Annotated in this window: 106 protein-coding genes and 1 pseudogene (2 of these 107 only partly in view); 68 read left to right on the top strand and 39 right to left on the bottom strand. The window is 51.5% G+C overall.

From position 1 onward, the window contains the following. From lepA to acpS, 7 genes are all read left to right on the top strand, one after another. Positions 1 to 1,347, top strand: partial view of a translation elongation factor 4 gene (gene lepA, locus GA565_RS20620; protein ID WP_055776555.1) — the 3' portion only. Its footprint begins 453 nt before the window's first position; 1,347 of the gene's 1,800 nt are visible here — the last part of the coding sequence; the start codon falls outside the window, past its left edge; it ends in the stop codon at positions 1,345 to 1,347. Between the two features lie 29 nt (positions 1,348 to 1,376). Beyond that, positions 1,377 to 2,354, top strand: coding sequence for a signal peptidase I (gene lepB, locus GA565_RS20615; RefSeq protein WP_152200482.1), 978 nt, complete (start codon positions 1,377 to 1,379; stop codon positions 2,352 to 2,354). Positions 2,355 to 2,588: 234 nt separating this feature from the next. Next, positions 2,589 to 3,269, top strand: a complete 681-nt coding sequence (gene rnc / locus GA565_RS20610) for a ribonuclease III (protein WP_009637006.1) — start codon at positions 2,589 to 2,591, stop codon at positions 3,267 to 3,269. Then, positions 3,266 to 4,171 (top strand): GTPase Era, encoded by a 906-nt coding sequence (era, locus tag GA565_RS20605; protein WP_055776561.1) that lies wholly within the window; start codon positions 3,266 to 3,268, stop codon positions 4,169 to 4,171. The genes rnc and era overlap by 4 nt, the downstream gene beginning before the upstream one ends. A gap of 11 nt (positions 4,172 to 4,182) precedes the next feature. Further along, entirely contained in the window at positions 4,183 to 4,920 is a 738-nt protein-coding gene (gene recO / locus GA565_RS20600) for a DNA repair protein RecO (RefSeq protein WP_055776564.1), read from the top strand. Between the two features lie 98 nt (positions 4,921 to 5,018). Continuing rightward, positions 5,019 to 5,750 carry a pyridoxine 5'-phosphate synthase gene (gene pdxJ / locus GA565_RS20595; RefSeq protein WP_055776567.1) on the top strand — a complete coding sequence of 244 codons (732 nt, stop codon included), beginning with the start codon at positions 5,019 to 5,021 and terminating at the stop codon, positions 5,748 to 5,750. Next, positions 5,750 to 6,130 carry a holo-ACP synthase gene (gene acpS, locus GA565_RS20590; RefSeq protein ID WP_152200480.1) on the top strand — a complete coding sequence of 127 codons (381 nt, stop codon included), beginning with the start codon at positions 5,750 to 5,752 and terminating at the stop codon, positions 6,128 to 6,130. Before pdxJ ends, acpS begins: the two co-directional genes overlap by 1 nt. A 35-nt stretch (positions 6,131 to 6,165) precedes the next feature. Here acpS and GA565_RS20585 read toward each other — a convergent pair whose 3' ends face one another. Continuing rightward, positions 6,166 to 6,420 (bottom strand): YfhL family 4Fe-4S dicluster ferredoxin, encoded by a 255-nt coding sequence (locus GA565_RS20585; protein WP_152200479.1) that lies wholly within the window; start codon positions 6,418 to 6,420, stop codon positions 6,166 to 6,168. Between the two features lie 113 nt (positions 6,421 to 6,533). After that, positions 6,534 to 7,382 carry a MurR/RpiR family transcriptional regulator gene (locus GA565_RS20580; RefSeq protein ID WP_055776578.1) on the bottom strand — a complete coding sequence of 283 codons (849 nt, stop codon included), beginning with the start codon at positions 7,380 to 7,382 and terminating at the stop codon, positions 6,534 to 6,536. Between the two features lie 123 nt (positions 7,383 to 7,505). On the opposite strand from GA565_RS20580, the gene murQ reads away from it, so the two are divergent. The 4 genes and pseudogenes from murQ to tadA all read left to right on the top strand — a co-directional run bounded on the left by murQ (position 7,506) and on the right by tadA (position 10,085). After that, a complete protein-coding gene (gene murQ, locus GA565_RS20575) occupies positions 7,506 to 8,399 on the top strand; it encodes an N-acetylmuramic acid 6-phosphate etherase (RefSeq protein WP_152201669.1) in 894 nt (297 codons plus the stop codon). 79 nt (positions 8,400 to 8,478) lie between these two features. Beyond that, a pseudogene (locus GA565_RS20570) lies at positions 8,479 to 8,807 on the top strand (PTS sugar transporter subunit IIC); the annotation flags it as partial. Positions 8,808 to 8,811: 4 nt separating this feature from the next. Next, a complete protein-coding gene (gene yfhb, locus GA565_RS20565; RefSeq protein ID WP_152200477.1) occupies positions 8,812 to 9,450 on the top strand; it encodes a phosphatidylglycerophosphatase C in 639 nt (212 codons plus the stop codon). 77 nt (positions 9,451 to 9,527) lie between these two features. Then, a complete protein-coding gene (tadA, locus tag GA565_RS20560) occupies positions 9,528 to 10,085 on the top strand; it encodes a tRNA adenosine(34) deaminase TadA (RefSeq protein WP_370518073.1) in 558 nt (185 codons plus the stop codon). 12 nt (positions 10,086 to 10,097) lie between these two features. On the opposite strand, the gene mltF is transcribed toward tadA, so the two are convergent. Beyond that, positions 10,098 to 11,564 carry a membrane-bound lytic murein transglycosylase MltF gene (mltF, locus tag GA565_RS20555; RefSeq protein ID WP_152200475.1) on the bottom strand — a complete coding sequence of 489 codons (1,467 nt, stop codon included), beginning with the start codon at positions 11,562 to 11,564 and terminating at the stop codon, positions 10,098 to 10,100. Between the two features lie 281 nt (positions 11,565 to 11,845). Here mltF and purL point away from each other — a divergent pair, with 281 nt between their 5' ends. Next, the gene (gene purL / locus GA565_RS20550; protein WP_152200473.1) at positions 11,846 to 15,736 is read left to right on the top strand and encodes a phosphoribosylformylglycinamidine synthase; all 3,891 of its coding nucleotides are present in this window, start codon (positions 11,846 to 11,848) and stop codon (positions 15,734 to 15,736) included. A 37-nt stretch (positions 15,737 to 15,773) separates the two neighbouring features. On the opposite strand, the gene GA565_RS20545 is transcribed toward purL, so the two are convergent. Continuing rightward, complete coding sequence (locus GA565_RS20545; RefSeq protein WP_152200472.1) at positions 15,774 to 16,613, bottom strand: hypothetical protein; 840 nt, start codon at positions 16,611 to 16,613, stop codon at positions 15,774 to 15,776. Positions 16,614 to 16,909: 296 nt separating this feature from the next. On the opposite strand from GA565_RS20545, the gene GA565_RS20540 reads away from it, so the two are divergent. The 4 genes from GA565_RS20540 to agp all read left to right on the top strand — a co-directional run bounded on the left by GA565_RS20540 (position 16,910) and on the right by agp (position 20,960). Then, complete coding sequence (locus tag GA565_RS20540; RefSeq protein WP_370518114.1) at positions 16,910 to 17,791, top strand: extracellular solute-binding protein; 882 nt, start codon at positions 16,910 to 16,912, stop codon at positions 17,789 to 17,791. A 30-nt stretch (positions 17,792 to 17,821) separates the two neighbouring features. Further along, entirely contained in the window at positions 17,822 to 18,592 is a 771-nt protein-coding gene (locus GA565_RS20535) for a molybdenum ABC transporter permease (RefSeq protein WP_152200469.1), read from the top strand. 261 nt (positions 18,593 to 18,853) lie between these two features. Continuing rightward, a complete protein-coding gene (gene pagP, locus GA565_RS20530; RefSeq protein WP_152200467.1) occupies positions 18,854 to 19,459 on the top strand; it encodes a lipid IV(A) palmitoyltransferase PagP in 606 nt (201 codons plus the stop codon). Between the two features lie 199 nt (positions 19,460 to 19,658). After that, positions 19,659 to 20,960 (top strand): bifunctional glucose-1-phosphatase/inositol phosphatase, encoded by a 1,302-nt coding sequence (agp, locus tag GA565_RS20525; protein WP_152200465.1) that lies wholly within the window; start codon positions 19,659 to 19,661, stop codon positions 20,958 to 20,960. Between the two features lie 188 nt (positions 20,961 to 21,148). Here the strand turns inward: agp and GA565_RS20520 are convergent, their stop codons facing one another. Further along, complete coding sequence (locus GA565_RS20520; RefSeq protein ID WP_152200463.1) at positions 21,149 to 22,048, bottom strand: AraC family transcriptional regulator; 900 nt, start codon at positions 22,046 to 22,048, stop codon at positions 21,149 to 21,151. A 152-nt stretch (positions 22,049 to 22,200) separates the two neighbouring features. Here GA565_RS20520 and GA565_RS20515 point away from each other — a divergent pair, with 152 nt between their 5' ends. Continuing rightward, entirely contained in the window at positions 22,201 to 22,968 is a 768-nt protein-coding gene (locus GA565_RS20515; protein WP_152200461.1) for an SDR family NAD(P)-dependent oxidoreductase, read from the top strand. Positions 22,969 to 23,026: 58 nt separating this feature from the next. On the opposite strand, the gene sseA is transcribed toward GA565_RS20515, so the two are convergent. The 3 genes from sseA to GA565_RS20500 form a co-directional block, all read right to left on the bottom strand. Further along, positions 23,027 to 23,866: a 3-mercaptopyruvate sulfurtransferase gene (sseA, locus tag GA565_RS20510; RefSeq protein WP_152200459.1), complete on the bottom strand. Its 840-nt coding sequence runs from the start codon at positions 23,864 to 23,866 to the stop codon at positions 23,027 to 23,029. A 37-nt stretch (positions 23,867 to 23,903) separates the two neighbouring features. After that, positions 23,904 to 24,455, bottom strand: a complete 552-nt coding sequence (locus GA565_RS20505) for a GNAT family N-acetyltransferase (protein ID WP_152200457.1) — start codon at positions 24,453 to 24,455, stop codon at positions 23,904 to 23,906. Between the two features lie 96 nt (positions 24,456 to 24,551). Further along, a complete protein-coding gene (locus GA565_RS20500; protein ID WP_152200455.1) occupies positions 24,552 to 25,349 on the bottom strand; it encodes a helix-turn-helix transcriptional regulator in 798 nt (265 codons plus the stop codon). Positions 25,350 to 25,475: 126 nt separating this feature from the next. On the opposite strand from GA565_RS20500, the gene GA565_RS20495 reads away from it, so the two are divergent. Then, entirely contained in the window at positions 25,476 to 26,249 is a 774-nt protein-coding gene (locus GA565_RS20495; RefSeq protein WP_152200453.1) for a class I SAM-dependent methyltransferase, read from the top strand. Between the two features lie 73 nt (positions 26,250 to 26,322). On the opposite strand, the gene GA565_RS20490 is transcribed toward GA565_RS20495, so the two are convergent. Further along, positions 26,323 to 27,246, bottom strand: a complete 924-nt coding sequence (locus GA565_RS20490) for a DUF808 domain-containing protein (RefSeq protein WP_152200452.1) — start codon at positions 27,244 to 27,246, stop codon at positions 26,323 to 26,325. A 354-nt stretch (positions 27,247 to 27,600) separates the two neighbouring features. On the opposite strand from GA565_RS20490, the gene GA565_RS20485 reads away from it, so the two are divergent. From GA565_RS20485 to GA565_RS20450, 8 genes are all read left to right on the top strand, one after another. Beyond that, a complete protein-coding gene (locus GA565_RS20485) occupies positions 27,601 to 27,876 on the top strand; it encodes a DUF1471 domain-containing protein (RefSeq protein WP_055776627.1) in 276 nt (91 codons plus the stop codon). Between the two features lie 451 nt (positions 27,877 to 28,327). After that, positions 28,328 to 28,906 carry a class I SAM-dependent methyltransferase gene (locus GA565_RS20480; RefSeq protein ID WP_152200450.1) on the top strand — a complete coding sequence of 193 codons (579 nt, stop codon included), beginning with the start codon at positions 28,328 to 28,330 and terminating at the stop codon, positions 28,904 to 28,906. A 122-nt stretch (positions 28,907 to 29,028) separates the two neighbouring features. Next, on the top strand, positions 29,029 to 29,553 hold the full coding sequence (gene aroL / locus GA565_RS20475) for a shikimate kinase AroL (RefSeq protein ID WP_152200449.1): 525 nt from the start codon (positions 29,029 to 29,031) through the stop codon (positions 29,551 to 29,553). A gap of 103 nt (positions 29,554 to 29,656) precedes the next feature. Next, on the top strand, positions 29,657 to 29,848 hold the full coding sequence (locus GA565_RS20470) for a YaiA family protein (RefSeq protein ID WP_152200447.1): 192 nt from the start codon (positions 29,657 to 29,659) through the stop codon (positions 29,846 to 29,848). 357 nt (positions 29,849 to 30,205) lie between these two features. Next, positions 30,206 to 30,970 (top strand): IclR family transcriptional regulator, encoded by a 765-nt coding sequence (locus GA565_RS20465; RefSeq protein WP_152200446.1) that lies wholly within the window; start codon positions 30,206 to 30,208, stop codon positions 30,968 to 30,970. 121 nt (positions 30,971 to 31,091) lie between these two features. Next, positions 31,092 to 32,687 carry an OPT/YSL family transporter gene (locus tag GA565_RS20460; RefSeq protein WP_152200444.1) on the top strand — a complete coding sequence of 532 codons (1,596 nt, stop codon included), beginning with the start codon at positions 31,092 to 31,094 and terminating at the stop codon, positions 32,685 to 32,687. 158 nt (positions 32,688 to 32,845) lie between these two features. Continuing rightward, entirely contained in the window at positions 32,846 to 33,775 is a 930-nt protein-coding gene (locus GA565_RS20455) for a DUF1177 domain-containing protein (RefSeq protein ID WP_152200442.1), read from the top strand. A 4-nt stretch (positions 33,776 to 33,779) separates the two neighbouring features. Further along, positions 33,780 to 34,457 carry an AroM family protein gene (locus GA565_RS20450; protein WP_152200440.1) on the top strand — a complete coding sequence of 226 codons (678 nt, stop codon included), beginning with the start codon at positions 33,780 to 33,782 and terminating at the stop codon, positions 34,455 to 34,457. On the opposite strand, the gene GA565_RS20445 is transcribed toward GA565_RS20450, so the two are convergent. Next, positions 34,458 to 35,351: a LysR family transcriptional regulator gene (locus tag GA565_RS20445; RefSeq protein WP_152200438.1), complete on the bottom strand. Its 894-nt coding sequence runs from the start codon at positions 35,349 to 35,351 to the stop codon at positions 34,458 to 34,460. It abuts the gene before it with no gap. A 190-nt stretch (positions 35,352 to 35,541) separates the two neighbouring features. On the opposite strand from GA565_RS20445, the gene ppnP reads away from it, so the two are divergent. Further along, the gene (ppnP, locus tag GA565_RS20440; protein ID WP_055776646.1) at positions 35,542 to 35,832 is read left to right on the top strand and encodes a pyrimidine/purine nucleoside phosphorylase; all 291 of its coding nucleotides are present in this window, start codon (positions 35,542 to 35,544) and stop codon (positions 35,830 to 35,832) included. Positions 35,833 to 35,924: 92 nt separating this feature from the next. On the opposite strand, the gene rdgC is transcribed toward ppnP, so the two are convergent. Continuing rightward, positions 35,925 to 36,839, bottom strand: coding sequence for a recombination-associated protein RdgC (gene rdgC / locus GA565_RS20435; protein WP_152200436.1), 915 nt, complete (start codon positions 36,837 to 36,839; stop codon positions 35,925 to 35,927). A 198-nt stretch (positions 36,840 to 37,037) separates the two neighbouring features. On the opposite strand from rdgC, the gene mak reads away from it, so the two are divergent. Further along, positions 37,038 to 37,958, top strand: a complete 921-nt coding sequence (gene mak, locus GA565_RS20430; RefSeq protein ID WP_152200435.1) for a fructokinase — start codon at positions 37,038 to 37,040, stop codon at positions 37,956 to 37,958. A gap of 82 nt (positions 37,959 to 38,040) precedes the next feature. Here the strand turns inward: mak and eat are convergent, their stop codons facing one another. Then, on the bottom strand, positions 38,041 to 39,405 hold the full coding sequence (eat, locus tag GA565_RS20425) for an ethanolamine permease (protein ID WP_152200433.1): 1,365 nt from the start codon (positions 39,403 to 39,405) through the stop codon (positions 38,041 to 38,043). Between the two features lie 114 nt (positions 39,406 to 39,519). Further along, entirely contained in the window at positions 39,520 to 40,833 is a 1,314-nt protein-coding gene (locus GA565_RS20420; protein WP_152200431.1) for an aspartate aminotransferase family protein, read from the bottom strand. Between the two features lie 269 nt (positions 40,834 to 41,102). Between GA565_RS20420 and GA565_RS20415 the strand changes: the two genes are divergently transcribed. From GA565_RS20415 to GA565_RS20400, 4 genes are all read left to right on the top strand, one after another. Beyond that, positions 41,103 to 42,113 (top strand): phosphotransferase enzyme family protein, encoded by a 1,011-nt coding sequence (locus GA565_RS20415; RefSeq protein WP_152200430.1) that lies wholly within the window; start codon positions 41,103 to 41,105, stop codon positions 42,111 to 42,113. Positions 42,114 to 42,363: 250 nt separating this feature from the next. Continuing rightward, complete coding sequence (locus tag GA565_RS20410) at positions 42,364 to 43,404, top strand: AraC family transcriptional regulator (RefSeq protein WP_226951053.1); 1,041 nt, start codon at positions 42,364 to 42,366, stop codon at positions 43,402 to 43,404. A gap of 149 nt (positions 43,405 to 43,553) precedes the next feature. Then, positions 43,554 to 44,573, top strand: coding sequence for a glycosyltransferase family 8 protein (locus GA565_RS20405; RefSeq protein WP_152200426.1), 1,020 nt, complete (start codon positions 43,554 to 43,556; stop codon positions 44,571 to 44,573). Continuing rightward, on the top strand, positions 44,534 to 45,826 hold the full coding sequence (locus GA565_RS20400) for an O-antigen ligase (RefSeq protein ID WP_152200425.1): 1,293 nt from the start codon (positions 44,534 to 44,536) through the stop codon (positions 45,824 to 45,826). The genes GA565_RS20405 and GA565_RS20400 overlap by 40 nt, the downstream gene beginning before the upstream one ends. Positions 45,827 to 45,879: 53 nt before the next feature. Here GA565_RS20400 and sbcC read toward each other — a convergent pair whose 3' ends face one another. Together sbcC and sbcD are read right to left on the bottom strand one after the other, a co-directional pair. Then, positions 45,880 to 49,134, bottom strand: coding sequence for an exonuclease subunit SbcC (gene sbcC / locus GA565_RS20395; RefSeq protein WP_152200423.1), 3,255 nt, complete (start codon positions 49,132 to 49,134; stop codon positions 45,880 to 45,882). Then, positions 49,131 to 50,387 (bottom strand): exonuclease subunit SbcD, encoded by a 1,257-nt coding sequence (gene sbcD, locus GA565_RS20390; protein WP_152200421.1) that lies wholly within the window; start codon positions 50,385 to 50,387, stop codon positions 49,131 to 49,133. Before sbcD ends, sbcC begins: the two co-directional genes overlap by 4 nt. 219 nt (positions 50,388 to 50,606) lie before the next feature. On the opposite strand from sbcD, the gene phoB reads away from it, so the two are divergent. From phoB to proY, 5 genes are all read left to right on the top strand, one after another. After that, on the top strand, positions 50,607 to 51,296 hold the full coding sequence (gene phoB, locus GA565_RS20385; RefSeq protein ID WP_055778162.1) for a phosphate response regulator transcription factor PhoB: 690 nt from the start codon (positions 50,607 to 50,609) through the stop codon (positions 51,294 to 51,296). Positions 51,297 to 51,464: 168 nt separating this feature from the next. After that, positions 51,465 to 52,784, top strand: coding sequence for a phosphate regulon sensor histidine kinase PhoR (gene phoR / locus GA565_RS20380; protein ID WP_152200419.1), 1,320 nt, complete (start codon positions 51,465 to 51,467; stop codon positions 52,782 to 52,784). A 319-nt stretch (positions 52,785 to 53,103) separates the two neighbouring features. Beyond that, positions 53,104 to 54,204 carry a cobalamin-independent methionine synthase II family protein gene (locus GA565_RS20375; protein ID WP_152200417.1) on the top strand — a complete coding sequence of 367 codons (1,101 nt, stop codon included), beginning with the start codon at positions 53,104 to 53,106 and terminating at the stop codon, positions 54,202 to 54,204. A gap of 402 nt (positions 54,205 to 54,606) precedes the next feature. After that, the gene (gene brnQ, locus GA565_RS20370) at positions 54,607 to 55,926 is read left to right on the top strand and encodes a branched-chain amino acid transport system II carrier protein (protein WP_152200415.1); all 1,320 of its coding nucleotides are present in this window, start codon (positions 54,607 to 54,609) and stop codon (positions 55,924 to 55,926) included. Between the two features lie 163 nt (positions 55,927 to 56,089). Then, complete coding sequence (proY, locus tag GA565_RS20365) at positions 56,090 to 57,496, top strand: proline-specific permease ProY (RefSeq protein ID WP_152200414.1); 1,407 nt, start codon at positions 56,090 to 56,092, stop codon at positions 57,494 to 57,496. 69 nt (positions 57,497 to 57,565) lie between these two features. On the opposite strand, the gene ggt is transcribed toward proY, so the two are convergent. The 3 genes from ggt to GA565_RS20350 all read right to left on the bottom strand — a co-directional run bounded on the left by ggt (position 57,566) and on the right by GA565_RS20350 (position 60,964). After that, entirely contained in the window at positions 57,566 to 59,341 is a 1,776-nt protein-coding gene (gene ggt / locus GA565_RS20360; protein WP_152200412.1) for a gamma-glutamyltransferase, read from the bottom strand. A gap of 309 nt (positions 59,342 to 59,650) precedes the next feature. After that, positions 59,651 to 60,253, bottom strand: a complete 603-nt coding sequence (locus GA565_RS20355) for a peroxiredoxin C (RefSeq protein WP_055776693.1) — start codon at positions 60,251 to 60,253, stop codon at positions 59,651 to 59,653. A gap of 129 nt (positions 60,254 to 60,382) precedes the next feature. Then, on the bottom strand, positions 60,383 to 60,964 hold the full coding sequence (locus GA565_RS20350; RefSeq protein WP_152200410.1) for an ACP phosphodiesterase: 582 nt from the start codon (positions 60,962 to 60,964) through the stop codon (positions 60,383 to 60,385). Between the two features lie 150 nt (positions 60,965 to 61,114). Between GA565_RS20350 and queA the strand changes: the two genes are divergently transcribed. The 5 genes from queA (at position 61,115) to secF (ending at position 66,698) form a co-directional block, all read left to right on the top strand. Beyond that, a complete protein-coding gene (gene queA, locus GA565_RS20345) occupies positions 61,115 to 62,185 on the top strand; it encodes a tRNA preQ1(34) S-adenosylmethionine ribosyltransferase-isomerase QueA (protein WP_152200408.1) in 1,071 nt (356 codons plus the stop codon). Positions 62,186 to 62,279: 94 nt separating this feature from the next. Further along, the gene (tgt, locus tag GA565_RS20340) at positions 62,280 to 63,404 is read left to right on the top strand and encodes a tRNA guanosine(34) transglycosylase Tgt (protein ID WP_055776703.1); all 1,125 of its coding nucleotides are present in this window, start codon (positions 62,280 to 62,282) and stop codon (positions 63,402 to 63,404) included. A gap of 104 nt (positions 63,405 to 63,508) precedes the next feature. Next, entirely contained in the window at positions 63,509 to 63,841 is a 333-nt protein-coding gene (gene yajC / locus GA565_RS20335; protein ID WP_055776706.1) for a preprotein translocase subunit YajC, read from the top strand. A gap of 27 nt (positions 63,842 to 63,868) precedes the next feature. Further along, a complete protein-coding gene (gene secD / locus GA565_RS20330; protein WP_152200407.1) occupies positions 63,869 to 65,716 on the top strand; it encodes a protein translocase subunit SecD in 1,848 nt (615 codons plus the stop codon). A 70-nt stretch (positions 65,717 to 65,786) separates the two neighbouring features. After that, a complete protein-coding gene (gene secF, locus GA565_RS20325) occupies positions 65,787 to 66,698 on the top strand; it encodes a protein translocase subunit SecF (RefSeq protein WP_226951052.1) in 912 nt (303 codons plus the stop codon). 118 nt (positions 66,699 to 66,816) lie between these two features. On the opposite strand, the gene GA565_RS20320 is transcribed toward secF, so the two are convergent. Next, entirely contained in the window at positions 66,817 to 67,374 is a 558-nt protein-coding gene (locus GA565_RS20320; protein ID WP_152200404.1) for a DUF3251 domain-containing protein, read from the bottom strand. A gap of 152 nt (positions 67,375 to 67,526) precedes the next feature. Here GA565_RS20320 and nrdR point away from each other — a divergent pair, with 152 nt between their 5' ends. The 6 genes from nrdR (at position 67,527) to pgpA (ending at position 71,930) form a co-directional block, all read left to right on the top strand. Next, positions 67,527 to 67,976 carry a transcriptional regulator NrdR gene (nrdR, locus tag GA565_RS20315; protein WP_152200402.1) on the top strand — a complete coding sequence of 150 codons (450 nt, stop codon included), beginning with the start codon at positions 67,527 to 67,529 and terminating at the stop codon, positions 67,974 to 67,976. A 41-nt stretch (positions 67,977 to 68,017) separates the two neighbouring features. Then, positions 68,018 to 69,160: a bifunctional diaminohydroxyphosphoribosylaminopyrimidine deaminase/5-amino-6-(5-phosphoribosylamino)uracil reductase RibD gene (ribD, locus tag GA565_RS20310; protein WP_152200400.1), complete on the top strand. Its 1,143-nt coding sequence runs from the start codon at positions 68,018 to 68,020 to the stop codon at positions 69,158 to 69,160. A gap of 205 nt (positions 69,161 to 69,365) precedes the next feature. Continuing rightward, positions 69,366 to 69,836 (top strand): 6,7-dimethyl-8-ribityllumazine synthase, encoded by a 471-nt coding sequence (gene ribE / locus GA565_RS20305; protein ID WP_055776716.1) that lies wholly within the window; start codon positions 69,366 to 69,368, stop codon positions 69,834 to 69,836. 20 nt (positions 69,837 to 69,856) lie between these two features. Next, positions 69,857 to 70,270 (top strand): transcription antitermination factor NusB, encoded by a 414-nt coding sequence (gene nusB / locus GA565_RS20300; protein WP_055776719.1) that lies wholly within the window; start codon positions 69,857 to 69,859, stop codon positions 70,268 to 70,270. 92 nt (positions 70,271 to 70,362) lie between these two features. Beyond that, positions 70,363 to 71,349 (top strand): thiamine-phosphate kinase, encoded by a 987-nt coding sequence (gene thiL, locus GA565_RS20295; RefSeq protein WP_152200398.1) that lies wholly within the window; start codon positions 70,363 to 70,365, stop codon positions 71,347 to 71,349. An 86-nt stretch (positions 71,350 to 71,435) separates the two neighbouring features. Beyond that, positions 71,436 to 71,930 (top strand): phosphatidylglycerophosphatase A, encoded by a 495-nt coding sequence (pgpA, locus tag GA565_RS20290; RefSeq protein WP_152201665.1) that lies wholly within the window; start codon positions 71,436 to 71,438, stop codon positions 71,928 to 71,930. Positions 71,931 to 72,028: 98 nt separating this feature from the next. On the opposite strand, the gene GA565_RS20285 is transcribed toward pgpA, so the two are convergent. The 4 genes from GA565_RS20285 to xseB all read right to left on the bottom strand — a co-directional run bounded on the left by GA565_RS20285 (position 72,029) and on the right by xseB (position 76,242). After that, entirely contained in the window at positions 72,029 to 73,003 is a 975-nt protein-coding gene (locus GA565_RS20285) for an aldo/keto reductase (protein WP_152200396.1), read from the bottom strand. A gap of 130 nt (positions 73,004 to 73,133) precedes the next feature. Then, on the bottom strand, positions 73,134 to 74,996 hold the full coding sequence (gene dxs / locus GA565_RS20280) for a 1-deoxy-D-xylulose-5-phosphate synthase (protein WP_152200394.1): 1,863 nt from the start codon (positions 74,994 to 74,996) through the stop codon (positions 73,134 to 73,136). A gap of 67 nt (positions 74,997 to 75,063) precedes the next feature. After that, positions 75,064 to 75,993 carry a (2E,6E)-farnesyl diphosphate synthase gene (ispA, locus tag GA565_RS20275; protein WP_152200393.1) on the bottom strand — a complete coding sequence of 310 codons (930 nt, stop codon included), beginning with the start codon at positions 75,991 to 75,993 and terminating at the stop codon, positions 75,064 to 75,066. 6 nt (positions 75,994 to 75,999) lie between these two features. After that, entirely contained in the window at positions 76,000 to 76,242 is a 243-nt protein-coding gene (xseB, locus tag GA565_RS20270; RefSeq protein WP_055776732.1) for an exodeoxyribonuclease VII small subunit, read from the bottom strand. 246 nt (positions 76,243 to 76,488) lie between these two features. Between xseB and thiI the strand changes: the two genes are divergently transcribed. Then, positions 76,489 to 77,937, top strand: coding sequence for a tRNA uracil 4-sulfurtransferase ThiI (thiI, locus tag GA565_RS20265; RefSeq protein WP_152200391.1), 1,449 nt, complete (start codon positions 76,489 to 76,491; stop codon positions 77,935 to 77,937). A 92-nt stretch (positions 77,938 to 78,029) separates the two neighbouring features. Here thiI and GA565_RS20260 read toward each other — a convergent pair whose 3' ends face one another. The 5 genes from GA565_RS20260 to GA565_RS20240 all read right to left on the bottom strand — a co-directional run bounded on the left by GA565_RS20260 (position 78,030) and on the right by GA565_RS20240 (position 81,586). Then, complete coding sequence (locus GA565_RS20260; protein WP_226951051.1) at positions 78,030 to 78,731, bottom strand: phosphatase PAP2 family protein; 702 nt, start codon at positions 78,729 to 78,731, stop codon at positions 78,030 to 78,032. A 201-nt stretch (positions 78,732 to 78,932) separates the two neighbouring features. Further along, positions 78,933 to 79,313 (bottom strand): hypothetical protein, encoded by a 381-nt coding sequence (locus tag GA565_RS20255; RefSeq protein WP_152200388.1) that lies wholly within the window; start codon positions 79,311 to 79,313, stop codon positions 78,933 to 78,935. A gap of 100 nt (positions 79,314 to 79,413) precedes the next feature. Further along, positions 79,414 to 80,004, bottom strand: coding sequence for a protein deglycase YajL (gene yajL / locus GA565_RS20250; RefSeq protein WP_152200386.1), 591 nt, complete (start codon positions 80,002 to 80,004; stop codon positions 79,414 to 79,416). Further along, positions 79,964 to 80,878, bottom strand: a complete 915-nt coding sequence (panE, locus tag GA565_RS20245) for a 2-dehydropantoate 2-reductase (protein WP_152200384.1) — start codon at positions 80,876 to 80,878, stop codon at positions 79,964 to 79,966. The genes yajL and panE overlap by 41 nt, the downstream gene beginning before the upstream one ends. A 159-nt stretch (positions 80,879 to 81,037) precedes the next feature. Further along, positions 81,038 to 81,586 (bottom strand): helix-turn-helix domain-containing protein, encoded by a 549-nt coding sequence (locus GA565_RS20240; protein ID WP_152200383.1) that lies wholly within the window; start codon positions 81,584 to 81,586, stop codon positions 81,038 to 81,040. A 102-nt stretch (positions 81,587 to 81,688) separates the two neighbouring features. On the opposite strand from GA565_RS20240, the gene GA565_RS20235 reads away from it, so the two are divergent. From GA565_RS20235 to GA565_RS20225, 3 genes are all read left to right on the top strand, one after another. Then, entirely contained in the window at positions 81,689 to 82,360 is a 672-nt protein-coding gene (locus GA565_RS20235; protein ID WP_084982382.1) for an AzlC family ABC transporter permease, read from the top strand. Continuing rightward, complete coding sequence (locus GA565_RS20230) at positions 82,357 to 82,680, top strand: AzlD domain-containing protein (protein WP_055776755.1); 324 nt, start codon at positions 82,357 to 82,359, stop codon at positions 82,678 to 82,680. The genes GA565_RS20235 and GA565_RS20230 overlap by 4 nt, the downstream gene beginning before the upstream one ends. 137 nt (positions 82,681 to 82,817) lie before the next feature. Continuing rightward, positions 82,818 to 83,309 (top strand): YajQ family cyclic di-GMP-binding protein, encoded by a 492-nt coding sequence (locus GA565_RS20225; protein WP_055776757.1) that lies wholly within the window; start codon positions 82,818 to 82,820, stop codon positions 83,307 to 83,309. Positions 83,310 to 83,414: 105 nt separating this feature from the next. Here the strand turns inward: GA565_RS20225 and GA565_RS20220 are convergent, their stop codons facing one another. From GA565_RS20220 to GA565_RS20185, 8 genes are all read right to left on the bottom strand, one after another. Then, a complete protein-coding gene (locus tag GA565_RS20220) occupies positions 83,415 to 84,806 on the bottom strand; it encodes an MFS transporter (RefSeq protein WP_255474473.1) in 1,392 nt (463 codons plus the stop codon). A gap of 181 nt (positions 84,807 to 84,987) precedes the next feature. After that, positions 84,988 to 85,875, bottom strand: a complete 888-nt coding sequence (cyoE, locus tag GA565_RS20215) for a heme o synthase (protein ID WP_055776763.1) — start codon at positions 85,873 to 85,875, stop codon at positions 84,988 to 84,990. A gap of 17 nt (positions 85,876 to 85,892) precedes the next feature. Further along, complete coding sequence (locus GA565_RS20210; protein ID WP_055776767.1) at positions 85,893 to 86,225, bottom strand: cytochrome o ubiquinol oxidase subunit IV; 333 nt, start codon at positions 86,223 to 86,225, stop codon at positions 85,893 to 85,895. Then, positions 86,222 to 86,839 (bottom strand): cytochrome o ubiquinol oxidase subunit III, encoded by a 618-nt coding sequence (locus tag GA565_RS20205; protein ID WP_055776771.1) that lies wholly within the window; start codon positions 86,837 to 86,839, stop codon positions 86,222 to 86,224. Before GA565_RS20205 ends, GA565_RS20210 begins: the two co-directional genes overlap by 4 nt. Next, on the bottom strand, positions 86,829 to 88,820 hold the full coding sequence (cyoB, locus tag GA565_RS20200) for a cytochrome o ubiquinol oxidase subunit I (protein ID WP_055776775.1): 1,992 nt from the start codon (positions 88,818 to 88,820) through the stop codon (positions 86,829 to 86,831). Before cyoB ends, GA565_RS20205 begins: the two co-directional genes overlap by 11 nt. Positions 88,821 to 88,823: 3 nt before the next feature. Then, positions 88,824 to 89,777 (bottom strand): cytochrome o ubiquinol oxidase subunit II, encoded by a 954-nt coding sequence (cyoA, locus tag GA565_RS20195; RefSeq protein ID WP_055776778.1) that lies wholly within the window; start codon positions 89,775 to 89,777, stop codon positions 88,824 to 88,826. A 543-nt stretch (positions 89,778 to 90,320) separates the two neighbouring features. Beyond that, positions 90,321 to 91,799 carry a muropeptide MFS transporter AmpG gene (ampG, locus tag GA565_RS20190; RefSeq protein ID WP_152200379.1) on the bottom strand — a complete coding sequence of 493 codons (1,479 nt, stop codon included), beginning with the start codon at positions 91,797 to 91,799 and terminating at the stop codon, positions 90,321 to 90,323. Positions 91,800 to 91,952: 153 nt separating this feature from the next. After that, positions 91,953 to 92,531 (bottom strand): lipoprotein, encoded by a 579-nt coding sequence (locus tag GA565_RS20185; RefSeq protein ID WP_152200377.1) that lies wholly within the window; start codon positions 92,529 to 92,531, stop codon positions 91,953 to 91,955. A 315-nt stretch (positions 92,532 to 92,846) separates the two neighbouring features. Here GA565_RS20185 and bolA point away from each other — a divergent pair, with 315 nt between their 5' ends. The 10 genes from bolA (at position 92,847) to GA565_RS20130 (ending at position 105,580) form a co-directional block, all read left to right on the top strand. Then, complete coding sequence (gene bolA, locus GA565_RS20180) at positions 92,847 to 93,161, top strand: transcriptional regulator BolA (RefSeq protein ID WP_055776782.1); 315 nt, start codon at positions 92,847 to 92,849, stop codon at positions 93,159 to 93,161. A gap of 405 nt (positions 93,162 to 93,566) precedes the next feature. Next, positions 93,567 to 94,871, top strand: a complete 1,305-nt coding sequence (gene tig, locus GA565_RS20170; RefSeq protein ID WP_055776792.1) for a trigger factor — start codon at positions 93,567 to 93,569, stop codon at positions 94,869 to 94,871. 421 nt (positions 94,872 to 95,292) lie between these two features. Continuing rightward, positions 95,293 to 95,922, top strand: coding sequence for an ATP-dependent Clp endopeptidase proteolytic subunit ClpP (gene clpP, locus GA565_RS20165; protein ID WP_152200375.1), 630 nt, complete (start codon positions 95,293 to 95,295; stop codon positions 95,920 to 95,922). A 224-nt stretch (positions 95,923 to 96,146) separates the two neighbouring features. Then, a complete protein-coding gene (gene clpX, locus GA565_RS20160; protein WP_055776798.1) occupies positions 96,147 to 97,421 on the top strand; it encodes an ATP-dependent protease ATP-binding subunit ClpX in 1,275 nt (424 codons plus the stop codon). 191 nt (positions 97,422 to 97,612) lie between these two features. Then, the gene (lon, locus tag GA565_RS20155; protein WP_055776802.1) at positions 97,613 to 99,967 is read left to right on the top strand and encodes an endopeptidase La; all 2,355 of its coding nucleotides are present in this window, start codon (positions 97,613 to 97,615) and stop codon (positions 99,965 to 99,967) included. Between the two features lie 216 nt (positions 99,968 to 100,183). After that, positions 100,184 to 100,459 (top strand): nucleoid-associated protein HU-beta, encoded by a 276-nt coding sequence (gene hupB / locus GA565_RS20150; RefSeq protein ID WP_009638628.1) that lies wholly within the window; start codon positions 100,184 to 100,186, stop codon positions 100,457 to 100,459. 284 nt (positions 100,460 to 100,743) lie between these two features. Beyond that, a complete protein-coding gene (gene ppiD, locus GA565_RS20145) occupies positions 100,744 to 102,624 on the top strand; it encodes a peptidylprolyl isomerase (protein WP_152200374.1) in 1,881 nt (626 codons plus the stop codon). A gap of 150 nt (positions 102,625 to 102,774) precedes the next feature. After that, on the top strand, positions 102,775 to 103,158 hold the full coding sequence (locus tag GA565_RS20140) for a helix-hairpin-helix domain-containing protein (RefSeq protein WP_226951003.1): 384 nt from the start codon (positions 102,775 to 102,777) through the stop codon (positions 103,156 to 103,158). 105 nt (positions 103,159 to 103,263) lie between these two features. After that, the gene (locus GA565_RS20135; RefSeq protein ID WP_152200372.1) at positions 103,264 to 103,656 is read left to right on the top strand and encodes a thioesterase family protein; all 393 of its coding nucleotides are present in this window, start codon (positions 103,264 to 103,266) and stop codon (positions 103,654 to 103,656) included. Between the two features lie 208 nt (positions 103,657 to 103,864). Next, on the top strand, positions 103,865 to 105,580 hold the full coding sequence (locus GA565_RS20130) for a hypothetical protein (RefSeq protein WP_152200371.1): 1,716 nt from the start codon (positions 103,865 to 103,867) through the stop codon (positions 105,578 to 105,580). Here the strand turns inward: GA565_RS20130 and queC are convergent, their stop codons facing one another. Together queC and GA565_RS20120 are read right to left on the bottom strand one after the other, a co-directional pair. Beyond that, positions 105,581 to 106,279 (bottom strand): 7-cyano-7-deazaguanine synthase QueC, encoded by a 699-nt coding sequence (gene queC, locus GA565_RS20125; RefSeq protein ID WP_152200369.1) that lies wholly within the window; start codon positions 106,277 to 106,279, stop codon positions 105,581 to 105,583. Positions 106,280 to 106,372: 93 nt separating this feature from the next. Further along, positions 106,373 to 108,103, bottom strand: a complete 1,731-nt coding sequence (locus tag GA565_RS20120) for an SgrR family transcriptional regulator (RefSeq protein WP_152200368.1) — start codon at positions 108,101 to 108,103, stop codon at positions 106,373 to 106,375. A gap of 125 nt (positions 108,104 to 108,228) precedes the next feature. Here GA565_RS20120 and cof point away from each other — a divergent pair, with 125 nt between their 5' ends. Continuing rightward, positions 108,229 to 109,068 (top strand): HMP-PP phosphatase, encoded by an 840-nt coding sequence (cof, locus tag GA565_RS20115; protein WP_152200366.1) that lies wholly within the window; start codon positions 108,229 to 108,231, stop codon positions 109,066 to 109,068. Positions 109,069 to 109,128: 60 nt separating this feature from the next. On the opposite strand, the gene GA565_RS20110 is transcribed toward cof, so the two are convergent. After that, complete coding sequence (locus GA565_RS20110) at positions 109,129 to 110,172, bottom strand: PLP-dependent cysteine synthase family protein (RefSeq protein WP_152200364.1); 1,044 nt, start codon at positions 110,170 to 110,172, stop codon at positions 109,129 to 109,131. 122 nt (positions 110,173 to 110,294) lie between these two features. Between GA565_RS20110 and GA565_RS20105 the strand changes: the two genes are divergently transcribed. The 5 genes from GA565_RS20105 to amtB all read left to right on the top strand — a co-directional run. After that, the gene (locus GA565_RS20105; protein ID WP_152200362.1) at positions 110,295 to 110,750 is read left to right on the top strand and encodes an Lrp/AsnC family transcriptional regulator; all 456 of its coding nucleotides are present in this window, start codon (positions 110,295 to 110,297) and stop codon (positions 110,748 to 110,750) included. A 92-nt stretch (positions 110,751 to 110,842) separates the two neighbouring features. Next, a complete protein-coding gene (locus GA565_RS20100) occupies positions 110,843 to 112,612 on the top strand; it encodes a SmdA family multidrug ABC transporter permease/ATP-binding protein (protein WP_152200360.1) in 1,770 nt (589 codons plus the stop codon). Further along, positions 112,609 to 114,417, top strand: coding sequence for a SmdB family multidrug efflux ABC transporter permease/ATP-binding protein (locus tag GA565_RS20095; protein WP_304621430.1), 1,809 nt, complete (start codon positions 112,609 to 112,611; stop codon positions 114,415 to 114,417). Before GA565_RS20100 ends, GA565_RS20095 begins: the two co-directional genes overlap by 4 nt. A 355-nt stretch (positions 114,418 to 114,772) precedes the next feature. Further along, on the top strand, positions 114,773 to 115,111 hold the full coding sequence (gene glnK / locus GA565_RS20090) for a P-II family nitrogen regulator (RefSeq protein WP_009639071.1): 339 nt from the start codon (positions 114,773 to 114,775) through the stop codon (positions 115,109 to 115,111). Positions 115,112 to 115,165: 54 nt separating this feature from the next. After that, a protein-coding gene (amtB, locus tag GA565_RS20085; RefSeq protein WP_152200358.1) for an ammonium transporter AmtB crosses the window boundary here: on the top strand, positions 115,166 to 115,343 show its beginning. It continues 1,109 nt past the right edge of the window; only the first 178 of its 1,287 coding nucleotides appear in the window; it begins with the start codon at positions 115,166 to 115,168; its stop codon lies off the right edge, out of view.

The raw sequence follows: 115,343 nt of genomic DNA, 5'->3' as shown, positions 1-115,343 counted from the left end.
GGCATCGATGCAACCGACGCCGTGCGCTGTTCTGCCAAAACCGGCGTGGGTGTTCCTGACATTCTTGAGCGTCTGGTGCGTGATATCCCGGCGCCTGAAGGCGACCCTGAAGCTCCTTTGCAGGCGCTTATCATCGATTCCTGGTTTGATAACTACCTCGGCGTTGTGTCACTGGTGCGTATTAAAAACGGCACCATGCGCAAAGGTGACAAGATTAAAGTCATGAGCACCGGGCAGACGTACAACGCCGACCGTCTGGGCATCTTTACCCCTAAGCGTGTCGACAAAGACGTGCTGCACTGCGGTGAAGTAGGCTGGTTAGTTTGTGCTATTAAAGACATTCTTGGCGCACCGGTCGGCGATACGCTGACTCTGGCTCGCCAGCCTGCTGAGAAAGCGCTGCCGGGCTTCAAAAAGGTTAAACCCCAGGTTTACGCCGGCCTGTTCCCCATCAGCTCTGACGACTATGAAAACTTCCGTGATGCGCTGGGTAAACTGAGCCTCAACGACGCGTCACTGTTCTATGAGCCAGAAAGTTCGACCGCGCTGGGCTTCGGCTTTCGCTGTGGTTTCCTGGGCTTACTGCACATGGAAATCATTCAGGAACGTCTTGAGCGCGAATATGACCTCGAACTCATCACCACGGCACCCACGGTTGTGTATGAAGTTGTTACCACCGCTGGCGAAACTGTGTACGTTGACAGCCCGTCCAAGCTGCCAGCGCTGAATAATATCGAAGAGCTGCGCGAGCCCATCGCCGAGTGTCACATGCTGATGCCGCAGGAGTATCTGGGCAGCGTGATCACCCTGTGTATCGAGAAGCGCGGCATGCAGACCAACATGGTTTACCACGGTAACCAGGTTGCGCTGACCTATGAAATCCCGATGGCAGAAGTGGTGCTGGATTTCTTCGACCGCCTGAAATCTACCTCACGCGGCTATGCGTCTCTTGATTACAATTTCAAACGATTCCAGACTTCTGACATGGTACGTGTTGATGTTTTAATCAACGGTGAGCGCGTTGATGCCCTGGCACTAATAACCCACCGCGACAACTCGCATTATCGTGGTCGCGATCTGGTCGAAAAAATGAAAGAGCTGATCCCGCGTCAGCAATTTGATATCGCCATTCAGGCGGCTATCGGCAACCACATTATTGCCCGTGCGACCGTGAAACAGCTGCGTAAAAACGTGTTGGCCAAGTGCTACGGCGGCGACGTTAGCCGTAAGAAGAAACTCTTACAGAAACAGAAAGATGGTAAGAAGCGCATGAAGCAAGTGGGTAACGTTGAGTTACCACAGGAAGCGTTCCTTGCGATTCTGCACGTAGGTAAAGACAGCAAGTAAGTCTTTGAGAAATAGGTCAAGGAGTAGGAATGGCTAACATGTTTGCCCTGATACTGGCTATTGCAACGCTGGTGTCTGGGATAATCTGGTGTTTGGATCGTTTTAAACTGGCTCCTGCACGTCGGGAGAAAATCGCACGTTTGAAAGCCGAAACGGCAGGTGCGGTTGACGAGAAAATCCTCAACAAGGCTGCAAAACAGCCGGGCTGGGTCGAAACTTGTGCTTCCGTATTTCCGGTGCTGCTGGTGGTATTTGTTGTTCGTTCTTTTATTTACGAACCTTTCCAGATTCCATCAGGTTCAATGATGCCAACATTGCTTATTGGTGATTTCATTGTGGTCGAAAAATACGCTTACGGTCTTAAAGACCCGATTACCCAGACCAAGCTTATCCCGACCGGTGAGCCAAAGCGCGGTGATGTTGTGGTATTTAAATATCCGCTTAATCCGCAGCTGGATTATATTAAGCGTTTGGTAGGTTTACCGGGTGACCGCGTAAGCTACGACCCCGTGAGCAAAGAAGTGACGGTTCAACCGGCGTGTAATAATGGCCAGGTCTGTGATAAAGCCTTGCCTATTACCTACAGCGCCAATGAAGCCAGCGCTTTTGTACAAACCTTTGGTCAGGCTTCTGGCAGTGAGGCAACCAGCGGTTTCTTTGAAACGGCTCCCTCCGCACCCGTTCCACAAGACGGCGTTCGTTTACTGGGTCGTAAAGAAACACTGGGTGACGTGACTCATAATATTCTTATTGTTCCCGGTGCTCGCGACCAGTTAGGCGGCTATTATCAGCAACCAGGTCAACCTCTGGGTACTTGGGTTGTTCCCGCCGGTCATTATTTCATGATGGGTGACAACCGCGATAACAGCGCCGACAGCCGTTATTGGGGCTTTGTGCCAGAGAAAGATCTGGTGGGCAGAGCGTCAGGTATTTGGATGAGCTTTAAGAAGCAAGAAGGCGAATGGCCAACGGGTATACGTTTAAGCCGTATTGGTGGAATTCAATAATAATGTTGTGCCCGTCACTTAAACGACGGGCATATTAACGCAGCATTAAATTTCCACTCGTTGTAGAATATCTCTTCGAGCGATAAAAGTTGGCGACCCTTATCTTCTTCTCTATCATAAATAGTAAAAAAGAGGGAGCCACTGCAAACGAAACAGCTTTGGATCGACTATTGGTGAATCAGGCCTGTTCCGTATGCTGAAGTTTTTGACGCATTCTTGATCTATTGGTAACTCATGAATCCCATCGTAATAAACAGGCTTCAGCGAAAGCTGGGCTACACTTTTCAACAGCAGGAGCTTTTATTGCAGGCACTGACTCACCGCAGCGCCAGCAGCAAGCACAATGAGCGTTTAGAGTTTCTTGGAGACTCAATCCTCAGCTTTGTTATTGCAAATGCGCTGTATCATCGTTTTCCTCGTGTAGACGAGGGCGATATGAGCCGGATGCGTGCAACGTTAGTGCGCGGAAATACGTTGGCTGAAATGGCGCGTGAATTCGACCTTGGCGAGTGTTTGCGATTAGGCCCAGGCGAATTGAAAAGTGGTGGTTTCCGCCGTGAGTCTATTCTCGCGGATACGGTGGAGGCACTCATTGGCGGCGTGTTCTTGGATAGCGATATTCAGAACGTCGAAAGGCTGATTCTCGAATGGTACCGTAGTCGTCTCGATGAAATCAGTCCCGGTGATAAGCAGAAAGACCCGAAAACCCGTTTACAAGAGTTTTTGCAAGGTCGTCATCTGCCGTTGCCTTCTTATCTGGTTGTGCAGGTTCGCGGTGAAGCGCACGATCAGGAGTTTACCATCCACTGCCAGGTCAGTGGCTTGAGTCAGCCGGTTGTAGGAACCGGATCAAGCCGCCGTAAAGCCGAGCAGGCGGCAGCGGAACAAGCGCTGATACAGCTGGAGCTTGAATGAGCGAAGAAAAGAATTACTGTGGTTTTGTAGCAATCGTTGGCCGTCCTAACGTCGGCAAATCAACCTTGCTGAATGAGTTGTTGGGGCAAAAAATCTCCATCACTTCTCGCAAACCGCAGACCACGCGTCACCGGATTATGGGTATCCATACCGAAGGTCCATACCAGGCTATCTACGTTGATACCCCGGGGCTTCACATTGAAGAGAAACGCGCTATTAACCGTCTGATGAACCGTGCAGCAAGCAGTTCTATCGGCGACGTTGAGCTGGTTATCTTCGTGGTTGAAGGCACCCACTGGACGCCTGACGATGAAATGGTCGTTAATAAGCTACGTGACCTGAAAAGCCCGGTGATACTGGCTATCAACAAAATCGACAACGTCACTGACAAAGCCAAGCTATTGCCGCATTTGCAATTCTTGAGCGAGCAGATGAACTTCGCCGATATCGTGCCAATTTCTGCGGAAAAGGGCACCAACGTTGACACCATCGCAGCCCTGGTGCGTAAGCAACTGCCGGAAGCGATTCACCATTTCCCAGAAGACTACATCACCGATCGTTCTCAGCGCTTTATGGCGTCAGAGATCATTCGTGAGAAACTGATGCGCTTCCTGGGTGAAGAACTGCCTTATTCTGTTACCGTCGAAATTGAGCGCTTTGTGACCAATGAACGCGGTGGCTATGACATTAACGGTTTGATTCTGGTTGAGCGTGAAGGCCAGAAGAAAATGGTTATCGGCAATAAAGGCTCCAAGATCAAGACTATCGGCATTGAGGCTCGTCACGACATGGAAAACATGTTTGAAGCGAAGGTTCACCTTGAGCTGTGGGTTAAGGTCAAATCCGGTTGGGCAGACGATGAACGTGCGCTGCGCAGCCTGGGTTACGTGGACGACTTATAAGGTCTGCGCCTATGGAAGGCTGGCAACGAGCATTTGTCTTGCATGGGCGACCTTACAGTGAAACCAGTTTATTGCTGGATTTGTTCACTGAAGGGCAAGGACGGGTACGCATACTGGCAAAAGGTGCGCGTGGCCGTCGGTCGAATCTAAAGGGCTGCCTGCAGCCCTTTACTCCGCTGCTGGTCCGCTGGACGGGGCGCGGTGAAGTGAAAACTCTGCGCAATGCTGAAGCCGTCTCGCTGGCGCTTCCCCTCTCAGGCTCTATTCTTTACAGCGGCCTTTACGTTAACGAACTGGTCTCCCGCGTCCTTGAGCAAGAAACCAATTACTCTTCGCTGTTTTTCGATTATCTCCACTGTTTGCAAAATTTGGCCGCGGCCAGCACTTCGCCCGAGCAGGCGCTGCGCCAGTTTGAATTGGCATTGCTGCATAATCTTGGCTATGGCGTAGACTTTTTGCACTGTGCGGGCAGCGGTGAGGAGGTCAGCGAAACCATGACCTACCGCTATCGTGAAGAGAAAGGCTTTATTGCCAGCCTGGTGGTGGATAACGCCAGTTTTACCGGGCGTGACCTTAAAGCGCTGGCCAGCCGAGAATTTCCCGACATCAACACGTTGCGCGCGGCCAAACGTTTTACTCGCATGGCGCTGAAGCCCTACCTTGGCGGTAAACCATTGAAAAGCAGAGAGCTGTTCCGTCAGTTTGTATTAAAAAAACCTTCCCCTTCTGCAGAAAATCCTGCCGACTGATTTTGTCTGTGCGCGCGATAGCGTGTAAACTGCCGCCTATATGCTAAGTCCTGCTGCGTCTCGAACCCTGTTGGGTACCTCAAATTTAGGAGTGTTTCATGGCTGAATTACTGTTGGGCGTCAATATTGACCACATCGCTACCTTGAGAAACGCACGCGGTACCGCGTATCCGGATCCCGTTCAGGCCGCTTTCGTTTCCGAACAGGCCGGCGCCGACGGCATCACCGTGCACCTGCGCGAAGACCGCCGCCACATCACCGATCGCGATGTGCGAATTTTGCGTGAAACTATTCAGACGCGCATGAATCTCGAAATGGCGGTGACCGACGAAATGGTCGGCATTGCCTGCGATATCAAACCGCATTTTTGCTGCCTGGTGCCTGAAAAACGTGAAGAAGTGACCACAGAGGGCGGGCTTGACGTTGCCGGTCAAAAAGACAAAATGACCGTGGCCGTAGAGCGCCTGTCCGAAGCTGGGATCCTGGTGTCGCTGTTTATCGACCCAGACGTTCGCCAGATTGACGCCGCGGTTGCCGTGGGTGCGCCCTACATCGAAATCCACACCGGTGCCTATGCTGAAGCCCCTGAAGGCATTCATCGCGAAGCCGAGTTTCAGCGCATCAAGCATGCGGCAACCTATGCAGCGTCGAAAGGATTAAAGGTCAATGCCGGACACGGACTGACGTATAAAAACGTTCAACCGATTGCCGCACTGCCGGAAATGCACGAGCTGAACATTGGCCATTCCATTATTGGTCAGGCAGTCTTTGATGGATTGGCCGGTGCGGTCAGTGAAATGAAAGCGCTGATGCGTGAAGCGCGTCGATAATGGCTATTCTTGGGCTGGGCACCGATATTGTCGAAATCGTCCGCATTGAAGCGGTGGTTGAACGCAGTGGCGACCGACTGGCCAAGCGTATCTTGAGCGCCAACGAATGGCAGCTGTATCTTAAACATCAGCAGCCAGTGCGTTTTCTTGCCAAGCGTTTTGCTGTAAAAGAGGCGGCGGCAAAAGCGTTAGGAACGGGGATACGCAACGGACTGGCGTTTGAGCAGTTTGAAGTGGTCAATGATGCACTGGGAAAACCGAGCCTGATTTTTCACGACCGCGCAGCAGAAATGGCCGCCGAGTTTGGCGTGAAATCGGTACACGTCACGCTGGCAGACGAGCGCCATTACGCCTGTGCCACGGTGATTATTGAGAACTGAGTCACTCCGGTTCTGTATCGTTGTGCTGCTCACAGTTAAGCAGAATGGTGCAGCGCTACAAATTTGTCCCACAGCTGTTCGTTAGTTTCCTGGCGTAGCGGGTCGATGATAATCGTATTGTCGATCGGGCATACTTTTTGGCAGGTTGGGGCATCATAATGCCCCACGCATTCCGTACAGCGCCCGCTGTCAATTTCGTAAAACACTTCCCCCATCGCTATCGCCTGATTCGGGCACTCTGGCTCGCACATATCGCAATTGATGCATTTTGGGGTAATTAACAGCGCCATAATTTCTCATTGACCGGGCGTTTTCAGGGGCGCAAATTATACCAAATTTACTGCGGCTATCTTCCGGAAAAACGGGTGCTTTAACGGGATATCAGCCCTAAAGCTGATCGGGATCAACTCAGCTTGTTCACCAGATTTTCGCTGTGCTTTATTCTGCCAGGAGCATGTTCGGTATCTTGCTGAATCAGCGCCATAAAAAGAATGTCGGTCAGTGAGTACTGGGCGGTGCTGGCCGAGATGGCGGCACCGCGCGTCACGGGCAGCTCGGCCAGCGTATACAGGCAGTGATCGGCCTGCTGCTGTAAGGTATTGGGAGAGAAACTGGTCAGCGCCAGCGTTTTTGCTCCCGCCTTGCGCGCCACTTCTGCCGCCAGATTTATCTCGCGCCGTTCACCGCTAAAAGAGATAGCCAGCAGCAAATCCTGTTCCGATAACGCCTGAACCGTTGCCAGCAGCACGTGGGTGTCTGACTCAACAATCGCGGTAATGCCGATTTTTAGCAGCTTATAGGCAAAGTCCTTTGCCACCAGCCCAGAAGCGCCTAGGCCAGTGAGCACAATTTTACGCGCACTGGACAGCATAAACAGCGCCTGCTGGAGTCGCTGCTCGCTGTTAACGTCGAGCGTGGCGCGCAGCGCTGCCTGTTTCTCCGCCAGCAGTTTTTCGCCGACAATAAGCATGCTGTCGGTGCTCAGTATCTGGTTATGTACTGTAATGGCCGGGTCCGCCAGTGGTGCTGAAAGCGCTTCACTCATCGCCAACTTCAGGGCAGGAAAACCCTTATATCCCAATTTTTGCGCAAACTTGACTACACCCGATTGGCTTACCCCCGCCAACTCGGCCAATTTTTGCGAGCTTAAGTGACGCGCTTTATCGGGCTGGGCCAATAAGAAGTCGGCCAGTTTTCGGTCATTCTCTGCCAATTGCGGATACATCTGACGGATGCGTATCATACTGCTCATGATGCTGAGTCCTGTCGTGAGTTTTGTCCTGATGTCTTTAAACTAACAAAAAAAACTCGCTTTGCTGAATAAACTATTCAAATATATTAGTTAAATTTCGAATTAAATATTCTAGAGGTCATGATGAACTTAGGCGCATTGGTATCTGAAACCCGCAATCCGGCGACCTCAAGGCTGGACGAAATGTCCACTTTGGAAATGGTCACTTGCTTCAATAATGAAGACCGCAAAGTGCCGTTGGCCATTCAAGCCGTATTGCCGCAAATTGCCGAAGCCGTAGAGCGGGCGGCGGCCTCTTTTCTCGCCGGTGGACGTTTAATTTATCTGGGCGCGGGCACCAGCGGACGCCTCGGCGTACTCGATGCATCGGAATGTCCGCCGACCTTTGGCGTGCAGCATGGCATGGTCATTGGGCTGATTGCCGGTGGACCGGGTGCTCTGCTCAAGGCGGTAGAAGGGGCTGAAGACAATGCTGAACTCGGTGTTGAGGATTTAAAAAACCTTAACCTTACCGCCGATGATACCGTGGTGGGACTTGCCGCGTCTGGCCGTACTCCGTACGTGATTGGCGCACTGCGCTATGCACGTCATCTAGGCTGTGCCACGGTTGCTATTTCTTGTAACCCGGATTCCCCCATCGCTCACGAGGCACAGGTTGCCATCTCGCCCGTTGTTGGACCTGAGGCGCTGACGGGTTCAACCCGCCTTAAATCGGGTACTGCACAAAAATTGGTGCTGAATATGATCTCCACGGGTGCGATGGTCAAAATCGGTAAGGTCTATCAGAACCTGATGGTTGATGTGAAAGCCACTAACGTCAAGCTAGTGGATCGCGCCTGCCGGATCGTCGTTGAGGCCACGGGAGCCGAACGCCAGGATGCCGAAGCCGCTCTGCAGCAAACCGGCTTTGAGGTGAAGCCGGCTATTTTGATCATTCTGGCACAGGTCAGCGCCGAAGAGGCCATCGAACGCCTTGCTCGGCACAACGGTTTTCTGCGTGCTGCGCTGGCGGAGTAGTTTTTAGCTTTATTTACTGACTCATACAGAGTCATCATTTTCGAGGGGTTGTCATGGCAGCGGATAAAACTCAGGTATTGGCGGTGCAGTATTCGCCATCATGAATATCTTGGTAGGCGTCAATGCCGCTCGAGTCTTTGGGGGTTCTCAGGCGATGGGCGGGGTGATGGCCGGTATTCTTTCCAGCCCTCAGCTGGTGCAAATTACGCTCTTTGGTAGCCGGGGCGCGGTGGCGTGATTGCAGTCCTGCTGGTGGCGACGGTGATTACTTTCGGGATTTCAGGTCTTCCTTTGGCGTTGACCATTATCTCCGGTAAAGTAATGCTTTATCTGACTGGCGTACTGATAACCATGGTGGCCGGCTTTATTTTTACCTGGATTATGGGGTTCAACGATCCCGAGGAGTAACGCATTGAGCGCGAAGACGGATCGCCGTGTGGTTTTTTTTGATCTCGATGGCACACTGCATCAACAGGATATGTTCGGGACTTTTATGCGTTTTCTGCTCAAGAAAATGCCGCAAAATTTGCTGTTGGTGGTGCCGATGCTGCCGGTAGTTGGGCTTGGTATGTTGCTCTGCGGCCGCGCCGAGCGCTGGCCAATGAGTCTGCTGCTGTGGTCTATTACCTTTGGGCACAGTGAAGCACGTCTGAAAGCACTTGAATTGCAGTTTGTGAACTGGTTCCGCACAAAAGTGGTCGCGTTTCCGGTGGTGCAGATGCGCCTGCGTGATTATCTCGACAATGATGATGCACAAGTGTGGCTGATAACCGGCTCGCCGGAGAATCTGGTGCAGCAGGTTTACAATACTTCCCCTTTTCTACCGCGCGTCAGGCTGGTAGGCAGCCGTATCGCTCGCCGCAACGGCGGTTGGGTGCTGGCATTGCGCTGCCTGGGCGAAGAAAAAGTCTCACAGCTGGAACAGCGTATTGGCTCCCCGCTTAAACTTTATAGCGGCTACAGCGACAGCAAACAGGATAATCCGTTGCTGTTTTTCTGTGAGCATCGGTTTCGCGTCAGCAAGCAGGGCGAATTGCAGCAGCTGGAATAATGCCGCGGCTTCGGCTTAACTTCATCCCGTCTTTGTTAACTAAAACTGTAGCTATACTGTGTCTGCGGGTGCGGGCAGTGTATGATAGCCGCCGTTTTAGTCAGGGCGAGGTTTACGTGATAGAGCAATACAGCGACAGGTACTGGATGCGGCATGCAATGGCGCTGGCTTCAAAAGCGCAGGATGTAGGCGAGGTGCCGGTTGGCGCAGTATTGGTGCTCGATAATAAGGTGATCGGCGAAGGCTGGAATCGTTCAATCGGGCATCATGATCCTACCGCGCACGCCGAGATTATGGCGCTGCGTCAGGGCGGCATGGTGGTAAAAAACTATCGTCTGCTGGATGCGGTGCTGTATGTCACCCTTGAGCCTTGCGTGATGTGTGCCGGCGCGATGGTGCACAGCCGCATTCGTCGGCTGGTTTATGGCGCGGCCGATATGAAAACCGGCGCGGCAGGATCGCTGCTCGACGTGCTGGGTCATCCGGGCATGAATCATCATATTGAGGTGACGTCAGGCGTATTGGCCGACGAATGTTCCACGCAGTTGAGTGAGTTCTTCAAACTGCGCCGCAGCCAGCATAAGGCGTTGCGCAAGGCCCAGCGCGAGGCCGCTAACAGTCAAAGTGATGAGTAAAAAGGGCGACGGTTAACCGCCCGCGCTTTTTAACTGCTCCAGCGTCACGGCGGGATATCCCGCGCCAAGCTGCACTTTTAGCGCAGCAGCCTGCGCCTTTTGCTTCTCTTTCTCCATCAGATAGCCTACGAGGCTGATTTGATACTTCCTGATGTTCTCAACGTAGTTAAAGGCCTGAGTGCCACGCGCATAGCCATAGGTTGTTTTGCTGTAGTAGCGTTTCTGATTAAGCATGGGCAAACGCTGTTTTACATCGACCCAGCTATCAGGATTGCCTTTTTGCGCCGTAGTCAGCTGCCTGGCGTCGAGCATGTGGCCATATCCCATATTGTAGGCTGCCAGCGCAAACCAGATTTTATCGTCATCGGCAATCGTGTCCGGCAGGGTCGCAATAATTTTGTTCAGATAAAGCGCGCCGCCGCGAATGCTCTCTTCGGTATCCAGGCGATTACTCACGCCCAGCCCCTGAGCGGTGGCACTTGTCAGCATCATCATACCGCGCACGCCGGTCGGTGAGGTGGCACTAGGATCCCAATGCGACTCCTGATAGGAAATGGCCGCCAGCAGTCGCCAGTCGATTTTGTCGGCATACTTCTCGAACAGCGGTTGCAGCGTAGTGAGCTTGTCATCAATGGCATTAAGAAAGGCGCGGGTGTCCACGAAGTCAAAATTACCGACGTGGCCTAAATACTTCTCTTCCAGCCTCTCAAGAGTACCGTCTTCGGAAATTTGGCTAAAAAAATCGAGCATCGCTGCATAGAGGCTGTCGTCATCGGCTGTTTTAGTAAAGTACCAGGTAACCGGTTCGTCCTCGGTGGCGTCAAAAGCGACCGCCAGGCGCGGGTAAACGCGCTGTAGCAGGGCCACTGTCACTGAATCACCGAGCGTGTATTTGAGCTTACCCTGAGCAACCTGTTGCATCAGCTCCGTAGGGGAGTAGCGGTGGGTGACACCCCAACTGAGGTCCGAAAACTTTTTCTTCGCGTCTTCAAGCGTCGTGATGTGGGCCGCACCGGCAGAAACGACCAGGTTGCCTTTAATATCGTCATAGGATTTTGGGCGTGCCGTACCAAGCCGATAAAGTACCTGCTGGGAAACGGTGTAGTACTCCGGCCCGGTACGAAATGACTTTAAACGCTCAGGGTTATAGATAAGTCCCGAGGCCAGCATGTCGGCCTTATTACTTTTAAGATCGCCAAACAGTTGGTCGATATCTTTATGTGAGGTCATGACCAGCTTCACGCCGAGGTAGTCGGCAAAGCGGCTGGCTAATTCATAATCAAATCCCCGGTCACCTGCGGTGCCGTTAAAATAGGTCTGTGAAGAGTCGAGCGTACTGACGCGCAGTTCACCACGAGACAGAATGTTTTGGAGCTGGTCACCTGACCCGCGCTGCCATGGAATGCTAGGCCACAGGGCCAGCGCCAGCAACAGGGTGATGAGGCCCACGATTAAATACGTTATTTTTATGCGCTTCAAATAGTTATCTCTCTGCGGCGCTATTCTTTTAATAAGATAAAACGGTGCTGATAAAGGGGCTAAAATCCCGGTGCCGACGCATTTTGCTCAACAAAACGCCAGTCTGCAACTTTATTCCTGATAACCCATGTAAACTGTGTGGTTAAAGGTATTATTAATATTCCCTGCGCAAACGGTTTCGTCAGGCTCGAGGATTCTCTATAATAGGCCGCGTTTTCCCCCCTGTTGCGCCCAATGAAGCACCTACGGTCAGTTGCTTCGAAGACGAGAGATATTTGATTATGGAAATACTGCGTGGTTCGCCCGCTTTGTCGGCTTTTCGCATTAACAAACTGCTTTCCCGTTTTCAGGAAGCTCAGCTTCCGGTTAACGACGTCTACGCCGAATTCGTACACTTCGCCGATGTCAGCGCTCCTCTGACAGCGGATGAGCAAACCAAGTTGCAACGCCTGCTCAAATATGGTCCTTCTCTCGCTGAACACGCACCCGTTGGCCGCCTGATTCTGGTAACGCCGCGTCCGGGCACTATTTCTCCGTGGTCCTCCAAGGCAACCGACATTGCCCACAACTGTGGACTGTCGCAGGTTCGGCGTCTTGAGCGCGGCCTGGCGTTTTATGTTCAGGCACTACAACTGACCGAAGCACAGTGGCAATCACTCGGCGCGCTGTTGCACGACCGCATGATGGAAACCATATTTACCGACCTTAACGACGCTGAAAAACTGTTTGCCCAGCACCAACCGGCACCGGTTCAGCACGTTGACCTGCTCGGTGCAGGCCGCGTTGCGCTGGAACAGGCCAACATCAAACTTGGTCTGGCACTGGCGGAAGACGAAATTGACTATCTGGTCAACGCCTTCACCAACCTGGGCCGCAACCCGACAGACATCGAGCTGTACATGTTCGCGCAGGCCAACTCCGAACATTGCCGCCACAAGATTTTCAATGCCGATTGGGTTATCGACGGCAAAGAGCAGCCTAAATCGCTGTTCAAAATGATTAAGAACACCTTTGAACATACCCCAGATCACGTGCTGTCTGCTTATAAAGACAACGCCGCCGTGATGGAAGGCTCAAAGGTAGGCCGTTTCTATGCCAACGCCGAGTCTGGCCTGTACAATTTTAATCAGGAAGATGCTCATATCCTGATGAAGGTAGAAACCCACAACCACCCAACCGCTATTTCTCCTTGGCCAGGTGCAGCCACCGGTTCGGGCGGTGAAATCCGTGACGAAGGCGCAACCGGCCGCGGCGCCAAGCCGAAAGCGGGCCTGGTAGGCTTCTCGGTTTCTAACCTGCGTATTCCCGGATTTGAACAGCCTTGGGAAGAAAACTTCGGCAAACCTGACAGAATTGTGACCGCTTTAGAGATAATGACCGACGGTCCTCTGGGAGGCGCAGCATTCAACAACGAATTTGGTCGTCCGGCGCTTCTGGGGTATTTCCGTACCTATGAAGAGCAAGTCAACAGCCATAATGGCCCAGAACTGCGCGGATACCATAAGCCAATCATGCTGGCGGGCGGTATCGGTAACATTCGTGCCGACCACGTGCAGAAGGGTGAAATCACCGTTGGCGCTAAACTGATCGTGCTGGGTGGACCGGCAATGAACATCGGTTTGGGCGGCGGTGCCGCTTCCTCTATGGCTTCTGGCCAGTCTGATGCCGACCTCGATTTTGCCTCGGTTCAGCGCGACAACCCGGAAATGGAGCGTCGCTGTCAAGAAGTTATCGACCGCTGCTGGCAGTTGGGCGAAGCCAACCCGATTCTGTTTATCCATGACGTTGGCGCGGGTGGGCTTTCCAACGCCATGCCTGAGTTGGTCAGCGACGGTGAGCGCGGCGGGCGTTTCCAATTGCGCGATATTCTTAACGATGAACCGGGTATGAGCCCGCTCGAAGTCTGGTGTAACGAATCTCAGGAACGCTACGTGATGGCGGTTGCGCCAGCGCAGCTTGCTCAGTTCGACGCTATCTGTAAACGTGAGCGCGCGCCGTATGCGGTTATCGGTGAAGCCACTGAAGAAATGCACCTGACACTGGAAGACAGTCACTTCGACAACCAGCCGATTGACATGCCGCTCGACGTGCTGCTGGGCAAAACGCCAAAAATGACCCGCGACGTGCAAACCCTGAAAGCCGTGGGTGACATGCTAAATGGCGAGAATATTCAGATTGCCGATGCGGTGAATCGCATTCTGCATCTGCCAGCGGTTGCTGAAAAAACCTTCCTGATCACCATCGGTGACCGCACGGTAACCGGTATGGTTGCACGCGACCAGATGGTCGGTCCGTGGCAGATACCGGTTGCAGACTGTGCGGTTACTACTGCCAGCCTCGACAGCTACCACGGCGAAGCGATGTCTCTGGGCGAACGTGCGCCGGTGGCCTTGCTAGACTTCGCCGCCTCCGCGCGTTTGGCGGTAGGCGAAGCGCTGACCAACATTGCAGCTACCGAAATCGGCAGCCTCAAGCGCGTTAAGCTTTCGGCCAACTGGATGTCGGCGGCCGGTCATCCGGGCGAAGACGCGGGTCTGTACGCCGCGGTTAAAGCGGTAGGCGAAGAGCTTTGTCCTGCGCTGGGTATCACTATTCCCGTGGGTAAAGACTCCATGTCGATGAAAACCCGCTGGCAGGAAGGCACCGAGCAGCGCGAGATGACCTCTCCACTGTCGCTGGTTATCACCGCATTTGCCCGTATTGAAGACGTTCGCCATACCGTGACACCAGAACTGCGTACCGACAAGGGCGAAAGCTCTCTGTTGCTGATTGACCTCGGTGCAGGCCACAACGCGTTGGGCGCAACGGCGCTGGCGCAGGTTTATCGCCAACTTGGTGATAAACCTGCCGACGTGCGCAACGTTGAGCAGTTGGCCGGCTTCTTCAATGCGATGCAAAAACTGGTTTCCGAGCAAAAACTGCTGGCCTACCACGACCGTTCAGACGGTGGCCTACTGGTGACGCTGGCGGAGATGGCCTTTGCCGGTCACTGCGGCCTGACCGCGGACATTTCGGCGCTGGGCGAGTCTGCTCTTGCAGCGTTGTTCAACGAAGAGCTGGGCGCGGTGATCCAGGTCCGTGATGACCAACGCGCCGAGGTTGAGCAGATTTTTGCACAGCATGGCCTGGCCGACTGCACGCATTTCCTGGGCAGCGTCAATCAGGGCGATCGTTTCGTGATCACTTCTGGCGACAAGCCGGTGTACAGCGAAAGCCGCACCACGCTGCGTACCTGGTGGGCAGAAACTACCTGGCAGATGCAGCGCCTGCGCGACAACCCTGAGTGCGCCGATCAGGAGCACGAAGCCAAGAAAGACAATAACGATCCGGGCCTGAACGTCAATCTGACCTTCGCGCCGCAGGAAGACATTGCTGCACCTTACATCGCGACCGGTGCGCGTCCTAAAGTGGCGGTTCTGCGCGAGCAGGGCGTTAACTCCCACGTCGAGATGGCGGCGGCGTTCCACCGTGCCGGTTTCGATGCGGTTGACGTGCACATGAGCGATCTGCTGTCGGGACGTCGTGACCTGCAGGACTTCCACACGCTGGTGGCCTGTGGCGGCTTCTCTTACGGTGACGTATTGGGTGCCGGCGAAGGTTGGGCGAAGTCCGTGCTGTTCAACGAGCGCGTACGTGAAGAGTTTGAAGATTTCTTCCATCGTCCACAGACTTTGGCGCTGGGCGTGTGTAACGGCTGCCAAATGATGTCTAACCTGAAAGAGCTGATTCCTGGCGCTGAGCACTGGCCGCGCTTCGTACGCAACCTGTCAGACCGCTTTGAAGCACGTTTTAGCCTGGTTGAAGTGACCGCCAGTCCGTCACTGCTGATGCAGGGGATGGAAGGGTCGCGTATGCCAATCGCCGTATCGCACGGAGAAGGCCACGTAGAAGTCCGTGATGCGGTGCATCTGTCACAGCTTGAGCACGCCAATCTGGTCTCGCTGCGCTTTGTGGATAACAACGGACGTGTGACCGAGAACTATCCAGCGAACCCTAACGGTTCACCAAACGGTATCACGGCGGTCACTAACCTCTCTGGCCGCGTCACGGTGATGATGCCGCATCCAGAGCGCGTATTCCGCACCGTGAGCAACTCATGGCACCCAGAAACCTGGGGCGAAGACAGCCCTTGGATGCGCATGTTCCGCAACGCGCGTAAACAGCTTGGCTGAGTGATCTGCCTGCGCTGATTATTAAAATCCACAGCACTTAGGCTGTGGATTTTTTTTGCCAAATTTTCGCATAGGCCAGCGCCACGTGCTCTTGCAGCATTCGCGCACAGGTGGCTATCAGATTAGCCCGGTGTCGAGTCACGCCGTCATAGGCGATGTCGAGCGCGGTGGGGAAAATCGGATAAACTACCTCCTTGCTAAAGTTCGGACTGCATTTAACATCAAACGTCTGTTTGTTGCCGTATGAGTCTGCAATGTTTTTCGCTTCATTATCCAGCACCGAGTTGCACTCCTTTTCCAGGCGGCTTGAGGCGTCTATTGCCTGCTGTACTGCGCGTTTCTTATCATGAATAACCTCACGAACCGACGTCACATCGAAATCAGTCGACTGATGCCTGTTCAGCGTTGTTTCTTCAAAATCCAGATGATTAGCCTTAAAGTCGAGAGTAACGGTATTTTCACGCAGCTGCGCGTGGGTCTCTTCACAAAATTTCAGGCAGCTGGTTGGGGGGATTTTCACTAGTTTGATCGTGAGCTTGTCCTCGGCCCGTTGATTAATTTCGCCCATTTCGCTGCATATTTCGCTTTCTTCAATCTGTGGGCGGATCACCTCATCCAGTAAGTGGAGATCGCGGATCACTTGTTTAAGACACTCGCGCTGAACGGCATATTTTGCCCGGCTGGCTTTCAACGTCATCGAGATAGCTTCTATTTTAATGTTGAGATAATCATTTTTATTTATAGAGCCGGGAAGCCACTGACTGTTGCTTACCGTAGGTGAAGCGTCCACCAGACGATGCACCGAAAAGTCTTCAATGTTTGCAACAGCGTAGGGCGGTATTAGTGCGCTTGTAGTGGGTATTATCATGATAGTCATGGGCCTCTACTTAGCCAAAGCGGGGAGCAGATACGGTAATATTTTTAGTGTCGTTAAAATATTAATTTTCGCTCAACAAGCCGTTTAAGCGGCGATACGTTGTGAAGGGGACTGATATACAGACAGTTCTGCTTACATTTATACATTTAAAAGCCGCTTGATTTAGTCTGCGCCTAAACACTATCGTTATATCCCTTTATACATAGCGGTGGTTTATCGTGCGAGACGTAAAAAAAAGAGATCTGCATAAAAAAATACATACTATCGGTGCTGGCTTCCTGCTCGGTGCGCTGGTAATGGGCAGTGCGGCCGCAGCCAATGCGGCAGATAACATCAACGTCACTTATGCCGGTTCGATGGGCGTGGTGATGGATAAATATCTCGGTCCGACGTTTGCCAAACAGCATAATGTAAATTATCAGGGGCAGGGTCAGGGCGCTTACGGAATGGCGAACCTGCTGGCTTCCAAGAAAGTCGTCGCAGACGTGTTTGTTTCCATCACTCCGGGACCTATCGACGTGCTTAAAAAAGCCGGTCTGGTGGATACCTCTGTTCCGGTTGCCAGCACCAGCATGGTGATTGCTTACAACCCTAAAGGTAAGTTTGCACAGCAGTTTGCAGCGATTAAAGACCATAAAACCGGTGCCGAACCTTGGTGGAAAGTGCTGCAATCGCCGGGGCTGCACTTTGGGCGTACCGATCCTGCTACCGATCCGCAGGGACAAAACATTATTTTCACCATGATGCTGGCAGAAAAGTATTATCACCAGCCGGGGTTGACCAAAAGTGTGCTGGGAGAAACAACCAATCCTGCGCAGGTACTGGCTGAAGGCGGTTTGTTAACGCGTCTTGAAGCGGGTCAGGTTGATGCAGCGTCGGGCTACAAGAGTGCGACTCGTTCCGCTAAGCTGCCGTATATTGAGTTGCCGGATGAAATTAACCTGAGCAATCCTGACATGTCCGCAAAATGGTACGATACCGTCAGCTTCACTATCAAAGACAACGCAGGTAAAGACAAAACGCTGCATACTCAACCGCTGGTGTTCTATGCGGCGGTGCTAAAAAATGCTCCAAACCCTCAGGCTGCCAAAGAGTTTGTGGCCTTTATGAAAAGTGCGGAAGGGCAGAAGTTGTTCCAGCAAAACGGCTATGACAAACCTAAGGGTCATGATTACTAAGCCAAATTACCCACAAAGAGGTGACGCCGGATGTTAAGTCTGTGGTTAGCTATTCCGGCCCTTGCCCTGTTAGCCATCCCCTTCCTCACGCTTATCTCGGTTACGCCGTGGCGCGGATTTCATCTGGCCTATGGCGACTGGCACTCGGTTAGCATTTCGCTGGGGCTGAGTGCCATCGCGATACCCATAATCGTGGTGATGGGTATTCCGCTGGCGCTGTGGATGGCGCGCAGTGAAAGCCGATGGCGTGCGTGGGTTGAGGCGGCAGTGATGGTCCCTTTACTGACGCCGCCGTTGGCCATGGGGATCCTGCTGGTTTCGGTTTACGGGCCCTACGGCAGTCTGGGGGAAGGCCTTTCTCGTTTGGGGGTTTCACTAACCAATAATGCCGGTGCCTTTGTATTAGCTCAGATCTATGGTGCGCTTCCCTATTTCGTGATGTCGGCGCGAGCAGCGTTTGAAGGCGTGCCTGCCGATGTTGAAGAAGCAGGTAAAACCCTGGGTGCCTCGCGGTGGAATATTCTGACCAAATTGACGCTGCCGATAGCATCAAGAGGACTGGCTACTGGGCTGGCTATTGCGTGGGTCAGGGTTATCGGGGAGTTCGGTATAGTGATGGTATTTTGCTATTTCCCGCAGGGTATCCCGGTAAAACTGTTTATAAATCTGCAAAATGACGGCGTCGACTCGGTCTATTCTCTGCTTTGGATCCTGCTCATTTCTACACTGCCTTTTCCGCTTTGGTGCTTCTCAAGAAGGGGTAAGCATATGAAAGGAAATATCCTTTCGCCCAGCGAGTAATGGGTAAAAATCCCTCATAATTAATAATATTCTCATATTGATTATCATTATTGTTTGATAAGGATTGTGTAAATATCAAACCGTTCAGTGTGCGTGATTTATCTTAATTTACAGTTAAGGGTGTTAAGTTAAATGATGTTAAATCAATAAGATGGGTTTAATTTAATTTTTATTAATGCGTCATTTAGTATTTTTAGAGCAACATTAGGTTATTATTAAGTACCGAAATAATTAAATGAAGCTCGTTAGAAGAATATTTGTATGGGTATTTTTAAAAGAATAAGCAGTACATTACTTATCGTACTCTCTCTGTTTACAACATCAGTGATGGCCGATAATTCAACACCGGTAACAGCAACGTCTAGTGCGACACAACAGCCAGGCTTTAATGGCTGGTGGGCGTCGTGGAAAAATGATGTGTCGACTACTTGGAGTGCGTCGCCCAATCATGACCTGTATTTGCCGGCGATTACCTGGCATAACCGCGCAACGTATGATCGCGAGAAAATCGACAAGTACAACGAACGTCCTTGGGGCGGGGGTTACGGTATTTCGCGCTATGATGAAAACGGTGACTGGCACGGCCTCTATTTTATGGCCTTCAAGGATTCCTTTAACAAATGGGAGCCTATCGGTGGCTATGGCTACGAAAAAATTTGGCGTCCGATTCAAGGTCAAGACTTCAAACTTGGCTTAGGCTATACGGCGGCGGTGACGGCACGTAACAACTACGACTATGTGCCTTTACCTTTGATATTGCCTTTGGCATCAGTTGGCTACGAGCGCCTCACCTTCCAGGCGACCTATATCCCTGGTACGCATAATAACGGCAACGTTTTCTTTGCCTGGTTAAGATTTCAATTTTAAGTCATATCTCCTGTTAAATCAGTGCTGTGAGCCAGATCTCCCTCTGCCACAGCCTGATCCTTTATGCTTGATTTTCCTTGTTTTTGTCATGCAATACCCGCTATAAACTTTATGGCAACACTCAAACAATAATTTGATAGCAAATTATCTATAACTATCTGGTTATAGATAATTATTTATAACAACAGGAGAGTTACACGTGAAAAGATTTTCCCGCTATGCGCTATTGAGCACCCTGGCTTGCCTGGTATCGGCATCGCTGCCTGCCGCCGCCGTTGCCGCAGAAAATAATCTTGAGCTACAGCAGGTGCTCATTTTCAGCCGTCACAGCATTCGCGCCCCTTTGGCCAACTACAACAATGCATTGGGCAACGCGACTACCCGCACCTGGCCGGTATGGAATACTGAAGGTGGATTATTAACGCCGAAGGGCGGGAAAGTTGAAGAGCACGTTGGTGGGTACTACCGCCTGTGGTTAGCGCAAAATAAACTGCTGCCAGCGAAAGGCTGTCCACAGGCCGGTGAAGTCTTCACCTATGCCAACAGCCTGCCGCGCACCATTGATACCGCCAAGCATTTCCTTATCGGCGCTTTTCCGGGCTGCGAACTTCCTGTGGTAAACCGTGTTGAAGTGGGGAAAATGGATCCGGTGTTTAACCCGATCATTACCGCCGACGTGACCGATCAATTCAGATCTGATGCCATTAGCGCGACCGATAAACTTGCCGGTGAGGGCGGTCTTGATGGCTTGAACAAGCGTTTGAAACCTAATTACGCGCTGGTTGCCAAGGTCATGGATTTCCAAAACTCGAAAACCTGTAAAGAAGATAAAGTGTGCGACCTGAGCACGCAGCCTTCTAAGCTGGTGGTGAATCAGGGCAAAGAGCCAGGCATCTCTGGTCCGCTGTCACTGGGGACCGGTATCAGTGATGCCTTCATGCTGCAATATTATGAAGGCCTGCCAGCTAAAGACGTGGCGTGGGGCAAAATTACCACGCCTGAACAGTGGCGCCAGGTCGAAGAGTTTAAAAATGCCGATCAACAGGCCATTTTTAGCTCACCGCAGATTGGTAAAAACGCGGCGGCGACTACGCTGACCTTTATGTCTGGTGTGCTCGATAAATCGCTGGCTAAAACCGACGATCAGCACGCCGCTCAACAGGCTCGCGTAACCCTGCTCGTAGGCCACGATTCAAACATCGCCGCATTCCTGTCGGCGCTGAAAATCAAAAACTTCACGCTGCCGGGCCAATACGAGCGTACGCCGATTGCCGGAGCCGTGGTATTCCAACGCTGGCATGACAAGAAAACCAATAAAGATCTGATGAAAATTGAGTACGTTTATCCAACGGCTCTGCAGATCCGCAACGGCAGCACGTATAGCTTAAAAAGCCCGATGCACAAAGTGGTGTTACAAGCTGAAGGCTGTCCTATTGATAGTAAAGGATTTTGCTCAGCAGAAACCTTTAATCAGGTGGTACAGGAAGGCTTAAAAAGCTGATTTTTTTCTGATAAAACAAGCTGGCTCTTATTTAATGATATTTAAGTGACGAATTTGTTATTTATTTGTTATAGAGTGTGGGTTAGAAAGACCCAGAAGAAAGCATACTCTCTCTGATAGACCAGTTTGTTCTGCCCGTACCTCGTGCGGGCTTTTTTTTTGCCCACAAAACCCAAAATATAGTCGAACTATTCCCTGAGCTGGGCCTGCAAGTTGACGATGTCGCGACGGGGCGGCGCACCAAATAGCCGAGCATATTCACGACTAAACTGTGAAGGACTGGCATAACCCACCTGAAAAGCCACGCTTTCTGCCGACGTAGCGCCTGAAAGCAACAGCCGGCGCGCCTCCAGTAATCTAATTTTTTTCTGAAATTGGCCCGGCGTCATTGACGTCATCACCCTGAAGTGCCGATGAAAAGCCGTGGGGCTGAGTCCCGCGACACCGGCAAGCGTGTCAATACGCAGCGTTTTATTAAAGTTTTTTCGCAGCACGTGTACCGCCTCGAGCAGTCTATGATTGCGCTCTCCTCCCAGCAAGGTGGTTGCCAGCAATGGGCCGTGCGGACCCGTAAGTAGCCAATAGCATAATTCTCTCATCAGGCCCGGATAGAGAAGTGGGATAGCTTCCGGAGAGTTAAGGAGTTTTAAGGCACGCAATACGCACTCAATGAGGCGCGGGGAGAGTTGAATAACCTGAGCCGCATTTTTTGAACCGGGGTCTGGCTCGGGGGGAGAAGCCATTTGCTGGTAAACGTCGTTCATAATAGCCAAGTCCAACTCGACCACGACACTAAGATAGGATGCTTCGGCGCTGGCCTCCACCACCTGACTGGCGCCTGGCATCTCTACGCTGACTAACATGGCCTCACCTGCTCGGTAGTAAAGACGTTCGTCACCAAAGCTGGTCCATTTCTCTCCCTGCGCCACGATGCATAGCGCAGGCTTATGAATTAAGTGCATAGGATGGCGATGCGTTTGCGACTTCAGCAGGATCATGCCCTCAGCCTCGGTGTAACAGGGGCTGATATTTCCTCGCTGCGCTATTGCCTGCTCGACAGCTTCGCGCAATTGTTTCATGTCAGTCATCGCATGCCTCCGTAAAACTATGATTTTAACTTATCGCGGGAGGTGGAATTAGGCAAGAATAGGCTGGCTTTCGGCATGGGCGAGCGCCGCGTCGCGCTCTATGATTTATGCTCAAACCGGGTGAGGGGACTCACCGCAATGAGGATAACGCCATGACTACTACTTTTTCACAACCGATTGCGCTGGTAACCGGCGGCAGCCGGGGGCTTGGACGAAGCACTGTGCTGGCTCTTGCGGCGCGTGGCGTACGCAGTATTTTCACCTATAACACCAATCTGACCGAAGCAGAAAAAGTGGTTGAAGCCGCAAGGGTTGCAGGGGCTCAGGCTATTGCCCTGCAGCTTGATACCGCCAACAGCGCCACCTTTGCCGGTTTTATTGGCCAGGTGCAAACCGCATTGACTGAGATGGGGCGCGATCGACTCGATTATTTAGTCAATAACGCCGGTATTTCTCACCACAACTCGATTGCCAAAACCAGCGAGGCCGAGCTTGACCTGATTTATCAGGTCAATTTTAAAGGGGTATTTTTTCTAACCCAGCAACTGCTGCCGATTATCAATAACGGCGGGCGCATCGTGAATATCTCCAGCGGCCTCACGCGCGTCAGCGTGCCTGATAGCGGGCCTTATGCCGCTATGAAAGGCGCACTCGAAGTATTCACGCGTTATCTTGCCAAAGAGTTGGGCGAGCGGCGAATTACCGCCAATACCGTCGCACCGGGAGCCGTCCAAACTGATTTTAGCGGCGGTATTGTGCGTGATAATCCAGAGGTCAATAAAAGGGTGTCGAACATGACGGCTCTGGGGCGGCCGGGGTTGCCTGATGATATTGGCCCCATGATCGCCTCACTGCTTTCTGAGGATAATCGCTGGGTCAACGGGCAACGCATTGAAGTTTCTGGCGGTATGGTGCTCTAAGCCGTTTTTGACGTTTGCGCAGGTGCTGGCCTGCACAAACGGTCGGTCTCAAAGGTCGTTAGTGCGTTTCAATGGGGTAATCTTCGTTAATATCACCCCATTGGGCCCACGAGCCGTCATAAATCTTCACCTCTTCTGAACCCAGCAAATGCAGCCCAAACAGGAGCGCCGCCGCCGTTACACCCGAACCGCAGCTGGCAATAGTCGGCTGATTTAGCGCCACGCCAAGACGAATAAAGGTCTCTTCCAGCGCCTGCGGTGATTTTATTTGCCCGTCTTGGGTGAGTTCAGTAAAGGGCACGCTGAGGCTACCGGGAATATGACCGCCGTGCAGACCCGGACGGGGTTCTGGCAATTCGCCCTTGAAACGCCCAAGCGAACGCGCATCAATGATTTGCACCTTACCAATAGCCTGTTTCACCTGGTCGGCGCTGACCACCACTTCACCCGGCAGTGTGGCGGTGAAGGTCGCTGTAGGCAGAACATTCTCACCGGCTTCGACGGTTTTTCCTTCCTTGACCCAGGCGTTCAGCCCGCCGTCGAGAATGCGTACGCTGGCCGCACCAAAGCTTTTCAGCATCCACCACACGCGCGGCGCGCTAAACAAGTCGCCTTCATCGTAGAGAATAATCGAACTGTCATTGCTGATGCCGCGTTCGCTCATTGATTGGCTGAATGCTTCGGCAGTGGGCAGCATGTGGGGCAGACCGGTACTACAGTCAGAGATATCATCGACCTCAACATAAATAGCCCCGGGAATGTGTTCGGCAAGATATTTTCCATGGAAATCAATCGCCGGAGTGATGCCAGGTTTAGATTTACGGCAATCGATAATAACCAGGCTAGGTTCGTTGAGGTGTGAAGCCAGCCAGTCGGTTGATACGATAGATGAACTCATTATTTCCTGATCCTGTGTCAACATTTAAGTGCCGAATTTACGCCAAATCGCCGGGTATCAGCGAATATAACCAGGCGTTTACGGGGTTTCCCTGATAATAAAGGCGATTGCGGTGCAGGCCTTCGTCAAAGGCCCCGACCTTTTCTGCAACCCGACGGCTGCGGTGGTTTTTTTCCATCGCCACAATTTCCAAACGTGTCATGGATAACTCATCAAACGCGAAACGGGCCAACGCTTTAACGGCGGTAACCGCCAATGAACGGCCGGTGAAATCGCTGCGTATCCAGTATCCTATATTGGCCGTTTTATATTCATGAACAATACGATTTAACGCAATTGAGCCGACAATTTTCCCACTGGCCAGATCAAACAGGCAAAAGCGGTATTCTATCCCGCGCTGACGTTTAACATAGGAGTCGAGCAGATAAGTGCGGCTGTCTTCCAGGCTGTAGCCTGCGGTGCACCAGCTCTCCCAGGCTGAGATATCATCAATAGATGCTTGAATGGCCTCAAAATGCAGCGGCGCTTCCAGCTCCGTCGGCAAACGTATTTCCAAACTTTCATTCTGAAAAATCAGACGGCTCGTCATACTTCCTTTCTCCATCCTTTGGCCTATAGCATGAGACTCACACTCACATATTCGCTAAAGGGATGTCAATGAAGCGAGGTGAAGCCGCTAACCGACTTATCCTGCAGGCGGTTGTTCTATCAACATCACCATCCTTAACTCACTGTTTCCTGAGGGTAAAAATGTTTGTTGCAGATAGCGCACAGGTCCACGTTGAGGATGTTCAAAGCGCCTTTCTCCGCCTTCTCGCGCCAGCACTTCCTGCTGCGCCCACCACTTGTCAAACTCGCTGCTCTGCTGACGTAAATTTATCACTAATTGGCGGATAGCCTCAGAATGTGCATAGTGGCTGGTTTCGGCCCTAAACTCGGCCACACTCCGCTTTGCGCGCGCTTCCCAGTTAACCAGCAGCGTGCGTGCCAGCGGGTGAAGAAACACAAAACGCAGTAAGTTGGGGTGTTCCTCATTGTCTAACCAGCCCTGAAAAAGCTGCTCGGCCTGGGTATTCCAGGCCAGCATGTTCCAGCAGCTGTCAATCAGATAGCCGGGGCAGTTAAGCTGGTGAATGCACTGTGCAAGATGCTCAGAAACGGTCGGTGCATGAGCGGGCTCCTGAGGGTTTTTAACGCCTGCCAGACTAAACAAATAGTCCTCTTCGGCCGGCTGCAAACGCAGCGCCTGCGCCAGCCTGCTCAAGGTAGTGGCTGAAATTGAAACGTCTCTGCCTTGTTCAATCCAGGTGTACCAGGTGGTGCTGATCCCGCTGATTTGCGCCAGCTCTTCGCGGCGCAGGCCACTGGTGCGACGCCTCGTTGAGTGCGGCAGTCCCACCATTTCTGGAGAAGTCCTTTCTCGGTGAGCACGTAAAAATGCGCCCAGTGCTTTCGGTCCGCTTAAAAGGTCTAAAGAAGTCATGATTTACTCGTTCATTGCCGGTAAGCAGGAAGTGACTCATACCAGTATAAATGGTCATATTGTACCCGTATAAAACGCAGTATAGAGTGTTTTTGAGTTCATCATCTATCGAAAGAAGAGAAGCCCATGGATAACAAAAATAGCCATACGCAGAGTGTTAGTCACCAGTTCAGCCCAAACGCCCATAATTATTTAACCAGCAAGGTTCACGCGCAGGGGGCCGATTTGGAAAAACTGGCGACTCTGCTTGCGCCATTCTCCGACGCCGTGGTGGTGGATTTAGGCTGCGGGGCAGGGCACGCTAGCTTCACCGCTGCCAGATTTGCCAAAAAAGTTATTGCCTATGATTTGTCTGCGGAGATGCTGGCAGTGGTCGAGCACGCTGCGACGGATAAAGGACTGACCAATATAGAGGTACAGCAGGGATATGCCGAAGTCTTGCCTTTTGCGGACGCCAGCGTGGATATTGTTATCAGCCGTTATTCAGCCCATCACTGGCACGACGTGGGGCGGGCGCTGCGGGAAGTACGCCGCATTTTAAAGCCGGGTGGCAACGTCGTGATGATGGATACCTGTTCACCGGGGCATCCGGTCCTGGATATCTACCTGCAAACCGTCGAGAAACTGCGCGATACCTCACACGTGAGAAGTTATTCTACCGGCGAGTGGCTGCACATGTTTAATGATGCCGGATTAAATATTGCTCAACTGAGTACGGATAAATTAACCCTAGAGTTCAACAGCTGGGTGGCAAGGTTGAAAACGCCGCAGCATTTCGTGCAGGCGATTCGAGAGCTGCAAAAGGTGATGTCAGATGAGGTGACTCATTATTTCGCCATTCAGGCCGATGGCACCTTTGAAACGGATACGGTATTTATTGAAGCAGGTAAATCGCGTTAGCGAAAAAAACGGGCCACAGACCGGCCCGTTTTCCGTTGATCCAAAAAGAATTAACGATTGAAATTGGCAGGCACTATTTCTTGAACAGCCTGCTGCCCAGTGATACCACGGCCAGCACCGCGGCACCGACAACAATGCCCACCGCCAGATCCGTTGCGCCGGTTATCAGGCTATTTACCCAGCCCTGATGGCCTTCGGTCAACGATTCGAGCAGGCTGTGCATAAACGGCAGACCGTGGCTGATAATACTCCCGCCGACCAGAAACATGGCAAAGGTGCCTACCACCGACAGGGTTTTCATCAACCACGGTGCGGCATTGACAATGCCGCCACCGAAACCTCGCACAGCGCGCATAAAGGCGCTTTCACCGCTGAGTTTGCTCAGGTAAAGGCCCGCGTCGTCAATTTTTACAATCCCCGCCACCAGGCCGTAAACGCCCAGGGTCATCACGACCGCAATAGCAACCATGACCATAACTTGATCGACAAAAGGCGCAGAGGAGACGGTGCCCAGTGAAATAACAATGATCTCCGCAGAAAGAATAAAGTCGGTGCGCACTGCGCCCTTAACTTTCTCTTTTTCCATTTTGGCCAATTCGGCATCCGATTTTGGCGTGTTTTTTTGCTGATTTTTTTTCTCGGCTTCGGCCGCTTTGTCGTGCGGCATGAATTTATGCGCAACCTTTTCAAAGCCTTCGTAGCATAGGTAGGCACCGCCCACCATTAATAAAGGGGTGATGGCCCAAGGGGCAAAGGCGCTAATGAGCAAGGCAAGGGGAACGAGGATGGCTTTATTGAGCAGTGAACCCTTGGCAACGGACCACACAATGGGCAGTTCGCGATCAGCTTTAACGCCAGAGACCTGCTGCGCATTCAGCGCCAGATCGTCTCCCAGCACGCTGGCGGTTTTTTTGGCGGCAACCTTACTCATTGCCGCGACGTCATCAAGAATTGACGCGATATCATCGATTAACGCTAAAAGACTGGTTCCGGCCATAAAGATCCCTTTGGTCTGTATTTTCTGGTTATAAGTTTTGGTCGTTAAAAGAATAATAACAGCGATTGCTATAGTGCGTCGATTTATGCGAATCTGTCTCGTGTAGACCCACTTCTACCCCCTCTATTATGTTTTTCTGCACCATAAACGCGCTTTTTTATTACATTGTCGAATACTCGTAATGTTTTATATTATTTCCTCCTTATTTTCGTCATAAATCTTAAATTTCTTTACATCTGATTACGCCGCCTTTCGTTTAATGAACGATAATTAATTCCAAGGAGAACATCCTACTAATTAAATTAAACATCGACACGTTATCCATGACTCAATTAAAACGTTAAGGCGAAAATCATGAAAATCTTACCTATTTTTGCAGCAGCTCTGATTACTACCGCATCATTCTCAGCCTTGGCCGCGAGCGAAATCAGTGCAGCTCAGGTACAAACCAATAATTATCAATCACTCGGCGTCGTTGATGTTCGTCAGGACAACACCGCAGATATGAGCCTGAAAGCTGCAGTGAATGAAAAAGCCAGCCAAGAGGGCGCAACGCACTACCGCATTATCGGCGTGAGCACTCCAGGCGATTCAAGCCTGTCCCGCGCCAGCGTTGAGCTTTATCGTTAAGCAGAATACACCGTCGGGTGTGGAGATTACCCTCTAATAGAGGTTGCGCCAGCGGCCTCTGTCTCCTGTGTCTCACCCGACGGTTACCTTTTTTCCTTTCCCCCTCGGTTTAAAATAATCCCGTCTGTCTCGTTTTCCTTTTCATATTTCGCACTATTTCAGCGCTATTTCACACTGCCTTTCCCTCTTTTTATACCCCTGATGTTCGCTATTTCTGCTATTATTCCTCTCTTATGCTATGCCGCTAATTTGAGCTAATGTAAAAAACTGCAAGATAAGATATTTTAATTCTTTGCCAATATTCCGAAAGCATCTTAAAACAACGTTAATTAAGACCTTTCTTATATAGAAGTGGCGTTTAGCCGTTTAGTCAAAAATAATTAGCGCAATTAATTATTCCTTAAGAATTTTTCTGTGTGATAGTGGTCTACTTCCCCAGGGGGTTACAAATATGCTGAATGCGACAAGACTTACTATCAATGCGACGAGATTGACGATTAAAAACCAGTTCTCCTATTTGCAGAATTTCATCTCTTCACCGCGCACTTTCGGCACGCTGGCGCCATCATCGCCCTGGCTGTGTCAGGCGATGGTCAACCAGGTTGATTGGACGAAGACGCTAAAGATTGCCGAGTTTGGTGCTGCCGACGGTGTGCTGACCAAGCGGATACTGGGTAAAATGCGGGCCGATGCCCAGCTGCAGGCTTTTGAAATACAACCTAACTTTATCCATAAGCTAAATTTGCTGGATGACCGCCGACTGCAGGTGATGGGCCATTCCGCCGAGCATCTTGAAGGTGATTTCGACGCCATTTTCTGTTGTTTGCCGTTACTGTCAATTCCTACGCGCATCAGCATGCGGATTCTGCAACGCGCCCAGCAGCGCCTGAAGCAGAACAACGGTGAGCTTATTCTGTTTCAATACAGCCATCTGTCCGAAAAGATGCTGTCACGTTATTTCAGTTGGAAAAAAATACGTGTAGTAAAAAACTTTCCACCGGCTTTGGTGTATGTGTGTAAGTCACTATAAATAAAGGATTATGGGTGTAAATAATTTATTACGCTGTGTTTACAGGGATTGCCTAATCGATTTTTATCGGTATGATGCCAAGCAGGTTAAAAGATGTCCCAGGCACATTAAGGATAGCGGTAATGACGCAACCCATTTTCATGATAGGCGCTCGCGGCGCAGGTAAAACAACGGTCGGCAGAGCGCTCGCGCAGGCATTGGGCTATGATTTCGTCGACACTGACATTTACCTGCTGCAAACCTCTCAACTCAGCGTTGCCGAAATCGTCGCGCGTGAAGGTTGGTCAGGTTTTCGCCGTCGTGAAACTCAGGCCCTGCAAAACATCAGCGCACCCAATACGGTAGTTGCCACCGGTGGCGGCGTGATTTTGGCCGAAGAAAACCGTCAGTTTATGCGTGAAAAAGGGCAGGTTATTTATCTTCGCTCTCCCGCAAGCACCTTGGCGCTTCGCCTCGAAGACGCCCCGCAGGAAGATCAACGCCCCACCTTGACGGGTAAACCGATCAACGAAGAGATCTCTGAGGTGTTAAACGAACGCGAAGCCCTGTATCAGGAGGCAGCGCATTTCGTGGTGGACGGCACTCACCAGCCTTCCGCTATCGTCGAAGACATCCTTGACGCCCTGGCTCTACAAATCGCGCGCTAAATTTTCCCCCAGATTTTTTAGGAGGCTTCTTAGCCTCCCGCTCCCTGTAATAATCACCCATTGTCTATACTTGTAGTACCCGTGATTACTTACAGGAGTTCCCATGCCATCTAAACCACCCTATCCCCGCAGGGCCGAAATTATCACCGTGGAAAAAGGGTTGCCGGGCCAAACGGAAACCTGGTACGAGCTGCGCGCTGACCATCCCAAGCCCGATACGCTGATTAGCGAACATAAAACTCGACAAGAAGCTGAAGATTCCAAACGACGCTACGAAGACGAAAACGGCGATTAATCGATGACTTAACTGAGCACTGCTTTTACGCTGGCTATTAACCCGCATGACGGCGGTGCTTGTTCATATGACATGCCCTTAAATTCAATCAAAACACTTCCTGAATCTCTCCTCTTTAGTATCGAAACGTTTCTCTTAAAAACAGAGTAACAGTCTGGTAGTGGGTGAATTGCTAAAATTTTTCACTAAAAATCGCTATTTACTTAAGTTAAATTTCCTGCATTTTAGCATTGAGAAATATCATTCACTGCTTTTTATGCCCTCATAAAAAATAAACAACTTGACGCTGATGCGCATCAGCTTTAGTTTTTACCTATCTTAATCAGGAACTGAGTTCCTAATAGTGGAACTGGCGTCGTGACAACATTAGAAAATGCTTCCGCAGTGCTAAAGCTTTTTGCACAGAAAGGGATCAGGCAGGGGCATCCCGGTCTCTCTTTCAGCGATGTTGTTGAACAGCTGGGTTTGCCGAAAAGTACGGTTTCTCGGCTGCTGATGACGATGGAGACACAGGGCCTACTTGAGCGGGATCCGGAAACGCGGCTTTATAAAATTGGCCACTTGCTGCTGGCAGTATCCAGCCATTATCTGTCAACGCCGTTAGTCGATGCCGCATCGCCTTATATGGCGCTGTTGAGCAAGCAAACGCAGTGCACCGGTTACATTTCGATGCTTGAAGGTCGGGATATTATGGTGATGCGTATGTTCCCTGGGCGTACTTATTTGCAGGTCGTTACGCCAGCGGGCAGCTTGTTACCGGCGGCAGAATCGGCAATTGGCCGCGCGATTTTAGCCAGATATACCGACAGTGAAGTGGTTGAGCGTTATCGTGAAGGATATCGGGTTAATTCGCCGAATTCGCCACAGACACTAGACGAACTGCTTAAGTATCTCTCAGAAATTCGTGAGTCAGGCTGGTCTTATGCTAACAATGAGACCCTGTTGGGGATCAGTTCGATGGCGACCAGTCTTCAAAACAAGCACCGTGATGAAACGGTGGGAATGTGTTTATCTTTCCCTTCACCGCACGACGGCAATGAATTACCCGCCGGAATTCGCGAAGGTATTGTAGCGGTAACTCGGCAACTCGCCGAAAAGTTAGGTGATGAGTATTGGCAATAGACCAATAACGGACCGGTTGTATTTTTGATTAATTACGCAATAAAAAGCGCGGATACGAGTCAATAATATCGCGCCAACACCAGGAATTTCTTGATTTTTTTCGCCAACACCAGGGGACTATATGACAGGCAATACCGGGAGTGAGAGCAAGGTGACCGACGGAAGCTATAATCCGTTAAAAGAAGTCGGCACGCTGGCTGTAATGATTTTGCTTTCAATATTGGGCGCGATTATCGGCGTTCAATTGATTACCACTCTCGGGGTGACGCCGAATACCTCAATCATCGGCGCCTTGTTCGCCATGCTATTGGCGCGCATTCCGCTGAAGGCGTTCCAACGCTATCGTTCTATTCATACCCAGAACCTGGCACAAACCGTTATCTCATCCGCCACCTTCGGTGCGGCAAACAGTTTGCTGATGCCTATCGCCATTCCTTACGTGATGGGGCAGCCGCAGCTTATTTTACCGATGTTCTTCGGCGTGTCGGCTGCGATGCTGCTTGATGCGTATTTGCTCTACCGCATGTTCGATACCAAAGTCTTTCCTGCCAGCAATGCGTGGCCTCCTGGCGTCGCTGCGGCCGAGGCAATTAAAGCCGGTGATAAAGGCGGGCGTCAGGCCTGGCTGCTGTTGGTGGGCGTGGTTATCGGCTTGGGCGGCGCGATGCTTAAAATACCGATGGCCGCCTTCGGCACGGCGTTTATCGGCAATATCTGGGCGCTGAGCATGTTTGGTATTGGCCTGCTGATCCGTGCTTATGCGCAACCGATTGGCGGGATTGATATCAATGCCTTATACATTCCGCACGGCATGATGGTGGGTGCCGGTCTGGTTTCACTGTTCCAGGTGATTCAGGTCATTCGCAGCAAACATGCCGACGCCAAGGCGACGTTTACCCAGTCAGGAAACGAAGTTCGCAAAGCGCTGGGACTGGGTGCCTTTGGCTATATTGCTATCGCAGCAGGATTAGCCCTGGCCGGTGGTATTTACACCGAAATGTCAGTGACTATGCTGGTGTGTTTCATTATCTATGCCGCCTTTGCCGCCTTCTTCCATGAGTTGATCGTTGGTATTGCCGCCATGCACTCGGGCTGGTTCCCGGCCTTTGCGGTGGCACTGATTACTCTGATTGTCGGGATTCTACTGGGCTTTCCGCCGGTCGCGCTGTGTATTCTTACCGGTTTTACGGCGGCAACCGGCCCGGCATTTGCCGACATGGGCTTTGACCTGAAAGCGGGCTTTATTCTGCGCGGTTATGGAAAAGACTTGCATGCCGAGTTGGCTGGACGCCGCATTCAGCTGTTTGCCGCGCTGATTGCGTTTCTTATTGCCATTCCAGTGGTGTGGTTCGCCCACATTGGTTATTTCGCTCAAGACCTGGTGCCCCCAGTGGCCCGCGTTTATGCCAAAACTATTCAAGCCGGTGCGCAGCCAGGCATCGCCCACAGTCTGTTGATTTGGGCTATTCCTGGCGCACTTATCCAGCTTATCGGCGGGCCTAAACGCCAGCTGGGCGTACTGCTTGCGACCGGTTTGCTGATTAACAGCGTGATGGCCGGTTACGCTGTGGTGCTGGGCATTGTGCTGCGTATCATCATTATTCGTATCTGGGGGGAAAAGGGCCGTACGCCGATGGAAATCCTCGCGGCAGGATTTATCGCCGGAGACGCGCTTTACAGCTTCTTTAACTCCATTTTTAGTGCCAAAAGTAAGTAATCGAGTCTCGACAATCTGTATCAACGAAAAATGCGTCAACACCAGGGCTCCCACGAGCCATATTAATAAATAAAACGGCTTTCAAAGAAAGTCGATAAACGCGGTTGTTTTTGCCGTTGCGCCCTGTGCGTCAACCGCGTGGTTTAGAGGAAGATGCTATGAGTTTGCTTCAAACCCTTACCGTATTTGAACTGATCGACAATGCCCACGTCAGTGGTCAGGACGTCGTCAATCTGTTTGCCGATTATCCTGCTGTTACCGCCAGCACGCATCGCGTCACCGGTACAAAAGGCGCAACCGATTTTGTACGAATCACCCTTCCGGGCAGTGCGGGTAAAACTCAGGGCGGTGCTGCACCAACGCTGGGGATTATTGGCCGCTTGGGCGGGATTGGCGCGCGACCTACGCGCATTGGCGTCGTTTCTGATGCCGACGGTGCTATTGCTGCCATCAGCAGCGCGCTTAAGCTTGCCGAGATGCAGCGTAAAGGTGACGTTCTGGTGGGTGATGTTATTATCACCACCCATATTTGCCCAAATGCCCCGACGCGCCCTCATGACCCCGTTGATTTCATGGACTCGCCTATTGATGACGTGACCATGAACGATAATGAAGTGGTAGACGGCGTTGACGCAATTCTCTCCATCGACACCACCAAGGGCAACCGTATCATCAACCATAAAGGTTATGCGCTGTCGCCCACGGTGAAAGAGGGGTACATTCTGCGTGTTTCAGAAGATTTGCTGCGCATTATGGAGATGACCAGCGGTCGTCCGGCAGTCACCTTCCCGATAACCACTCAGGACATCACGCCTTACGGCAACGGCGTTCATCACCTGAACAGTATTCTGCAGCCCTCTACGGCCACCACGGTTCCGGTGGTTGGCGTGGCCATCACCGCTGAATCGGTAGTCCCTGGCTGCGGCACCGGCGCCAGCCATGAAACAGATATTGCACTGGCGGTAAAATTTGCTGTTGAAGTAGCAAAAGAGTTCGGACGCGGCACCTGTCATTTCTATGATGCCGATGAATATCAACTGTTGTTGTCGCTATACGGAAGCTTGCGTCACCTGCAAAGCAGAGACTAAAAAGATGATGACCTCCTTTGCCACCCTGACCATCGGGCAGGCGCCACGCAGCGACATTATGCCGCTGCTTGATGAGTATCTTCCTCCCGAGCTGGTGACCCACACCGGCCTGCTGGACGGCTTGACTCAGGCGCAAATCGAACAGCGTTTTGCGCCAGCACCGGGAGAAGACGTGTTGGTGTCGCGCCTGTTGGACGGCACCCAGGTACGACTGGCGTCGCCGCGCGTTGAGGTAGCATTGCAGGAAAAAATCAACTGGCTTGAAAGTCAGGGTTGCGACACGATCCTGCTGCTGTGTACCGGCATTTTTCATAATCTGCATGCACAGCAGGCGATGCTGCTTGAGCCTGACAGGATCATTCCGCCGCTGATTAACGGGATCGTCGGTCAGCATCAGGTCGGCATTATAGTGCCGGTTGTCGAGCAAATAGAGCATCAGGCGGGTAAGTGGAGCAAGCTGGCTAAAAAACCGTGTTATGCCACCGCTAGCCCGTATCTGGCCGATGAGCGAACGTTGATTGAGGCGGCGCTTTCTCTTAAGGATCAGGGCGCTCAAGTCGTATTGCTCGACTGCATCGGTTATCAGCGCAGCCACTGCGACATCATCCAGAAACACCTCGATGTACCGGTGATGCTATCGAATTCGCTGGTCGTTAAACTGGCCGCCGAACTGCTGCTCTAATTACGGTTGAAAGTGCTCAAGAATGAAATCCACCCAGACTCTGACTCTGGGGGGTAAATCTGCGCTGCTGTAATACAGCCACAGCGGTACGCCCGACGTCCAAAACTCTTCTAAAACCGGCACCAGTGCCCCACTTTTTAAATGTGGCTCAATATACCAACCCGCAACGCCCACCACGCCCAAACCGTTTATCGCCGAGCTAATCAATGATTCTGGTCGAGTAGAGACCACGCGCCCGCGAAGTTCACTCTGTGGAACCTCACCCGCTAAATCCCACTTTATTATCTGATTGGTCGAGGCATTGCGGTGTAAAAGGCAGGAGTGGTGCACCAAATCCTGCGGCGTGTTAAGCGGCGGATGCTGGGCCAAATAGTCGGCGGAGGCGGCATACAGTGTGCGCATGGGTTTGAGCTGACGGGCAATCAGACGGCTGTTGGGATCGACGCGATTGCCAATGCCGACGTCAAAACCTTCAGCAACCAGATTGACCACACGAGCATCAAGCACCAGATCGAGACTTATTTCGGGATACTGCGCCAAAAAGCTCGGCAGCAGCGGTATCAACTGCTGCTGCGCAAAACCGGGAATGGTACTGACTTTGACACTGCCCGAGGGGAGGCGATGCGACGAGGCGGCATTTTCAAGCGTTGACGAGAGTGCACGCCACAGCGGTTCAACCTCCTGAAGGAGGATTTTTCCCTCATCGGTCAGCACCACGCTGTGTGTGTTGCGGGCAAATAGCCGCAGCGCCAGTTTCTCTTCGAGCACGCGAATGTTTTTACTGATGGCCGCGGGCGTTACGCCGAGCTGACGCGCAGCCGCTGAAAAATTTTCATTTTGCGCCGCGCTCAGAAAAGCAGGCAGGAGGCGATGAATATCCGGCGGTAACGACATGGGCAAACCTGAATAGTGGAATTTTTCAGGATCGCATCTGATGACCTTAAAATCAATCAACGGATAGCGGCTTTGCGGGATGCCTCGACAGACGCTAACTCGGCAATAAAAATCAGTGACAGATGCCAGCTTCTGACCCTACTATGAGGATTCTTGAAATGTGAATATTTATCGCTAAGGGCCAATCTATATGTTGAAAAATAATGAGTATTTTGAAGGGAAAGTGAAGTCGATTGGTTTCGACAGCGACAGCCTTGGCGCACTTAGCGTTGGCGTAATGGTTAAAGGCGAGTACACCTTCGGCACGGCTAAACCGGAAGAGATGACCGTTGTTAGCGGTACCTTGATTGTTCTGCTGCCGGGTTCCGAAGGCTGGCAGACCTTTACGGTGGGCGAGACCTTCTACGTGCCGGGTAACAGCGAGTTTAACCTGCAGGTTCCTGAGACCAGTTCTTACCTCTGTAAGTATCTGTCCAAGTAATATCGCTTTCACCCGGGCATATTTGCCTGGTTTTAAATGAGTTGCGCGCCACGTTGCCCGCGCAACTCATTTCTGATGCTTAAATCTTTCAGTTAACGCTGCGCCTCGCCGCCCAGTGCTTCAATCAGATTCTTGATTAACGCAGCCAGTTCGCCGGTCATCAGAATAAAATCAGCATCGAAACGCGCTGCGAAATCGTCTCTGTCGATATCGTCGTTCTGCTCGCGAATAATATCGGCAAACTTCAGCCGCTTGATGCTAGCGTCGTCGGCCAAAACCACCTGAACACGCTCTTGCCAGTCAACCGCCAGCTTGGTGACCAGCTTGCCGTTTTCGATATGATTGGCAATTTCATCGCTGACCAGTGCCTGCTTCTTGCAGCGGATCACGCCACCTTCTTCCAGAATTGCTTTCAGCTCGGCCTCATCCTGCAGGGCAAAACCGGCAGGTGTTTCACCGGAGCGAACCCACTCGGTCAGCGTGAGTTCGATAGGGCTTTCCATGGTCAACGGCACGACCGGCAGCGAACCCAGGCTTTTACGCAGCAGCGCCAGCATGTCTTCGGCTTTTTTAGCACTGCCAGCATCCACCATAATCAAGCCGTTAACGGTGTCAATCCACATAAAGGTTTGGCTAAAACGGCTGAAGGCGCGCGGCATCAGCGTGTGCAGTACTTCGTCTTTCAGCGAGTCTTTTTCAGTCTTTTTAAGCTTGCGGTGCTGTTCACCTTCAATCTGGTCAACCTTGGCATTCAGTTCTTGCTTTACGACCGAAGAGGGAAGGATTTTAGCTTCGGTACGTGCACAAATCAGAATTTGACCGCCGCTGGCGTGAGTTAAGGCATCACCGCCCTGTGAGCCCAAAGGAGAAACCCAGCCGGTTTTCGCCATATCTTGGCTGCCGCAGGGGGTAAAAGTGAAGGCGCTCAGCTGTTTTTCCATCTCGTCAGCAGACAGTGAGATTTCACGGCTTAAGCGGTAGACCAATAAATTTTTAAACCATAACATGATGTTATCCCTGTCTCGTCACGCTCGTGGCGTGCAAATAAATGGTAAGCAGGGCGGCATGATAACCAATTGAGCGTCATCAGTCCTTAAGAAAAATGAGCGAGTGTGCGGGAAGCCTTTTAGGAGCGCTTAACCCTTCATTCAGCCAATATTGTTATAGACTTAAGAAATAAAAATAACCGGCAATGGAGAAATCTTGTGCGTATTGGTATCGATCTCGGTGGCACTAAAATTGAAGTGATCGCACTGTCTGATGAAGGTCATGAGCTGTTTCGCAAGCGCGTAGACACCCCGCGTAATGACTATGAGCGCACGCTTAAAGCGATTAAAGGACTCGTTGACGACGCCGAACAGGCCACCGGCCATCATGGCAGCATTGGGTTGGGCATTCCCGGCACGCTTTCGCCGTTTACGGGCAAAGTTAAGAATGCCAATTCTGTGTGGTTGAATGGACAATCGCTGGACGAGGACCTCTCGCTGCTGCTCGGACGTGAAGTGCGTATCGCCAACGATGCCAACTGTTTTGCCGTCTCTGAGGCTACCGACGGCGCGGGGGCGGGCAAAAAAACGGTCTTTGCGGTGATTATCGGCACCGGCTGTGGCGCCGGCGTTGCGCTTGACGGCGCGGCGCACGCGGGCGGCAACGGTATTGCCGGAGAATGGGGACACAATCCACTGCCTTGGTTGGACGAAGACGAGTTTCGTTTCCAGCAGGAAGTGCCGTGTTATTGCGGTAAATCGGGGTGCATCGAGACTTTTGTATCAGGCACTGGTTTTGCCGAGGACTACTTCCGCCTGTCCGGCCAGCGCCTGACGGGGGCCGAAATCATCAAGCTGGTCGATGACGAAGACCCGGTTGCCGAGCTGGCACTTGGCCGCTATGAGCGCCGACTGGCCAAGGCGTTGGCCAATATTATTAACATTCTAGACCCCGACGTGGTGGTGCTTGGTGGTGGAATGAGTAATGTCGACAGGCTCTATAGCACCTTGCCTCTGCTCATCCGGCAATGGGTGTTTGGCGGCGAGTGCGAAACACCGGTTCTCAAGGCTGTTCACGGTGACTCTAGCGGCGTACGCGGCGCTGCGTGGCTGTGGCCGCAGGACCGCTTTTCTCTGTAATTGACTGAAAGAAATAAAAGATGGCCTGCATCGTCTGCAGGCCATGTTCAGAAGGTTAACATCTAAAACAAGCCAAGGGCCTTTACTCTCCCGAAAGCATGGCGTCAGGTGCGGCGGCATCGCGCTGCGCCTTGGTTGCTGCAAAATAGAGATAGGCAACCAGCATGAACACCACAAAAATACCGGCAATTTCCAAATTGAACCAGACCATGGCAATCAGGCAGACTATCGCCAGAATCAGGGCGATGGCAGGCACCACAGGATAACCCGGTGCCCGGAAACTGCGTGCCATCTCCGGCGCAGTTTTGCGCAGTCTGAACAGGCTAAGCATGCTCATGATGTACATCACGATGGCACCGAATACCGCCATTGTTATCATTGCCGCGGTCAGTGACATGCCCTGCAGATTGACCACGCCGTCGCTGAATATAGCGGCGATACCAATCACACCGCCAAGAATAATCGCACGGTGCGGCGTTTGGAAACGAGAGAGTTTCGCCAGTCCTTCAGGCAGATACCCCGCGCGGGCAAGGGCAAAAAACTGGCGTGAATAGCCTAAAATAATGCCGTGGAAGCTGGCAACGAGGCCAAACAGCCCAATCCAGACCAGCATGTGCATCCAGTTAGAGTGTTCACCGACCACCATTTTCATCGCCTGCGGCAGCGGATCGTTGATGTTGGCAAGCTTGCTCCAGTCCCCGGCGCCTCCAGCCATAATCATTACGCCGATGGCCAGTACGACGAGCGTTAAAATACCGCTGACATAGGCTTTAGGAATAGTACGCTTTGGGTCTTTGGCTTCTTCCGCGGCCATGGCAGCGCCTTCAATCGCCAGGAAAAACCAGATAGCAAAGGGGATAGCAGCAAAAATACCGGATACAGCCGGCAGGCCGAAATGTTCGCCGCCAGACCAGCCGTTAAGTACGAAGTTGCTGAAGCTAAAGCCCGGCGCCACTACGCCCATAAAGACTAACAGTTCAAGCACCGCCAGCACGGTGACCACCAGTTCAAACAGTGCGGCGAGTTTAACGCCCAAAATATTCATCACCATAAAGATGATATAAGCACCCAGCGCGGCCACTTTGGGATTAAGGTCCGGAAACTGTACGTTGAGGTAGGCACCAATCGCCAAGGCAATCGCCGGTGGAGCAAATACAAATTCAATCAGCGTCGCCATGCCGGCTATCAACCCGCCGGTTTCACCAAAGGCGCGGCGGCTATAGGCGAACGGGCCACCGGCGTGCGGAATAGCCGTGGTCAATTCGGTAAAGCTAAAGATAAAGCAGGTGTACATAGTGGCAACCATCAGTGTGGTCACTAAAAATCCGAGCGTTCCGGCGACGCCCCAGCCATAGCTCCAGCCAAAATACTCACCAGAAATAACCAATCCCACGGCAATGGCCCAAAGGTGCAGAGTGCCCAGCGTCGGTTTAAGCTGTGTTGTCATGTTGTACTCCTGAGGATTAATGAACAGCACCCCCGCCAGATCTGGCGGTGAAAACGGCGCGCATCATCATCAACGCGGTGCCGTAAAATTCACTTTTGCTACTTTGTGATTGTTTTAGAACATCTTGCTGAGCACTTTTTCCAGGCTTTCGACCAGAATTTGGCTGTGCTCGGCGGTAAATACTAATGGAGGACGAATTTTGAGGATATTGGCGTGCGGGCCGGATGCACCTATCAACACGCCCTCGTCGCGCAGAGCGTTAACGACGGCCAATGCCGTTGCGGAGTCCGGTTCACCCTCGGCGGTGGTGAAGTCGACGCTGACAAACAAACCCGCGCCGCGCACGCTGCCGATCGCCGAGAAACGGGTTGATAGCTCACTGATACCGTCAAGAATCGCTTTACCCGCACGGCCCACGCTTGGAATAAGCGCCTCCTGCTCAATCACTTCAAGCACTGCCAGACCGACCGCCGAAGACACAGTGTTGCCCCCGAAAGTGTTGAAATAGCTCGATTCATTGCCGAAACGCTCAAGAATGTGTGGCTTAATGGTGATACCCGCCATCGGGTGACCGTTGCCCATGGGCTTGCCGAGGCTGACGATGTCCGGCAGCACGCCGTGACGCTGGAAGCCCCACATGTGCTCACCCGAGCGACCATAGCCGGGTTGAACTTCATCGGCGATATACAGCGCACCCGCTTTGTGAATTTCGTCGATAGCCTCTTTCAGGAAACCTGCGGGGTCAAAGAATCCGCCGTCGCTGGTAAAGAAGGTGTCAATCATTAGCGCCGCAGGCTTGATGCCGTGGCGGCGCATGTCGGCCAGTGCCGCGCGTACGTCAGCGGCAAATTTTTTGCCTACTGCCGCCGGATTAGCAGGGTTATGTACAGGAGCCGGAATAACACGAGCATCGCCGTTGATTTTGACGTAAGGCCCCATTGAAGCCGAAAGCCCGGCAATCGCCTTGGTCATGCCGTGGTAGCTGAATTCAGTGATGATAACGCCAGTCCCGCCGGTGAAATCTTCAGCAATGCGCAGCGCCAGATCGTTTGCCTCACTGCCGGTACAGGTGAACATCACCTGACTCAGCTCCGGCGGCATGGTTGATACCAGTTTTTCGGCGAAATTAAGCACATTGTCATGCAGATAGCGCGTGTGGGTGTTCAGCGTTGAAGCTTGGCGGATAAGCGCTTCCAGCACGTAGGGATGGCAGTGGCCCACTGAAGGCACGTTGTTGTAGACGTCAAGATACTTTTTGCCTGCGGCGTCAAAAACCCATACGCCTTCTCCCCGCACCAGATGCACCGGATTTTTGTAAAACAGCTGATAGGCAGGACCGAGCAGGCGACGACGGCGTTCAATCATCTCACGTGCTGCCGGGGATACATTTTCGCTGGCGGCGGCATCAAAAGCATTGGTTTTCAACATGGTAGGTTATCTCCTAACGGGTGGGGCCAAGTTTTGTTTCGGCTGACTCACGCCAGACGGTAAGTGAAGTTGTCTCGATAATGCACCTCACAACGCCACAAAACTTGACCCTAGAGCGCTCAACCCTGCACGCCAAAGTCAAGTTGACCTTCTTACCGGCATTTTGACTGCCTGAAGTCAACAATGGGTCCTCCTGAGTCAAGCGCAGAACGGTCGACGCTTTCATTCTGATAGCACAAGCCCTAATCACCTTGCCTGGAGTGACCCTGATGAATGCAAAACAGTCTGATACCCTGGACAACGCCAGCCTGCACCAGCTCGCTGACCTGGCGCTGAAAAACTATCCCGATGCAATGCGGGGGGAACTTTCCCTTATTTGCCGTTCCGAAAATGCCACTTTTCTGGTGCGACAGGCCGATGGAAATCGCCTGGCACTGCGCGTACACCGCGACAATTACCATCAACATCATGAAATTGAAAGTGAGCTGGCTTGGCTCGACAGTTTAAGAGAAACCGGTATTCAGGTGCCGGAAGCGCTGGTCACACTCAGCGGCGCACGTGTGCAAACGCTGGCTTTGAATGCCAATGAAAGCCGCCACGTGGTGCTTTTCAAATGGATTGAGGGAGAAATGCCGACTACCGAGGTGGACCCACGCGCGTTTGCACAATTGGGTGAAGTGACGGCCCGGCTGCATCAACACAGTCGGCGCTGGCAAAAACCCGCCGGCTTTGCGCGCATCGTCTGGGATCATCAAACGATGATTGGCGCGCAGGGCCATTGGGGAAGGTGGCAGGATGCACCGGGTTTACAGCCGCAAGACAGATTGATTGTCGAACAAACACTGAGTCGAGTCAGCCGTATTTTAGACCGCTATGGCAAAAGCACGCAGCGCTACGGGCTTATCCATGCGGATCTTCGTCTGACCAACCTCCTACTGCACAAAGGGGAAACGCGCGTGATCGACTTTGACGATTGTGGAATGGGCTGGTACATGCATGATGCCGCTGCGGCGATAAGTTTTGTTGAACATCATCCGCGGGCGCAGGAGTGGGTCGAGCACTGGCTGGCGGGTTATCAGCGCATTTGTCCGCTAAGTGAAGAGGATTTAGCGGTGATCCCAACGATGATTATCCAACGTCGTATTCAACTGCTGGCCTGGGTGGGTTCGCATGCCACCACTGATATGGCTGTCAGCCTTGGGGGAGAATGGGTCGCCGACAGTGTGAAATTGTGTCAGGCCTATCTCGAAACCGAAGAGTGTGCGCTGCCGGTAAGCTAGCTATTTTCCACCACACTGCACGGTTTACGTGCAGTGTTTCCTTAACTTGATGCGTATATAAGCCCCGTCTCTGCTTGTCTTCCTGGCTTTATTTAGGCCAATTACTTGATAGCACTCTCTTTTTTCCTACCTAGTGTCGATGATGGTATGGAAATTGCTACACAGATGAAGTCGATCACCTGTTGCTGTCAAGCAGACTTATCAAATGAAAATGGAAGCCTAAATGCAGACAGACGTATTACGGCAGTCAATGATCTTTGGCCAGACCGATGCTGATATGAATAGCAATCGCGGAGTGTTAGCCGCTGCGGCCAGTGGATTGAGTGATTTTATTATTAGCAAAGGCGCCGATGTGGATCGCGTGTTGGGGATCTGCCATATCGATCCCGAGCTTTTACAACGACCTACGCTTAGTCTGGGCCTGACTAACTATTGTCAGGTGCTTGAAGAAGCGGCCAGGCAGTCAGGTTGTGATAACTTCGGTTTGCATTACGGCAAGCAGTTCAAACCACAGTCATTAGGCCTAATCGGTTACATCGGTCTCTGTTCATCCTCGGCAGAAACTGCGTTGCACAATGTGGTTAATGCCTTTCCTTTTCATCAACATAATACTTTGACACGTTTGGTAGACAAAGGTGAGTATTACCGCTTTGACTACCAGGTGCGTCACGGTGGAATTCTGAGTAAGCGTCAGGACGCTGAGTTGACATTGGGGATGATCCTGAACCTGCTGCGCCATGGTTTAGGCAAGAATTGGGCGCCGCGCGAAGTGCATTTTGAACATCCGCGTCCTGAGCATTGGCACGAGCACTGTAAGGCGTTTGATGCACCGGTCTACTTTGACCAACCTTACAATTCGCTGCTGATCGGTAAAAGCAGTCTGCAACGATCGATGCCTGAACAAGATCAAACACTGCTGTTGGTGATGCAGGATGCTATCCGCCGTTTAAACGTCGATAATCTTTCGCAGCAGTCGATTGTGGACCGTGCACGCTCGCAAGTCAGGCAGGTTCTAACGCGGGGTGAACCTGTTCTGGACGATGTCGCGGATAAAATGGGCATGTCACCGAGTTCGTTACAGCGTAGGTTGCGCGAGCAAAACCTGACTTTTACCGTGCTGGTGGACAAGGTGCGCTGCGAGTTGGCGACGCATTATCTACAGCAGCAACAGTTACCTATCTCTGAGATGGCGCTGCTGTTGGGCTATTCTGAAGTTAGCGCATTTTCACGCGCATTTCGCCGCTGGTTTGGCCTAAGCCCTCGCCAATGGCGGCAGGAAAGGCATCATTAAAAGCGGCCTTCATTTACCCACGTCAATCGATGCCGAAAGAGTTGAATTTATACAAAATTTAAACAGCTACATTTCCTGACTCGTATTGCCCTTAGAGCCATGTTATTATTCGTAAAATACAGCCAAGTTAAGTGCTCTGAAGATTAGCGATGAAAAATATAACAATAGACCAATTCCTAAAAAATCCTTCAGGCAATAAAGATTATATTAGTGAATGTGTTTATTTTGGTGAGTTAAATAACAAAGAGTTACCGAAATATCACATTGCTTTTGGCGTCGATGGCAGCTTCACTCGCCATGCGTTGTTAACGATTCAATCAATTATTAATAATGGCGAAAATATTTCTATTCATTTTCATATTATTACCCGCGAAAATGGGAATGAGTATGCCGCTTTTTTCAATAATATTGTGGCAGATTCCACTCACGTTGTTCATATTCACACCCTTCCTGAAACAGCCTTCAGTGAATTACATGTCACTGATGCTTTTCCTCACGCAATATATTATCGACTTCTCGCACCTTACATTTTATCCGAAGAGAGTCATGTGCTGTATCTGGACGCCGATATCGTCTGTCTTAACCCTTTTATTTCATTGTTTGACCATGCCGAATGCGAAAATAAAATAGCCGTGGTGGTGAATGAGGAGCCTCATACAGCATCACAGCTTGCGGCCAGTCTTGCCATGAAATATAGGTATTATTTTAATTCTGGCGTTTTATTGATAAATACTCACCGATGGCGAGAAAGCAATGTCACTGAGCGCGTTATTTCTTTGCTTGAATCGCGAGGAAAGCAGTTTACCTATATGGACCAGGACGCACTCAACATTGTTTTGGAAGGTCAGGTTACCTTTGCAGAGCAGAAATACAACCAAATTTTTAAGCTGGGTCACCAATCTGCTGATTATGCACAGATGCCGGATAAAGATACGGTGTTTTTACACTATGCTGGTATTGATAAGCCATGGCAGCAGTGGAACAAGCAGGCCGCTACCCAGTATTATCGTCAGCTGTATGAGCAGTCAGCATGGTCAGCGCTGCCGTTTGATAAACCTAAAACGGATCAACAGGCTAAAAAAATGTATAAGCTATGTTTTAAAGAACGAGCTTTTTTTAGCGGTATTAAATGGTACCTCAGCTATTACCTGCTGCGTTATTACAAGTAAGGATCTTGAAATTGATACTTGAATCAAAAAAGTCCGTTTTTATCTACAATTTGAGTTTTTTGGCGCTGGTTTGTGCCATCTCGATGGATCTTTTCGTTCGTGGTTATCCCGAAAAGATTTTTTATCTGGTGAGCTATATTTCGTTTACCTATACGGCGATTTACTTTTATAAACACCGTTCCACACAGTCGCTGGATAAACCTGCATTACTTTTCTTTATTACCCTGTTTTTGGTCGGAGCCAGTCGCTTATCCTGGAGCCTGATTTTTAAGCATACAGAGTTCAATGATATTCGAAGTAATTATTTTACCGGCGGAAAGCGGTTTATGATTGCCGCTTTTTTACTGTTTTATTTTTATCAGTATCGCACCTTACTTAAGCAAAATATTCTTAAGTTAAGCCTGGTGATTATGTTCCTGGGCTTCTTTATGTCGCTTTGGCATGGAGATTTAACACTCAGTAAGGAAGGGATGAGAGATAAGTGGACCTCAGATGCCGCCACAACCGGTGCTTATCTTGCGGTTATTTATTCGATGGTGTTGATTGTTGCTATCCGTGCCGCCTTCAAAGACGGAGTAATCTCGGTATTATTATTGGTGGCTGCGTTTCTGACGACGATGGGTATGATTGTCATGACACAAACCCGCTCGGCAATAATATTGGCGCCCCTGCTTTATGCACTATTTTTTGCCTATTATTACCGCTCTGTAAGTCTCAAAATAAAACTTTCGCTGGTGTTGGTTATCGTGCTTTCGGCCTCTTCGGTCGTGTATCTTGCCTGGGATCGTATTTCGCAAATCAGTACTGAAATTAGTGAGTACGACACGAATAATGACACCTCAATCGGTGCCAGATTCTCTATGTGGAGCGCAGGTGCGCACAGCATTGAACCGAGTTTCTTAGGGCAGTCAGCCGACCAGCGTTATAAGAAAGCTATCGATTATATTGACCAATACCAAAGAGGTAATCCTGAGGCAAAACGTAATGTGATATATCACTTGCACAATGATTTACTCGAAACCCTCTCTTTACAGGGGATTTTCGGCTTTGTTTCTTTGGTGATGTTCTTTATTGCCGGATTCTACTTCTCTTTACGTAAAGGGGCGTTAGAAAATTACGGTACCTTATTTATTATGCTGCCGGTGTTTATCCTTGGAATAGCAGATACCGTACTTATTCAGAGCAATACTGTGCTGGTGATTATTATTGCGCTAGCGCTGTCATTCCCGCTCATGAAGAAAAATCTGCGTTAAATAATATCGGCCAATCCGTTTTCGCGCATTGGCCGATATTAACTCGTTAGCCGTTAAGCATTAACTTTATACTCATTATCCAGACGGCTGATGCCCAGTCCATTCACTTTCTTGACTTTGATCTGCACTGGAATACGGTCTTTCATCGCTTCCACATGGCTTATTACACCAATCGTTTTGCCACTGGCGTTTAGGCTGTCTAATGCGTCGAGCGCCGTGTCGAGGGTGTCAGCATCCAGCGTACCAAAGCCTTCATCAAGGAACAGCGAGTCAATGCGGGTTTTATCGCTGACCAGGTCTGACAGCGCCAGCGCCAGCGCAAGACTCACCAGGAAGCTCTCGCCGCCCGACAGCGTACGCGTGTCTCGCACGGCGTCCGCCTGCCAGGTATCCACCACTTCCAGCTCCAGCGCATCGCTGGTTTTTCGCTGCAGGAAATAGCGCCCGTGCAGTTTATCCATCTGCTTGTTGGCCAGATAAACTAGGTGTTCAAGGGTTAATCCCTGAGCGAATCGACGGAATTTAGCCCCGTCACTTGAACCGACGATTTGGTTGAGATAACTCCAGTCGTCAAACTTCTCTTGCGACTGGGTGATTTGCGCAAAAAGCGCCTGCTGACCGGCCTGACGTTGGCTGTCACCTAACAATTGGCTATTTACTTCTCCCTGGCGCTGCTGCAGCGTTCTGAGCTGCTCGACGAGTTCACCAAGTTGGTTGGCGAGGGTCGCGGCATCGGTTTCCTGCGCACTTACACCGTCGGGGCGCGATTGCAAATGCTGTTCAGACTGCTCAACCGACTGACGTAGCAAGGTTTGGACCTGCGTCTGCTGCTGCTGCAATTTCTCTTTGAGCTGCTGTAACTGCTGGCGCAATGTTTCATCAATCAGGGCATTCAGCACGGCTTGCTCATCAATAAATTCACTGGTCGCTAGCGCCTGCTGCCATTGAATTTCAGCCAATTGCAGACTTGTTTCGCTCTGTTGCAACTGCTGCTGTTGGCTAACGAGTTGCCCCGAGAGCTGGTCGAGCTGTTGCTGTACGCTTTTCAGGCTTTCATGGGCCAGAAGGTGGACCTGTTCCGCGCTTTTACGCCGTTGGCGCAGCTGTTCGCGCACCTGAATAATTTGTCTGTCGCCGAAGATTTCTTTACGCTGCGCGCCAAGTTGCGCCAATGATTGCTCATTTTCTGCGATCTGTTTATCAAGCAGCTTCACAAGCTGTTCTAATTCCGAAAGAATTTTTTGCAGCGTGGTGCTGCGTTCTGCCAGCAATAATACCTGCTGCTGCACCTTTTGCTGCTCGTTTTGCGCCGCATAAAGATTCTCTTTGGCACGCTGTAGCGCCTGAGAAGTCTCATCATAATGACGAAGCGTTTGCTGGACGCTGCGTTCCTCCTGTTCACACTCGCTGAGCCAGTTTTTCAGTGCGTCATCTTCCTGAGGGCCGAAGCTCAGAGAGAGCGTCGCACAGGCCTGCTGCCACTGCGTGAAGTAGTCCGCCTGCTGTTTGACGTCCTGCTCCAGCGCGTTTTGCAGTCGCAGTTGCTGCTCTTTAAATGATTCAGTGCGGGCGCGCAGCTCCGTACCGGCAGTCTGCAAACGCTCCGTTTCCTGACGCATTTCATCAACTCGCCGTGCGGTTTCAGAAGGCGTCACCGCCTGATATTCAGCGATGGCCGGGTGCGACGTTGATCCACAAAGTGGGCAGGGGTCACCGGTTTGTAGCCTGGCGCGCTCGGCCTCAAGGCGGACGATCAGCTGTTCTTGCTGCAAAATCTTTTCAACATCGAGCTGATGCTGTTTGTGCAGTTTAAACTGCGCTCGGATTTCGGTGAGCCGTTGCTCAAAGGCAGTCAACTCTGCCTGTCGCGTCGTAAACTCTTGCTGCTGACGACTGATGCGCTGGGTGAGCTGTTGATAAAGCGGGTTCAACGTGGAAAGTGTGAGGCGAACAGGGCGCCACTCTGTTAGTTCAGTCTGACGTTGGCGCAGCGCGGCCTGCGGCGACTGGGCATCCAGTGCTGCCTGCTGCTGCATGTGCAGATTAACCGCGGCGGTGAGTTCGGCCTCTTTAGCACTAAACTGGCTGCCCTGCTGCGCGAGCTGGGCCTGTTCGGCATTGATTTTTTGTAGATCCTGACTGATTTTTTGCTGCTTGCTCTGTTGATCCGCGCGATCTTTTTGCAGCTCACTCAGTTTTTCCTGAGCCTTGGCTGTCGCGTTATCCAGTGGTTGAACCTGCTCGTCGATCAGCTTCTCTTCGCGCAGTTGCTCTTGCTGCAACAGTTTTAGGTCGTTTTCAGCGTTTTTTAGACCCTCGGCCAGCGGCATCATCGCTGCCTGTTTTTGCTGCTGTTGAGCCGCAAGCTGGGTTATCTGCTGCTGTAAACTCGTCTGCTGTTGCTGATTACGCTGGCGCTCATTTAACAAAGGTCGCAATTTTTCGGCCGGCTCACTGCGTGCCAATTGCTGTAACTGCGGCGCTGCCAGAGCAGTCTGTTGCTCCACCTCAAGCAGCTGTTGCTGATACTGCTGGTTTTTTTGTTCAATATTTTGCCATTGCTGCAGCCAGTTGAGGCCCTTCTGCTGTCGTTCAGCCTGTTGACTCAGCGCTTTCTCGCGTGTGGCAAGCATCACCCGTTCCTGCTCGAGTTGCACGCGCTGTTCGTCGCTCAGCAGTTCAATGCCTGCGGCGCGCTGGTGCAGCAGGTCGAGGTCAATTTTTGCCTGTTTATGCTGCTCGAAAACCTGTTGAGACAGTCGTCCATAAATTTCGGTGCCGGTCAGCTCTTCAAGCAGCTCGGCGCGCTCATTGGCCTTGGCGTTGAGGAAGGCGGCAAACTGCCCCTGCGAGAGCATCATTGATTTGGTAAAGCGCCCGAAGTCGAGGCCGGTCAGTTCGGCGATGGCCGGCAGCTTGTCGCGTACTTTGTCGGCCAATATTTTGCCGTCGGCCAACAGCGCCAGTTCAACCTTTGGCGCCTGAAGATTACCGGTTGGCGAATTACCCGCACGTCGCTGGCTCCAGAAAGCACGATAGCCGATGCCTTTCACCTCAAACTCCACCTCGGCCAGTGATTCAGCGGTATGGCGCGTCATCAGCTCATTTTGGCTCGGGGTCACGTCGAGGCGCGGCGTTTGGTGATAAAGCGCCAGGCAGATGGCGTCGAGCAGGGTGGTTTTACCCGCGCCGGTCGGGCCGGTAATGGCAAACAACCCGTTGCTGGCAAACGGCTCGGCGGTAAAATCGATTTTCCATTCACCTTCCAGTGAATTGATGTTTTTAAAACGTAGTGAGAGAATTTTCACTGTGCGCTTTCCTCCGAGGAATGCCCGCTTTCAACCTGTTCCAGCACCTGCGAGAAAAGCGTACGGATGCGCTGCTGGCGCCCCTCTTCGGGCGCATTTTCCTGTGCCAGACGGCGTTCGAAAACTTCATTTACGCTGAGCTCTTTAAGCGTCTCTTTCTCCTGCTGCAGCAGTCCTTGCAGCCGCTGCTCCTTGCTGCGTCTAAGCAGTACTACCTCAACCGGCAACGGGTCGGTCAGATTCTGGATGCGGCGCTGAATATCACTCAGGTAGTCCTGCGTCGCGACTTCAATATCCAGCCAGACGTTTTTCTGAGGATCGCCTTGGTGCTGCGGTTCATTATTTTGAAAACTAAGCAGCTGCTTTTCAATGTCGGCCAGCGTGCCTTTGATGATTTCCATTGGCTGAGAACGCGGTATGGCCAGTGTTTCAATGCTGTTCAACGTAGTACCGGTGAAATCGAGCAAATACACGCTTTTATCGTTGCTTGCTTCATCAAAACTCAATGGGATCGGCGATCCGCTGTAGCGAATGTGCTCGGTTTTAGCGATTTTCTGCGCCCGGTGGATATGGCCCAAAGCAACATAATCCACCGGCGGAAACGCCTGTGCGGGGAAGGCGTCCAGTGTACCAATGTAAATATCGCGCACTGAATCGGAGGCAGTAACGCCAACGGTAGTCAAATGACCGGTCGCAATAATCGGCAAGGGCAGGCCAAGCTCGTCTCGTCGCGCACACGCTGCCTGATACAGCGAAGAATAGTGCGCTGCAATAGCTTCCTGCAGCGCCAGCTGTTTCTCACTGCCGGACTGCCCGGCCTGGCTTGCCAGAAGGTCGCGCGGGCGCAGGAAAGGAATGGCGCACAGCACAGCACCGGGCTGACCCTGGCGGTTATTTAGCGTTAATACCTGACGCGTAAGGTCTTCGCCTACGGTGGCTATCACCTGAGTATTCAGGCATGAAAGCAGCTCTCTCGACTCGTTGAGCGTTGCCACTGAGTCGTGGTTGCCTGCCAATACCACCAACTGACAGCCGGTTTTTTGCAGATTGACCACGAAGCGATTATACAGCTCACGGGCATAGCTTGGCGGCGAACCGGTATCGAAAATATCCCCCGCGACGATCACTGCATCTACCTGATGTTGCTCAACCTGTTCTATCAGCCAGGTTAGAAAAGCCTGATGTTCAGGCGCACGGCTCTTGGTAAAAAAGTACTGACCAAGATGCCAGTCGGAGGTATGAATCAGTCGCATGAGGGTCTCGCGGTGGCGGTTGCAAGCGGCAAGTATAAACGCCCACAGCGGGCGATGTCGTTGAAAAATCGTGTTTATGACAAATGCGCGGGTCAAATATGACGGCTTGGCTACACTTAGTCGCACGCGAAACTGTTTTTCATAAATCTGTCACAAATCTGACGCATAATGACGCCCGAAATCAAAATTAAGTTCGCTAACTTATTGGCAGGCTATCAAATGGCTAGACGCATATTAGTTGTGGAAGATGAAGCACCGATCCGTGAAATGGTTTGTTTTGTGCTTGAGCAAAATGGTTACCAGCCCATTGAAGCTGAAGATTTCGACTCGGCGGTGAATCGTCTTATTGAGCCTTACCCCGAATTAATTTTACTCGACTGGATGCTGCCGGGCGGTTCCGGTATTCAGTTTATTAAACACCTCAAACGCGAAGCGCTGACGCGCGATATTCCTGTCATGATGCTTACCGCACGTGGTGAAGAAGAAGACCGCGTGCGCGGGCTGGAAGTCGGCGCCGATGACTATATTACCAAACCGTTTTCCCCTAAAGAGCTGGTCGCGCGAATTAAAGCCGTGATGCGCCGCATTTCTCCTATGGCTGTCGAAGAAGTTATTGATATGCAGGGGCTAAGTCTGGACCCTTCGTCGCATCGCGTGATGGCCAATGAGCTGGCTCTCGACATGGGCCCGACCGAATTCAAACTGCTACACTTCTTCATGACCCACTCCGAGCGCGTTTACAGCCGTGAGCAGTTGCTCAATAACGTCTGGGGCACTAACGTATACGTCGAAGACCGCACGGTAGACGTTCATATCCGCCGTTTGCGTAAAGCGCTGGAATCTAGCGGACACGATAGAATGATTCAAACGGTTCGCGGAACGGGTTACAGGTTCTCAACCCGTTATTAATAGGCTTTATATTTTGAATGCACAGGCGTTGACGGCCTTCGTTCACCCCACTGGCTGGCGTATTCAAGCGTCTGGGGCGTTGTTTAGTTGTCGCCGTCCTGCATAATGAAATAGAGTGGATTATTATTCTGATAAAGGCAGTTCACTCACTCACAGCGGAGATACTGTGTGTTAGAACGATTATCCTGGAGACGGCTGGCCGGCGAGCTGTTTATGTTTTGCCTGCCTGCGCTGATCCTCGCCATTTTCATTGGTTATCTTCCCTGGTTGTTGCTGGCGTCAGCGCTGGCAGCGCTGGGCTGGAACTATTATAACCAGCTCAAGCTTTCCCACTGGCTGTGGCTAGACCGCAGTATTACCCCACCCAGCGGCCTGTGGAGCTGGGAACCGCTATTTTACGGCTTGAATCAGATGCAAATGCGCAACCGCCGCAGAAGGCGAGAGCTGGCGTTGCTGATAAAACGTTTTCGCAGCGGAGCCGAATCTCTTCCCGACGCCGTGGTACTCACCACCGAAGAGGGCAATATCTTTTGGTGTAATGGGCTGGCGCAGGAGCTGCTGGGCTTTCGCTGGCCGGAAGATAATGGCCAACATCTTTTTAACCTGCTGCGATACCCTGAGATGCGTAGCTGGATACAGACGAGAGAATTTTCACGTCCGTTGACGCTGCAACTCAACAATGCTCACTTCGTCGAGTTTCGCGTGATGCCGTACTCTGAAGGTCAACTGCTGATGGTGGCGCGCGACGTCACTCAGATGCGCCAGCTTGAGGGCGCGCGGCGTAACTTCTTTGCCAACGTCAGTCACGAGCTGCGCACGCCGCTCACTGTTTTACAGGGCTATCTTGAAATGATGGAAGACGCCAAGCTCGAAGAACCTTTTCGCAGCAAGGCGCTTGACACTATGCAGGAACAGACGCGCAGGATGGACGGTCTGGTCAAACAGTTGCTGACCCTTTCTCGAATTGAAGCCGCAACCAATATTGATTTGCAGGAAAAGGTCGATATTCCAACGATGTTGGGCATGCTGGAGCGCGAGGTGCAGACCCTGAGCGGCGGTCGGCATGAGATTGTGTTCAAGATCAACGACCAGCTTAAGGTTTTTGGCAACGACGATCAGCTGCGCAGCGCCGTATCGAATCTGGTGTACAACTCGGTTAATCACACCCCGACCGGTACGCGCATTGAGGTAAGTTGGCAGCATACGGCGCAGGGCGCGCAGTTTCAGGTCAGTGACAACGGACCGGGCATTGCGCCTCAGCATCTTCCTCGTCTGACTGAGCGCTTTTATCGGGTTGACAAGGCGCGCTCAAGACAGACTGGCGGCAGTGGTTTGGGGCTGGCTATCGTCAAGCATGCGCTCACGCACCACCATTCTCGATTGGATATCATGAGCGAAATTGGTGTCGGTACGCGCTTTATGTTCACACTGCCCAACCGGTTGATTGTGAACGCAGCGCCCGTCGAAAATGCCAAGATTAAGCACTAACTCTCTGTTTTTTAGTGCCTGGCGCCGTCCCTTTATATTGTAAAACACCTCTCTTTTAAGCGGGTCCATTCGGACCCACTTCTTCTGAATATCAAGCCCTGCCTCCAAACATGAATTTTTTTCACGTAAGGTGAAAAATAGTCATTTGGTGTTGAAGGGTTCTCATGGCAGCATAGTATTAAAGCCGTTTAGACATCTAGATGTCTAAAATAACCTCGAGGTATTATTAACAATGTTAACTAATTCCTAAGGTCGCCGCGCTACCCGATAATCAATAGCAGTGATGACGTGTTCATCGATGCCTTGCCAGGAGTTAAGAATGTCACAGCCTAATCCCGTTTATCGCGCCGAAGTTGTCGGGAGTTTCCTGCGTCCTGAAACGTTGAAAAAAGCACGCCAACAGTTTAAAGCTGGTGAAATTGATGCGCAGCAACTGCGTGCAGTAGAAGACACCGAGATCCGTCGCGTTGTACAACAGCAACGTGAGGCGGGTTTGCAAGTGGTTACTGACGGTGAGTTCCGCCGCGCATGGTGGCATTTCGATTTCTTCGAGGGCCTGCAGGGCGTTGAGGGTTATGACGCAGAACAGGGCATTCAGTTCAACGGCGTGCAGACTAAGGCGCGCAGCATCAAAGTGGTAAACAAGCTGGCGTTTGGCGACCACCCGATGATAGAACACTTCCGCTTTTTGAAAAGCATCAGCGGTGATGCGGTCGCGAAAATGACCATTCCAAGCCCTAGCGTGATGCATTTTCGCTATAATCGCGATGCGGTAAAAGACGTCTATCCAAATCTGGAAGACTATTTTGATGATTTGGCTCAGGTTTATCGCGATGCGATTAAAGCCTTCTACGACGCGGGCTGCCGTTATCTGCAACTCGACGACACCGTCTGGGCCTACCTGTGCTCTGAAGATCAGAAGAAGCAAATTCTGGCACGTGGGGATAACCCTGAAGCGTTGGCGAAAACCTATGCTCGGGTATTAAACAAGGCCATTGAGGGCAAGCCGGATGACCTGATTATTGGTCTGCATGTCTGTCGCGGCAACTTCCGTTCAACCTGGATTTCTGAAGGCGGCTATGAGCCGGTGGCTGAAATTCTGTTTGGTACCGTGAACATCGATCGCTTCTTCCTGGAGTATGACAATGAGCGCTCCGGCGGCTTCGAGCCCCTGCGTTTTATCAAACCAGGCCAGCAGCAAGCCGTTCTGGGGCTGATCACCACTAAAACCGGCAGTCTGGAATGGGCGAAAGACGTGGAAGCGCGCGTCAAAGAAGCGACTCAATATCTGGATATCAATCAGATTTGCCTCAGCCCGCAGTGTGGATTTGCCTCAACCGAAGAGGGCAACAGCCTGACCGACCAGCAGCAGTGGGACAAGTTGAAACTGGTGGTAGATCTCGCGGCGAAAATTTGGTAAATCCCGGGCTTTAGGCCGAAAAAACGAGTGTAGCAGCACATCGTATACACCGAGTTATTGTGCGTGAATCGACCTTTAAATGGTTGTTTCGCGCACTTTTAATTTAATTAAAGCTTGAAATAGGCATTTGTTGTTCAAAAAACATACGCATCATGTGGCGGTATTTTGCCTATATCCAGTTAATGTTACTGCTCAGGATTTAAAAACCAGTCAAACGCTCTGCTTTTTTGATTCTGACTTGCCTTTGTGCACTGTAAAAGCGTACCTTAGCGCCGCTGTCGCTCGCACTACCCCTGCATAATATCGTCATTTTATACCTCGTCAGGCGTCATCCTCAGCGTTCAAGCCGAGTGCCAGCAGCGGACACTTTATTCATTTTGCACAGGCATCACGACATCCATCATGAGTCATCGATTAACAAGCAAAGATATTCTGGCATTGGGCTTTATGACTTTTGCCTTATTCGTCGGCGCGGGGAATATCATATTCCCGCCGATGGTCGGCTTACAGGCCGGTCACCACGTTTGGTGGGCAGCCGCCGGATTTATGATAACCGCCGTGGGCCTTCCGGTGATGACCGTGGTTGCGCTTGCTCGCGTGGGCGGTGGAATCGATGCACTAAGTACGCCAATCGGCCGTAAAGCCGGTTTGCTGCTGGCTACGGTCTGCTATCTGGCCGTGGGGCCGCTGTTTGCAACGCCTCGCACCGCAACCGTCTCTTTCGAAGTCGGTATTGCGCCACTGACCGGCGACGGCGCGTTGCCTCTGCTGGTGTATAGCCTGATTTATTTCGTGCTGGTGATTGGTATTTCACTGTATCCGGGCCGTCTGCTCGACACTGTGGGCCATATTCTGGCACCGCTGAAAATCGTTGCACTGGGTATTCTTGGCATCGCCGCCGTGCTGTGGCCTGCCGGACAACCGTTGGCCCCTACGCCAGCCTATGAGGCCGTTCCTTTCTCCAACGGCTTCGTGAATGGTTATCTGACCATGGACACGCTGGGCGCGCTGGTGTTTGGTATTGTTATCGTTAACGCTGCGCGTTCCCGCGGCGTAGAAGATGCCAAGCTATTAACCCGCTATACCATTTATGCCGGTCTGATTGCCGGTCTGGGCCTGCTGCTGGTGTATCTCAGCCTGTTCAAACTGGGTGTTAATACGGCGTCTCTGGTGCCCGAAGCGAAAAACGGTGCGGTTATTCTGCATACTTACGTTCAACAAACCTTTGGCGGCGTGGGCAGTTTCTTCCTTGCTGCGCTGATTTTCATCGCCTGTATGGTCACGGCGGTTGGCCTGACCTGCGCCTGTGCCGAGTTCTTCTCACAGTATTTACCGCTGTCTTATAAGTCGCTGGTGTTTATTTTGGGTCTGTTCTCCATGCTGGTCTCCAACCTGGGCCTGAGCCACCTGATTCAGATTTCAATTCCGGTGCTGACCGCGATTTATCCACCGTGTATCGCACTGATTGTGCTGAGCTTTACCCTGCGCTGGTGGAACAGCTCCTCGCGCATTATTGCGCCGGTCATGCTGGTTAGCCTGATTTTTGGTATCATTGACGGCATCAAAACCTCTAACTTCGCCGCTGTGCTGCCGGTCTGGACTACCCATCTGCCGCTGGCCGAGCAGGGTCTGGCGTGGCTACCGCCTTCCGTATTGATGCTGGTGTTGGTTGGCGTTTATGACAAGGTGAGTGGTGCGCGCAGCGTTACAGCGCATCAGTAATGCAATCTTGCCGTGTACCCTCAACGGGTGGCATCTCGATTGACTAAGCTTTCGCCAATGCAGGCCACGGAATAGTTTCCGTGGCTTTTTCGTTGGTAGAGAATAGCGGGGAGTGTTCCGTTATTTCGTTATTAGACTGTGCTTTATGATTTGGAATTTTTAAATGCAACAATCTCTCGATACAGCGTCGGCTGACAAATCCTCAACGTCGCTTAAGCGCGGACTGAGTACCCGACATATCCGCTTCATGGCGCTGGGCTCAGCCATTGGCACCGGTCTGTTCTACGGCTCGGCTGACGCCATTAAAATGGCCGGACCTAGCGTACTGCTGGCTTATCTGGTCGGTGGGATTATTGCTTTTATCATCATGCGTGCGCTGGGCGAGATGTCGGTTAACAACCCGCAGACTGGCTCGTTTTCACGCTACGCGCAGGACTATTTAGGGCCGCTCGCGGGTTATATCACCGGCTGGACCTACTGCTTTGAAATTCTGATTGTCGGTATTGCCGACGTGACCGCGTTTGGCATCTACATGGGCGTGTGGTTCCCTGACGTGCCGCACTGGATGTGGGTGCTGAGCGTGGTGCTTATCATCGGCGGCATCAACATGATGAGCGTGAAGGTCTTTGGCGAACTGGAATTCTGGTTCTCGTTTTTTAAAGTGCTGACCATTATCATCATGATTTTAGCCGGTTTCGGCATTATTTTTTGGGGCATCGGCAACGGGGGGCATCCCACCGGTATCAGTAACCTGTGGAGCCACGGTGGATTCTTCAGTCAGGGAATTATGGGCACCGTGCTGTCGTTGCAGTTGGTAATGTTTGCCTACGGCGGTATTGAGATTATTGGTATCACCGCCGGTGAGGCCGAAGACCCGAAAAAAACCATTCCCAAGGCCATTAACTCGGTGCCGTGGCGTATTTTGGTGTTCTACGTGGGCACGCTGTTTGTGATTATGTCTATCTTCCCGTGGAATCTGGTAGGAACGCAGGGCAGTCCGTTCGTGTTGACTTTCCAGCACATGGGCATTGCCGCCGCTGCGACCATTCTCAACTTTGTGGTGATCACTGCGTCGCTGTCGGCCATTAACGCCGATATTTTTGGCGTGGGGCGTATGCTGCACGGCATGGCGGAGCAGGGGCAGGCGCCTAAAGTGTTTGCCAGGGTATCACGACGCGGTACGCCGTTTATGACCGTTATCGTGATGATGGCGGCGCTGCTGGTGGCGGTCTATTTAAACTACATCATGCCGGAAAACGTCTTCCTGGTCATTGCCTCACTGGCGACGTTTGCCACCGTTTGGGTATGGATCATGATCCTCTGTTCGCAGATTGGCTTTCGCCTAAAACTGAGCCGTCAGCAGGTTTCTGAGCTTGAATTCCCACTGCGTGGCGGTATTTTTACTTCGATAATTGCCATCATCTTCCTGGTGTTTATCATTGGATTAATTGGCTATTTCCCCGATACGCGCATGTCGCTCTATGCCGGAGCCGTGTGGGTGGTCGCGCTGTTGGGTAGCTATTGGCTCAAGACGCGGAAGAAAAGCCCGATAACGGCGGAGGCTGAATAAAAAGAGAAGGGGTAAGCAAGCGCTTACCCCTTTTTTTAATGTGTGAAGCTCAACCTATTGTGACGCAGCTTAATACCCAATCGCTGCACCGGCCGGACGACGCACGTCGTTGGCACCATACAGATAGCCTTCTCGGACTTTCCCCGATACCGCCGCGTCATTACCAGAGCTTTGTGGCGTCACGCCCACGGCACCTGGCAACCCGACCATAATCAGCTCAGCTGCGCCCCACGGGGTTTGCTCAACCATCTTGTAACCCATCTTCTGCAGCAAATTCAGGCTGTCAGCAGAAACGCCGCGCTGCTCGTAATAGACCTCATCCGGCAACCACTGGTGATGAATGCGCGGTGCGTTAACGGCTTCCTGCGGAGGCATGCCGAAATCAATGACGTTCAGCGCCGTTTCCAGCGTGATGGTAATGATGCGAGAGCCGCCCGGTGAGCCGAGAACCATAAAGGTTTTCCCGTCTTTAGTGATTAAACTCGGGCTCATTGATGATAGTGGGCGCTTACCGGGGGCGATAGCATTTCTGCTGCCCTGCACCAGTCCATACATGTTTTTCTCACCGACTTTGCTGGTGAAATCATCCATCTCATCATTGAGGAAGAAGCCGGTACCTGGTGCAATCTCAATCGAACCAAACAGCCCGTTAATGGTGTAAGTGGTTGAAACGGCGTTGCCATCTTTATCGACTATCGAGTAATGGGTGGTTTCAGGTTTCTCATGCGGTTCCATGCCCGGCTGCACCTGCGAAGAAGGTGTGGCTTTATCCGCTTCTATCTTCTTGCGAATGTCGGCAGCGTAGCTTTTGCTCAGCAGACGATCGGTTGGGTTGTTCACAAACGCCGGATCACCGAGGAAAGTGTTGCGGTCCATGTAGGCGTGACGCATGGCTTCGGTCAGGTAATGGATAGCAGCCGCCGAGTTGAAGCCCATGCTTTTGAGGTCGTAACCTTCAAGGATGTTCAGGGTTTCACACATTGTGACACCGCCGGAGCTTGGAGGCGGTGCAGAGACGAATTTATAGCCGCGATAGCTACAGGTCACCGGTGCCGTTTCTGTCACTCTATAGTTAGCAAAATCCGCAGCGGTAATAATTCCACCGCCTTTTTTAGATGCCGCTTCGACGGCTGCCGGGATTTTGCCTTTATAGAATGCATCAGTACCGTGCTTTGAAATGGCTTCAAGCGTATTGGCGAGGTCTTTTTGCACCAATTTGTCGCCCGGCTGCAGCGGTGTGCCGTCTTTGCGCAGGAAGATTTTTGCCACGTCAGGCTGGTCTTTAAATTTCGAGGTTTTGGTATCGAGAATGTCGGTATCGGCGCGGGTCAGCACAAATCCCTGACGTGCCAGTTTGATGGCCGGGGCCATAACCTGTGCGCGGGTCAGCTTGCCGTATTCGCGCTGGGCGTGTTCCAGCCCCATTACTGTGCCTGGAACGCCGACGGCCAGATAACCATAGAGGCTGGCGCCTTTCTTCACGTTGCCGTCGGCATCAAGATACATATTAGCGCTGGCTGCCGCTGGAGCCATTTCACGGAAGTTGATGAAGGTGTCCTTACCGTTGGCCAGATGCACCGTCATAAAGCCGCCACCGCCGATATTGCCGCAGCATGGGTTAACCACGGCTTCGGCGTAGCCTACTGCCACAGCGGCATCAATGGCGTTACCGCCCTTTTTAAGAATGTCGACACCCACCTGCGAGGCCAAATACTGTGAGGTCACCACCATCCCGTTTTTAGCTTCTACTGCGGGGTTGGAGGCCGCCAGCAGTGAGCCACTCACGAGCAGTGCCGCGAGCGTCAGCGGTACGGTTAACGGTTTTGTCCATTGGTTTAAAAACATAATTGCTCCTGATTACACCCTGTCAGTGTGTTTTTTTATGTGTCTGTGAGCGCGAGGCCCGCCGGATTGAATGCAAAGTGCAGGCCAACTTATTGATACAAATAATTAATAGCTGTAATAACATTCATCAGCTTAGATGTTATTTAACATTTCTGACACAAAGGCAAGCAGGAGTATGAGGTGGGTCAGATATTTATTTAAAAGGCGGGTTTTGCGGGGGAGTGAAGGGTTATAACGCAAATAAAAACGGCCAGCGCAGGCTGACCGTTTCGGTAAAACTCAAAGGCTACTGCCAATAATCGATAACGATTACAGGTTGATAGCGTTTTCAGACAGGTAAGCAGCAACGCCAGTTGGTGATGCGTCCATACCTTTTTTACCTTTTTCCCACTGCGCCGGGCAAACTTCACCGTGCTCTTCGTGGAATTGCAGTGCGTCAACCATACGCAGCATTTCGTCGATGTTACGGCCCAGTGGCAGGTCGTTAACAACCTGGTGGCGCACGATACCTTTATCATCGATCAGGAAAGAACCACGCAGCGCAACGCCAGCGTCTGGGTGTTCAATGCCGTAGGCTTTCTGGATTTCACGTTTGATGTCAGCAACCATCGCGTATTTCACTTTACCGATGCCGCCGTTCTCAACCGGGGTGTTACGCCATGCGTTGTGAACAAACTCTGAGTCAAAAGAAATACCAACAACTTCAACGCCTTTAGACTGGAATTCTTCATAACGCTTGTCGAAAGCGATCAGCTCAGATGGGCACACAAAGGTGAAGTCCATTGGCCAGAAGAAGACAACAGTGGTTTTGCCCGCAGTGTGTTTTTTAAAGTTGAAGTTTTCAACAACTTCGCCGCTGCCAAGTACAGCTGCTGCGGTAAAATCTGGGGCCGGACGCGTTACCAGAACCATAAAAACTCCTTTCTAGTAGAAATAAATGATGAGGGATGAAGAAATCAGAGGGCAGTATAAGGGCAACGGGTAGGGGAATAAACCCCATGAGACCAATCGATCAGATAGCATTCGACTATCAACTGTGATCTAGATCTGCTTATTACGCGCTTGTTGCATCATTTGCGGATAAAACTGCCAGAACTGTCGCTCTAAAAGGGCATAATTGCGTTCAACGTCATAAAATGAGCCGGCGAGCGCGGCCAGTTTCGGGCGTCGATTGGCCATGCCCTGTAACACATCCTTAATAAAGCCTAACTCCGCATAGCGTTCCATCCACCGCTGTGGCCACAAATAGGTATTGAGGTTGCGAAAGCGCTCCGGCGTCGCGGACAGATGCGGCTCAATGGCCAGGCGGCACTGATTGATAAACAGTGGCAGTGGCGTTTCAGGACACAGTCTGTCCCAATGCAGCGACAGGAAATGATCCCATACCACGTCGAGCGTAATAGGCGAGACGCGACGATAGTCGGCGCTAAAAAATTCGCGTGCGACTTTAACTTCAGGCAGTGAATCGGTCATGACGTCTACGCGGCGATGCATGCGTATGCCGTGGACGACATCCTCGGAATAATGGCCGTCAGGATTGCCGCGAACGAAATCCGCCATCAGGTTACCCAGCAGCGAACTGTCGGCCAATTTGGCCAGATGTAGGTGTGCGAGAAAATTCATTCGCGCAGTATAACGTGTTTATCCTGATAATTGCGGGTAGGTTACCTGATTTATTCCGGTGAAAGCTTGCAGCTGTACCCCGCTAGCTCTAGACTAGGCCCGCTTAAATTTTGGATAATTTTTTACGTCACCGAGTGGAATAATAAAGCTATGCGCGTTGCCGATTTTACGTTCGAACTTCCTGAGTCCCTGATTGCCCGCTATCCGCAAAGCCAGCGCAGCGGATGTCGTTTGTTGTCTCTGGACGGGCCGACCGGCGAACTGACGCACGGTATTTTCACCGACGTGCTCGATAAACTTAACCCCGGCGACCTGCTGGTGTTCAATAATACCCGCGTTATTCCGGCTCGCGTGTTTGGTCGCAAGGCCAGCGGTGGAAAAATTGAAGTCTTGGTCGAGCGCGTGCTGGACTCAACGCGCGTGTTGGCGCACGTTCGCGCCTCCAAGTCGCCGAAAGCGGGCGCAGAATTGCTGCTCGGTGATGCCGAAAACATTAAAGCCACGATGGTTGCTCGTCACGATACCCTGTTTGAGCTGGAATTTAATGAAGATCGCGATGTCTTCACTCTGTTGGACGAAATCGGCCATATGCCGCTTCCACCCTACATTGACCGCCCTGATGAAGACGCCGACCGCGAGCTGTACCAAACGGTTTACAGCGAGCGCCTGGGGGCTGTGGCTGCGCCAACTGCAGGTCTGCACTTTGACCAGCCGCTGATGGACGCATTAAAGGAAAAGGGCATAGAGTTTGCCTTTGTCACGCTGCACGTAGGTGCCGGGACTTTCCAGCCGGTGCGCGTTGACACCATTGAAGAACACATAATGCATGCCGAATACGCCGAAGTGCCGCAGGAAGTGGTTGATGCCGTGCTGGCCTGTAAAGCACGGGGTAACCGCGTGATAGCCGTGGGCACCACCTCCGTTCGCTCCCTCGAGAGTGCGGCCAAGGCTAGCGACGATGCGCTTATTGCGCCGTTCTTTGGTGATACCAGCATCTTTATTTATCCGGGCTATGAGTATCAGGTGATTGACGTGCTTATCACCAATTTCCACCTGCCGGAGTCCACGCTTATTATGCTGGTCTCGGCGTTTGCCGGGTATAAAAATACCCTCAATGCCTATCATCAGGCAGTGGCAGAAGAGTACCGTTTCTTTAGTTATGGTGATGCCATGTTCATCAACCGTAACTTGCTGGCACCGCAGGAAGTGGTGGGCCAGTAATTTTTATCGGCCCATATATTGGGCTGTCAATTTGGGGTAACCCAAATATTACCTGGCGTTGGACTGTTTTTCCGGCGCGGAGAAGAATGTGAAAATGAAGTACGAATTATCTACCACAGACGGTCGCGCACGCCGCGGACGTCTGGTGTTTGAGCGTGGCGTCGTTGAAACGCCAGCCTTTATGCCGGTCGGAACTTACGGCACCGTAAAAGGCATGACGCCGGAAGAAGTCAAAGAAACCGGTGCGCAAATCCTGCTCGGTAACACTTTCCACCTGTGGCTTCGCCCAGGTCAGGAAATTATGAAACTGCACGGCGACCTGCATGATTTCATGAACTGGCATGGCCCGATCCTCACTGACTCAGGCGGCTTCCAGGTGTTTAGCCTGGGCGCGATGCGCAAAATTAAAGAAGAGGGCGTGCACTTTCGCAACCCGATCAACGGTGATCCGGTATTCCTTAGCCCTGAAAAGTCGATGGAGATCCAGAACGATCTCGGTTCCGACATTGTCATGATCTTCGATGAGTGTACGCCGTACCCTGCCGATTGGGACTATGCTAAACGCTCGATGGAAATGTCGCTTCGCTGGGCAAAACGCAGCCGCGATCGTCACGATGAATTGAAAAATAACAATGCCTTATTCGGAATTATTCAGGGCAGCGTTTACGAAGATTTACGAGATGTATCGATAAAAGGGCTGGTAGATATCGGCTTTGATGGTTACGCTGTGGGCGGTTTGGCTGTTGGTGAGCCGAAAGAGGACATGCATCGTATTCTTGAGCATGTTTGTCCACAGATCCCCGAGGACAAACCTCGTTATCTGATGGGCGTAGGCAAACCGCAGGACCTGGTTGAAGGCGTGCGTCGCGGCGTTGATATGTTTGACTGCGTTATGCCAACGCGCAATGCCCGTAATGGACACCTTTTTGTGACCGACGGCGTAGTGAAAATCCGTAATGCCAAGCATAAAGATGACACTTCGACCCTTGATGAACACTGTGATTGCTATACGTGTCGCAATTATAGCCGCGCCTACTTGCATCATCTCGACCGTTGCAACGAAATACTGGGTGCCCGCCTGAATACCATCCACAACCTGCGTTATTATCAGCGTTTGATGGCCGGTTTACGCCAGGCTATCGAAGAGGGTAAATTAGAGCTGTTTGTGGCAGATTTCTACGCGCGTCAGGGCAAAGAAGTTCCGCCTTTAAACTTCTGATTTCGAACTTAAATCGCCTTTCTTCTTAAAGTAAGGCGATTTGAGTGTTAGATTGCCAAGATTTTTTTTAGTGTTCTATTAACAACAACAATGAGGGAATTTAAATGAGTCTTTTCATTTCTGATGCCGTCGCAGCTACCGGCGCAACGTCACAGGGAAGTCCTTACTCTCTGGTTATCATGCTGGTGGTATTTGGTCTGATTTTCTATTTCATGATCCTGCGCCCGCAGCAAAAACGTTCTAAAGAGCACAAAAAACTGATGGACTCCATCGGTAAAGGTGATGAAGTCATGACTACCGGCGGTCTGATCGGTCGCGTAAGCAAAGTAGCTGAAACTGGTTACGTTGTTATCGCGCTGAACGACACCACGGAAGTGATGATCAAACGTGACTTCGTGGCTGCCGTTCTGCCGAAAGGTACGATGAAGGCGCTTTAATTTTTGATTTTCCCGAAGGGAACTGCCGTGTTAAACCGTTATCCTTTGTGGAAGTATCTGATGCTGATCGCCGTGATCATCATCGGTCTGCTTTACGCGCTTCCCAACCTTTATGGTGAGGATCCGGCTGTTCAAATTACTGGCGCTCGGGGTTCCGACGCCAGTGTTGCAACGCTGGACCAAGTCAGAGATGTACTGAACAAAGACAAACTCGTTAGCAAGTCTATTGCGCTGGAAAACGGCTCAATTCTTGCACGTTTTAACGACACAGACGTTCAGCTGCGCGCGCGCGATGCGCTGACTGCGGCGCTGGGCGACAAATTTGTTATTGCGCTTAACCTGGCACCGGCAACGCCGACCTGGTTAACAATGCTGGGCGCCGAGCCGATGAAGCTGGGCCTCGACCTGCGCGGTGGTGTGCACTTCCTGATGGAAGTCGACATGGATACCGCGCTTGGCAAGCTGCAAGAGCAGACCATGGACAACATGCGTAGTGACCTGCGTGACCAGAGCATTCCTTATGCAACGGTTCGCAAGGCTGATAACTACGGCGTTGTGCTGACCTTCCGTGATTCCGCTACTCGCGACAAAGCCTCAAGCTACCTGTCTCCGCGCCATCGTGATTTGGTGTTTACCAACAGCGGTGACAACGATATTCGCATCGTGATGACCGACGACCGCCTGAGCGAAGCCAAAGAGTACGCGGTACAGCAGAACATTAATATTCTGCGCAACCGTGTTAACCAACTGGGCGTAGCCGAGCCACTCGTGCAGCGTCAGGGTTCTGACCGCATCGTGGTCGAACTGCCGGGTATTCAGGATACTGCGCGCGCCAAAGAAATTTTAGGTGCAACCGCTACGCTGGAATTCCGTCTGGTTAATACCAACGTTGATGCCACTGCAGCAGCCAGCGGACGAGTTCCTGGTGACAGCGAAGTTAAAAACATGCAGGACGGACAGCCGGTTGTGCTGTACAAGCGTGTGATTTTGACCGGTGACCACATTACCGATTCCACCTCAAGTCAGGACGAATATAACCAACCACAGGTTAATATCTCTCTCGACAGCGCAGGCGGAAATATCATGTCCAACTTCACCAAGGACAACATCGGCAAGCCGATGGCGACCTTGTTTGTGGAGTATAAAGACAGCGGTAAGAAAGATGCTAACGGCCGTGCAATTCTGGCGAAGCAGGAAGAAGTTATCAACGTCGCGACCATTCAGTCTCGTCTGGGTAACAGCTTCCGCATCACGGGTGTAAACGATCCTAATCAGGCTCGCCAGCTCTCGCTGCTGCTGCGCGCCGGTGCGCTGATTGCGCCGATTCAGATTGTTGAAGAACGGACTATCGGTCCAACCATGGGTGCGCAAAACATTACCCAAGGTCTGGAAGCCTGTCTGTTTGGGCTTCTGGCTTCGATCCTGTTTATGGTGGTGTTCTACCGTAAGTTTGGTGTGATTGCGACCTCGGCTCTGGTTGTCAACCTGGTACTGATTGTCGGGATTATGTCCCTGCTTCCGGGCGCCACGCTGACCATGCCAGGTATTGCGGGTATCGTACTGACGCTGGCGGTGGCGGTTGACGCCAACGTACTGATTAACGAGCGTATCAAGGAAGAGCTGCGTAATGGACGTTCCATTCAGCAGGCCATCCATGAGGGCTACAGCGGTGCGTTCTCCAGTATCGTCGATGCAAACATCACGACGTTGATCACGGCAATTATTCTGTACGCAGTGGGTACGGGCTCGATTAAAGGCTTCGCAATCACCACCGCTATCGGTGTTGCGACCTCTATGTTTACGTCGATCGTCGGTACTCGTGCCATCGTCAACCTGCTTTACGGCGGCAAACGCGTTAAAAAGCTGTCTATCTGAGGAGTGCGTTGTGGCACAGCAAGATTATACTGTTGAACAACTCAACTATGGCCGTAAAGTCATCGACTTTATGCGCTGGGACAACGTGGCCTTCCTGATTTCAGGCCTGTTGTTAATCGCGTCAATCGCGATTATGGGTGTTCGCGGGTTTAACTGGGGTCTGGATTTTACCGGCGGTACGGTAATTGAAATCACCCTGTCTCAGCCTGCAAATCTCGATAATATGCGCGATTCGCTTGAGAAAGCCGGGTTTAAAGATCCGATCGTACAGAACTTTGGCAGCAGCCGTGATGTGGTCGTTCGTTTACCACCGGCCTCTGACAGCGCCGGTCAGGAACTGGGTAACAAAGTTATCAGCCTGATCAACGCCGATGTCGACAAGACCGCGACCGTTAAACGTATCGAGTTTGTCGGACCTAGCGTGGGCAGTGACCTGGCGCAAGCCGGGGGAATGGCGCTGTTGATTGCGCTTATCTGTATCCTTATCTACGTTGGTTTTCGTTTTGAATGGCGTTTGGCACTCGGTGCGGTTCTTGCGCTGGCGCATGACGTTATCATTACAATGGGCGTTCTATCGCTGTTCAAGATAGAGGTCGACCTGACGATTGTCGCGTCACTGATGTCGGTTATCGGCTACTCGCTGAATGACAGTATCGTGGTATCGGACCGTATTCGTGAAAACTTCCGCAAAATTCGTCGCGGTAACTCTTACGAAATCATGAACGTGTCCCTGACCCAAACGCTAAGCCGCACCATTATGACCTCGGCGACCACGCTGATGGTTGTTCTGATGCTCTACATCTTCGGCGGTCCTCTGCTTGCAGGGTTCTCACTGACGATGTTGATTGGCGTGAGTATCGGTACGGTTTCATCAATCTATGTTGCTTCTGCCCTGGCTCTGAAGCTGGGCATGAAGCGCGAACATATGCTGCAGCAAAAAGTCGAGAAAGAAGGGGCCGACCAGCCCTCACTTCTGCCTTAAGCGCAGTACGGGCGCCTCGTGAGGCGCCTGGATGAACTGATCGCATTGATATTGAAGTAATAAAAAAGCCTCGCCGTTTAATCACCGCGAGGCTTTTTTTATGCATTCGTGACCAGACTTACTGCTGCGTTGGAGCGGCAGGTGTTAGGGTCAACTGATGCAGATGTACAAAACCCAGCGTCTCGGGCGTTACGTTGCCAAAGCGCACTTCGGTGGTTTGTTCGCTCGAAGGCAGTAACCTTGGCGTGACGTTAATGACCTGCGATTGCATATCTACCGTTAAAGGTTTGCCGGTGACCTGGTCGAGCTGCCCCCAATCAACCACGGCGCTGAACGCCGGCAGTGGTTTACCCGAGACCGATTTAAACTTCAGCACGGCGCTGGTGCCGGTGCTGTCAGAGGCCACGGACTCTATTGCCATACTTAGCTGGGCGAAATCGGTATTGAGCAGGGCTGGGTTTTTGGCCTGAGGCAGCAGATAAACGCCGTTAGTTGACTGGCGGTTAAGCATGGTTTGACGCTCAAGCGCACCGGCAAGGTCGGTCAACCGGTCAAGTTTTTGATTAAGCTGATTTACTTCTTTGGTTAATGCAGGCAACTGGGAGTCCTGCTGTGCGCATCCCGCCAGGCTGAGCAGGGCGGTCACCGCGAAAACGGCACGATAAGAGGGAGTCATTGACCTTAAGTCCTTTTCTGCGATTTCTGTATTTTGGTGTAGAGTTTAGTGCCAAAGTTTATCACGATAGTGCGCCAACGTTGCGACAGCCTTTGTTGTCGCGCCACTTCGCGCTAAACTATTGTCCAGATATTATCCGAGCAGGAAGTTCTATGCATTGTCCATTTTGTGCAGCTGTTGACACGAAAGTCATCGATTCACGCCTGGTAGGCGATGGATCACAGGTTCGCCGCCGTCGCCAGTGTCTGGTATGCAGTGAGCGTTTCACCACCTTTGAAGTCGCGGAGCTGGTTATGCCACGCGTGATTAAAAGTAATGAGGTCCGTGAACCGTTCAATGAAGATAAACTGCGCAGCGGTTTTTTGAAAGCACTCGAAAAGCGCCCTGTGAGCTCAGACGACGTTGAAATGGCGATCAGTCATATTAAATCTCAGCTTCGTGCCACTGGTGAACGAGAAATTCCCGCTAAAATGATTGGTAACCTGGTGATGGATGCGTTGAAAGGGCTGGATAAAGTCGCCTACATTCGCTTCGCCTCAGTTTATCGCAGCTTTGAAGATATTCGTGAATTCGGCGAAGAAATTGCCCGACTTCAGGATTAAAGCGCCCACTCGCCACGCCAGATAACCCCACAGAGAAGGCTATGTTCAGCGACGAATACTACATGGCACGAGCGTTTAAACTCGCGCGTAAAGGTCGGTTCACCACCACGCCGAATCCCAACGTAGGCTGCGTTATTGTTAACAACGGCGAAATCGTTGGAGAAGGTTTTCATTTAAAAGCCGGTGGCCCTCACGCAGAGGTTCATGCACTGCGCATGGCCGGTGAACGTGCACGCGGCGCCACCGCCTATGTGACCCTCGAGCCCTGTAGTCATCATGGCCGCACGCCGCCTTGTGCTGATGCACTGTTGGCCGCAGGTGTTTCACGCGTTGTTGCTGCGATGCAGGACCCCAACCCCGAAGTCGCAGGCCGCGGGCTTTATCGTCTTAAGCAGGCGGGCGTGGAGGTCAGTAACGGACTGATGCTCGGTGAAGCCGAGGCGGTTAATCTGGGCTTTCTTAAGCGCATGCGCACCGGTTTTCCCTATATTCAGCTCAAAATGGCCGCCTCGTTAGACGGCAGAACCGCCATGGCCTCGGGTGAAAGTCAGTGGATAACCTCCGCTGCGGCTCGCCAAGACGTACAGCGATTTCGTGCCGAAAGTTCCGCAATCCTCAGCTCAAGTGCGACCGTGCTGGCCGATGATCCATCATTGACCGTACGCTGGAGCGAGCTGGGTGACGAGACGCAGAGCCAGTATCCGGCGCTTTCTTCTTCAAACGCCAGCGCGTCTGCCGAGGACATTCGCCAGCCTTTACGGGTGATCGTTGACAGCAAAAATCGCGTCACCCCGCAGCACAAGTTGGTACAGCAACCGGGTGAAACGCTTTTGGCCCGTCTGCAGGCCGACGATAAGCTCTGGCCCGACGCTGTGCAGCAGTTGACTGTGCCGGCGACCTCGGACAATCGCGTCGATTTGGTCATTCTGATGATGCAGTTGGCAAAACGTCAGGTGAACTCCGTTTGGGTAGAGGCCGGCGCAGAGCTTGCGGGGGCGCTGCTGCAGGCCGGGCTGGTGGACGAGCTGATAGTCTATGTGGCACCTAAGCTGCTGGGCCAAAATGGCCGCGCGCTCTGCGTATTACCGGGACTTGAAAGTCTCGCCGATGCCCCAAATTTTGAATTTAGCGACATCAGGCAAGTGGGTCCTGACCTGCGTTTACGCCTGAAACCGGTCTACTAACCGCCTTGATGGCGGTTTATTTTTTATCTGTCTGCTCAGGTTTACAAAACCGTGTGTCCAGGCAGGGGAATAATATGATAGAATCCGCCCCCCTGCGGCTAAGCATGGGCTGGGTCGATGCTATTTAGCATTAAGCTTTTAATAAAAGCCGGTATTGAGCTTTTAATAAAAAACATAACGATTTAACCCATCCTAAGGAAATTCTATGAACGTTATTGAAGGTGTTGTAGCAACCCCTAACGCGAAAGTAGCCATCGCGATTGCCCGTTTTAATAATTTCATCAACGACAGCCTGCTTTCTGGCGCGGTTGATGCGTTAAAACGTATTGGACAGGTTGCTGACGACAACATCACCGTCGTATGGGTTCCAGGTGCTTATGAGCTGCCACTCGCCGCACGTGCGTTGGCTAACAGCAAAAAGTATGACGCTGTTATTGCTCTAGGTACCGTTATCCGTGGGGGCACAGCCCATTTTGAATTCGTCGCTGGCGAATGTAGCTCTGGCCTGTCCAGCGTTGCAATGAACAGTGAAATCCCGGTTGCCTTTGGTGTGCTAACAACAGAAAGCATTGAACAAGCCATCGAACGCGCGGGAACTAAAGCCGGTAATAAAGGTGCAGAAGCTGCCCTGACCGCGCTTGAAATGATAAATGTTATCAAGGCCATTAAGGCCTGAATCTAGTTAAGGGGAATTCCGTGAAACCTGCTGCTCGTCGCCGCGCCCGTGAATGTGCCGTACAGGCGCTTTATTCTTGGCAGTTGTCTAAAAACGACATCGCCGATGTTGAATTACAGTTCCTGACCGAGCAGGATGTCACAGATGTCGACATTACCTATTTCCGTGAGCTGCTGTCAGGTGTTGCCACCTCAGCCGATAAGCTCGATGCGCTGATGGCTCCGTATTTGTCTCGTCAGCTCGAAGAATTGGGTCAGGTTGAACGTGCGATTTTGCGTCTGGCTCTGTATGAGCTGAGCAAGCGCCAGGACGTCCCTTATAAAGTGGCAATCAACGAAGCTATCGAGCTGGCTAAAACCTTCGGTGCTGAAGATAGTCACAAGTTTGTTAACGGTGTGCTGGACAAAGCAGGCCCGCACATTCGTAAGAAGTAACGTTCCTCATCAAAGAACGCGTTTCATTAAGGCCGGATATCCGGCCTTAATGCATTGTGAAACGCAGGATCGTCATCATCTGGAATCACACTATGGCATGCGGCGAATTTGATTTAATTGCGCGCTATTTCAACCGTTACAGAACGGCACGTCAGGACGTACAGTTAGGCATTGGTGACGACTGCGCCTTGCTGACTGTGACTGACAAGCAGCAAATAGCAGTAAGTACCGACACTCTCGTCGAAGGTATTCATTTTCTTAAAACTATTTCTCCTGCCGATCTCGGCTACAAGGCGCTGGCGGTAAATCTCAGCGACCTGGCAGCGATGGGAGCTGACCCTGCCTGGGTTTCACTGGCTTTGACGCTGCCCAAGGTTGACGCCGACTGGCTTGAGGCCTTCAGCGACAGCCTGTTTGAACAGCTTGATTATTACGGTATGCAACTGATTGGCGGCGACACGACGCGCGGCCCGTTGAGCATGACCCTGACTATTCAGGGCCTGATCCCGGCTGGACGTGCACTGCTGCGCAGCGGAGCCCGGGTCGGCGACTGGATTTACGTCACCGGCACCCTCGGCGACAGCGCGGCGGGGCTGGCCATTTTGCAGGACCGTTTGCAGATAAACGATGAGCAGGCCAGCAAGGCGTTAATTAAGCGCCATCTTCGCCCGCAGCCGCGCGTACTGCAGGGGCAAGCGCTGCGCCAGCTGGCGTCATCGGCGATTGATATCTCCGACGGCCTGGTTTCCGACCTGCGGCACATCCTCAAGGCCAGCGAGTGTGGCGCGCGTCTCGACCTTGACCTTCTGCCCTACTCAAGTGAGATGCTGCAGCACGTCGAGCCAGAGCAGGCGCTGAAGTGGGCGCTTACTGGAGGAGAAGACTATGAGCTGTGCTTCACCGTTCCTGAAATCAACCGCGGTGCGCTGGAAGTGGCACTCGGCCATTTGGGCGTGCGTTTTACCTGCGTAGGGCAGATTGCGCCACTTTCCGAAGGTATCAAATATCAGCGCTCGGGTGATAATGTAGAACTCGAGTGGCAGGGATACGACCATTTCGCACAGGAGACTGCACAGTGACCATCGAAAACAACGCCAGCGGCAACGCAGGAAACAGAAAACGCCCGATGCGCCACAAGGGCAGAACCGGTAATGATGCTGTTGACATGGCGGCGGCTAAAAAACGCCTGAACCTGCGCAACCCTTGGCATCTGCTGGCAACCGGCTTCGGCAGCGGCTTGTTTCCCATCGGACCCGGCACCGCCGGTTCCATCGCGGCAATTCCGTTCTGGATTGTGATGACTTACTTACCCTGGCAGGTCTATTCGCTGGTGGTCATGTTCTCAATCTGTATCGGCGTTTACCTGTGTCGCCAAACCGCGAAAGATATGCGTGTTCACGACCACGGCAGCATCGTGTGGGACGAATTTGTCGGCATGTGGATAACGCTGATGGCGTTGCCAACCAATGACTGGCAGTGGGTATTAATAGGCTTCGTGGTGTTCCGTATTCTTGATATCTGGAAGCCGTGGCCTATTCGCTGGTTTGACCGCAACGTGAAGGGCGGCATGGGTATCATGATTGACGACGTGGTCGCCGGGGTGTTTGGCGCGGCGATTATCTATCTGATCGGCCATCACTGGCCTGCGGGTTTGTTCTGAAGTCTGCCTGATTAGGGTAGCCGAATAAAAAACGGGCGTTTGGATTTGTACTCCAACGCCCGTTTTACATTTCTTGATCAGTATTATCAAAAACAGCCTTATTTGAAACCGGTTGCCTGATGCGGCTGATAGGCCATTTCCAGCTCGGCGATCTCTTCAATGCTCAGCGCGATATCCAGCGCTGCAATGGCATCTTCAAGATGGCCTGCCCGCGAGGCACCGATGATCGGTGCCGTTACGGCCGGTTTGTTCAAAATCCACGCCAGCGCAATTTGTGCACGCGGAACGCCGTGGTCGGCGGCAATTTTTTCTACACGTTCGGCAATTTTTGCATCGGCTTCTTCCGTGTCACCGTACAGCGTCGGGATCACCTCATCGGAAACGGAGCGCGCGGTGGTTTCTCCCCACGGACGGGTCAAACGCCCGCGCGCTAACGGACTCCACGGCAGCACAGCAATATTTCTCTCCACGCACAGCGGATGCATCTCTTTCTCTTCTTCGCGCTGGATAAGATTGTATTGGTCCTGCATCGAGACAAAGGGTGCCCAGCCTTGCTGCTGCTGAATATCCAGCGCTTGTTTAAACTGTGCGGCATGCATCGATGATGCGCCAATAAAACGCGCCTTACCGGCCTTAACTACGTCATTGAGCGCCTCAAGGGTCTCTTCGATTGGCGTGTCGTAGTCCCAGCGGTGGATCTGCAACAGGTCAACGTAATCGGTGCCTAAACGACGCAGACTGTCGTCAATCGACTGCTGAATCGAGGCGCGAGAAAGGCCGCCCTTGAGATTGGGCAGCGGGAAGAAGACTTTGGTTGCCAGCACGTATTTATCACGTGGCAGGTATTCGCGCAGAACTTTCCCGACGATCTCTTCACTGCTGCCGTCCGAGTAGCTGTTGGCGGTATCAAAGAAGTTAATTCCGGCGTCTATCGCCTGTTTGATCAATGGACGGCTGCTCTCTTCCGGCAGCGTCCAGGCGTGTTTTCCTCGGGAAGGTTCACCGTAGGTCATACAGCCGAGGCACAGGCGTGACACGTTCAGTCCGGTCGTTCCAAAGTGGGTATATTGCATGATGTCCTCTAAAACAAACTTTTTATACAGGCTTTAACTGTAGCGTAGTCTGAAGAGGGAAAGGGTGATGAAGAGGTATCGGAAAGGGTAAATCCCCCTTTTTGCTAAATAAAAAGGGGGGCAAGGCTAATCAGGCAAGCCAGTCGTTTATCTGACGTTCGATGCCTGCGGCGTCGAGGCCGATATCGCTGCGGATCTCTTCCTGTGTACCCTGTGGCACAAACAGGTCCGGCAGGCCGATATTCAGCACGGGAACGGCAACGCGTTTAGACATCAACAGCTCATTTACACCGCTGCCTGCACCGCCCATGATGGCGTTTTCTTCAACCGTCACCAGTGAGTCATGGCTCGCGGCCAGTGAAAGGATCAGTTCATTGTCTAAAGGCTTAACGAAGCGCATATCGACCAGCGTGGCGTTAAGCTTTTCAGCCGCTGCTTTGGCTTCCGGCAGCAGTGTGCCGAAGTTCAAAATAGCGATTTTCTCACCTTCACGACGCACGACGGCTTTACCGATCGGCAACGAGGATAGCGGTTCACAGGTCGCGCCTGTGCCGGTACCGCGTGGATAACGTACGGCAACTGGACCCTGCTGATGATGATAACCGGTATGCAGCATCTGGCGACATTCGTTCTCATCGCTTGGCGTCATGATGATCATATTTGGAATGCAGCGCAGAAACGAAAGGTCAAACGCGCCCTGATGCGTCTGCCCATCGGCACCGACAATGCCGCCGCGGTCAATTGCAAACAGTACCGGCAGGTTCTGAATCGCCACGTCGTGGATAACCTGGTCATAGGCGCGCTGCAGGAAGGTCGAATAAATCGCCACCACCGGCTTGTAACCGCCGATTGCCAAGCCTGCGGCGAAGGTCACTGCGTGCTGTTCGGCAATGGCGACGTCGAAATACTGCTGCGGGTAGGATTTGGAGAATTTAACCATGCCCGAACCTTCACGCATTGCTGGCGTAACGGCCATCAGTTTGCTGTCGCCGGCGGCGGTTTCGCACAGCCAGTCACCAAAGATCTTCGAGTAGCTCGGCAAACCTTCTTTGCTTTTCGGCAAGGTTCCGCTGGCCGGATCGAACTTCGGTACGGCGTGCCAGCTGATAGGATCCTTTTCTGCCGGCGCATAGCCTTTGCCTTTGCGTGTCATGACGTGCAGCAGCTGCGGGCCTTTTAAATCGCGCATATTTTTCAGCGTTTGGGTCAGCGCAACCACGTCGTGTCCGTCAACCGGACCAATGTAGTTGAAACCAAGCTCTTCAAACAGCGTACCGGGCACTACCATGCCTTTCAGGTGCTCTTCGGTACGGCGAATCAGCTCCTTGATAGGCGGAACGCCGGAAAGCACTTTCTTGCTGCCCTCACGCAGGCGGGAATAGAGCTTGCCAGACAGCAGCTGTGCCAGGTGGTTATTCAACGCGCCAACGTTTTCAGAAATCGACATTTCGTTGTCGTTGAGCACCACCAGCATATCGGACTTGATATCACCGGCGTGGTTCATCGCCTCAAACGCCATGCCTGCGGTGATGGCACCGTCGCCAATCACGCAAATAGTGCGACGCCCTTTGCCCTCACGCTCGGCGGCAACGGCCATGCCCAAGCCAGCGCTTATCGAGGTTGAAGAGTGACCCACCGACAGCACGTCGTACTCACTCTCACTGCGCCAAGGGAAAGGATGCAGCCCATTTTTCTGACGAATAGTGGAGATTCTGTCGCGGCGGCCGGTCAATATTTTGTGCGGATAAGCCTGATGCCCGACGTCCCACACCAGATGGTCGAAAGGCGTATTGTAGGCATAATGCATGGCGACGGTTAGCTCAACGGTGCCAAGACCGGAGGCAAAATGTCCGCTGGACTGACTTACGCTGTCCAACAGATACTGGCGCAGCTCGTCGCAGAGCTTTGGTAAGCTTTCTTTAGGAAGCGAGCGGAGTTCTTCAGGATTCTCCGCCAAGGCCAGCGTTGGGTATTTGGCTATATCAAGACTCATTGGTTACTCATATAAGAGGCTCATCCAAGTAATTTGGACATTCGCAGCGGCAGCTATCACAGTAAAATCAGCTGTCGCGCTCAATAACAAAGCGGGCTAACGCCAGCAATGGGGCCGTGTTGTAAGAATGTGTGGCCAGCTCGTCCAGGGCGGCAACGGCTTCCTGATAAAGGTCTTTGGCTTTGGCCTGTGCGCCTTCCAGACCTAGCAGGGCCGGATAGGTGCTTTTACCAAGCTGTTGGTCCGCGCCCTGGCGTTTACCCAGCGTTTGGGTATCACCAATGACATCCAGAATATCATCCTGAACCTGGAAGGCGAGGCCAATCGCCTCGGCATAACGGTCGAGTAAGGGCAGGGCAGCGCGTCCGCGTTCTCCTGCCGCCAGTGCACCAATGCGTGCCGCAGCGCGGATAAGCGCGCCGGTTTTGTGGCGATGGATAAGCTCCAGCGCGGTTAAATCAACCTGATGACCTTCTGCGGCGAGGTCTAAAGCCTGACCTGCGCACATACCGGCAACGCCGCTGGCGCGCGCCAATTCGGAAATCATCGACAGGCGATCTTCGGCGGCGACGTCCGGCATCGCGACGTCGGCAAGAATAGAAAACGCCAGCGTTTGCAGGGCATCACCGGCCAGAATTGCGTTGGCTTCGCCAAATTTGACGTGGCAGGTCGGTTGGCCACGGCGCAGATCGTCGTCATCCATAGCCGGAAGATCGTCATGAATCAGCGAATAGGCATGAATGCACTCTATCGCCGCCGCTGGGGCATCCAAATTGCTGAGGCTCAGCCCGAAAAGTTGCCCGCTGGCATACACTAAATAAGGACGCATGCGTTTGCCGCCCAACAGTGAACCGTGGCGCATCGCCGCCACCAGCGGCGTATCGGAAAAAGGCAGCTCGGCGACGCAGGCGGCAAGTACACCATCAACACGCTGTTGCACCTCGCGAAGTTGCTGACTGAAACTTGGGGCTGCGGTTTTTTGTTTTGTTTCGGACATCAGGAATTACTCAGCTTCCGGTGTAAAAGGTTGCAAAGGGGCATCGTTATCGCTGTCGAGCAGGATTTGAACGCGTTGCTCAGCTTGCTGTAATTTTTGTTGTCCCTGTCGGGCAAGCTGTACGCCCTGTTCAAACTCATTCAGCGCGTCTTCCAGCGGAAGTTCCCCTGATTCAAGGCGGGCGACGATGTGTTCCAGTTCAGCCAATGCAGTTTCGAAATTGGCAGGTGGTGCAGCTTTTTTTGGCATAATTCTCTTTCAATATCGAAGGTCTGGGAGTCGTAAACTCTGCATGAGATATCTACGACGCAGGTAACCAGCTATTATGATGCATCCTTTTGCGCGCAAAGTACCCGATTTAAATGCTATACTCCGCGCCGCAGAATCTATTGGTAAGCGCAGTATCCGTGAATTATACGTTTACCAATAGTTGATTCTAGATCCTTATTCACACACTTACGACCCAGTATTCTCACCCGCTAACAAAAGACTGCCATGAAGTTTATCATTAAATTGTTTCCAGAAATCACCATCAAGAGCCAATCTGTTCGTTTGCGCTTCATTAAAATACTTGCAAGCAGCATTCGTAACGTTGTGAAGCCCAGCGATGAGACCCTGGCCGTCGTGCGCCACTGGGATCATATCGAAGTTCGCAGCAAAGACGAAAGCAAACATGACGTGATTGTTGAAATGCTCTGCCGTATTCCAGGCATCCATCACGTTCTGGAAGTCGAAGATCGCCCATTCAACGATGTGCACCACATCTTTGAACAGACGCTCGAAGCCTACCGTGACGAGCTTGAAGGCAAAACTTTCTGTGTGCGCGTTAAGCGCCGCGGCAAGCACAGCTTCAGCTCCGGTGAGGTAGAGCGCTACGTCGGCGGTGGTCTGAACCAGCACATTGAATCAGCCAAAGTAAACCTCACCCATCCGGACGTCACTGTTAAGCTTGAAATTAACGATGACCAGCTGGTGCTTATCAAGCGCCGCTATCAGGGGCTGAGTGGATACCCTATCGGCACGCAGGAAGACGTGATGTCGTTGATTTCCGGCGGCTTTGACTCCGGCGTTTCCAGCTATATGCTGATGCGTCGTGGCAGCCGCGTGCACTACTGCTTCTTTAATCTGGGCGGTTCTGCACATGAAATTGGTGTTAAACAGGTCGCTTACTACCTGTGGAACCGCTTCGGCAGCTCGCACCGCGTACGCTTTATCGCTATCGACTTTGAGCCGGTGGTGGGCGAAATTCTTGAGAAAATCGAAGACGGCCAGATGGGCGTGGTGCTCAAGCGCATGATGGTTCGCGCGGCTTCTACTATTGCTGAGCGCTACGGCGTGCAGGCGTTGGTGACCGGTGAAGCACTCGGCCAGGTTTCCAGCCAGACGCTGTCTAACCTGCGCCTGATTGATAACGCCTCCGACACGCTGATTCTGCGTCCGCTTATCTCTCACGATAAACAGCACATTATTGATATCGCGCGTCAAATCGGTACCGAAGATTTTGCGAAAACCATGCCGGAATACTGCGGTGTGATTTCCAAAAGCCCAACGGTAAAAGCGATTAAAGCCAAAATCGAAGCCGAAGAAGAGCAGTTTGATTTCTCAATTCTGGAGAAAGTTATTGCCGAAGCGAAAAATCAGGACATCCGCACCATCGCTGAAGAAACGCAGCAGGAAGTGGCCGAAGTTGAAACGGTAGCCGAATTTGCCGCGACCGACGTGGTGCTGGATATTCGCGCTCCGGACGAGCAGGAAGAGCATCCGTTGGCACTGGAAGGCGTTGAAACGGCAATAGTCCCGTTCTACAAGCTGGGCGGTGCGTTTGCTTCGCTCGACCAAAGTAAAACCTATTTGCTGTACTGTGATCGCGGTGTAATGAGTCGCCTGCAGGCGCTGTATCTGCATGAGCAGGGTTTTAAAAACGTTAAAGTGTATCGTCCGTAATCAGCGGAAGAAACGCGTCGTTAAAGATAAAGGGATTGCAGATGCAGTCCCTTTTTTTGTGCAATTTTCTAGAAAATCTATTTAAGGCTCGATTACTTTCCGCTTTGCTTCAGTTTCGCAATCTCTTCCTTGGCCTTCGCTAACTGGCTTACAAACTCAGGATTGCTGTGCAGTCGTGCGACCACGCCCGATGAAACCACGCGTGCGGCGTCAACGTCACTCTGCCAGTGATAGCCACAGATGACGCGGCTTTGGCCTAATTCAAATCCACGTTTGAGGATTTCGTTCTGGCGCTGCGGGTTAATTTCCGCCAATACCAATGCAATCGACCAGCCAATGGCAGTGTGACCCGATGGATAAGAGCCGTTTTTGGCTAATTTGCTTTCGTCATCTGGACGGCAGGTTGGCTCGTGGAAGAAGGCGAATGGGCGGATGCGGTTATACTTTTCTTTTGCCGATTTGGTGGCGTAATCACCGGCATCTTCTTTCATGGTTGCAATCAGCTCAAAGGTCGCCGGGGTGTTTTGGGCATTAATATCAAAACCAAACGGTGCAGAGAAGTTCTTGGTGACGTTATCTGCTGAAGAGTCGGCATCACTGTAGGCCTGCGCGCCACGCGGCGTATTTCTTAAAAACTTACCCTGCTCGTAGGCGGCTTTGTCAGCCAAAAAGGCCACGCTGTCAAAGGCCGGAGGTGCGGGGAGCAGTTGCACGCTGTCGGCGGTTTCCTGTAGCGTGAGGTAGTGTTTGTCTTCGGCGTGAACATAGCCGGTTAATACCAGGCTGACGAGCAGGGCAGAGGTTAATTTCTTCACGTTCTATTTCCCTATAGTGATTGAAAATGAATTTATTACTTTATGAAATATTTAGAAATAAAATCATATCAATCACTGATAGGACTGCAACGGGGAAAGGGCTTGATTGTGACAGCGGTCGCGCAAACTGCTGTAATGACTTAAAATTGAGGCGATCTGAATACTAAGTCAACCAGCTGGTTAATTATGCTCAAGTGTTAACCTGCTGAGATCCAAGATCGCAATTTTCAACTGGTTATCAACCTTATTCATTACGTTGGTGGAATCTGTACGTAAGGCCGCAAATTTCGATGACGTACAGATTTTTTCCGTCCGATGGCCTAATTTTGCTAAAGCAACCACAGAATAATCAGTTTGCGGATATTTCATTATTTTACCTAATGAGGTGATAGCCTTGTTGCACTTCTTTTCGAAAACTGAAGTATTACTTTTCAATGATTTTGCCGCATTTTTCAATTTTTCAATGTTTTCAACCATCCCATTAGCGATGATCCAGATTTTATCTTTTTCTGTAATGGAAGTGGGTATGTAATTAGAAATAGTCGGTTTTATTGCTGTCATTGGTTTCTCTGCTCAAAAATGCGATTTTAGAGCCGTAGTTATCTATGAGCTTACACATTTCGCTCATAACATCGCATTATTTTTTCAAGCCACATCATGCTTAATCCTGATAGTTATGCACGCCGGGATAGAGCACCAGCTGCGCGGCAACCTCGGCGGCCTTGGCTTTACCCACCAGCAAGTCAATCATTTTTAACGAAAACTCGATAGCGGTGCCCGGTCCTTGGCTGGTCAGAAGGTTAACGCGTGGGTCAAACATCACTCGCTTATCCATCCATTTGTTTGGCGATATTTTATCTTTTAGCGCCGGGAAACCGGTCATGTTTCCCACAGGGAACAGGTCGTGATATTCCAGCACCAGTGCGGGTGCGGCGCAGATAGCGGCAACCAGTTTTCCGGTGACGTTAACATGACGTACTTTTTCAACCAGCAACGGACTGTCGCGAAAACATTCGGCACCTTTTAAACCACCGGGTAGCACAATCGCGTCGTATTCTTCGTCGGCAACGTCAACCAGCGCCACGTCGGCTAACAGTGTCACACCGCGTGAGCAGCGAATTTCGCGATTACCGTCACCGGCCACGCTCGCAGTGGTGACTTTTATACCGGCGCGAACCAGCAGGTCAATGGCGGTTACGGCCTCCAGTTCTTCACTGCCAGGTGCCAGACATACCAGAGCTGAAACGCTCATAATCATTTTCCTTACTTTTAATTTTCTCGAATAACCGGTTGTTCACCGGCAGTTGCAGACCGTGACTGCGGCCACGGCGCAAGACATAACCGGTGATGTAATCAATTTCTGTATGCCGCTGATTGCGGATATCCTGCAGCATGGAAGAGTGATTGGCCGACGTGGTGTCGATAACCTGGTAAACATAGCTCAGCAGCGACTCTTTGTGGGTTTGATAACCCTCGATAGCCATCACTTCCGCCACCTCTGAGCAAATTTTTTCGATCTGCTCGCCGTAGGTAATCAGGTCGCCGTTGGTGCAATCATGCAATGCGGTCAGCGGATTAATCACGCAGTTCACCGCCAGTTTGTTCCACAAGGAAGGCAGAATATTGTCGTGCCAGGCGACGTCGGGCAGAGCATCGTGCAATTGATCTGCCAGATAACTTGTCGCCGCGCCGCGCGCGTTGGCGGGGCCAATGTGGGTAATGCCTGAAGCAACGTGAACAATCGCATTGCCTTCATGACGCGCTGCGTGGGTGGTTGCGCCAAGTAGAATGGGCAGCCGGTGCGCCGGCAGTTCATCCACCGCGCCCATGCCGTTATGCAGCAATAAAATAGCGCAATTTTCGTTGAGTAGTGGCAGCAGCGAACTGAGTGCGCTTGAGACCTGCCAGGCTTTCAGCGTAACCAGTAGCAGCTGGCTTTCAGCTAAATGCTGTGGGTCGTTAGTCGGCAGATTGCGGTTAAACGCCTGACCGTCAGGGAAAATCACGTTGACTGCGCAAAACGGCTGGGGAATACGGATCCATCCCTGCACGTCATGCCCCTGCTGATACAGTGTGGACAGCCAGAGTTGCCCCAGGGCACCGCACCCTAAAACAGTAATCTTCATCTCTACTCCTTTATACCCCGTATTTTTGCTGCTGAAACACCCAGTCTACAGGCGCATAAATATTGGGTTTTTTTGCAAAAGTTGCAATGTTGCAAAAATGTAAAATTTACCTTCTTAGTATAGTCTTTTGTGCAGCGGATCACACTTTTAACCTGGGCGTTAATTTTGCTCGGAGACCAGAATGGCATGCGTATCTGGCTCTAATGCTTTGAAAATGTGCGGTTGATCACCGGGGTAGCAAATATAGTCACCGGGATTTAATTCCACAGGACTGTCGATAGGACCTATCAGCGCACGACCTTTGGTCACGATGATATGCTCAATCGACCCCGCTGAGTGCGGATGTGAGTGGCGATCGTCCCCCGGCTGGGTAATCAGCTGGTAGATATCTCTCCTTGCACCGGGCGGGCAGGTGGCCAGCAGAATGGCTTTATAGTGCGCCATCTCGGCCGTAACCGAAGGTCCTTCACCGAACCGGATAACCTGCGAGGTAATAACCTGTGGTTCCATCAGCCGCGCAAAGGGAATATCCAGCGCGACGCAAAGCGACCACAGTGTTTCGATGCTCGGGTTGCCGTTGCCTGACTCCAGCTGCGACAGGGTGGATTTTGCTATTCCGGCGCGACGAGAGATTTCGGCCAAAGACAGGCCGGTTCTTTGCCGCTCACGAACGAGCGCTTTCGCAATAATACTGATGGGTTGAGTCATAATGGCTACCAGTGTTTTTTATATCGAACGTTCGTTCGCCTTGAAAGTTATTCGCCAGTTGTTCATTATAACAGCCTTAGCGTTCGTTATGGGATAGTAAAAATGCGTAAAACATTGATTACGCCGCTCGGGGGCGATGTGATTAAGGCGATAGCACTGGTCTGCCTGGCCGACGGAATTGTTGGGCTATCATACGGTTCTTTGGCCACGGCCAGTGATTTTCCGCTGTGGGTACCGATGGCGCTTTCCTTGCTGGTGTTGGCTGGAGCGTCGGAATTTCTCTTTATCAGCATTGTTGCTGGGGGCGGCAGTCCGTTTGCTGCCGCAGCCGCAGGACTGTTGGTGAATGCTCGTCATTTGCCTTTTGGGATGACGGTTAAAGGATTGATGGGTAAGCATCGTGCGACTCAGCTACTGGGTTGCCACATTATGAATGACGAGAGCGTGGTGTTTGGCGTTTCGCAAAATGGCCATGCTCAATCTCGGGCCGCCTATTGGCTGTGCGGGCTTGGCATTGCTCTTTGCTGGCCGCTCGGTGTGTTGATTGGCGGAACGTTGGGGAAGATTATCCCCGATATCAAGGTGATTGGACTCGACGCTGTTTTTCCGGCTATTTTACTGGCCCTCACGGTTTCGGCCCTCAAAAAGCATCAAACTCGGCGTCGGGCGCTGACCGGCATGGCCATTTCGCTTGCCGCCGTGCCGCTGGTGACCACCGGACTGCCGGTACTGTTTTCTCTGCTTGGGCTTGCGGCGTGGAGGAAACACAAATGATGAGTCACGCTCTTATCATCGGGGGTATCGCGCTGTTGGCTGCAGGAACCTACCTGCTGCGTTTTGCTGGATTTAAGCTGGGCAATCGTCTTTCGCTGTCGCCCGCGGCCAATGCGCTACTGGCCGACGCGGCAACCACGCTTTTATTGTCGGTTGCCGCCATTTCGACCTTCTATGAAGGTGAGGGGTTTGCCGGTCTTGCGCGTCCCACGGGCGTCGCGGTGGCGGCGTTTCTCGCCTGGCGCGGTCGTCCGCTGATTGTGGTTATCCTGGTTGCGGCTGCCATTACCGCAGGACTTAGGTTATTAGGGCTAAAATAGACTTAAAAGCAGGCATTAGCGCCCGATTTATTGGCTTGTTTTTGGCAATGACGGAGTAAGTCGGTATCATGTCCGCCATTGCAGAGTTTAATGCTCATAATAAGTGACGTACAAATACATTTAGGGGAGAAGCAACAATGCCATCTTTCGATATTGTTTCTGAAATTGATATGCAGGAAGTTCGTAACGCGGTAGATAACGCGACCCGTGATCTGGCCAACCGTTTTGATTTTCGCAACGTTGAAGCCAGTTTTGAATTAAACGAAAAAGACGAGAGTATCAAAGTTGCCAGCGTCTCTGATTTTCAGGTTGAGCAGTTGCTCGATATCCTGCGTTCGGCCCTGCTGAAACGCAACATTGAAGGCGGCGCACTGGAAATCCCTAAAGAGATGACTCACAGTGGGAAAACCTTTAGCGTAGATGCCAAACTGCATTCAGGTATTGAAAGCGCATTGGCAAAGAAGATTGTTAAGCTGATTAAAGACAGCAAACTGAAGGTTCAGGCGCAGATTCAGGGTGATGAAGTTCGCGTTACCGGTAAGGCGCGCGATGATTTACAGGCGGTAATGGCGCTGGTTCGCGGCGGCGATTTGGGCCAACCTTTCCAGTTTAAAAACTTCCGCGACTGAGTCGCTGTTCCCCCTCTCCAGCTCTCCCCCGCGCTTTTTCAGCGGGGAGAGGGGGAGGGGGGAACTCGTATCTCGGCCGTTAACGCTGAGTTGCTGTTCCCTCAATCAGGCCTGACTCACAAACGCCTCAAGCGCCTGACGATTGGTCTGTTTGGTATCAACCTTCACGTAAGCACTCAACTCTTCTGCTACCACTACGACGTCGGCAACGCCCGGCTGTGATTTCATGCGCGTTGCAAGCGTGACGTCTTTCGCCACATCTTCAGAAAGCGTAATTCGAATGCTGCTAACGTAAGGCGGTTCGGACATGCTCATGCTGACAAAGAACCACACCACGGCAATTGCTGCGCACACCAGGAAGACCGCACCGGCACCGGCATGACCGAAAATGTAGCCGCCCATGCTGCCGCCAATGGCCACGCCGATGAACTGGCTGGTGGAATAAAGCCCCATCGCCGTGCCTTTGTATCCTGCCGGAGACTCTTTGCTGATAAGCGAGGGCAGAATGGCTTCCATCACGTTAAAAGCCAGGAAGAACAGCTGAATTCCGGCAATGATTACCCAAAGATGCAGACCCGCACACCACAGCACAATTTCGGCCAGCAGTAATACCACCACGCAGCCGACGAAGACCTGTTTCATGTGGCGCTTTGTCTCGGCGTAGATAATCACCGGAATAACCGCGACAAAAGAGGTCAACATAGTCACCAGATAGACGCGCCAGTGTTCACTTGGCGGGAATCCGGCCTTTTCCATAACCTGTGGTAGCACCACAAAGCTCGACATCAGCAGAATGTGCAGGCAAAGAATGCCAAAGTTAAGTTTCAGTAATTTGCTGTTGGACAACACTTTACTGAAGCTGCCTTTTACCACACTCGACTCACGATTAAGAAGATGTGAAGCGGGGGAGGGGACAACCGCAAGAGTGATCACGATGCCGCAAATTGTTAATGCAGCAATTGCCCAAAACAGCGCGTGTAGACCCCAAGCGTGGGTGATGATGGGACCAAGCACCATCGCAATGGCAAAAGTAATGCCGAAACTGATACCGATAAACGCCATAGCCTTGGTGCGATTTTGCTCGCGCGTCAGGTCGGAAAGCAGCGCCATAACGGCGGCGGCAATCGCCCCTGAACCCTGCAACGCACGGCCAATAATCACGCCCCAGATAGAATCTGTGCTGGCGGCAACCACGCTACCCATTGTGAAAATAAGCAGTCCGAAGACGATAAGCGGTTTGCGACCTACGCGGTCAGAGAGCAGACCGAAGGGGATCTGGAAAATGGCCTGAGCCAGTCCATAAATACCGATGGCGATACCGATGAGCGTTTCGCTCGCGCCGGATAATGACATACCGTAAGTGGTCAGAACCGGAAGAACCATGAACATGCCGAGCATGCGTAGTGAAAATACTGTCCCTAGTCCCCAGGTCGCCCGACTTTCCTGACGGGTCATTTGGTTATCGTTCATTGCTACCTCAAAATTACAAACAGCGATATTGTAGTGGCTTTTTTGTATGCAGGTAAATCGCTGGATGTTTAGCAGATATTTCAGATTTCTCAATATTGACGAGAAAATACTTTTACTGCGCGAGTATTAGACAGGAAACTGTATTCATTCCAAAAAAAATGGCCGGTAGCGATACCGGCCATTTTTCATTTGCTGTTAACCGCCCGGCTTACCAAACGTAGGTCAGTAAGCTGTTCGGTGCTGCGGCGTTAAAGTCGATAGACATCATGACACTCAGTGAAGTGATGGCAACGATGGAGAAGATAAACAGCTTTCTTGCCCATACGATATCATTTTCAGTTTTGTATCCGCGCAGTGCCATGCCCAACCACCAAACGCTGACCGCGGCGGCAACGATCAGGTATTTATACCCTGCGTAACCGCTCAGTGTGAGCATCAAAGTGGCAATCATAAAGGCCAGGATCCAGACCGTAATATGATGCTTGGCAACCGCAACGCCTTTAACAACCGGCAGAACCGGAATGTTTGCTGCTTGATAATCTTTAAAGCGGAAGATAGCAATCGCATAAGAATGCGGCATCTGCCACAGGCTAAAGATCAGTAGCAGGATCAACGCACCCATATCGAACTGGCCGGTGACAGCGCAGTATCCGATAACCGGCGGCGCAGCGCCGGATAAGCTACCAATCAGCGTGCCGTACACGGAGTTGCGTTTCATGTACAGGCTGTAAATGCCGACATAAACCACAAAGCCCATGACCGCCAACCACATAGACAACGGGTTGGCGCCAACGTACAGCAGTGCAAAGCCTAAAATACCCAGGATAGTAGCGTAAACCAGGGTGGTTTTCGGCGGTATAAGTCCTTTTACCAGAACTCGGTTCTTCGTTCTTTCCATTACCTTGTCGATGTCGCGGTCTATGTAGTTGTTAAACACACAGCCCGACGCAACCACCAACGAGACGCCTACAAATGCAGCGAGAAAGAGAGGGAAATCGATGCTTCCTTTGGAAGCAAGGAGGAATCCCCCGACGACAGAAATTAAATTACCGAAAATAATTCCTGGTTTAGTTACTTGCAGGTATTTCTTAATCATCACATGCAGCTCGGCTTTTAACTGACCATCATATTGAGGTTGAGGTTATACATAATCCACAGTGAGCCCACAACAACGATAAAGATAATCACAGCGGTGAACAGGAACGCAATCAGGTTCCAGCGTCCTTCCGATGATGTATTCATGTGCAGGAAATACACCAGATGAACTACGATCTGGATTATCGCCGAAGCAATGACAGTGCCCAAAATCAGCGAGTGTGATGCGGTATTGCTCATCACCATCGCAAACGGGATTACCGTCAGGATAATCGACAGAACGAAGCCAATCATGTACGACTTGAAGCTACCGTGGCTAGCACCGCCGTGAGAGGTTGTTGAATGACTCATGCCAGAACTCCCATCAGATAAACAACGGTGAATACACAAATCCATACTACGTCCAAGAAGTGCCAGAACAGGCTTAGGCACATCAGACGCGTTTGGTTAACAGCGGTCAAACCGCGACGGTTGATTTGTACAATCATAGTGATTATCCAAATCAGACCGCAGGTTACGTGCAGACCGTGCGTAGCAACCAGTGCAAAGAAGGCAGACAGGAAGCCGCTGCGATCCGGACCGAAACCTTCAGCAATCAGGTGATGGAACTCATAGAGTTCCATGCCGATGAAGCCAAGACCGAACAGGAAAGTAACAAACAGCCAGCCTTTAACAGCGCCTGCGTTACCTTTGCTCATACCCAGCATTGCGAAGCCGTAAGTAATAGAACTAAACAGCAGGCAGAAGGTTTCTACCAATACAAACGGTAGCTCGAAAATGTCTTTACCAGAGGGACCGCCAGCGGTCCCGTGTACCAGTACTGCGAAGGTTGCAAACAGGCTTGCAAACAATACGCAGTCGCTCATCAGGTAAATCCAGAAGCCAAAGACTTTAGTCTCACCCGCGTCGTGGTGCCCATGATCATCATGGACCGCGCTGTGGGGATTCAGGGAATCAGTTGCCATGTTTCACGCCCGCTTTGCTGATATTTTCATAATGTTGGTTTTCAATACGCTCAACTTCTTCAACTGAAACGTAGTAGTCAACATCCTCGTCGAAGCTTTTCCAGATCCAGGTGATGACCACGCCCAGTAAGCCGACGATCACTAACCACCACATGTCCCAGATTGCTGCGAAACCGAAGGCCAGGCTGAACATAGCGATGACGAAGCCTGCGCCACTGTTCTTAGGCATATGAATTTTTTCATATTTAGCCGGTTTCTTATAAGCAGTCCCTTTCTCTTTCATGTCCCAGAACTCATCGCGGTCGTGGATATGTGGCACGATGGCGAAGTTGTAGAACGGAGGAGGAGAAGAGGTTGCCCACTCCAGAGTACGTGCACCCCATGGGTCACCGGTCAAATCACGATTCTGTTCACGGTCACGAATAGAGACGTAGAACATGATGAAGATACAGGCGATACCAATGGCGATTAACGCAGCACCGAACGCTGCAACAACCAGCAATGCGTGGAACTGCGGATCGATGTTTTGGCTCAGACGACGGGTCATCCCCATGAAGCCCAGCGCGTACAGCGGCATAAAGGCAACGAAGAAACCGATAATCCAGAACCAGAACGCACGCACGCCCCATTTTTCGTTCAGCGTGAAGCCGAATGATTTAGGGAACCAGTAAGTCATACCTGCGAAGCAACCGAAGACCACACCCCCGATAATCACGTTATGGAAGTGAGCAATCAGGAACAGACTGTTGTGCAGCACGAAGTCAGCACCAGGAACCGCCAGCAGAACGCCGGTCATACCCCCCACAGAGAAGGTGATGATGAAACCGATGGTCCACAGCATAGCGGCGTTCAGGGTGATACGACCCTGATACATGGTGAACAGCCAGTTGAAGATTTTAACCCCGGTAGGGATAGAAATAATCATCGTCATGATGCCGAAGAAGGCATTGACGTTAGCGCCTGAACCCATGGTGAAGAAGTGGTGCAGCCATACCACGAACGCCAGCACAGTAATGGCAATGGTTGCCCATACTAATGAGGTATAACCAAACAGGCGTTTCTTGGAGAAGGTTGCGGTAACTTCAGAGAACACACCGAACACTGGCAGAACAAGGATATACACTTCCGGATGGCCCCAGGCCCAAATCAGGTTGATGTACATCATCATGTTGCCGCCCATATCATTGGTAAAGAAATGGGTGCCCAGATAGCGGTCGAAAGTCAGCAGTGCAATGGTAACGGTCAGGATCGGGAACGAGATTATGATCAGAACGTTGGTGCACAGTGCGGCCCAGGTAAATACCGGCATTTTCATCAGCGGCATACCAGGCGCACGCATCTTCATGATGGTGGCGAAGAAGTTAACACCGGTTAGCAAGGTCCCTATACCGGATATCTGTAGACTCCATATCCAGTAATCGACCCCCACGCCCGGGCTGTATTCCTTACCTGACAACGGCGGATAGGCCAACCAGCCAGTCTGTGCGAACTCACCAATACCCAGAGAGATGTTGATAAGTACCACAGCAACGGCGGTAAACCAGAAGCTGATGTTGTTCAGGAACGGGAAGGCAACGTCGCGCGCACCGATTTGTAGCGGTACCACCACGTTCATCAGACCGATAACGAAAGGCATCGCCATGAAGAAGATCATGATTACGCCGTGCGCGGTAAAGATTTGGTCGTAGTGATGAGGTGGCAAGAAGCCGGGACTGCCCTCAGACGCCATAACCTGTTGGCTACGCATCATAACGGCGTCAGCAAAGCCGCGGATAAGCATGACAATCGCAAGGATGATGTACATGATACCCAGTTTTTTGTGGTCAACAGAGGTAATCCACTCTGACCACAGATATTTCCATTTACCGAAATAGGTTATTGCGGCAACCAGGGCGAGACCGCCGAGAATGATTGCGCCAACAGTAACCATGACGATTGGTACGTCAAATGGAATGTCACTTAGCGTTAGTTTTCCGAACATCGTTTATTCCCCGGCTCCGGCAGTGTGAGACTTATCACCCATATCCATGCCTTTCATGTCTGTACCTGCTGGCATAGGCATTGTGTGCCCAGCTGGCATATTCATATCATGCGAATATTGACCAATGATTGATTTGAACAGGTCCGGCTGAACGGTAGAGAAGTATTCGACTGGGTTGTCGATACTGTCCGCTGCCAGCTTCTTGAAATCAGTCATTGCTGCAAGCTGATTCGGCGCTTGCTTAACTTTAGCAACCCACGTATCAAAATCTGCACGGGTAGGGGTAGCAATAGCGTTGAACTTCATACCTGAGAAGCCGCGACCACTGTAGTTTGCTGAAATGCCTTTATAGGTGCCGGCTTCGTTTGCAATCAAGTGCAACTGAGTCTGCATACCTGGCATCGCGTAAATCTGCCCCCCTAACTGCGGGATAAAGAAGGAGTTCATGACAGAATCGGACGTCAATTTGAACTGAACCGGCACATCTTTAGGGATAACCAACTCATTTACCGTTGCGATACCCTGCTCTGGATAAATAAACAGCCATTTCCAATCGAGAGAAACTACCTCAACGACCATCGGCTTTTCGTTGGTAACGATAGGCTTATACGGGTCAAGCTCGTGGGTGGTTTTCCAGGTTATCGTTGCCAAAATGGCAATGATGATAACGGGGATGGTCCATACCACAGCTTCTACTTTGTTGGAGTGTGACCAATTAGGACTGTACTTAGCGTCTGTATTAGAAGCGCGATACTTCCATGCAAATGCAAAAGCCATAATGATTACTGGTATAACGACGATCAGCATTAATCCGATCGCTGTCAGTATCAGCGTTCTTTGCTCCAGTCCAATTGCTCCCTTGGGATCCATCAGTGCCGTATTGCAACCACTTAACATTACAGTGGATGCAAATATAGACAACATCCCAATACTTTTATTGTATTTCTTAAGTCTCATCTAACGACCTCAATAACAGGGCTCTATTGTCGCTTCATGTGTGCGGGCATTTTACGGGAAGGTTACGGTACTGTAAACACGCTTAAAGCAGTGTAAATGCACGTCCCACACTTTATGTTAACGTGGTCACACATGTTACGGGAAGTGACAATTTCCTTGTGGCAACAGTACCTTGCGCTATTTTCCCTCACTATGTGGAGGAAAAACAAGACGTAGCAACAGTATGGATATTTAGTGCCTTTTTTTAATGATCGCGATAGGTATAAATTATGTAAACAGAATGTTGAAATTGCGTGAAATTAAAATTAAAAATTCGCTGAAAAAAAAAGACGTCTGAAACAAGTTGTAAGTGGGAAATAATTTTTTATTGGTGTTAAGGCTTTTTTTGATGGCGTTAAGAGTAAATCAAGATATTAACGAAATAACAACATTGAATCCCCAGGATACACAACAAATGTGCACCTAGGGAAGAGAAGATATGACGCTGTAAAGGCGGTCGATATGAGCAGTGTAGACCAGTTTTCCACTCTTGCCAGCGTTTCGCTAAACTCGCTGATGACGGCGCAGGGCGAGGAAATCCAGCAGGCTGCCCAGCGCAATTCCTACTAGGCAGAGCAGGGCGCCAAGCTGTACGGTTTTGGCGGCCAGCAGCGGTAAGTCAGTCCAGCGTAGTCCGTCGGTAATAAGGAGGATAACCCACACGGCCAGTAACACACTGCCGATCAGTAGCAAACGCAACGCCCAACGATAAGCTGAGGCAAAATGCACCCGAGGCAAAAACGAATCGGTATGCTGAGTATGTTCCAGCGTCTGTCGGCACAGGGCCAGCAATACCAGGCCTGGAATGGAGGCAACAATCGAGAACAAGTAGAACAGCGGCCAGCCGTTGGCTTCGACAAACCAGCCGGCAATGGGGCCAACATACACTCGTCCCACCGCCGAAAGCGCGGAAAGCAGAGCAAACTGGGTAGCGGAAAAGGATTTGTTGCACAGCGCCATTAACAACGCGACGAAGGCCGCCGTGCCCATACCACCACACAGGTTTTCGAAGAAGATGGCCGTGCCCATCGAATAGAGATGTTTATCCGTGATGGCCAGTATCCAGTAACCGGCATTCGACACGCCCTGTAAAATGCCAAACAGCATCAGCGCCTTGAACAAGCTAAGGCGTTGCATCAGCACGCCACCGAGCAGCGCACCGAAAATAGTCGCCAACAGCCCGAGCGTTTTGTTAACCAGCCCAACTTCGCCCGCGTCAAACCCTACGCCCCTAATAAGGAAAGTGGTGCTCAGGCTACCCGCAAAAGCGTCACCGAGTTTGTACATCACGATTAATAGAAGAATAAGCCAGGCATTATTGCGGCCAAAAAAGTCTTTAAGGGGGGCAACTACCGCCATTTCCATGCTGGTAGGGGCCGGTTGATTAACCTCTGGCTCTGGGGCAAAAAGAGTGGCCACTACGCCGATAAGCATCAGCGCGGCCATCAGCCAATAGGTATGTTGCCAGCCGAGATAACGGTCGGCCAGCCATAAGGCCAGTCCACCAGAAACCAACATGGCCAGCCGATATCCCAGCACCGACACGGCCGCACCATTGCCGCGTTCCTCGGCGCTCAACAGATCGGTTTTATAAGCGTCAAACACGATGTCTTGCGAGGCGGAGGCAAAGGCAATGAGCACCGCCAGCGCGGCCAGCCAGAACAGATCGTTGGCCGGATTCATATAGCCCATGCCGAAAATGGAAACCACCAACAGCAGCTGCGTCACTATCAACCAGCCACGGCGGCGGCCCAAAAATGACGGCGTATACCGGTCCATCATCGGTGACCAAAGGAATTTGAACACATAGGCCTGGCCAACCAGCGAGAAAATACCGATGGTTTTGAGATCGAGATTTTCGACCGTCATCCAGGCCTGCAGTGTGCCGGACGTCAGAGCGAGAGGTAAGCCGGATGCAAAACCCAGCAGGAGCAGGATCGCGGTATTACGTTGGGTAAAGATTTTGAAGTACTGTTTCAGCATAGCATCCGTGTTCCAGCAGGCCATTGAATAGGGGGCGCAAAGGCATGATAAAGGATAAACGCGGATAATAAAGGAAGGATTGGCGGGTGGCGTGTAAACGGTGAGGATAATCAAAGGTTTCTGCCCGGAATCACCGGGCAGAAGAGGCAAAGACTAGTGTGAGTTGGCTTTAATAAAGTCGCTCACGCTGGTGTCCTGTGCCATGTCAGAAATGACATCACCCAGCGCGGTGTTAATCACGTTAGTGATTTTCGCATCGGTCGCAGTAAAGGCGCCCTGAACGTTGTAGCTGGTGTTGTAGTTTTTAACCTGTTTGTTGCCGTTTTTCGCTGTAGCGATAATAGAAATGTCGGCCTTGGTGGTGATGTTGTAACGCAGATTGCCTTCCTGAACGTCGGCATACAGTCGATTGACCACGATCTGCAGGTCAACAGCGCCAGACGGCCCTACCATGTAGCCGCGAGCGGTCATCTGTTTTTCGAGTGACTCTTGCAGCAGGAAACGCATATCGCGAGACGGGGTCAGAGAAACCAGCTGTCCATCGCGATTAACTTTGGCGAGGGCTTTGTCTTGACGCATGTCTGCGCCGTTAATGCTGATTGTTACGCCCATCAGGGTGGGATCCTGAGTCGGCAGAGCAATTTTTGGTGAAATGTTCAATGTGTTGCTGCTGGTAGCACAACCTGCAAGCATAAATAATGCCAGTACAGGGAAAAGGATTTTCTTCAACATGGTCATTTTCTCAATTTTCCATCTTTTCAAAGTCAGGAGTTGGCGTGTTTTCATTGTAGAATTGGCAGCATCATAGCATTGCCGATGTTTAGCGTGCCATGAGATTGGACCTCGAAAGTACGGAATTTATCGCCTTTGTGCGAAAAAATAGTTAAAGAACATTCTCGTTTGCATTCCAAACGGCTATTTTGTTCACATAAGTAATATTTTCTCATTGAAAGTAAGAATAAAGCGGAAAACAGCCTATTATTGATGTTATGACGGCGAAATAGTTTGGCGGAGTTCTCTGCAAGATGTGTTTTTAAGGAGATGGCTATGATTCGCGAGCAAATAGAAGCAAAGTTAGCTGCAGCGTTTGAACCAACGCACTTGGACGTAACGGACGAAAGTTATCGCCACAATGTACCGGCGGGTTCAGAGAGCCACTTTAAGGTCGTGATGGTCAGCGATAAATTCCTGGGTGAGCGCTTTTTATCCCGTCACCGCGCAATTTATTCTGTGCTGTCAGAGGAGCTGGCCGGCAGCGTTCACGCCCTGGCGCTGCACACCTACACGCTGAAAGAGTGGGAGGGGTTGCAGGACACTGTTCCCGCTTCTCCACCGTGCCGTGGTGCAGGAACGCTTGCCTGAAACGGTTTTTTTTAAGCAAAATACCCACTAAATCTCTATTAATCGACAGTATCTCTGGAACTTTGCCCCCAAGTTGCTGTATTAGTAGAGGCGAATTTCGAAACGGCCTGCGGGCCGTTTTTTGTTATGTCTACATAAAGGCTAACGGCAAGGTAGTTTAGGTTCTGCAACATGATGTATTTCGAGGGATTGAACTCGCCAGTAAGCGAGCGCCATCACGGACGAGCCATGAAGAATCAGGCTTTGAGATAACCGTCCTCGACTCGCTGCTGTTGCGCCGCTATAATGTCGCGTCTTATTTTTCCGGAATGGTTTCGGGACTTTCTCGAACACTGAGCTTGGGTTCTGCTTGATGCGTCCCGGTTCGGGATTGACCGAGCACTGTGATTTTTTTGAGGTAACAAGATGCAAGTTTCTGTTGAAACCACTCAAGGCCTTGGTCGCCGTATCGCTATTACTGTTCCTGCTGACAGCATTGAAAAAGCAGTGACCAGCGAACTGGCCAAAGCGGCTAAAAATGTTCGTATCGACGGCTTCCGCAAGGGCCACGTTCCAAAAAACATCGTTGAACAGCGTTACGGTGCCAGCGTCCGTCAAGACGTATTGGGCGACGTGATGCAGCGCAGCTTTGTTGATGCAATCATCAAAGAAAAAATCAATCCAGCTGGCGCGCCTAACTATGTTCCAGGCGACTACAAAGTGGGCGAAGATTTCAACTTCACCGTTGAGTTCGAAGTTTACCCAGAAGTTGAACTGAAAGATCTGGAAAGCATCGAAGTAGAAAAACCGGTTGTTGAAGTGAACGAAGCTGACGTTGACACCATGCTGGAAACCCTGCGCAAGCAGCAGGCTGACTGGAAAGAATCTGAAGCGGCCGTTAAAGCTGAAGACCGCGTCACCGTTGATTTCTCCGGTTCTATCGACGGCGAAGAGTTTGAAGGCGGCAAAGCGTCTGATTTCGTACTGGCTATGGGCCAGGGCCGCATGATCCCAGGCTTCGAAGAAGGTCTGGTCGGTCATAAAGCCGGTGAAGAATTCACTATCGACGTGAACTTCCCAGAAGACTACCACGCTGAAAATCTGAAAGGGAAAGAAGCCAAGTTCGCTATCGTGTTGAAGAAAGTTGAAGAGCGCGAACTGCCAGAACTGACTGAAGAGTTCATCAAACGTTTCGGCGTAGCTGATGGTTCTGTAGAAGGTCTGCGTGCCGAAGTGCGTAAAAATATGGACCGTGAGCTGAAAGGCGCGGTGCGTAATCGCATCAAGTCTCAGGCAATCGAAGGTCTGGTCAAGGCTAACGAAATCGACGTTCCGTCTGCACTGATCGACAGCGAAGTTGACGTTCTGCGTCGCCAGGCTGCACAGCGTTTCGGTGGCAACGAGAAACAAGCCCTGGAACTGCCACGTGAACTGTTCGAAGAGCAAGCTAAGCAACGCGTTGTTGTCGGCCTGCTGTTGGGTGAAGTTATCAGCCAGCACGAACTGAAAGCTGACGAAGATCGCGTTAAAGCGCTGATCGAAGAAATGGCTTCCGCTTACGAAGATCCATCAGAAGTTGTTGAATTCTACAGCAAAAATAAAGAGCTGATGAACAACATGCGTAACGTCGCGCTGGAAGAACAAGCCGTCGAGACCCTGCTGTCTAAAGCGAAAGTGACTGAGAAAGCCACGACCTTTACCGAGCTGATGAACCAAAATACTCCAGCGTAAGATTTACGCTGTAGGTTAATCTGATTCAGAAGTCCAAGCCCGTAGTTTGCGCTACGGGCTTTTTATTTTGCCTTTTCTGGCTTTTAGCTGGTTTTTTCGAATGCCAGTACTCTATATTTGTTAGACATTGCACTATATTTATCAGAGTGATAACCGAAAAATTGGCAATAAGTACAATAATTGAGCTATTTGTTTGCTCAATGGATCCGGGGAAGAAAAGAATTTTCGCCAAGGCTTGAAATTTCGCCTCTCCTCCCCAATTGTCTAGTGCTACAAGGGCAACTTTGCTGTTAGCTTCTGACTGATAACCACCGTCAGCCGTGTATGTGGCGACTTGGCCGCTTGAGCATAGTCATCATCGCTTATCTCAAGTAGAATCGGTTTCAACTCGCGCTAAAGAGCATTCTATTAGGAGACGGTTATGTCATACAGTGGTGAAAGAGAACAATTTGCGCCAAACATGGCTCTGGTACCGATGGTTGTAGAGCAGACTTCACGTGGTGAGCGCTCTTACGATATTTTTTCTCGTCTGTTGAAGGAACGCATCATCTTCCTGACCGGACAAGTTGAAGACCATATGGCTAACCTGATTGTGGCCCAGATGCTGTTTCTGGAAGCCGAAAACCCGGAGAAAGATATTTACCTTTATATCAACTCACCGGGCGGCGTGATCACCTCGGGGATGTCAATTTACGACACCATGCAATTTATCAAGCCGGACGTCAGCACCATTTGTATGGGTCAGGCCTGTTCAATGGGCTCCTTCCTGTTGACCGCTGGTGCCAAGGGCAAACGCTATGCGCTGCCTAACTCCCGTGTGATGATTCACCAACCGCTGGGCGGTTTCCAGGGCCAGGCGACGGATATTGATATCCACGCCAGAGAGATCCTGAAGGTTAAGCACCGTATGAATACGCTGATGGCGCAACATACGGGCAAATCTCTTGAAGAAATAGAGCGTGACACTGAGCGAGATCGTTTCCTGTCAGCCGCCGAAGCTGTAGAGTATGGGTTGGTTGACAAGGTTATGACTCATCGCGGCGAACTCTAATTAGCGTTTTTCTGCTGACGCGATGGTCTATAGTTAAACTCATACGCACGTTTTTAAGTGTGGCGGCGTGAAAATCGCCGCCCGATGCTTTACCCTAAAGCATCAGATATGAGTGAATTGTTCAATAGACTTAAGCTGCGTCAGTGATTGACCTGTCTGTTGAGTTAAATGGTCGTGCCGCCGTGTGTTGTCCGCGGGACAGAGATTAAAGAAGAGGTTTACTGATGACAGATAAGCGCAAAGACGGTTCAGGAAAGCTGCTGTACTGCTCTTTTTGCGGCAAAAGCCAGCATGAAGTGCGTAAGCTGATTGCCGGGCCGTCAGTGTATATCTGCGATGAATGTGTCGATCTATGCAATGACATTATTCGCGAAGAGATTAAAGAGGTCGCACCGCATCGCGAACGCAGCGCGCTGCCGACACCGCACGAAATCCGTGAACACCTCGATGACTATGTTATCGGTCAGGAACCTGCGAAAAAAGTTCTGGCAGTTGCGGTTTATAACCACTACAAGCGCTTGCGTAACGGCGATACCAGCAACGGTATCGAACTTGGCAAGAGCAACATTTTGCTGATTGGCCCAACCGGTAGCGGTAAAACGCTGTTGGCAGAAACGCTGGCGCGTTTCCTTGATGTGCCTTTCACTATGGCAGATGCTACCACGCTGACCGAAGCCGGTTACGTGGGTGAAGATGTGGAAAACATCATTCAGAAACTGCTGCAAAAATGTGATTACGATGTACAGAAAGCGCAGCGTGGCATTGTCTACATCGATGAAATCGACAAGATTTCTCGTAAGTCTGACAATCCGTCTATCACCCGTGACGTATCGGGCGAAGGCGTGCAGCAGGCGCTGTTGAAACTGATTGAAGGTACTGTGGCTGCGGTTCCTCCACAGGGCGGACGTAAGCACCCACAGCAAGAGTTTTTGCAGGTTGATACCTCAAAAATTTTGTTTATCTGCGGCGGCGCATTTGCCGGGCTGGATAAAGTGATTTCGCAGCGTCTGAATACCAGTACGGGTATCGGCTTTGGTGCTGAAGTTAAAGGCAAGTCAGAGAAAGCAACAGAAGGTCAGTTGCTGGCTCAGGCAGAACCTGAAGATTTGATCAAGTTTGGTCTCATCCCTGAGTTCATCGGTCGTTTGCCGGTTGTGGCAACGCTGAGCGAACTGAGTGAAGAGGCACTGATTCAAATTCTTAAAGAGCCTAAAAATGCGCTGACCAAGCAATATCAGGCATTGTTCAACCTGGAAGGCGTTGAGCTTGAATTCCGCGATGAGGCGTTGATTGCTATCGCGAAGAAAGCGATGGACCGTAAAACGGGTGCTCGTGGTTTGCGTTCTATTGTTGAAGCTGCTTTGCTGGATACGATGTACGATCTGCCATCTCTGGACAGTGTGGACAAAGTCGTGGTTGACGAGTCCGTGATTGCCGGGCAATCCGAACCGCTGATGATTTATGGCAAACCTGAGGCTCAACAGGCTTCTGGCGAATAATTAGCCAATTTAACCAGTGGTTTAGATGAGAAATGGGGGATTTGTTCCCCCATTTTTTTTTCCTCGCATTCTTGTCGTTGAATGTCAGATATTCATCCCCATATACTCAGTTAACGACTTGCTGAAACCCGCTGACTCGTGTTTCACGAGATTTCCTTAACCTGGCGGAAGCTAAACTAAGAGAGAGCTCTATGAACCCTGAGCGTTCCGAACGCATAGAAATCCCCGTATTGCCTCTGCGCGATGTGGTGGTTTATCCGCATATGGTTATCCCGTTGTTCGTTGGCCGGGAGAAATCAATTCGCTGTCTCGAAGCAGCAATGGATAATGATAAAAAAATCATGCTCGTTGCGCAGAAAGAAGCGTCGACGGATGAACCTGGTATCAACGATTTGTTCTCAGTGGGAACCGTAGCCTCTATTTTACAGATGCTTAAACTTCCTGATGGAACGGTAAAAGTTCTGGTCGAAGGCCTGCAGCGTGCGCGTATTACCACGTTATCCGACAGCGGTGAGCATTTTGCAGCCCATGCCGAATACCTGGAATCGCCAGCGGTAGACGAGCGCGAGCAAGAGGTGCTGGTTCGCACGGCCATTAATCAGTTTGAAGGCTATATCAAACTGAATAAAAAAATTCCGCCGGAAGTGCTGACCTCACTGAACAGCATTGAAGACGCTGCGCGCCTGGCGGACACCATTGCCGCGCACATGCCGTTAAAGCTTGCCGACAAACAGTCTGTGCTGGAGATGTTCGACATTACCGAACGCCTTGAGTATCTGATGGCGATGATGGAATCGGAAATCGACCTGCTGCAGGTTGAAAAACGCATTCGTAATCGTGTCAAAAAACAGATGGAAAAAAGCCAGCGCGAGTACTATCTGAATGAGCAAATGAAAGCTATTCAGAAAGAGCTGGGCGAGATGGACGACGCGCCTGATGAACATGAAGCGCTGAAACGCAAAATCGAAGCGGCCAAAATGCCGAAAGATGCGCGTGAAAAAACGGAAGCCGAGCTGCAAAAGCTGAAAATGATGTCACCGATGTCCGCCGAGGCCACCGTAGTGCGGGGCTATATCGACTGGATGCTTCAGGTGCCGTGGAATGCTCGCAGCAAAGTTAAAAAAGACCTGCGTAAGGCGCAGGAGGTGCTGGATACCGACCACTTTGGTCTTGAGCGTGTGAAAGACCGTATCCTTGAGTACCTCGCCGTACAGACGCGTGTCAGCAAAATCAAAGGGCCAATCCTGTGTCTGGTTGGGCCTCCGGGCGTGGGTAAAACCTCGCTGGGGCAGTCAATTGCCCGTGCAACCGGTCGCGAATATGTGCGTATGGCGCTGGGTGGCGTGCGTGATGAAGCGGAAATCCGCGGTCACCGCCGTACCTATATAGGTTCTATGCCAGGCAAACTTATCCAGAAAATGGCTAAAGTTGGCGTGAAGAACCCGCTGTTCCTGCTCGATGAGATCGACAAAATGTCTTCCGACATGCGCGGCGATCCGGCGTCGGCTCTCCTGGAAGTGCTTGATCCAGAACAGAACGTGGCCTTCAACGACCACTACCTGGAAGTTGACTACGACCTGTCTGATGTGATGTTCGTGGCAACGTCAAACTCGATGAACATTCCGGCGCCGCTGCTTGACCGTATGGAAGTGATTCGCCTGTCGGGTTATACCGAAGACGAAAAACTGAATATCGCCAAACAGCACCTGTTGCCGAAACAAATCGAGCGCAACGCGCTGAAGAAAAATGAGCTGACCGTTGAAGACAGCGCCATTATCGGCATTATTCGTTTCTACACCCGCGAAGCCGGTGTGCGTAGTTTGGAACGTGAAATTTCCAAGCTGTGCCGTAAAGCGGTTAAACAGCTGCTATTGGACAAAACGCTCAAGCACATTGTGATTAACGGCGATAACCTCAAAGACTATCTCGGCGTGCAGAAGGTTGACTATGGCCGTGCAGACACGGAAAACCGCGTAGGGCAGGTTACTGGCCTTGCGTGGACTGAAGTGGGCGGCGAGCTGCTGACTATCGAAACCGCCTGCGTGCCGGGTAAAGGCAAGCTGACCTACACCGGTTCTCTCGGTGAAGTTATGCAGGAGTCGATTCAGGCTGCGCTGACCGTGGTGCGCGCGCGCGCTGAAAAGTTGGGTATCAACCCTGATTTCTACGAAAAACGTGATATTCACGTTCACGTACCTGAAGGGGCGACGCCGAAAGACGGCCCAAGCGCCGGTATTGCAATGTGTACCGCGTTGGTTTCCTGTTTGACCGGTAACCCTGTTCGCGCCGACGTGGCCATGACCGGCGAGATAACGCTGCGTGGTCTGGTTCTGCCCATCGGCGGTCTAAAGGAAAAACTGCTGGCTGCACACCGCGGTGGTATCAAAGTGGTACTGATCCCTGATGACAACAAGCGTGACCTGGAAGAGATCCCAGACAACGTGTTGGCTGATTTAGAGATCCACCCGGTTAAGCGTATCGACGACGTGCTGAACTTTGCATTGCAGAATCCAGCCTTCGGCGCACTGCCGGTTGCTGCAAAATAGTGACCTAATGCATAAAGTGTAAGCAAAACTAAGGCTGGCAGGTGAAATCCCACTTGCCAGCCTTTTTTTGTGCCGTTAAGTTAGTACACCTGTCAGAAGGGTGCAACGGGTTCTGGGTAGCTTGCATACCCCTGACAAGCTTGATATAACAGCTGCGCTGTCACGTCCGTAGGGAAATTTCGGCGTGACGATAGAATTTTAAGAGGGGATGAAAACGTGAATAAGTCACAACTGATCGACAAAATTGCAGCCGGTGCGGATATTTCTAAAGCGGCCGCTGGACGTGTGCTGGACGCGGTGCTTGCATCGGTAACTGATTCTCTGAAAGCCGGAGAAGAAGTTGCACTGGTTGGATTCGGTACCTTTGCAGTTCGTGAGCGCTCAGCTCGCACAGGCCGTAACCCGCAAACCGGTAAAGAAATCAGTATTCCGGCTGCCAAAGTTCCTGGCTTCCGTGCAGGTAAATCGTTGAAAGATGCAGTAAACGGATAATTACTAACAATAACCTGACGTCTCAGGGTTGGTAAGGTAATATATAAGGCGCATCGAAGAGATGCGCTTTTTTTACTTTTGCGTGCCGATGCTCATGGACGCAAAAGGTTTTTCTTAAAGGCGTTGCCTGTTAACAGTGATTCTTTTGAACACCACTCGAAACGAAGTGTCAGTGTAAACACGCAGTTTATTGTGCAGCACCCTGATGGGTGTCACAGGGATCGTTGGTACAACCCACGCAGCCCAAGTTTTAAACCCCAAATACAGCGGAGTGTTGCTTCACTATGATGGACAACTTACGCGCGGCAGCTAATCACGTCGTGCTCAAAATTATTCTTGGTCTGATCGTTTTATCTTTTGTTTTGACCGGTGTAGGCAATTACCTGATCGGTGGGTCGAGTGACTACGCAGCGAAAGTGAACGGCCAGGAAATCAGCCGTGCACAGCTTGACGATGCAGTTGGGAATCAGCGCAGTCGCTTGCAGCAGCAGCTTGGCGATCAGTTTGCCGCGCTGGCCGGTAGCGACGGTTATATGCAGCAACTGCGTCAGCAGTCTCTTAATAACCTCGTCGACGTGACTCTGCTTGACCAATACTCCAAAAAATTAGGTGTGACGGTTAGCGATCAGCAAATCAAAGACGCTATTCTGGCTACGCCTCAGTTCCAGACCAACAACCAGTTTGATAATGCCAAATACCTGCAAACTATTCAGGGCATGGGCTACACCGCTGATAACTTCGCACAGTTGATGAAACAGCAACTGGTTAGCCAGCAGTTGGCTCAGGCGTATGGCGATTCAGACTTCGTGCTGCCGGTAGAAAGCAAATCAATGTCAGAGCTGGTGCTGCAGGAGCGTGATGTTCATACCGCGACCTTCAACACTGAGGCGCTTGCGGGCAAACAGCAGGTGAGCGACAGCGAGTTGCAAGCCTTCTATGACCAGCACAAAAACAGCTTCGTGGCCCCTGAGCAGTTGAAAGTTAGCTATATCGAAATGGACGCTGCGGCGATGCAAGGCAAAACTCAGGTGACTGATGCCGACGTTGCTGCCTACTACGACCAGCACAAAAGCGAGTTTGGTCAGCCTGAACGTCGCCGTTACAGCGTCATTGTTGCTAAAGATGAAGCTGATGCGAAGGCCATCGACGCGCAGTTAAAAGGCGGCGCTGATTTCGCAGAGCTGGCAAAATCCAAGTCTATTGATACCCTCAGCGGCAAGAAGGGCGGTGATCTGGGCTGGATGGAACCCGAAACCACGCTGCCAGAATTCAAAAGTGCCAACCTGAACACCAAAGGCCAGACCTCAGGCGTTATCAAATCAGACAGCGGCTACTTCATTCTGCGCCTTGAAGACATTATGCCAGAGCAGGTTAAGCCACTTGCAGAGGTGCACGACAGTATCGTAGACAAGCTTAAGCAAGAGAAAGCGCTCGACGCTTACTACGCGCTTCAGCAGAAAGTGAGCGACGCTGCCAGTAACGACAACGAGTCCTTGGCCTCGGCCGAGCATGCTGCAGGCACTAAAGCTCAGCATACAGACTGGTTTACTGAGCAAAATATTCCGGCTGCCATCAACTTCAAGCCGGTTGTTCAGTCACTGTTTGACGGCAGCTTGATTGGTCACGACGGCGCACCGGGCAACAACTCGGACGTTATCACCGTTGATGGCGATCGCGCATTTGTGGTTCGCGTGGACTCTCACAAAGCGGCCGGTATCAAGCCGTTCACTGACGTCAAAGACCAGGTGACGCAGATGGTTAAACGCCAGAAGGCAGAAGATCAGGCGCGCGTTGATGCTGAGAAACTGCTGACTGCGCTGAATGCCGGTAAAGGCGACGACGCGTTGAAAGCCGCCGGTCTGAGTTTTGGCAACGTGCAAAAAGTGCAGCGTACCGCTCAGCCTTCCGACTTCGAGCAAAACGTTTATGCGCTGGCCCAGCCTACGGCCGATAAGCCAAGCTACGGTATTTCACAGGACCCTCAGGGCAATACGGTGCTTATCAAGCTGACCGCCGTAACTCAGGGGAAACTGCCTGATGCAGAAGCAGCCCAGTTTAACCAGCAGCTGCAGCAGACTTCGTCAAACAACACCTTTGATGCACTGCTCGGCAACCTGCGCCAACAGGCTAAAATCAAGTTAGGCAGCGCCGCGCAGAATCAGTAAAAGTGCGAGGCTTCACGGAGCCTGACTGCAATGACCTGCAACACCCAAAGGCCGCTTTCGCGGCCTTTTCCATTTCTGATTTCTAGCATTTGTTATTGCCTCCCCGCTGCGCCACTCTGTCCGTGCTGAAACAACATGGAGGATTACAGCATGCAAAAATTATCAATCACTACCCTGGTATTGGCTTTAGGACTTGCAGTTATGCCACTGAGCTCGCAGGCGGCCCCGGAGAGTTCCACAAAGGGCGCGGTTTCGAGCAGCATTGAGAAATCTGCCAGTAACGCTAAAAGCGCCGCAAAATCGGCGGTCAAAGACGCCGATGCGAGCAAGGCCGAGCAAGAGAAGGTGAGCCTAAACAATGCCACTGCCGAAGATCTTTCAAAAGCACTGAGTGGAGTGGGGCTTAAGAAAGGACAGACAATTGTTGAGTACCGCACCGAAATGGGACCTTTCACCAAGATAGAACAACTGCAGGAAGTGCCGGGTATCGGCCCTTCTTTATTTCAGCGTAATCAGTCCCGTTTGAAATTGTGATACAGATCGCGGCGATGAGGCGAAGACTTTTTTCGCCGCGTTCTTCTGCTAACCTGATAGAAGTCCGACCAGTTAACTGACTTCTTTAAGGGCAGGTTTATCACTATGCAAACAATGATTAAAGTTCGTGGATTTCACATTGATGTTTATCAACACGTTAACAACGCGCGATATCTGGAGTTTCTTGAAACGGCGCGCTGGGAGTGGCTGGATGACAAACAGGGCTTTAAATGGATGGCGCAAAACAAAATTGCCTTCATTTTGGTCAATATAAATATTAACTATCGTAAACCTGCCGTACTCGGCGACGAGCTACAAATTAACAGCCAGCTTCTGCAACTCAATACTAAAAGCGGCGTGCTGACACAGGTGATTACCTGCAATGGCGAAACGGTGGTTGATGCAACGCTGACCTTTGTCTGTATCGATCTTCGTAGCCAAAAGGCGTTACCGCTGGAAGGTGAGTTAAGGGATAAACTCCGCGAGCTTGAAGAATAGCACGGGTAAAAATATATGTGCTTTTAAGGGGATAGGTAATCGTTCAGAGCGGCTGAATATGACGCCGCTTACTGCGATACTCAAACAGTGTGCGAGTCATTAAGACATTTGAACGGGGGATATTTAAGCGTTTTTTTGTATTTGCAACCCTGCAAATTATGCAAAGTAGAACCTCTATTTTATCTATGATGCAAGTTAGGGAAAAAACATGTTTTCTCAAACGATCGGGGCCCCGCTCATTCAGTCTTCTTCAGTAAGCTCGTCATTAACACCCGTAGTGGTCAGTCCCCTTACGCATAACATAACCAGTATCCGCCAGGGACCACCTGCTGCTCACTTTTCCTCCTCACCAGGCAACGCTATTACTCAAAAGAAACGTTCTAACCCGCGCGATACCCGTGTAGGTTTAACCCAGGCGGCGCTCAACCATTTAATCAAATGGCGAGATATGACAATTGAAAAACGCATAGCTGCGGGAGGAATGAAAGGCTATGCCTGCACGCATGGAATAAACCTCAATTTCTGGCGAAGCCTGACAAACAGTGCCGGGCTGACAGTTTTAGGGCAGCAAAAACTATCCCCGCAGGAAATTATGCCAATCGAAAATCATCATCTCGAAAAATGGCGAGATATGACATATCAGAAGCGAATAGATGCCGGTGGCGCCACGGGATATGCCCATACTCATCACCTTAATGTGCGCTATTGGAGAGATCTCGTCAAAAACAGCGGTCTTTTGCCGCTGGCGTCACAGAGACTGGTGTCGTACCCGATTGAGCGTATTAGTGAGCGCCATCTTATTGAGTGGCGTGATATGAGCAGCGACGACAGAAAGTCCATTGGTGGTAATTCAGGCTATGCTTTTTCCCGCCGTATAAACGTGAGGAGCTGGCGGCTCTATGCAAAAGTCAATGGATTAACGGCCATAGGTTTACAGAAAATCAAATCTTCTGAAATGGTTTGTATACAGAATTACCATCTTAAAGCCTGGCTTACTATGAGCCAGCTTGAAAGAGATAATATCGGTGGAACAACGGGTTATGCCTTGTCGAATAACATCAGTGCCTATAGATGGCGGCTGTTTGCCAATCGATTTGGGCTGACTATGTTAGGCCTACAAAAAATGTCGAGTTATCGACCCCAGCGCGTGGAGAATTGTCATCTTATAGAATGGCAAAATATGAGTATTACCGAGAGGAAAGCGATAGGGGGCAACGGTGGCTTTGCCGAAAAACATAAGATTAGTCTTGGCGTGCTGAGAAGACTCACGACGATTAAAGGATTGACCGTACTTGGGGCGCAAAGACTCACGCCCACTGAGCTGGGCCCTATAAAAATTGAGCATCTTGAAAAGTGGCGCAACCTGACCATGGAGCAAAGAAGAGCGGCGGGAGGCCTAGGTGGGTTCGCGACCGCCGAGAAAATAAATTTAGGAAACTTGTGGAATCTGGTTTCGGTTTACGGGCTCAAAAAAAGAGGGGAGCGACTCTTGTTGTCTAAAAAGATGAAACTTATTAACGCCCCTGACGCTGATAAGTCGTATTCCAATACGCTTGGAGAAAAAACGCCCAACCAGATCGCCCTCAACAATCAGAAGATAGCCGCCGTCGCCAAAGAAAACGCCTGCTTCATTTGCATCAAAGATATTGAAGGTCAACTTTCAATAAAATTTGGGCCAGAAGGACAACCGATTGAGCGGATCCCGCTAACGGCCACTCCAGCCAAGATAATGACTCTTAGGGTGCAGAGAGAAAATAATAAGCTGGTTTATGACGCCATCAGACCCGGACCAATGATAAAAACAATCGCCGTAAGTCCGCGTGACGAAGATAACCTTTACCATGCGTTGATAAAAGCGCTGCATCCGCACAGTACAGAAGACGACTGTCTGGCGCGAATCAGCGCAATGAGGTTAATCAAATAATCAGGCGAGGCCGGTTTTTTCCAGCAGACTGGCTTTTATTGCTTCCGGGGACTGCTGATACTCAGCCAAACCTTTAGCACGCAGGTGGCAGGCGGCACACTCACCACAGCCGTCACCGGCAATGCCGTTGTAGCAGGTCAGCGTTTGGTTACGCACCATGGGCAGCTTGCCGTAGTAATCAGCCAGTGCCCAGGTTTCCGCCTTGTTTAGCCACATCAGCGGTGTTTCAAAGCGAATTTCACGCGCGATGCCCAGAGAGACGGCATGATTCAGCGCTTTGACAAATTCGTCACGGCAGTCTGGATACCCTGAAAAGTCCGTCTCGCAGACGCCGGTAATTACCGCTTCTGCCTGAATTTGGTAGGCATAAATTGCCGCCAGCGTCAGAAACAGGATATTGCGACCCGGCACAAAGGTGCTCGGTAATTCGTTTTCTTCTCCTTCACCAAACTGCGGCACAGGAATGTTATCGCGAGTCAGGCTGCTGACCGCCAATTCGTTAAGTAGGCCAACGTCGAGAACCTTGTGCGCTTTTGCCCCGAGCTCGACAGAAAGCTTTTGCGCTATCTCGATTTCGGCGCGGTGACGCTGGCCATAGTCGAAGGTGATGCAATGAACTTCGTCATACTGCGTCAGCGCCTGCACCAGGCAGGTAGTAGAGTCCTGTCCGCCACTAAAAACCACCACGGCTCTTTTCATTGTTAAATCCTTTATTATGTTAAGGCTGCATGCAAGAGGGCAGCATTGAATGCCGGTATGTTACTGACGTTTTGCGGACGTTAATAGTAAAAATCAGTCCCTCTCGTCGAGCGGCGGCGGCAACCATGCCTGGCAGAAATCAAACCAGCCCCAGGCGGTAAGCTGCACGCCGTTAACACCCGGAGGCGCGCTGACCTGGTATTGATAATTGAACAATGGCGTAATGCTGCCCTGCTGCATGAGCTGGGAAAAATGTTCGCGCAGCCTTTCTTCGCGCAGCGATTCAGAGGGCAATTGCTGTATTTCAAGCAGGCGACTATTTTGCTGCTCGATACCTTTAGCATCAAGAATAGTGGGCCACAATAGGTCCTGTCGCAGCCAGTTCTCCAGCGTGGCGACCGGGGCTTCACCAATGAGTCGATCGCCGAGAATTATATCTACCTCGGCCAATTGTTCGGCGTTGTCCCAGAGTCGCCCAGAGTGATAAGAGGTGTGTAACTCACAGCCGTGGGCGGCAAGGATAATTTTTAATTCGTCGGCCAGAAGTTTCAGTTCAATCGGCGGATGAAACATCAGGGTAAGTCTGGGCGGCAGCGGTACGTCAGCTAGCCACGTATTATTTTGATTCACATCAGGCAGCGGCCAACCGGGCAGCATTTCACGGCTGCGTTTTACCAAAGAGTGATCGATAGGCAAGTTATCGAGAAGCCCCGAATTCTGAATCAAGGCAATTATCTTTTGCGCCTGCAGCGGGGTGAGATGTTGCCTTTGCTGATTTACGGCTAAATAACAGAAACCCAGACTGGTGCTGCGCCTGACTGGTCTGACTAAATCCATTTCACTTTTTTCACCCAGTATTATCCGCACAGGATGTTGGCAACTGACATTATCGTTACCTTTTTGCTCATACAGTTGAGGCGAAATCCAATACTCAATCGCCGAAAGATAAGGGCGCTGCAGATGGTAATAAGGATGCTGTTCTAGCCTGACTCTTTCGGCGGCAAAGTGAGCCAGTTTGAAGGGGCCTGCCCCCACTGTCGGCTCCGCTGGGTGAAACAGCAGGCAGCTAAGGTCGGCCAACCGATGCGCCAGCCAGTAGTCTGGTTTTTTAAGACTAAACTGCAGGCAAAGTGCATGAGGTTGAGAAATGAGGTCAACGTTTTCTAAACTGTGGCGACTGTGTGCGGAGTGGCGCAGCTTCTCAAACAGTTGACACAACTGACGAGTGAGCAAGGGTTCTCCATTGTGCCAATAAAGTTGGCTGCGCAGAAAAAACTGCCAAACTTTGCCTTCTTCTCTTATTTGCCAGTGGTGTGCAAGGTCAGGCTGCGGAGTGGGTTGACCGGTAATAAAGCGCGTCAGCCCGGCGTGCAGTGTATGCGCGATATGTTGCTCGGCGCGGCCGCTGAGCGTTTGTGGGTCAAGCACCTGCATCGGGCGATAATAGGGAATACGCAGCGTCGGTGCATCTTCTTGCCATTGGCCACCCAGATGAGGTGCCAGCAGGGAGTTAAGATGCTGCGGATCCAGCTGTGTAAGCTGGAGCGCGGCCGAGTGTTCCCCCTCGTTCAACAGCTTTAGCAGATAGGACTCCCGCAGGCTTTCGGGCGTTTTGAGGCAGCTTATCTGCGCCCGCTTTCCTCGACCGGCTTGTGATGACCAACTTATCCAGCCTGCCTCCTGAAACTGTGTCAGCAGCGTTCGCGTATGGCGTTCACTGCAGAAAAAAATTACCGCCAGCGACGCAACCGTGACAGCCTGTGTCTCAAGCCCGGTTTTGTCGTATAAACGCTGATATTGATTGAGACGGTTCTGCAAACGCATAATAAATCCGGAAGTGTTTTTATTAAGTTGTCACTATTTGTTCAGCATATAATAGACGATACTTTTTGCAGAAATTTCTTCCGTTAATGACGGGTAAGCAGCAATTTTAGCTCTGGGAGAACGGCATGTTGGAACAGAAAAAACCGCTTCGTTTAGCAGCATTTGACATGGACGGTACGCTGCTGATGCCAGACCACCGTTTGGGAGAGAAGACGCTGTCCAGCCTGCGTGAGTTGGCCGAACGCCGCGTGACGCTGGTTTTTGCCACCGGACGTCATTATCTCGAGATGAAACAGATTCTGGCGAATATTAATATTCCCGGCTATCTGATAACCGGCAACGGGACGCGCGTGCATGACCTTAACGGCACTCTACTGCACGCCAGTAATTTGCCCGAGGACAATTTTAAGACACTGATTAGCCAGAAATGGCCCACGGCGGCCAGCTTTCACGTTTTTCGCGACGACGGTTGGGTAACGAATCAAGATATGCCAGAGCTACTGCATGCCCATCAATTTAGCGGATTCCGTTACCAGCTCAGTGAGTTGGAGAATATTTCAGCCTCTGGCAACAGTAAAGTCTGCTTCTGCGCCGCACACGACGAGCTGTTAGCGCTGTTACCCGTACTGCAGACCTTTTTTGGCGACAGGCTGGATTTTTGCTTCTCGGCTTACGACTGTCTCGACGTTATGCCTGTTGGCAGTAATAAAGGCAGTGCGCTGGCCTTGCTGACTGAAAAACTGGGGATACCGCTCAGTGAATGTATGGCGTTTGGCGATGCAATGAATGACCGGGAAATGCTTGAGAGCGTGGGCAGGGGATTAGTGATGGGCAACGCGTTGCCGCAGCTTAAGCAGCAGGTTGCACATCTGGAAGTGATCGGACATTGCAAAAACCAGGCGGTTTCGCACTTTTTACAACATTGGCTGAACTCACCAACCCTGACCTATTCCCCCGAATACTAAGGTCTTGCAGCCAGCCGACGCGTTGAACGTCGGCTTTTTTCCGATCCGAAGCACTGAAAATCAACGCAGGTTAGCGAGTTTTTCACGAAACGGCGACAGATCGCCGAGATTTTCAGCCACCCAATGCGGATTAAAATAGGTATGCTGATAGCGCTCACCGCTGTCGCAAATCAGTGTCACAATCGCGCCTTTTTCTCCCTTTTCCCGCATCTCTTCGGCGAGCAGCAACGCGCCCCACACGTTGGTGCCGGTCGAACCGCCGACCTTACGGCCCAGCATCGTTTCCAGCCAGTGTACTGTTGCAACGCTGGCGGCATCGGGTACGCGCATCATGCGGTCAATCACTCCGGGGATAAACGAAGGTTCGACGCGCGGGCGGCCAATGCCCTCAATGCGGCTGCTGCACTGGGCAACAATATCTTTATTACCCTGCTGATAGCAGTCGTAAAACACCGAGTTTTCCGGGTCAACCACCACCAACTCCGTTTGATGGCCCTGATAGCGGATATAGCGGCCCAACGTCGCCGACGTACCACCCGTTCCGGCGCTCATCACCAGATAGCGCGGCACCGGATAAGGCTCGAGCGTCATCTGACGATAAATGCTGTCGGCGATGTTGTTATTGCCGCGCCAGTCGGTTGCACGCTCGGCGTAGGTGAATTGGTCCATATAGTGACCCTTCAACTCTTTGGCCAGCTGTTCGGAAGCCGCATAAATCTGGCTCGAGTTTTCGACAAAGTGGCATTTACCGCCGTAAAATTCGATTTGCTGAATTTTTCTCGGAGCCGTGCAAGCGGGCATCACGGCGATAAACGGCAGGCCCAGCAGGCGCGCAAAATAGGCCTCTGAAATCGCTGTGCTGCCGGACGAGGATTCAATAATCGGCGTATCCTGCTTAATCCAGCCATTGCACAGACCGTATAAGAACAGCGAACGCGCCAAACGATGTTTGAGGCTGCCGGTTGGGTGGGTGCTTTCATCTTTTAGATACAGCGAAATTCCTGGGAAATCCGCAATACTCAGGCGGATCAGATGGGTATCGGCAGATCGTCGAAAATCTGCGTCGATCTCTTTTATGGCATTTTTGACCCAACAATCGTTCATTGCATATTTCCAGAGAAGTTTGATGTTATAGCGAATAGCTTACCTTGGTCTTGAAGGAAAAAAGTTGCTATTTTTAACAAACAAAGGCAGTTATAGAGAAAATTATTCTCCTGGATGGTGAAATGATAGATAAAACTGACCGCAAGCTTCTGGCACTCCTGCAGCAGGACTGCACGCTTTCACTCATTGAATTAGCTGAGGCGGTAAATCTGACCTCCACGCCGTGCTGGAAACGTATTAAAAAGCTTGAAGAAGAGGGCGTTATTTTGGGTAAAGTCGCCCTGCTCGATGCCGAAAAACTCGGGCTGACACTCACCGCCTTTGTGCGCATCAAGACGCAGCAACACAGCAGCCAGTGGTATCAGAACTTTGTCGAGCAGATTGAATCGTTTCCCGAGGTTCTGTCGTTTTATCGAATGGCGGGAGAATATGACTACCTGATGCAAGTGCAAGTGGCCGATATGAAAAGCTACGACAACTTCTATAAAAAGCTGGTGAGCGCCGTGCCGGGGCTGTTGGATGTTACCTCCAATTTCGCCATGGAGAGAATAAAATCGACGACGCATTTACCTCTTTAAGCATAAAAGTTTGGTAAGAGTAGGCGGCTATCGGTGTTATCCTAAGGCGGAAAATCAAAGAATTTTAAAACTAAAATCATGGAAAAATCTGCGTGAGACTGTTTGCCCAACTGGCCTGGTATTTCCGCCGCGAATGGCGTAGATATCTGGGAGCCGTCGCTCTGTTAATTATCATCGCCATTCTGCAGCTATTGCCGCCAAAACTTGTGGGCATCATTATTGATGGCGTCACCAGCAAAACCCTGCCCGCCAATAAACTGTTTGGCTGGCTTGGGCTTATCCTTGGCACCGCGATTTTAGTTTATTTACTGCGCTATGTGTGGCGCGTGTTGCTGTTCGGGGCTTCGTATCAGTTAGCGGTTGAACTGCGCCAGAATTTTTATCGTCAGCTGAGTCGCCAGCATCCTGCCTTTTATTTACGTCACCGCACCGGCGACCTGATTGCCCGCGCCACCAACGACGTAGATCGCGTGGTTTTTGCTGCCGGAGAAGGGGTATTAACACTGGTGGATTCACTGGTGATGGGCCTCGCCGTGCTTATCGTGATGGCGACGCAAATTAGCTGGGAATTAACCCTGCTGTCGTTGGTACCAATGCCGATTATGGCGGCAGTGATCAAGCGCTACGGTGACCAGCTGCATCAACGTTTTAAAGTCGCTCAGGCGGCCTTTTCGTCATTAAACGACCAGGCGCAGGAGAGTCTGACCAGCATTCGCATGATCAAAGCGTTTGGGCTCGAAAACCATCAGTCTTCACAGTTTGCCGATGTGGCGCAGGACACTGGCGTCAAAAATATGCGTGTTGCCCGCGTCGATGCCCGTTTTGATCCGACGATTTATGTGTCTATCGGCATGGCCAATATGTTGGCTATCGGCGGCGGCAGTTGGATGGTGGTCAACGGTCATCTTACCCTCGGCCAGCTCACCAGTTTTGTGATGTATTTGGGATTGATGATCTGGCCGATGCTGGCGTTGGCGTGGATGTTTAACATCGTTGAACGTGGCAGCGCTGCCTACAGTCGTATCCGCAGCCTCCTGCAGGAAGCGCCGTGTGTGGTTGACGGCACTCAGCCGCTTTCGGCCGACACCAGCACCCTCGATGTTGATATTGATAACTTTTACTATCCTAAAACCCATTCGCCCGCGCTCCAGGAGCTTCAATTCAGTCTGGCTCCGGGCAAGATGCTGGGGCTTTGTGGCCCGACCGGCGCAGGAAAAAGCACGCTTTTGGCCCTGATACAGCGACAGTTTGACGTCACCGAAGGCAGCATTCGCTATCAGAACAAGCCGTTGAGCGACATTCTGCTCGATGACTGGCGTTCGAAAATGGCCATCGTCAGCCAAACGCCATTTCTATTTTCAGACACCGTGGCGCAAAACATTGCCTTGGGTCGCCCTGATGCTACGCAGTCAGAAATTGAACAGGCGGCGAAAATGGCCTGTGTGCATGACGATATTTTGCGTTTGCCGCAGGGTTATGAAACCGAAGTGGGCGAGCGGGGCGTGATGCTGTCCGGCGGTCAAAAGCAGCGTATTTCGATTGCTCGTGCGTTGCTGCTTGATGCTGAAATTTTGATTCTTGACGATGCTCTTAGTGCCGTCGATGGCCGCACTGAACACCAGATTTTGCAAAATCTGCGCCAGTGGGGCAGCAATAAAACGGTGATTATCAGTGCGCACCGTCTGTCTGCTCTGATAGATGCGGCAGAAATTTTGGTGTTTCATAAGGGAACGGTTGCCCAGAGAGGTAATCACGAAACCCTCTCTACCCACGCGGGTTGGTATCGTGATATGCATCGTTATCAACAGCTTGAAGCGGCATTGGATGAAGTTCCTGCCCAACAGGAGCCGGTTAAACCGTGAGTAAGACTCTTTCAAAGGCTGCCCCAGCCAAAAAAATTAAACTATGGCCCACGCTCAAACGGCTGCTGGTGTACGGGAAATCCTACCGCAAACCTCTGTCTACTGCGGTGATCATGCTGTGGATAGCCGCCGCTGCCGAAGTGCTTGGCCCGATCCTCATCAGCTATTTTATTGACAACTATGTGTCAAAAGGGCTGTTGCCACTGGGCATGGTCAGCCTGCTTGCGGTGACTTTTATCGTACTGCAAATACTGGCCGCCAGCCTGCACTATTCGCAGGCGTTGCTGTTTAACCGCGCTGCCGTCGGCGTCGTGCAGCGCCTGCGTACTGACGTGATGGATGCCGCGCTGCGCCAGCCCCTGAGTGCGTTTGATACCCAGCCGGTGGGGCAGCTTATTTCGCGCGTCACCAATGATACCGAGGTCATCCGTGACCTCTATGTGACCGTCGTTTCAACGGTGTTGCGAAGCATTGCCCTGATTGGTGCCATGCTGGTGGCGATGTTCTTGCTCGACTGGCGCATGGCACTGATTGCTATCTGTATTTTCCCCGCTGTGCTGGTGGTAATGGCGCTGTATCAGGTCTACAGCACGCCGGTGGTGCGGCAGGTACGCACCTATTTGGCCGATATTAACGACGGCTTTAATGAAGTGATTAATGGCATGGGCGTAGTTCAGCAGTTTCGTCAGCAAAAACGCTTTGGTGAGCGTCTAAGTCGCGCCAGCCAGTCGCATTATCTGGCGCGTATGAAAACGCTGAAGCTGGAAGGGTTCCTGCTTCGTCCACTGCTCAGTCTATTTGGTTCGTTAATATTATGCGGGCTGCTGGTGCTGTTTGGTTTTAGCGAAGAGGGCAGTATTGGCGTCGGTGTGCTTTATGCCTTTATTAACTATCTGTCGCGACTCAATGAACCGCTGATTGCACTCACCTCGCAGCAGTCAATTCTTCAGCAGGCGGTGGTGGCCGGTGAGCGTATTTTTGATTTGATGGACCGCTCACAGCAGGAGTACGGTGAAGACGTGCAGCCGTTGACCAGCGGTGAAATCGATTTTCGCGAGGTAAGCTTTGCCTATCGTGATGACAAATTTGTGCTCGAAAATATCTCGCTGCATGTGCCTTCACGCGGATTTGTGGCCCTGGTGGGACACACCGGCAGCGGCAAGAGTACTTTAGCCAACCTGCTGATGGGGTACTACCCGTTAAATCGAGGGGAAATCCTGATCGATGGCCGTCCCTTGACCAGCCTGTCTCACTCCTGCCTGCGCAAGGGCGTTGCGATGGTGCAGCAGGACCCGGTTGTGCTGGCAGAAACAGTATTGGCCAACGTGACACTTGGGCGCGACGTTGACGAAGAGCAGGTCTGGCATGCGCTTGAAACCGTGCAGCTGGCCCCGTTGGTTAAGGCCATGCCTGAGGGGATTCACACTCGGCTCGGTGAGCAGGGCAATAATCTCTCCGTTGGGCAGAAACAGCTTCTGGCGATGGCACGTGTTTTGGTGCAAGCCCCCGAGATTTTGATCCTCGACGAGGCAACGGCAAATATCGACTCCGGCACCGAGCAGGCTATTTCACGCGCCCTGCGTGCCATCAGGCAGCAAACCACGCTGGTGGTTATCGCTCACCGTCTTTCGACCATTGTGGATGCCGATAACATCCTGGTACTGCATCGTGGACAGGCGGTTGAACAGGGTAATCACTTCCAGCTGCTGCAGGAAAAAGGCCGCTACTATCAGATGTATCAGCTGCAGTTGGCCGGTGAAGAACTTGCCTCGGCCGAGCAGTCTGAAGCCTTGCCGCTTATCTAAAATTACGTCATAAAGTCACCTGAGGGTCGGCTTTATGACGTACTTTTCACTCTTCTTACTATCCCCCCTGTTGATTCAACGCACCATCATCATGCAACGCCTCAGCGGGCTCTGATCCCTCTGCACTCTTTGTGACCGCCATGCACCAAGTTGGTGCTCAATCGGCTACACTTTGTTCACCCGCAGCTGTATCACTCTTGCCAAAAAGGTCCTTGAATAATCCGAATATGGCGTGGGTTGGCGTTAATTAGCTGAATCGTCAACTTTGCACACATTTGGCACAGCCTTTGCTTTAACCTTTTTGTATTGGGCGTGAGTCGCATCACGATAAGCTCTTAATTTAAGGAGTGGCAAAATGAAGCTGGTTACTGTGGTGATCAAACCTTTCAAGCTGGAAGACGTGCGTGAAGCATTGTCTGCTGTGGGCATTCAAGGGCTGACCGTAACAGAAGTAAAAGGTTTTGGTCGCCAAAAAGGTCATGCGGAGTTGTATCGTGGTGCTGAGTACAGCGTCAACTTCCTGCCAAAAGTAAAAATAGATATCGCAATCGCTGACGATCAGCTCGATGAAGTTATCGACGTGATCAGTAAAGCGGCCTACACCGGCAAGATCGGTGATGGCAAAATTTTCGTTGCCGAATTGCAACGTGTTATTCGTATTCGCACCGGCGAAACCGACGAAGCAGCGCTGTAATTACAGACTCGGATAGTAGAACTTTTATATAAGAGAAACAGGGGTAGATTGATAATGAAAAAACTCTTATCCATGATGGGCCTGGCTGCGGTAGCGATGCTGCCTACGCTGGCAATGGCTGCCGACCCGGTAGCCAATGGCGCTGATAATGCCTTCATGATGATTTGTACCGCGCTGGTGCTGTTTATGACCGTGCCCGGCGTTGCACTGTTTTACGGCGGTTTACTGCGTT

The sequence above is a fragment of the Rouxiella sp. S1S-2 genome, assembly GCF_009208105.1.
Lineage (GTDB): Bacteria > Pseudomonadota > Gammaproteobacteria > Enterobacterales > Enterobacteriaceae > Rouxiella.
The sequence above is the reverse complement of the archived record's forward strand: the minus strand, read 5'-3'. Positions and strand labels throughout refer to the sequence as shown.

Bases quoted from the DNA above. Each gene is read 5' to 3' on its own strand.
- tig (WP_055776792.1), top strand. From the start codon at position 93,567: ATGCAAGTTTCTGTTGAAACCACTCAAGGCCTTGGTCGCCGTATCGCT.
- thiL (WP_152200398.1), top strand. From the start codon at position 70,363: ATGGCATGCGGCGAATTTGATTTAATTGCGCGCTATTTCAACCGTTAC.
- pgpA (WP_152201665.1), top strand. From the start codon at position 71,436: ATGGCGGCGGCTAAAAAACGCCTGAACCTGCGCAACCCTTGGCATCTG.
- ribE (WP_055776716.1), top strand. From the start codon at position 69,366: ATGAACGTTATTGAAGGTGTTGTAGCAACCCCTAACGCGAAAGTAGCC.
- GA565_RS20445 (WP_152200438.1), bottom strand. From the start codon at position 35,351: ATGTCGTTACCGCCGGATATTCATCGCCTCCTGCCTGCTTTTCTGAGC.
- xseB (WP_055776732.1), bottom strand. From the start codon at position 76,242: ATGCCAAAAAAAGCTGCACCACCTGCCAATTTCGAAACTGCATTGGCT.
- yajC (WP_055776706.1), top strand. From the start codon at position 63,509: ATGAGTCTTTTCATTTCTGATGCCGTCGCAGCTACCGGCGCAACGTCA.
- GA565_RS20350 (WP_152200410.1), bottom strand. From the start codon at position 60,964: ATGAATTTTCTCGCACACCTACATCTGGCCAAATTGGCCGACAGTTCG.
- GA565_RS20185 (WP_152200377.1), bottom strand. From the start codon at position 92,531: ATGTTGAAGAAAATCCTTTTCCCTGTACTGGCATTATTTATGCTTGCA.
- GA565_RS20225 (WP_055776757.1), top strand. From the start codon at position 82,818: ATGCCATCTTTCGATATTGTTTCTGAAATTGATATGCAGGAAGTTCGT.
- GA565_RS20410 (WP_226951053.1), top strand. From the start codon at position 42,364: ATGATCTTTGGCCAGACCGATGCTGATATGAATAGCAATCGCGGAGTG.
- ggt (WP_152200412.1), bottom strand. From the start codon at position 59,341: ATGTTTTTAAACCAATGGACAAAACCGTTAACCGTACCGCTGACGCTC.
- GA565_RS20585 (WP_152200479.1), bottom strand. From the start codon at position 6,420: ATGGCGCTGTTAATTACCCCAAAATGCATCAATTGCGATATGTGCGAG.
- queA (WP_152200408.1), top strand. From the start codon at position 61,115: ATGCGCGTTGCCGATTTTACGTTCGAACTTCCTGAGTCCCTGATTGCC.
- cof (WP_152200366.1), top strand. From the start codon at position 108,229: ATGTTGGAACAGAAAAAACCGCTTCGTTTAGCAGCATTTGACATGGAC.
- GA565_RS20470 (WP_152200447.1), top strand. From the start codon at position 29,657: ATGCCATCTAAACCACCCTATCCCCGCAGGGCCGAAATTATCACCGTG.
- tgt (WP_055776703.1), top strand. From the start codon at position 62,280: ATGAAGTACGAATTATCTACCACAGACGGTCGCGCACGCCGCGGACGT.
- GA565_RS20120 (WP_152200368.1), bottom strand. From the start codon at position 108,103: ATGCGTTTGCAGAACCGTCTCAATCAATATCAGCGTTTATACGACAAA.
- GA565_RS20355 (WP_055776693.1), bottom strand. From the start codon at position 60,253: ATGGTTCTGGTAACGCGTCCGGCCCCAGATTTTACCGCAGCAGCTGTA.
- dxs (WP_152200394.1), bottom strand. From the start codon at position 74,996: ATGAGTCTTGATATAGCCAAATACCCAACGCTGGCCTTGGCGGAGAAT.
- clpP (WP_152200375.1), top strand. From the start codon at position 95,293: ATGTCATACAGTGGTGAAAGAGAACAATTTGCGCCAAACATGGCTCTG.
- GA565_RS20105 (WP_152200362.1), top strand. From the start codon at position 110,295: ATGATAGATAAAACTGACCGCAAGCTTCTGGCACTCCTGCAGCAGGAC.
- lon (WP_055776802.1), top strand. From the start codon at position 97,613: ATGAACCCTGAGCGTTCCGAACGCATAGAAATCCCCGTATTGCCTCTG.
- GA565_RS20235 (WP_084982382.1), top strand. From the start codon at position 81,689: ATGCGTAAAACATTGATTACGCCGCTCGGGGGCGATGTGATTAAGGCG.
- ribD (WP_152200400.1), top strand. From the start codon at position 68,018: ATGTTCAGCGACGAATACTACATGGCACGAGCGTTTAAACTCGCGCGT.
- GA565_RS20205 (WP_055776771.1), bottom strand. From the start codon at position 86,839: ATGGCAACTGATTCCCTGAATCCCCACAGCGCGGTCCATGATGATCAT.
- GA565_RS20460 (WP_152200444.1), top strand. From the start codon at position 31,092: ATGACAGGCAATACCGGGAGTGAGAGCAAGGTGACCGACGGAAGCTAT.
- GA565_RS20400 (WP_152200425.1), top strand. From the start codon at position 44,534: ATGGTACCTCAGCTATTACCTGCTGCGTTATTACAAGTAAGGATCTTG.
- murQ (WP_152201669.1), top strand. From the start codon at position 7,506: ATGAACTTAGGCGCATTGGTATCTGAAACCCGCAATCCGGCGACCTCA.
- pagP (WP_152200467.1), top strand. From the start codon at position 18,854: ATGGGTATTTTTAAAAGAATAAGCAGTACATTACTTATCGTACTCTCT.
- GA565_RS20545 (WP_152200472.1), bottom strand. From the start codon at position 16,613: ATGACTATCATGATAATACCCACTACAAGCGCACTAATACCGCCCTAC.
- GA565_RS20135 (WP_152200372.1), top strand. From the start codon at position 103,264: ATGCAAACAATGATTAAAGTTCGTGGATTTCACATTGATGTTTATCAA.
- ispA (WP_152200393.1), bottom strand. From the start codon at position 75,993: ATGTCCGAAACAAAACAAAAAACCGCAGCCCCAAGTTTCAGTCAGCAA.
- brnQ (WP_152200415.1), top strand. From the start codon at position 54,607: ATGAGTCATCGATTAACAAGCAAAGATATTCTGGCATTGGGCTTTATG.
- GA565_RS20405 (WP_152200426.1), top strand. From the start codon at position 43,554: ATGAAAAATATAACAATAGACCAATTCCTAAAAAATCCTTCAGGCAAT.
- GA565_RS20210 (WP_055776767.1), bottom strand. From the start codon at position 86,225: ATGAGTCATTCAACAACCTCTCACGGCGGTGCTAGCCACGGTAGCTTC.
- GA565_RS20110 (WP_152200364.1), bottom strand. From the start codon at position 110,172: ATGAACGATTGTTGGGTCAAAAATGCCATAAAAGAGATCGACGCAGAT.
- ppiD (WP_152200374.1), top strand. From the start codon at position 100,744: ATGATGGACAACTTACGCGCGGCAGCTAATCACGTCGTGCTCAAAATT.
- GA565_RS20540 (WP_370518114.1), top strand. From the start codon at position 16,910: ATGGGCAGTGCGGCCGCAGCCAATGCGGCAGATAACATCAACGTCACT.
- recO (WP_055776564.1), top strand. From the start codon at position 4,183: ATGGAAGGCTGGCAACGAGCATTTGTCTTGCATGGGCGACCTTACAGT.
- GA565_RS20285 (WP_152200396.1), bottom strand. From the start codon at position 73,003: ATGCAATATACCCACTTTGGAACGACCGGACTGAACGTGTCACGCCTG.
- GA565_RS20130 (WP_152200371.1), top strand. From the start codon at position 103,865: ATGTTTTCTCAAACGATCGGGGCCCCGCTCATTCAGTCTTCTTCAGTA.
- yajL (WP_152200386.1), bottom strand. From the start codon at position 80,004: ATGAGCGTTTCAGCTCTGGTATGTCTGGCACCTGGCAGTGAAGAACTG.
- clpX (WP_055776798.1), top strand. From the start codon at position 96,147: ATGACAGATAAGCGCAAAGACGGTTCAGGAAAGCTGCTGTACTGCTCT.
- aroL (WP_152200449.1), top strand. From the start codon at position 29,029: ATGACGCAACCCATTTTCATGATAGGCGCTCGCGGCGCAGGTAAAACA.
- GA565_RS20500 (WP_152200455.1), bottom strand. From the start codon at position 25,349: ATGACTTCTTTAGACCTTTTAAGCGGACCGAAAGCACTGGGCGCATTT.
- ppnP (WP_055776646.1), top strand. From the start codon at position 35,542: ATGTTGAAAAATAATGAGTATTTTGAAGGGAAAGTGAAGTCGATTGGT.
- rdgC (WP_152200436.1), bottom strand. From the start codon at position 36,839: ATGTTATGGTTTAAAAATTTATTGGTCTACCGCTTAAGCCGTGAAATC.
- queC (WP_152200369.1), bottom strand. From the start codon at position 106,279: ATGAAAAGAGCCGTGGTGGTTTTTAGTGGCGGACAGGACTCTACTACC.
- bolA (WP_055776782.1), top strand. From the start codon at position 92,847: ATGATTCGCGAGCAAATAGAAGCAAAGTTAGCTGCAGCGTTTGAACCA.
- GA565_RS20140 (WP_226951003.1), top strand. From the start codon at position 102,775: ATGCAAAAATTATCAATCACTACCCTGGTATTGGCTTTAGGACTTGCA.
- GA565_RS20480 (WP_152200450.1), top strand. From the start codon at position 28,328: ATGCTGAATGCGACAAGACTTACTATCAATGCGACGAGATTGACGATT.
- GA565_RS20415 (WP_152200430.1), top strand. From the start codon at position 41,103: ATGAATGCAAAACAGTCTGATACCCTGGACAACGCCAGCCTGCACCAG.
- thiI (WP_152200391.1), top strand. From the start codon at position 76,489: ATGAAGTTTATCATTAAATTGTTTCCAGAAATCACCATCAAGAGCCAA.
- GA565_RS20420 (WP_152200431.1), bottom strand. From the start codon at position 40,833: ATGTTGAAAACCAATGCTTTTGATGCCGCCGCCAGCGAAAATGTATCC.
- GA565_RS20255 (WP_152200388.1), bottom strand. From the start codon at position 79,313: ATGACAGCAATAAAACCGACTATTTCTAATTACATACCCACTTCCATT.
- ampG (WP_152200379.1), bottom strand. From the start codon at position 91,799: ATGCTGAAACAGTACTTCAAAATCTTTACCCAACGTAATACCGCGATC.
- era (WP_055776561.1), top strand. From the start codon at position 3,266: ATGAGCGAAGAAAAGAATTACTGTGGTTTTGTAGCAATCGTTGGCCGT.
- cyoB (WP_055776775.1), bottom strand. From the start codon at position 88,820: ATGTTCGGAAAACTAACGCTAAGTGACATTCCATTTGACGTACCAATC.
- GA565_RS20375 (WP_152200417.1), top strand. From the start codon at position 53,104: ATGTCACAGCCTAATCCCGTTTATCGCGCCGAAGTTGTCGGGAGTTTC.
- GA565_RS20580 (WP_055776578.1), bottom strand. From the start codon at position 7,382: ATGAGCAGTATGATACGCATCCGTCAGATGTATCCGCAATTGGCAGAG.
- GA565_RS20495 (WP_152200453.1), top strand. From the start codon at position 25,476: ATGGATAACAAAAATAGCCATACGCAGAGTGTTAGTCACCAGTTCAGC.
- eat (WP_152200433.1), bottom strand. From the start codon at position 39,405: ATGACAACACAGCTTAAACCGACGCTGGGCACTCTGCACCTTTGGGCC.
- GA565_RS20490 (WP_152200452.1), bottom strand. From the start codon at position 27,246: ATGGCCGGAACCAGTCTTTTAGCGTTAATCGATGATATCGCGTCAATT.
- GA565_RS20230 (WP_055776755.1), top strand. From the start codon at position 82,357: ATGATGAGTCACGCTCTTATCATCGGGGGTATCGCGCTGTTGGCTGCA.
- panE (WP_152200384.1), bottom strand. From the start codon at position 80,878: ATGAAGATTACTGTTTTAGGGTGCGGTGCCCTGGGGCAACTCTGGCTG.
- GA565_RS20535 (WP_152200469.1), top strand. From the start codon at position 17,822: ATGTTAAGTCTGTGGTTAGCTATTCCGGCCCTTGCCCTGTTAGCCATC.
- cyoE (WP_055776763.1), bottom strand. From the start codon at position 85,875: ATGATTAAGAAATACCTGCAAGTAACTAAACCAGGAATTATTTTCGGT.
- nrdR (WP_152200402.1), top strand. From the start codon at position 67,527: ATGCATTGTCCATTTTGTGCAGCTGTTGACACGAAAGTCATCGATTCA.
- GA565_RS20515 (WP_152200461.1), top strand. From the start codon at position 22,201: ATGACTACTACTTTTTCACAACCGATTGCGCTGGTAACCGGCGGCAGC.
- proY (WP_152200414.1), top strand. From the start codon at position 56,090: ATGCAACAATCTCTCGATACAGCGTCGGCTGACAAATCCTCAACGTCG.
- GA565_RS20455 (WP_152200442.1), top strand. From the start codon at position 32,846: ATGAGTTTGCTTCAAACCCTTACCGTATTTGAACTGATCGACAATGCC.
- GA565_RS20320 (WP_152200404.1), bottom strand. From the start codon at position 67,374: ATGACTCCCTCTTATCGTGCCGTTTTCGCGGTGACCGCCCTGCTCAGC.
- GA565_RS20450 (WP_152200440.1), top strand. From the start codon at position 33,780: ATGATGACCTCCTTTGCCACCCTGACCATCGGGCAGGCGCCACGCAGC.
- GA565_RS20520 (WP_152200463.1), bottom strand. From the start codon at position 22,048: ATGACTGACATGAAACAATTGCGCGAAGCTGTCGAGCAGGCAATAGCG.
- GA565_RS20240 (WP_152200383.1), bottom strand. From the start codon at position 81,586: ATGACTCAACCCATCAGTATTATTGCGAAAGCGCTCGTTCGTGAGCGG.
- secF (WP_226951052.1), top strand. From the start codon at position 65,787: ATGCGCTGGGACAACGTGGCCTTCCTGATTTCAGGCCTGTTGTTAATC.
- sseA (WP_152200459.1), bottom strand. From the start codon at position 23,866: ATGAGTTCATCTATCGTATCAACCGACTGGCTGGCTTCACACCTCAAC.
- cyoA (WP_055776778.1), bottom strand. From the start codon at position 89,777: ATGAGACTTAAGAAATACAATAAAAGTATTGGGATGTTGTCTATATTT.
- GA565_RS20505 (WP_152200457.1), bottom strand. From the start codon at position 24,455: ATGACGAGCCGTCTGATTTTTCAGAATGAAAGTTTGGAAATACGTTTG.
- lepB (WP_152200482.1), top strand. From the start codon at position 1,377: ATGGCTAACATGTTTGCCCTGATACTGGCTATTGCAACGCTGGTGTCT.
- purL (WP_152200473.1), top strand. From the start codon at position 11,846: ATGGAAATACTGCGTGGTTCGCCCGCTTTGTCGGCTTTTCGCATTAAC.
- GA565_RS20485 (WP_055776627.1), top strand. From the start codon at position 27,601: ATGAAAATCTTACCTATTTTTGCAGCAGCTCTGATTACTACCGCATCA.
- rnc (WP_009637006.1), top strand. From the start codon at position 2,589: ATGAATCCCATCGTAATAAACAGGCTTCAGCGAAAGCTGGGCTACACT.
- phoB (WP_055778162.1), top strand. From the start codon at position 50,607: ATGGCTAGACGCATATTAGTTGTGGAAGATGAAGCACCGATCCGTGAA.
- pdxJ (WP_055776567.1), top strand. From the start codon at position 5,019: ATGGCTGAATTACTGTTGGGCGTCAATATTGACCACATCGCTACCTTG.
- acpS (WP_152200480.1), top strand. From the start codon at position 5,750: ATGGCTATTCTTGGGCTGGGCACCGATATTGTCGAAATCGTCCGCATT.
- glnK (WP_009639071.1), top strand. From the start codon at position 114,773: ATGAAGCTGGTTACTGTGGTGATCAAACCTTTCAAGCTGGAAGACGTG.
- sbcD (WP_152200421.1), bottom strand. From the start codon at position 50,387: ATGCGACTGATTCATACCTCCGACTGGCATCTTGGTCAGTACTTTTTT.